A 114,808-nucleotide genomic window follows, 5' to 3' on the forward strand; every position below is an offset into this window, starting at 1 on the left:
TCTTCAGGCCGGCATTCATGCCGCCGAGAATATCTGATTCTGGCGTATCGCCGACCATCAGCACGCGGCTGCGATCCGGGTTGCCCAGCAAGGCCAGCGTGTGATCAAAAATCGCCACGTCAGGTTTCGGTACGCCAACTTCTTCAGAAATCACCAGCGCATCAAACACATCGAGGAATCCGGTACGCTCAAGTCGCGCCTGCTGTAACGCAGTAAAACCGTTAGTGATGATGGCGATTTTCACTTTGCCTTTCAGCGTTGATAACAGGTGGGCTGCGCCTTCCAGCGGCAGGCAGATATCGGCCATTGCGCTGAGGAAATCGCTGTTGAGTACTTCGGGTGCGACGCTCAGCTTTTCGCCCCACAAGGTGAAGCGGCGCGTTTGCAGCTGCAGTGCGGAAATGCTGCCGTTCTGGTAATCGACCCACAGCGGCTTGTTGATCGCCTGATAATCGGTGTAATCCTGCGTAGAAAATTGCACGTCATAGCGGGCAAACATGCGCTGCAAACCGGCATAAGCATCGAAATGGAAAAGCGTTTCGTCTGCATCAAACAGGATGCAGTCCCAATCGTTTAGCATGGTGCTCCTTAAAGCGTTAGCGCCATAATGATGGCATCTTCTCGTCCGCTGGCAGTGGGATAATAGTTGGGGCGTACGCTCACCTGATGGAAATCCAGCTGCTCATACAACGCAATCGCCGGCGTATTTGAGGCGCGCACTTCCAGCCATAGCGTCATGACGTCGCGCTGCTCGAGCTCAGCAATCAGATGCTGCAACAGCTGGCGCGCCAGGCCGCGGCGCTGGAAGTCGGGATCCACCGCAATATTGAACAGCGACGCTTCATCCAGCACCACTTGGGTGATGGCGAATCCGGCCAGCTTACCTTCAACTTCAATGCGGATATTAACGAAACGTTCGCCTTGATTGCTGCTAAACGTCTGCTCGCTCCACGGAAAAGCATGTGCGCGGCGCTCGATCGCCAGCAGCTGCGGCTGGTCTTCAGGGGTGACTAAAGAGATGGCTGTCATGGTTACACATCTGTTGCCACAGGGCGCGTTTTGCTGCGCCGCTGCTGATCAGTTCATTGAAAACGGCGGTGTTGAAGGTAATGCCGTTAAAGGGATGTTCGCTCTCAACGCCCAGCAGCCAACCGGCGCAATCGACCTGCTCCGGCAGCATTTGCAGCTGGTCTGGCGTTAACGCCATGACCTGCGCGGGTTGAATGTTCAGCGCGCGCAGCACGTCGCGAATCAGCGGTTCTTGTAGCGTGGGTGCCTGTTCGGCCACCAAAACCAAACGCGTGTCGGGCAAAAGCGTGACGGCAATTTCCCCTTGCAGCACGCGCGGACGCCGCAGCTGATACTGCGTAATCCCCATTTGCTGTAGAAGCCAGTCGCGCCTTGTGCTCATGCTATTACCCGTTATGCTGCCAGAATGCGACGCTATGCTAGCAAACCCATCGAACATGCGCCAACAAAGCACTATAATCGCGGCTCTGATTTAACAGGAGCGTTCCATGTCTGCTTTTACCCCGGCCAGCGAAGTGATTCTGCGCCACAGTGATGAATTTACTGCCCGCAACGTTTTATTTGCTGGCGACCTGCAGGATGACCTGCCCGCCCAGCTAGAAACCGCGTCGAGCCGCGTGCATACCCAGCAATATCATCACTGGCAGAACCTTAGCCATCGCCTTGGTGAACGTGCGGTTTACAGCATGGTTGCAACCGCGGCCGATGTTGAAGGCTGCGATACGCTGGTTTATTACTGGTCGAAGAACAAACCCGAAGCGCAGTACCAGCTGCAAAACCTGCTCTCTCTGCTGCCGGTAGGCTGCGATATCTTCGTGGTGGGTGAAAACCGCAGCGGCGTGCGCAGCGCCGAAGGCATGCTGGAAGCGTGGGCGACGCTGGAGAAAGTTGATAGCGCGCGTCGTTGTGGCCTGTATCACGGTCGTCTCGATAAGCAGCCAACCTTTGATGCCAGCAGCTACGGCCATACTTATCAGCTCGAGGATCTCACCATCCATACCTTGCCGGGCGTGTTCAGCCGTGATGGTCTGGATATCGGCAGCGATCTGCTGCTCTCCACGCTGACGCCGCATTTCCGTGGCAAAGTGCTGGATATCGGTTGTGGCAGCGGCGTGCTGGCAACTGTGATGGCGAAAGTGTCGCCGCGCGTGCGTCTGTGGCTGTGTGATGTGCATGCTGCTGCGATTGAAGCGAGTAAAGCTACGCTGGCCGCCAATGAACTGGAAGGTGAAGTGTTTGCCAGTAACGTTTTCTCTGACGTTACCGGCCGTTTCGATATGATCATCTCCAACCCGCCGTTCCACGATGGCCTGCAAACCAGCCTTGAAGCGGCTAACACGCTGATTCGCGGTGCGCTTAAGCATCTGAACAGCGGCGGCGAACTGCGTATCGTGGCTAACGCCTTCCTGCCGTATCCACAGATTCTGGATGAAACCTTTGGCAATCACGAAGTGCTGGCGCAAACCGGACGCTTCAAAGTCTATCGCGCCGTATATGGTCGCGGTGCCAAAACGCGTTAACAGCAGCGCGGCGGCAGAAACGTTGCTTTTTACAGCGATCGTTTTGCCGTCGCGAAATATGTGTTGACGCAATGAGTAAAATCTCTAAAATGCGCCTCCGTGGTTAGCAATACTTTAGGGTGTTGTTAGTTTGCGATGGTGGCGGAATTGGTAGACGCGCTAGCTTCAGGTGTTAGTGTCCTTACGGACGTGAGGGTTCAAGTCCCTCCCTTCGCACCAAACTAAAATCACACAGTTTATATCTGCGCACTGAGCGATGGTGGCGGAATTGGTAGACGCGCTAGCTTCAGGTGTTAGTGTTCTTACGGACGTGAGGGTTCAAGTCCCTCCCTTCGCACCAATGCGACGATATAAACAGACAACTAAGATGCGATGGTGGCGGAATTGGTAGACGCGCTAGCTTCAGGTGTTAGTGTTCTTACGGACGTGAGGGTTCAAGTCCCTCCCTTCGCACCAACAGTTGTCACTCCTTTCGAGCAGTAAATCCCCCGAAAGATTTTTCAACGAACTTCACGCTATCAGCGTGATGTTGTCGTTTCTGCGATTTGATCAGATAACGTGGAAATTGACCGACACCGCCGCTAAGCCGCCCGCCAATGCCAGACAAGATGGCAGCAACAGATAGTGACGCAGGCGATGGTGAAACAGCATCACCACGGTCAGCAGCAGTGCCACAATCATCACCACTCGCCATTGACTGAAACTCGGTTCCCATAACGCAAAAATCGGCATCGCCGCGCAGGGTAATAACACGCCCCAACCGCTATCCAGACGTTTACCCATTACCCAGCTCACGCCCCATAGTCCGCAGGCGGCTATTATCGCCATGATCATCGCGCAACCCTCAAATGATAAATATTCGCATTATCATATGACAATATTTCTCATCTTGCAGCGAATTTTTGTCGCAAGCCATGCCGGATGACAGAATTACTGGAAAATGCTAAATTGCCGCCGATAACAATATCGCTAACACAACAATAACGTGCTCTCTATCCGGGTAGGTAAACTATTACTTGCGGGTAGCGCTTTGATATATCAGGGCTGTCACGAGAATAATAATGAAATTACAATCTTATGATGAGTTGAAACAGAGTAAATATCGGCTGTCGCTGATGCTATTTCTGTTTCTTAATGTCGCCGTTTCGCTTTTTTGCCTGCTGCCGATTTTAGGCAGCGATAGCCCAATACGCTCGCTGCCGGTGGACGTTGTAGCGGGCTTCAGCTCCACGCTGCTGGTTATTTGCTTAATGGCGTCAAAACAAAAATTACCGCTATTAAATCCTGTGGCTTTTATTTTGGGTGCGCTGTGGGCGTGGCATATTAACCACAGATATCATCTGGTTTACTATTTTGATGGCAGCTTTTTAATTATCAGCCTGTTAAGCGTGTTCTTTATCAGTGCCATTGCGCTGAGTGATTATTTGATTGCATTCTGTTTACACATCACACCGCCGGTATTAACCGTGCTGTTATTGGATGATGGTCAGCATTTAATGATGATCTTATTCACCATTACGCTGCCATTAATCGGCTTTTCACTGCACCATTTAATGCGTCGTCGCTTTGATACCTTCACCCGTCGGCTGGTTAGCCAGCTGTATGAGGAAAAAGAGAGCTTCAGCGATTTGAGCATGCTCGATCCGCTTACCGGCTTGTACAACCGCCGTGGATTGAAGAATCGCCTTGATACCATTCTGGAAAACCACGCCGGCAGCCACTTTGTGCTGCTGCTGGATATCGACCACTTCAAAGCCTACAACGACAATTACGGCCATGCGATGGGCGATCAGGCGCTGGCGCGCGTGTCCGTGGCGATCCGCGACGCGGTGCGTTCGCGCGATGTGGTCACACGCTACGGTGGCGAAGAGTTTCTGGTGCTGATGACCAATGTAAACGCCTCAATCGCAATGAAACTGGCTGAACGCATTCGTCAGTACGTGGTGGATTTGGAAATTCCGCACCGCTTCAATGATAAAGTCTCGACGCACGTCACCATCAGCGCTGGCATCGCGCCCATCTTTGCTGACGATTTTGACCTGGCAGTCGCCAATGCTGACCGCGCGCTGTATGTGGCGAAAAATCAGGGACGTAACACTATTCTGGCGTGGGAGGATTTGCCGAAATTGACGCAGGCGAGTAATGAACTGATATAAAGCCTTGTCATTACCCAACGCACACCTCGTCGCGGCGCAATTTTTTGCGCGATAAAACGCGCCGCGACGAAATGTGCGTTAACAGTTGCATGTGCAGAAATGTTGTTCAAAATGCTGGGAACGATTATCATTTGTCTCTCGATTCCCGTTATCACTCAGGACCGGCATGGCCATCATCACGCGTCAGGATCATCGCTTCAGCGAGCATCCACTGATCTTTATGCAGAGCGATCGCAGTTTAGCGAGCGCACTGGAAGATCTGATGCGCGATCAACGCAGCTACATGCTGGATAACCTCAAGCTTGGCCAGCCGGCACCCGCCGGGACGTTAACTCTGGCTGAATGGTCCAATCCGCTTCACTATCGCCGCCTGACGCAGCGCTACAGCGATTATCTCTATCGCGATCATCCTGATGTGCAGCAGGAAGCTAAGCCGCTGCAGTCGCTATGGGCGCAGTGGTATTTTGGCCTGCTGCTGCCACCGCTGATGATGGCGTTATTGCAGGAACCGCGTGCGCTGAACTGCTCGCCGCATCTGATTCACGTTGAGTTCCACGAAAACGGCCATCCGTGCGCTTTCTGGCTGGATGTGCAGGAAGATGAGGATGCGCGCTACCTCAATGCCCAGCAGCGTATCGATCGCCTGATTCAGCAATGCCTGATTCCGGCGGTTAACGGCATGACGCAGCACGGTGATATCAATGCGAAGCTTATCTGGAACAACATGGGCTTTTCGTTTTACTGGTTCCTTGGTGAATTGAAAAATCAGTTGCCAGAAGAGAAGATTTTGCAGCTGGAACAGGCGCTATTTTTCAGCAAATCCCTGCTCGATGGCAGCGATAATCCGCTGTATCGCACCATGATCCCGCGTAATGGCGAAATGGAACGACGCAGCTGCTGCCAGCGCTATCGTATCCCCGATGTAGAACGTTGCGGTAACTGCACGTTAAAAGCGGTGTAGCACCCGCGCATTCTGTTACAGATTCTCCTTTTCTCCCGTTTACACTTTTCCAGGCTTGTGGCATTTTTTCGGCTCTGTTTTTACCGGAGATAACAATGAGCCTGGAGTCGGTACGGCACTTCTTTGCCGAACATGCACCGGATATCGACATCATCGAGATGCCGGAAAGCACCGCCACCGTTGAGCTGGCCGCACGCGTTCATGGCGTTCAGCCTGGGCAAATCGCCAAAACCCTGTCGCTGAAAGTGAAAGATGCCATCGTGCTGATCGTTACGCGCGGCGATGCGCGTCTCGACAACCGCAAGCTGAAAGCTGCGCTCGGCGCCAAGGCGCGCATGTTAAGCGTGGATGAGGTGGTGAACTGGACCGGGCATCCGGTCGGCGGCGTTTGCCCGTTCGGGCTGGAAAATCCGCTTAGCGTCTATTGCGATGTGTCGCTGCGCAGCTTTGACGAAGTGCTGCCCGCAGCCGGATCGATTCATAGTGCGGTGCGCATTTCGCCGCAGCGCATGGCGGAACTCACCGCGGCGAAATGGGTTGACGTCTGCGAGGCGCTTTAAGACGACTCGCGCGCGGCGGCACCGGAGATTTCGATGCCGCGCGTCTCGCGACCAAAGGCCACTAACACGCAAATCAGCACCGCCACCGTTCCGGCGACAATCGCCATACCCAAACCATAATTGCCGCCGTGCGCCTCGGCGATACGCGACTGCAGCGTCGCATTCACGGAGGCGATCAGATTCCCCAGCTGATAGACAAAGCCCGGCAGCACCGCGCGCGCATTGGCGGGCACCAGTTCGGTGAGATAGGTCGGCACCACGCCCCACGCGCCCTGCACCATAAACTGCATCAGAAACGCGCCGATACCGATCATCCATGAACCACTGGAGAAGGCCCACAGCGGCAACACCGGCAGCGCGAGGAATGACGCCAGAATAATCGCGCGCTTACGGCCAATGCGCTCGGACAATGCACCAAAGGTAATGCCGCCCAGCATCGCCGCGATGTTGTAGCTGATGGCAATGATGCTGACGGTGTGCGGATCAAACTGATGCTGCACTTTCAGGAAGGTGGGATAGAGATCCTGCGTACCGTGGCTGAAGAAGTTAAAGCAGGCCATCAGCAGCACCATATAGATACAGATTTTCCAGTGCTGGCGGATAATCGGCAGCAGCGCATTGCTCTCTTTTCGCTCGCGCGCCGCCAGCCACACCGGCGATTCCGGCACATTGAAGTAGATAAACGGCAGCAGCAGAATCGGCAACGCGCCAATCAGGAACATGCCGCGCCAGCCGACCGTTTCGAAGAACAAACCAAAAATCACCGACGCCAGCAGATAGCCGCACGGATAACCAGCCTGGAAGATGCCGGACATCAAGCCGCGCGAGCGATCCGGAATGGTTTCCAGCGCCAGCGACGACGCCACGCCCCAAATCCCCCCCATCGCCACGCCGTAAATCACGCGGAAACCGAGGAACGCCGTGAAGGTGGGCGACCACGCCGACAGAAGCTCAAACGCCGAGAACATCACGATATTGAGCATCAAAATCGGTCGGCGGCCGTACTTCTCCGCCAGCCGACCAAACAATAGCGCGCCGATCGGACGCACGGCGAGCGTGAGCATGATGGCAAGAGAAACATCGGAGACGCTGGTATGGAAATATTGGGCAAGATCGCTGAGGACAAACACTAAGATGAAGAAGTCGAACGCATCCAGCGTCCAGCTCGCGAAACTGGCAAAAGCCACGTTGCGCTGGGTCGCAGTCCAGTTGAACATGTTGGTATCCTGTCTGATGAGCTTCCGGTTCGTTGGCCGGATTTATAGTAGAAGTTACCGCGCAAATAATTTCACGGGTTACTAATTTGTTAACTATTTGTATATAGCATGTCAGAAAGGCGGGCTGTGGTAGGAATTGTCAGCGAGTGATGCGCGGTGTAAAAAAACGTGTCATTGATGGAGGTAATATCCTGTAGCGGCGCGTTTTATCGCGCCGTTACGGCAGGTGCAGTCAACGGTTTTATAACTGATTAAATGCCTTTTCGATCATCTCAAGCAGCAGCGCATTATTAACGGTTTGAATCACATGCACCAAGGCGCCGGTCTGCGGTGGCACGCCAATATCCAGCCGCAGCGGCGTGCGATAACGCCAGCTTTTGCCGCGCGTGGCGCCAGGCCGCAGCTCAATATCCACATGATAATCCACGCCGTCGGCGACACGCTGATTCAGCAGCCACGCCACCACCAGCGCGTCGTGTATCCAGCAACCTGGCAGATGACGGGTGCGGATCGAATAATCGATCCACGGCCGCAACGTCTCGCGCACAAACTGCGGCAACGGATGATCGTTAGCGGTCAGCCGCGTGAGATCCTGCTGCGTCATCAGGGTTTGCGTGGTGGCGTCCATCGGTACCAGCGTGATGGCAGCACCGCTGTGCAGCACCTGATGCGCGGCTTCCGGATCGAGGCCAAAATTGGTGTCTTTGATGTAATCATCCAGCGCGAACACGCCGCCCATAATCACAATCTCTGCCACCGATTCAGCCATCTCTGGATAACGCTGCAGTGCCAGCGCCACGTTAGTCAACGGGCCAATGGCTACCAGCGTAAACTCGCCGGGATTGTCACAAATCAGTTGGCCCATTACGCCAGCCGCATCATGTCCATCCGCCGGAATACGCTGCGGTTGACGAACGCCGCGCCACAGTTCACCGAGCTTTTCATCAGCAACGTTATCAAGACGCGCACGCCACGGCGCAGGATCTTCACGCAGCGCCTGCAGCGCGCCCTGCACCACCGGAATGTTGCGTCCCAGCCGCTGCAGCAGATCTTTCGCGACCTGCGCCCCCACCGCGCTCGGCGTGTTGCCGGTCACAGTGGTAATCAGTTCCAGCGACAGTGACTTTGAGGCCAATGCTAACGCCAGCGCGAGGCCATCGTCGGTGTTGGCACCCGCTATACCGTTTCCCGGATCACAATCAATAATCAATCTTTTCATAGTGTTATAATTTTATTCTTGTTGAGTAAGCTGGCAGCCACAGGACTCACCGATTTCTAAATGGTGAGGAAATTCCGCCAGCTTCGCGTCGCCATCCCAATTTTTGAGCATAGCAATCGCACTGCGCGCCATATCGCGCAGCGGCTGACGTACGGTGGTGAGCGTCGGCACATGAAACGCCGACTGATCGGTACCGTTAAAACACACCAGCGCGACATCCTGCGGCACGCGCAGTCCATGCTCCGACAGCGCACGAATGCAGCCAATCGCCTGGCCTTCATTACTGGTAAACAGCGCGCGCGGCACACGACCGCTGGCCACCATGCGCTGCGCGGCGTCGTAACCGCCCTGCCGCGTGTAGCTGGCAGGGAAAATCATTGCCTCATCTGCCAGCAACCCTTTCTGCGCCAGCGCATCGCGCCAGCCGTGAATACGGTCCTGCGCGTTAAGCATGTCCAGTGGACCGCTGATCATGCCCACCTGCTGATAACCGTGGCTGAGCAGATGCGCGGTCACCTGGCACGCCGCTTCGCGCTCATTGACGCGCAGCATGCCAACGCCTGGACGCGGCTCAATGCGATCCAGCATCACCAGCGGCGTACCGCTGGCCTGAATCACATCGATGTAGGGATGGCGATCGACGCTGTTGTAAAACAGGCCATCAACCTGACGATTTAACAGGCCCTGAATAATCTCCAGCTCGCGTTTGCGATCGTCGCCGGCATCCCCCAACAGCATGACGTGGCCGTGATTCATCGACTCCTGCAACAGCATGTGCGCCATCGAGGCAACAAAGGGATTGCCGATGTTTGGCACCACTAAACCAAAGGTTTTAGTGCTGCCCGAAGCCAGCGCGCGCGCCACCGCGTTGGGGCGATAGCCGGTCTGTTTGATCGCCTCCAGCACGCGCTGACGCGTGGCTTCTGCCACCGGACGCGGGCCGTTATTGATCACGTAACTGACCACCGCCACCGAGGTGCCGGCGATTTTTGCCACGTCCGTGCGCGTTACGTTTCCGGTTTGAGATTTCGCCATTCCTTTGCCCCTGCGTAAATGCCATTGGCCGGAATATCCGGCCAATGGGGGTTGTGATTTACGCGATCCTGCTGGTCAGATGGCATCTTCCGGCAGATTGAGATCGCGTCCGCGCGTTTCCGGCGCCACGAAAGTGGTGAGAAAACCGATGCTGGCCATCGCCGTGAAGTAAACCGCGATCGGCCACCAGTGTCCGGTAAACGACAGCAGCGCCGCCGCCACTAATGGTGCGGTGCCTCCTGAAAGGATAGACCCCAGCTCTTTCGCTACCGCCATCTTGGTATAACGACGTTTCACACCAAACATCTCGACGCCCCACGCTGCCTGCACGCCGAAAATACCCAGCGATGCCAGCGCCATGCCGACCACAATCACCGCGATGACAATCGTCGGGTCGCGGCTGTCCATCAGGCTAAAGGCGGGCCAGGCGTAGAACATCAGCAATAAGCAGAAGCAACGATAGGTTATACGGCGACCGAAGCGATCCGACAGCCAACCGGCAAACGGAATAATCACGAAGCCAAGTAACGAGGCGATGAACACCGCGGTGGTGGGCACCGACTTATCGATCATTAGCACTTTGGCGACGTAACCGACGATAAAGCCCTGCGCCAGATAAGAAGGGCCGTTTTCGCCGATGCGTAAACCCACCATGGTCCAGAAGGCGCGGGTGCGACGCCAGAAACTGCGCGTATCCACTTCTGCTTTCGCCTGCGCCAGCGTGGCGTTTCGTTCGGCCTGCAATTCCGCCTGCTGGCGTTCAAACACTGGCGTTTCTCGCAGATGACGACGGATCCACAACGCCACCACCGCAATCAGTACGCTGCTGAGGAACGGAATACGCCAGCCCCACGCCAGCAAGCTCTCTTTGTCCATCTGGATCACCGCCAGCCAAACCAGCGAGGCGATCAGCGTGCCGCTGTTTGAGCCCAGCGCAATCACCGACGAGACCAAACCGCGACGCTCAACCGGCGCGTATTCGCCCAGCATCACTGTGCCGCCGGACAACTCTGCGCCCGCCCCCAAACCCTGGGTAAAGCGCAGCAGCACCAGACACGCCGGTGCCCAAACGCCAATGCTGGCATAGGAGGGAATCAAACCGATTAATGTTGTGGAGGCGCCCATCAGAATGATGGTCGAGATCATCACCGTTTTGCGGCCTTTACGATCGCCGATCCAGCCGAACAGCAAGGCACCAATCGGGCGGGCAATAAAGCCAACCGACCAGGTGGCAAAACTCGAGAGCAAGGCGATAGTCGGCGTGGCTTCGGGGAAGAAGACATCACCAAAGATAATGCCGGCAGCGAGGCCATACAGCGCAAAATCCGCATATTCCATCGCGGTGCCGAGCCAGCACGAGAAGGTGGCGCGCCAGAAATCTTTGCGGCCGGATGATGTTTCAAGCCGCGCGTCGGCAGCTGAGGAGGATGTCAGTGAGCTTTGTTGCGAAACCGTCATAACCCAATCCCTGAATGAGGTAAAAACAGCAAACGCCCTTCCGTGGGTCAGTTCCCTTGCAACAAGCGGAACTCCCCGGTGGCAACGTTCAGTAGGCAAACCTGGATGAAAAATCAGTAATGAATTCCCTGGTGTTGGAATCCGCTTCTTCGCCTGTTCCCGCCGATGTAATTTTCATCGATCGCATTAGTAAGGCAAATGTAACTGGGTCATCTCAAGGCCAACTTCGTCTCTGGCACCGTGAGTTATCACTATGGGCATAGTCTATCTACGCGCGTAGATAAATCAAGCAAAAATAGTGATATTTATTAGATAAACTTCACTATAACTCATGAGCACAAGATAAAAGAGGCGTTAATTCATGACATTACATCTAATGCGCGTAAGCAAGAAATGTCTGATTACAACGTAATTAACGATTATTGCTTACCATTTAACGGCGCAGACTGAATCTTCATCGCGCTGGTTTTCGCACAGTTCAGTTAAGGTTTAATGACACACCCGCAATATTCTTAAATGCCGTCACCGGTGCGCGACTGACTCAGCATCTGCATTACACTGGAGAAAGATCACTCAGGAGCGCTATGACCATTATTCTTATGCGACACGGTAAACCCGATCATCCGGTCACTGGGCGCTTCACGGCTCGGGCGCTGGCCGACTGGTGTGAAGGTTACGATCAGGCTGATATTTGCGACTCCCCGCCGCCGCGCAGTCAGACCATTGCGCGCCTGGCGAGTGTGATCGCCACCAGCCCGCTGCCGCGCGCCCGTTCGTCATTAACGCGTCTCGGTTTACAGCCGCACGCGGTGGATGAGGTTTTTAGCGAAGTGGCGATACCGACATTGCCGTTTGAGCGTTTACATCTGCCGCTCAACGTCTGGCTGGCGCTATTGCGCTTGTTGTGGCTGTGCGGCTATGCCGGCCATGTCGAATCGGTGCAGCATGCTCGAGAACGTGCCCGTCTGGCGGCGGATAAACTGGTGGTGCTGTCGCAGCAAGGCACGGTGTTATTGGTTGGGCACGGCATCATGAATAAGCTGATTGCACGCGAGTTACGCAAGCGCGGCTGGCAGGCCGAAAAACATGCCAGCAGCCGCCACTGGAGCAGTGCGATTTATCATCGCCCGTTTATTTAAGGTTTGAGGTGAAAGTAACTCAGCACTTCACAACCGGTACCGGCCTGCGGCGTGGCAATCACTTTCATCTGCTGCAGATCAATCAGGCTGAGCGAACCGTCGCCCTCATTAGCAATCAGCAAGCTGTGATTATCCTCACTGAAGCAGCCATCCATCGGCTTGTTGCCGACATGAATATCGCCGAGCGGATTGAGCAGCTCGTCAAACAGCGTCACCACCGGCTCCTGATCGCCAATCGCCACCAGCCGCTCGCCGTTGGCACTGAAGCGCACCACCTGACACGGTTGCTGGTGGCCCGGCAACGTCAGGCGCTGGCGGATACGATGGCTTTGCCGATCCACCACATACAGCAGCGGCGCATCGGCGGCGCTCGCCACCAGATAAGGATGTTTCGGCGAGGCGGCGATGCCGGAAATCGGGCCGGGCATCAGAATATTGTCAATAATCCGCCCTTCCGCCTCACACAGATCCACCACGGTAATGCTGGCGTCCTCTTCATTCTCGGTAAACAACTTGCGACCGCTGGGCGACAAAGTGAGTCGGTGCGCATTGTGCGAAGGCAGCTGAATGGTTTTCTCCACGCGATCGCTAACGGGATCAATCACCGCCACCACCGCGCTGTTTTCACAGCAGAGATAAACTTTACCGTCTCGTCCCAGCTGGCCGCTGTGCGGTGCTTTTAACGGCGACAGATCGATAAAACCACTGATCTGCCGCAGGCGCAGATCGATGATCGCCACTTTGTGGCCGGGATGCGGATTGTCGCCGTGAATGCCGTCGCCGTAGATCGGCACGTAAGCTTTCTCCAGCTGCGGCAGCATCAGAAGCTCGTGTGGACGCGGCGGAAAGGCATTTAACTCTTGTTCAACGGCAAAGGTTTCGGGATTGAGAAACAGCACGCGATTGCCCTGCTTATCGACCGCCAGTAATCCACGGTTGTGTCGCTGCATAGTGTCTCCTTTTGTTCGTCACCTCCTTTAAGCGTAGCCAACCCGCAATCAGGAGGGGATTTTCGCGGCAGGCCAGCGAAAAATGCAGCGAGGTTAACACGTGATCTCACACGCAATTTTTAATCCGCCCCGCGACTTACGCCACGCTATTGTTATTTTATTAGGAATAGTCTCAATGAGATAAAATAGAATAATCAACAATCCACGCGGTTATTTATCGTTAATTTAAAGCTTAACGGATCCTTGATTTTCCGGTTTATCTGAAAGGATCAAAAAGTGATAGCCGCGCCGCACAGAATGTTTTATTAAGCATAGGAGAGTACTTTTTTACACACAGCCTAAAGGACAATCAAGAGCGCTAAGCGCCGCGATCAGGGACGCCTTGCCAGCATAATCACAATAATCAGGTGCATCATGAATAAAAAACGCCTTCAGCCAGCGTTAACCCTCTGGCATAACTGGAAAAGACTCGCTTTTACCAGCCAGACTTTCCTGCAGAAAAAACAGCATAATGCGCTCTGTGCGCCGGAATACGATCCCAGCCAGGAGGACAATATCGTGTTACTTTCTGGCGAAAAAGATCTGCCAGAGATTCCAAAGAAAGTCTGGATGTATTGGGATAATGAATATTTACCGAAATCAATGGCGTTAAATATTAAAAAGATTCGTCAGGATAATCCCGATCATGAAATTCATTTATTAAATCGTTTAACGATAAAAGAAGTTTTACCGGATTTTATCTTTACCTCGACCCAATTAACCGCCCAACAACGCAGCGAAGTGATTCGTCTGGAATTACTGTTGCGTTATGGCGGCATTGCCATTGATTGCAGCACTTTATTATTTGAAGATCTCTCCTGGGTACATCGCGCGCATCAGGAACGTCGCATGGATGTGATTGGTTATTATCACGAAAACGCCACCGTCAACTATCTCGCGCCGGTGATTGAGAGCTGGTTCCTGGCGGCAACCGCCAATAATCCCTTTATCCGCGAGTGGCAAAAACATTACGCGCCGATCAAACATCTCGGCGAACAGAATTACTTCAGTGAATTGACCAAGCGCGATGATTATTCCCTGCTGACGCAGAAAATTGCGCAGCCGCAGCAGCAATTAGGTTCTCTGGCGCAGCAGATCGCCATGCGTGAACATCGCCGGGTGAATCTCTATCTGCGTAAATGCGAGGCGAACGCTTATTACTATCAGCGTTTAAGCGGCTGGAAAAGCGAGGCGTTTGCCCACGCGGTGCTGTTTCACCAGCGTCCACTCACGCCGCCACCGGTGATTAAACTCAGCGGCAATGAGCAGTTGCATCTCGACTTCAACCTGCGGCTCGGCAACTACAACCGCGGCAGTTTGTTGGGTCAGATGATGCAAACGCCTGCGCCGATCGCGCTGGCATCACCCATCAACAAAGCGCGCGCGTAACCAGTGAATTAAGGTGGTCACCGCCCGTGGTACCTGTGCGGCATACGGGCGCACCACCCACAACCGGTCGGCGAACGCATCCACCGCTTGCCACTGCGGCAGCACCTGCTGCAGCGTGCCGCTGGCGAGTGCCGCGCTGGCACTGAAATCCGGCAGCATCGCAATGCCCAAACCCTGCAATGCGGCATCGCGGATCGACTCGCTGTTGTTGGTGGCAAAGTTGCCCTGAATCTTCACCTGCACGGTTTCACTGCCGCCGTCCGCTAATTGAAAGCGCCACTGCGGCGATTCGAGTCCGCGCGGATAATAAAGACAATTGTGCTGCTGCAACGCCTGCGGTGAATCCGGCAGGCCGTTTTGCGCCAGATATGCCGGCGACGCCACCAGCAGCGCGCGGGTTTCACACAGCGGCAGCGCAACATGGGTTTCAGGCAGGCTATCACTGTGGCGAATCGCCAGATCAAAGCCTTCACTGCCGAGCGACACCAGACGATCGGTGACATCCAGCTGCAAGCGCACCTGCGGATAGTCGCGCAGGAAATCGCCAATGATCGGCACCAGTTGCTGACGCGCAAACGCCACCGGCGCTGTGACGCGCACCATGCCACGCACTGGACCGGCTTCATCGCGCACGCTGAAAAAGCTCTGCGCGATACGCGCGAAGGGATCGCGCAGCTCATCCACCAGCTTTTCACCGGCGGAAGTCAGCCGCACGCTGCGAGTGGTGCGCTGCACCAACGCCACGCCCGCCATCTTTTCCAGCTCTTTAATCTTCTGACTCATCGCCGCTTTGCTGACGTCTAATCGTTCCGCCGCGCGCGTAAAACTGCCGAGCTCAGCCAGCACGGTTAACCAGTGCAAATGGACCCAAAGGCTATCGGTTTTAATTTCTTTCATATCGATTGTTCAAAATAATAAATAATCAATTCAACCAGCGCGCTTTTTCTTTCCGGCAGCAAGCGGCAGCATAGCGCCACATCCTACTCTTTTCATGTGAGCAAAAACGAGGTTTTATTTATGCCGTTACTGACATTCGACGTTATTCAGGGCCGTTCAGAATCAGAAATCCGCACATTGCTGGATGCCGCACACCGTGCGGTCTTAACCGCCTTCAAAGTCCCGGCGCGCGATCGTTATCAGATTGTTCACGAAAACAAAGGTTATCAGATGGTCTTTCAGGATACCGGCTTGGGCTTTGCGCGAACCGACAATCTGGTCATGGTGCGCGTATATACCAGCCCGAGAAGTGAAGAACAGAAGTGCCTGTTTATGGCAGAGTTAGCACGCGAGCTGCTGGAAAATTGTGGCGTACAGGGCACGGATTTGATGATTAGTTTTATCACCAACAGTAAAGGCGACTGGAGCTTTGCCGACGGCGAAGCGCAATACCTCACTGGAAAACTCTGATTCCCTTCTCTGCCCTCACTGGCAGCAGCCCGTCCGTTGCTGCCAGGCTAAACCACAGTCAGCCTGAACCCGCCTTAAACGAATCGGAATGCATCGCACAAATCTGGTTGGATGTGTTGCAGCCATGTGACACCCAATATAGATTGTCGCAAAATCCCCGCAGAGGGTCGTTGGCGCAAGGATTGCGTATTCATTCAAAATGAGGATCTGACGTTGTCCGAATTGGTTTCGGTTGTACTCTTTTTGGCTGCGATTGCAGTCTACTCCTTCAAAGCCGGGCGAAATAAATTCTGGTTTAGTCTGATCCTGCTGCTGCTCACGCTGTTTATCGTGCTTAACGTCACGCTGGTCGCCAGCAACTATTTTACCGGCGATGGCATTAATGACGCGGTGCTGTATACCCTGACCAACAGCCTGACCGGCGCGGGCGTGAGCAAATATGTCGTGCCCGCCATCGGACTGATCATCGCGTTGTTCTCGCTATTTTGCCTGCTTTCATGGTTACTGCGCCGCCGTAAGCGGCCGCATCACCTCGGCTGGAGTTTGCTGGCGATTGCCTGTGCTGCGGGTTCGGTACAAACCACGCCTGCGTTCCGCCAGGTGAAAGAGCTGATCGCCTCACATTCGCGCCTCGCCGATTCGGACTTCGAAACCTATTACAAAACGCCTAATAAGGTGATCGCCGAGCCAAAGCTCAACCTGGTCTACATTTATGGCGAAAGTCTTGAACGCACCTACTTCGATCAGCAGGCATTTCCCGGTCTGGCCCCGGAACTCAGCCGCGAAAAAGATAACAGCATCGATTTCAGCCAAACCGAACAATTGCCTGGCACTGATTACACCATCGCGGGCATGGTGGCTTCACAGTGCGGCATCCCGCTGTTTGCGCCTTTTGATGGCAACGCCTCGGCCTCGCTCTCCAGCTTCTATCCGCAGAATATTTGTCTGGGCGACATCCTGAAAAACTCTGGCTATGAGAACTGGTTTATTCAGGGCGCCGATTTACGCTTCGCCGGTAAAGACACTTTTCTGCTGTCACATGGCTTTGATGCGGCCAATATGTATGGCTCGCAGGAGCTGAAAAGTCGCGTCGCCGATCCCGGCTATCGTAATAACTGGGGCTACTACGATGACACGGTGATGGACGAGGTGTTTGAGAAATACGAAGAGCTGTCGCGCGCGCAAAAACGCTTCGCATTGTTCACCCTTACCGTCGACACCCATCACCCGGATGGTTTTATCTCGCGCAGCTGCCAGCGCAAAAGCTACAGCTATGATGGCAAACCAAACCAATCCTTTAGCGCGGTCGCCTGCTCGCAGGAGCATGTGGCGCGTCTGATTGAACGCATCAAAGCGTCGCCGTGGTTTAAAAACACCATCATCGTGGTGACCTCCGATCATCTGGCGATGAATAACACCGCGCATCAATATCTGATCAAGCAGCCGCGCCGTGACCTGTTTATGGTGATTCGTGGCGATCAGCCTCAGGCGGAAGTGCTCGACGCCAAACGCAGTACGCTGGATAACGGCGCCACGGTGCTGGATATTCTCGGCGGGGATAACGCGATTGGACTTGGTCGCAGCGGCCTCTCTTCCACCTCGCTGTCAACCGAGTTTGAAGACATGGCGAGGCGCGTCACGGCGTGGAAAGCGGATATTATTCAACTGTGGAATTTCCCCAGTAAGATGGACAGCTTTACCGTCGATCAACAAAAAAACACCTTCACCTTCTCCGGCGCAACCTTCAAATTGCCGATTCTGTTCCGCGTCTCCGATAAGCATGTTGAACCGCTGCCCGAAGGCGAATACGCGGAGCCACTGCGTTATCAGCTGGCTAAATTTGCTGCCGACGACAAATTCGTTTGGGTCGATCGCTGCTTTAAAATGGCGCGTCTGTGGCAGCCAGATTTAGCCCTGTCGAACGATTTGTGTGTTTCGATGGGACAGATGGGCGCCAAACCGAGCGTTACCCGCATTGATAAACCGCAGTGGAAAGCGAAAGTCAGCTTCCCCAAAGCCGAAGTCAGTGCGGCAACCTTCCAGCTCAACGAGCAGCAGATTCGGATTGAAGACAACGCGATTCGCTACAACGCGGACCGCTTCCTGTTATCAGTGCCTGGCGCGCCAACCAGCGTGAAGAGTTTTAAAGGGATCTCTCGCCCGGAAGAGTGGGGACGCTGGTCAAATGCCAATCTGGCCCCGGAAGTGAATATTGAGTACACCGATCCGCTGCCAGAACGCTTTGATGTGGTGATCACCGCGCGGGCGTTCGGTCCGAATGCGCACCGTCCGATTCCGGTGCGCGTTGGCGATGAAGAGCAGCAACTGAATTTAGGTGAGGATTTCTCCACCACCACGCTGCATTTCACCAATCCAACCGGCAGCCGCAATTTGATCATTGCGCCGCCGGAGCCGCAGGAGTCAAATGTCGGCAATATTATCGGCCAGGATCCCCGCAAACTGGGGATCGGCATGGTGGATATAAAAATAATTCCGCAAAACTAACGTAGGGTGCGCAGCGCCTCCAGCTTTTCGCGTTGCGTCCCCTCCGCCGTAAAGTTCTCTGCCGCCAGCCAGCGTTCGAAGCCCTGTTTCACCTGCGGCCAATCGCTATCAATAATCGAGAACCAGCAGGTATCCCGGCTGCGGCCTTTATAGACAATCGCCTGACGGAAAGTCCCTTCGAACTGAAACCCTAAACGCTGTGCCGCGTTTCGTGATGGCTGGTTGCAGCTGTCGCACTTCCACTCATAGCGCCGGTAGCCCAGTTGCTCAAAGGCGTAGCGCATCAGCAGATAGTGCGCTTCAGTGGCCATGCGCGTTTGTTTGAGCAACGGCGAGAAGGCGACGTGGCCGATCTCCACCGATCCGTTTGTCGCATCGATGCGCATTAACGCCAGGCTACCGACCGCGCGGTTGCTAACGGGATCGATCACCGCGAAATGCATCGGATCGCGCCCGTTTTCCAGCTGACGCGCGTAGGTAATATAGGCCGCTTCATCGGCAAAAGGTTCGGCGAACATATAGGTCCAGTCACGGCCATCTTCAGCCAGCGCATAGGCAGCATAGAGTTCGCGGCCATGACGCTCAGCACTCAGCGGTTCAAGGCGACAATAGTCACCGGTGAAGGTTTCATAGCTCGGCCAGGCGCGGGGTTGCCAATCTGGCAGCGGAAATCCTACCGGTTGTCCGTAATCATTCGTGTGTTGCGACATAGCTTAATTCCTTTATCAGTCAGGGCCAGAAACGCAGAGTGCCACTTTGCTGGTGTGTTAAAAAGCGCCACAATGGTTGAAATTGATGGATCCACGGAACCGCGTAAATGAGTGATATTGCACTGCATCGATTATTATTGGCCCCGCTAGAGACCAACGGCGAGCTGACGCTGCAACAGCAGCTGTTCCAGCGTATCAAGCAGGCGATTCTGACCGGCAAACTCGCTGCCGGTACGCGTTTGCCCGCAACACGCCAGCTGGCGCTGGATCTCGCGGTTTCACGCAATACGGTGATCGCCGTCTGGGCGCAACTGCAGGCTGAAGGATTTTTGCTGAGCGATCGCCAGGGCAGTCGCATCAGCAATATGGCGCAGCTACCGCAGGAAACTCAGCCGCCCGCCAGCAGCGAAATTGCCTTGTCACCGCGCATCGCTCAGTTGCGATCCAGCCATCGCACATTGAGTCAGGAGATGGCGCTGCGGCCCGGCGTTCCTTCGTTAGCACATTTCCCGCTGGTTCAGTGGCGACGGGCGCTGAACCGCGTGATGCTGCATCAGCCGCAGCAACTGCTGGGCTATGGCGATCCGCTCGGCGAACGCACGCTACGCGCCGCGCTGGCGCAGCATCTGGCATTAGCGCGCGGCGTGCGCTGTACGCCCGAACAAATCGTGATTACCGAAGGCGCACAGCAGGCATTAACGCTGTGCGTGGCGCTGCTCAGCAGCCCTGGCGACATCGGTTGGGTGGAGGAGCCGGGATATCGCGGGGCGAAAGCGGCGATGCGGCTGGGAGATATGCGTATTGAACCGATAGCGGTCGATGCACAAGGTCTGGCGCCGCAGCCGCAGGACTGGCGGCAGCGTCCGCCGCGCCTGATTTACACCACGCCAACGCACCAATATCCCACCGGCGCAATCATGAGCGCACCGCGTCGTCTGGCGCTGCTGGCGGCCGCGCGGCAACAGCAAACGTGGATTATCGAAGATGATTACGACAGCGATTTTCGTTACAGCGGCGAGCCAATCGCCGCCATGCAAGGCATGACGCAGCCAACGCCGGTGATCTACGTCGGCTCGTTCAGCAAAACGCTGTTTCCGGCGCTACGGCTCGGGTTTATGGTATTGCCGCCGCAGCTGGTCGCGCCGCTGCGCCCTGCGCTGCATGAACTGCTGCGCGGCGGGAATCGTCCTGAGCAGCAGGCGCTGGCGCTGTTTTTACGCAGCGGTGATTTTAGCCGTCATCTGAGCAAAATGCGCCGTCTGTACCGCCAACGGCAGGCGACGTTGCGACAGGCATTGCAGCAAACGTTTGGCGCACAGGTTCCGTTGCTGGGCGGCGAATGCGGCATGCATCTGGTGTTATCACTGGCAGCGGATCAAAACGATATGGCATTGGTGGATCGGCTGATCCAGAGTGGCTACGCGCCGGGCGCGCTGTCGGGATTTTATCTCGGTGAGCAGAAGCAACAAGGGCTGGTGCTGGGTTACGGTAACACCAGCACCAGCCAGATTACGGCGGGCGTCGCGCAGTTAGCGCGTCTGCTGCGCAGGAATTAACCGCGGAAGAAGATTTCGCCTGATTTGCCCATCACGATCTTACCGGTGTCATCGGTGATCAGGATGTAGTTGGCATTGATGTACGCCCAGTGCGTGCCTGGCTGCGGCGCTGGCAGATGGCGTGGCTTCCACTCAACAATGGTGTACTGTTTTTTACGGTACTCATCTGGCACCACATCGCCCACTTTGTACTCTTTGTAGTCGATGATGATGGTGTTCAGATCATAGTTGTTTGGCGCAGCCGCATTGCCGCTTTGCGGTGGACGAATCGGCGCGACATCGCCGCTGGATTCAGCCGGTTCATTGCTGACAGGCGCATCGGCGGCCGGCGCCTGAGCGGGTGCATCAGCGGCGGGTGCCTGGGTTTGCGCGTCGGGTGCGGTTTGCTGCACCTGTGGCGGCATGGGTACGGCGTCTGTTTGCTCGCCTTCCGCCAGCGCGGCCGGAGCAAGGCTTAAAGCGCCCAGAAAAATTCCTGCAGAAAGAAGATTGACGTGTGTCCTGCGCATGGGTGATTTCCACTCTGGTTAATTATTAACTGTCCATTTAACTGACACGTTAAGCACGCAGAAGGTTCCCCCGGCGCGCTTAGCGCGTCAAATTTCGCTGCTCAGCATACCTCAGCTCAGGCGCTTTTTGGCGCAGTAAAATTGCAAGCAACCATGTTAGTTTTTGTCGTGCGCTTTATTTGCCAGATCCCTCAATAACGCGATGCCCAGATAGTTACTCCAGTTAAACGCGTTCTGCAGCACCACAATCGCATTGCCGTTCTGTTTATCAAAGCCAATAAAGCTGGAGTAACCGCCGATATAGCCAACCTGATAGGTAATCTGCTGATCGCCGTAGGTATCCGTAACCCAGGCGATATTTTGTGACTGATTGCCGTGCTGTTCGTAGCCGTGATTGACCTGCGCAAACGCCGCATTGAGCGAAGCACCCGCGCCGTCATGCAGGTGCGCATCAAGATAGTGAATCAAATCGCGCGCGTTGCTGTAGAGGCTGGCGGCCGCCACCATATTGTTGTTAAACGCCCAGTCCGGCGTGATTTGCCCGCGAGGAATTAGCTTAGGCTGATCGCCGGCATGGCCGAGCGCACGCCACGGATAGCCGCGCAGGCTCTGCGGCTTGAAGCTGCTGCTGGTCATGCCCAGCGGCAGGAACAGATTACGCTGCGCCAGCGTTTCGATGTCCTGATGGAAGCGATATTTAAGGATGTAGCCCAGCAGCGCATAGCCGAGATTGGAATAGCGCGCGCCAGGATGCGCGGGCGCGTCAAAGTCGACCAGATAATCCAGCACGGCATCGCTGTCGAGGTTGCCATAAAAGTTCTCGCCGCTACGCAGATAGCCCATAAATTTCATGAACATCGGCAAATCCATATCCTGACGCGGCAAGCCCGAGGTGTGCGTCACCAGCTGCAACAGCGTGATGCGTTTGGCATCGGCGCTCAGCGGCACGTTGGGCGGCAAAAGCGTCGCTAAGGTGTCGTTCCAGTGCAGTTCACCGCGATCCACCAGCTCAATAATCACCTCCGCGGTGATGCCTTTACTCAGCGAGCCGAGCGCAAATAAAGTGTCTGGCGTAATGGGATAACGGTGCAGCGCATCGGTGACACCAAAACTGTAAAATTCAGGCTGGCTGCGTTGATGGATAATGGCGATGCTGATGCCAGAAACCTGCTTTTGCTGCATGTAATGGCGCACGATGTCATCGACGTTTTCATTAAAAGTCGCGTGTGAAAGATAGACTTTATCGCTGACGGGCGCGGAGGTTTGCGACAAGGTGCCGCAGGCGCTGAGCAATACGCTCATGCCCAGCACAATGATGCATATTGTTAAACGATGGCACAGCACCCGTTTATTCCTGGCGAAGGTAATCATGGCAATGGATTGAGCGAATTTTTATGTTTTATAAAGGGTGCGACGGGTGTTGGTGGCGAAATATAGCACAGAAGAAAGTCAGCGCCACCTGCCAAAAACAGGTGGCGGCAGGGATTATTGATTAACGGGAATAACCGATCCTTTATAGTGCTGGTTAATAAATTCAGCAGTTTGCTTTGACTCCAGATCTTTTGCTAGTTCCAGAATACGCGGATCGTGCGCCAGTTTCGGCGTAGTGACCAGCACGTTGGCATACGGATTATCTTTCGCCTGTTCCAGCGCCAGCGCATCCTTCGACGGCACTAAACCGGCCTGCAACGCGTAGTTACCATTGATGATCGCCAATTGCGCATCATCCAGCGCGCGCGGCAGCTGCGGCGCTTCCACTTCGATAATCTTCAGATGGTGCGGGTTGTCAGTAATGTCTGCGGAAGTCACCAGCGTGTTGGCGCTGCTGCTTTTCAGTTTGATCAAACCATTGGCCTGCAACAGATAAAGTGCGCGGCTCAGATTGGTGACATTATTCGGTACCGCCACCTGCGCGCCATCAGGCAGATCGTTCAGTGATTTCACTTTGTGCGAGTAGATGCCAAGTGGCTCAATATGCACGGTGGCGACCACAGAAAATTTCTCGCCCAGCGCTTTTTCCTGCTCGCGCAGATAAGGCACATGCTGGAAGTAGTTGGCATCCACGTCACCGCGCGCCAGCAGTTCGTTGGCGTTGAGGTTGCCGTTGAGTTCAATCACTTTGAGATCGAGTTTCTTGTCGCTCTGTTTGATGTGGTTGAGGATTTCGCTGTGCGGTACGGCATCGGCCGCCACGCGCAGCGCGGCCGCCGAAGCGTAAGTGCTGAACACCGAAACCATCGCCAACGCGGCTATCACCTTTTTATTCATCTGCTTCCCTTAGTTTCTTATGATTTAACGCTAATGAGAGTGTCAGCGTAATAACGCTGCGCCACGTCGCGATGCGATCGCAAACGTCCTTTGAGATAGTTCCAGCCCACTTCACGCAGCAGCGGATTGCTGGGATCGCTGGTCGGTCCGCGCGCTTCTGCCGCCAGCTGCGGCGGTAATTGATACAGCGGCACTTCGGCGTCGAGCTGCGCGCCGAGGAAGAAAGCGATGGAGATGCGCTGCTGTTTTGCCGGCGGCGACACTACACGATGCACGGTGGCGCGCAGATAACCGTTGGTGGCGATCTCCAGCAGTTCGCCGATGTTCACCACAAAAGCACCCGGTTTCGGCAGCGCATCAATCCACTGATCTGGCGCGACTTCAACCTGCAATCCGGGTTGATCGTCCTGCAACAGAAAGGTCAGAAAGCCGGAATCCTTATGCGCGCCGACACCTTGCTGGCTGGCAGCGGCATCCTGACCCGGATAGCGAATCAGCTTCACATGTTCGTTGGGGTGCGTGCCGTACAGCGCATCGAAAGCGTCCGGCGGCAGCGACAGGGATTTGGCGAAGGCGCGCAGTAAACGCAGCGCCACGTCAGTCATCGCCTGCTGCCACGCGTGGATCACCGGACGCAGCTGCGGTAGCGCCTGCGGCCACAAATTGGGTCCTTGCAGCTGCTTCCACGCCGGATCGTCTGGTTGCAACGTCAGGGCGGCCCGTTCTGCACCGATATCAAACTGCTCACGCTGATCGCGCTGCTCACGGGTGTATTCCACGCCCGCGCGGTTGTAGCCACGAAAATGCGGTGAATGGATCATCGAAACGCGCTGCTTCTCTTCATCTGGCAAGGCAAAGAACGCGCGCGTGATGCTTTGCACGTTCTTTAACAGCTGCGGATTGATGCCATGATTCACCAGATAGAAGAAGCCGACGTCACGCGCGGTTTCGCGCAGCTCGGCGAGGTATTGCGCCTGTTCCGCATCCGGCAGTTCCAGCAGGGCTAAATCCAGTACCGGCAATGTGCTGGCCATACTTTTGCATCCTTCATGCAGAAAATTCTGCCTTTACGCTGCCATCTGCTGACAAATGCAGCCAATACTGTTGCGCGATAAGTTATGGCGAATCATTTTTAGGAAAGGTTCAGCAATCGATATGCAAAAAGCGATAAATCGAGCCCGCTTCCCGCTATAATCGCCGCCAATTAACTTTGGGCATGGCCCATCAATGAACCGCAGGAGACGCCGTATGAACCAGGGTCCGTTAACCGAAAAAGAGCTCAACTGGCTTGAAGATATGCTGGAGAAATACGGCAACGAACACTCGGTGGTGGATACCGCTGAGCTGGACGGCATGCTGACGGCGTTGCTCTCAGGCCCGAACGACATCGAACCGAGCGAATGGCTGGTGGCGATGTGGGGCGGCAAAAAGCACATTCCAAAGTGGTCGAATGAGCGTGAGATGGATCGCTTCATGACGCTGACCTTCCAGCATCTGAACGACATCGCCGAGCGCCTGGCCGAATTCCCGGAGCAGTTCGATCCGCTGTTTGGCACCCAAGAGATGGAAGGCCAGGAATTCACCGTGGTGGAAGATTGGTGCTATGGCTATTTGCGCGGCGTGGCGCTGGATGCGGATTGGTCGCTGCTGCCAGAATCACTGCAGCCGATGATGGAGACGATTGCCTTGCACGGCAGCGAAGATCATCTGGCGAAGCGCGAAGCCTTCACGCCGGAAGAGTTTGAAGCCAGCATCGAGGCGATTCGCCCCGCGGCGCTGGAGCTGCATGAATACTGGCAGGAACAGCGCATGGCGCAGCCCGATCCTGAACCTCAACTGCCACACTTTGCCGGCGAGAAAACCGGCCGTAACGATCCTTGCCCGTGCGGCAGCGGTAAAAAATATAAGCAGTGCTGCGGTAAATAATATGTGCACCTTCCGTAGCGGCGCAATTTATTGCGCGTCCCTGGCCTTTTAATCGCGCCGCTACCGATATGTGCGTTTTTTTTCAGGGAGCCGGTTTCACCTCGGTCACCCAGGTTGGCAACTGCCATGCGCCGCCCGCACGAATCGCGCGGCACATGCCGGTGGTGGCATCGCTGCTCTGCTCAAACGCTTTGCCATCCCACACCCACGCCGCTGTACTCCAGCAATCGCCGATGCCGCGCCCTTTCTGCGCTTCTGAGATCACACCTTCACTGTAATCAGAGCCGGAATCCGTCACCAGCTGCGGCGTGCCCTGCAATGCTTTATCGATCAGCCAATAGCCATAACCTTCGTTATACGCTCCGCGCCAGCACAGCGCGGCGATCAGCACATGCGCATCATCAACCGGCGTTAAGGTCAGCGGCTCCGCGCCCTCTTCCGGCTGATCGTCGGACGGAGCCAGATTGTCGCAGCTGTCGTCGTCGGTGAGTGAGGCAATCAGCTTTGGCTTCAACAGCGCCAGCTCATCGGCCGTCAACGGACGCGCATCGGCCTTAGCCACTTTTACCTGCTGAATCACCGGCATCGCCATCGCTGCCGGTACGCTGCTTTCCGGCTTGTTGCCTTTGCGCACCAACGCGCCCGGCGTACTAAGACGACCTTGCGCATCATCCATCTTCAGCAGCACAGCAAATGCGCCATTGCTGGAGAGATCGAAAGGCTCTTCACCACCGCGAAACTCCACTTTGCCGCTGCCTTTAATGCCGTTAATTAGCGCCTGGGTTTGTTCATCCGTCAGCGTCCATTCTTCGTTATCGGCTTTCGCCACGTCGCCCAGCGCACGGTCATCAATCCACAACGCTAAGTTGTTCACCACTTTAGAATCGTCATCGCCGGTATCGGCCAGCACCACACGGCCGTGCGTCACCGCATTGGGACCGCCCGCGCGCACCAGCAACACCGAGCCGCCCGCGCCCTCTTCGGCGCTGTAACCAGCGGCACGACAGGTCAGCGTGTTATCGCAGGCCAGTTCCCAATCTTTGTGGCTAAACGAGACGCCGTCTTGATCTGCCAACAGCGGCGCACTCAGGCTGGCAAGTAGCGACATCGCCAGCAGCAATCGGGTAATCATGCCATCTCTCCATAATGGTAAAGGTGGCTAGTGTGATGATTTTTGTGACGTGGGAGAAGTGAATTTTTTGCGGCGATGCTGATTTAAAGCGCCGCCACAATCTGCTGCCGCAGCCACTGCTGGGCCGGATCGCGGTGCAGACGTTCATGCCACAACAGCAAAATATCAAAGCCTGGCACCTCCAGCGGCAGATCGACAACCGCGAGGTGCGAATCGTGACGCACCAACCGCTCGGGCAGTACCGCCACTAAATCACTGCTCGCCAGCGTTTCCTGCATAAACAAGAAGTGCGGCACCGACAGCACCACGCGGCGTGAACGCCCGAGCTTCGCCAGCGCATTATCGGTGGCGGCGCTAAAGCCACCGCCATCGGGCGATACCATGACAAATTCCAGCTGACAGAATTGATCCAGCGTCGGTGGACGTTGCAATTGCGGGTGATCGCGCCGTCCCGCCAGCACATAGCGCTCGCTGAACAGTTTGCGTTGATGCAGCGTCGGCGGCGCGTTATCGCCCGTATGAAACACCACATCCAGCTCACCTTTTTCCAACTGCTGTGCTACCAGCGGCGGATTCAGCGCCAATATCGCCATACGACTTTGCGGCGCAGCTGCGCGGATCAGGTTGAGCGCGGGCAGCACCAACGCCGACGAGGTGTAATCGGTGGCGGCGATGCGCCAGGTGATATCGGCATTGGCCGGATTAAAGGTATCGGGCGGCGCTACCGCACGCTCAACCGCTTCCAGCGCCAGACGCAGCGGCTCACGCAAAGCTTCTGCGCGCGCCGTTGGCAGCATGCCACGCGGCCCCGGTAACAATAGCGGATCGTCAAAATGCCTACGCAATCGCGCCAACTGAGCGCTGACGGAAGGCTGCGAGAGATGCAAACGCTGCGCCGCGCGCGTGACGTTGAGTTCGCTTAACAGCACGTTGAGCGTCTGCAGCAGATTCAAATCCAGCGAGTCGATATTCACTATGGCTATACCTGAGATATCAGCAATTGATTTCCACTATAGCCAGCGCCGACTTAATCTGCAGTGGTTTTCATCTCACAGGATTAAGCCCATGAATGTACTGATTGTGTATGCCCATCCGGAACCGCGTTCGCTGAGCGGTTCACTTAAAGACTTTGCCGTGCAGCATCTGCAGCATGCCGGACATCAGGTGCAGGTCTCTGATCTCTATGCGATGCAGTGGAAAGCGCCACTCGACGCTGCCGACACGCGCGCCCCATTAGTGGGCGACCACTTCGATGCGACGCTGGATTCTCGCTTCGCCTACGATCATCAGCTGCAGGCCGCCGATATCGCCGCGGAGCAGGAAAAGTTGCGCTGGGCCGATACGGTGATTTTTCAATTTCCGCTGTGGTGGTTTTCGATGCCCGCCATCATGAAAGGCTGGTTTGACCGCGTTTACGCCAACGGTTTTGCTTACGGCGTGGGCGAGCACAACGAACAGCATTGGGGCGATCGTTACGGCGAAGGCAATCTTAGCGGCAAACGTGCAATGCTGGTGGTGACGACCGGCGGATGGGAATCGCATTACAGCCCGCGCGGCATTAACGGCCCGATCAACGATCTGCTGTTTCCGATTCAGCACGGCATGCTGTTTTATCCCGGCTTTAGCGTGCTGCCGCCGCTGGTTTTCTATCGTGTACAAAAGTCAGCAGCAGAACGATTTGCTGGCTGGTGCGATGCGCTGGCTACAAGGCTGGATACGTTGGCGGAAACCGCGCCCATTGCCTACCGTCAGCAGAACAGCGGCGACTATGAGATTCCTGCGCTGACCTTAAAGGCGGAGTTTGTCCTGGAAGAGAGTGGCTTTGGCGTGCATGTGAAGCGGTGAAAGGTGGCAGACTCGGCGCTGAGCCTGCTGTTACTCGTACAGCCAGCGCCCCGCTTTTGCTGATTCAATCAACATTCCCAGCGTGAAATCGGGTACTACCGGCACTTCACGCTTATTAAATGGATTGAGAATCTGCGCCAGCGAGGGCTCATCGGGATAGTAGGTTTCGATAACAAATCCGCCGCGATCGACGCTGAACTCGCCGAAGAACTCATCCATCAGCGCAGCGGCTTCTTCACGCTCGAAGTTAAGATCGCTATCGATATCAATCTGCGGCGTCAGCGTTTTTTGCTTAAACAGGTAAACGCCGTCGTAACGTCGCACCAGCTCGTAGATACGCTGCTCAATTTCAACTGTCATCGCTTCTGCACCTCCACTGATTTCACCGGAGCGCCATTCTGCCATGCAATCCCGACAGTTGAATGAAAAAAATCTCTGCGGGAGAATTTTGAGACAAAGAGCCAGTTTTCCAGCCGGGATGCCTGGTTTATTGCGTTAATGCATCCTGCGCTTCTTTCAACTCTTCACGTGCTTCATCCAGTTTGCGCTGCTGCTTCTCAATTTTATCGCTGCGGCCTTTGGCCTGCGCTTCATGGAGATCCTGCTCGCGCTCCTGCACTTTCAGCTGCTTCTCGGCCACTTTCTCCTGGCGCGCTTTGAGCAAGCCGCTGTCGGTGCAGTTTGCATTGGTTTCGCGTAACGCCTTTTCGAGACCGGCGATGCGCGCAGCATTGCCATGCTCACGCGCCATCGCCAGCTCTTGCTGGATATCCTGCTTTTTAGCGGCGCAGCCGGTGGCTGGGTTGGCAGCCTGAACAGACGTCACGGTCAAAGCAGAGAAAAGAATCGAAAGGGAAATCAGGGTGTTTTTCATGGTGAGCTCTTGGTTTACGTTGATGGGCGCTATTATACGAAGAGTTCTTAAGAGGATCTTAAAGGTGCAAGCAACTTACTAAGCCGTTTCCATTAAGCTGCCGTTTGACGGTGAAAAAAGGCTTGGCGCTATTAATTTGATACACATAACGCCAAACTCACCTCGGACATGATGTGGCTCCGCCTCACAATTGGCGTTGAATCAAACTCGTGTGAATCGTTTTAATTTCACCTTTTAAGTTATCTCCGCGATACACCATCGACGTATCGTACCGTTGATACTTATCTTCTCGTGTGGCGCTAAACCAATTAAACGAACCAACACACAGTAAACGCTCGTCCCCAATTACGATTTTACTGTGAACGCGATTGACCAGCTTAGTAGTAACACCAAACTCATTCAGTTTTTCCAGTGCGCTGTGAAGCCGCCGCTGTTTTTCTTGACGCTTTTCATAATCACTATGTTCGGTATTGTAATGCTTGTCCGTCACCACAGTAATATCAACACCGCGAGCACATGCCTGAATCATTGAGTTTAAAAAGCCAGTTTGCTCAAGCATTTGCCAGGTCAACCAAGGAGAGACAATGGTAATGCTCTTCTCGATTGTACCCAATGTCTGATTCAGAAATGCATCATGCTGATCTACCCCATGTAGCGTAGAAACGGGCATCTGGGCTGCGTTCAAGTCTTTACGTACCTGAAATTCAAACGCTAATGCGTTGCTGTCTTGTGCAAACAAGTATTTTGCCAATAATCCTCTTGGCGAAGAGGCAGGTTGGATCTCAAATAAATCCATGTCCCCAAAGACCAGGAAACTATCTTTAGCGCGGGAGACCGCAACGTTCAACATGCTGCTGTCGCTGTCGATAAATCCACCATCCTCATGTTTGGAATAAACTGGGGAGAAGATCACGATTGCTCTTTCTGCACCTTGCAGGGAGTGAACAGTGCCGACGGTCAGTGAATCATCATCTCCACCACAGTTAATACCCAGCTTACTCAATGAGGCTCTAATAGCGTTCACCTGCGCCGAAAATGGCGTTACGATTCCCACCGTTTGATGCAGTGGTTTGTCATAATGATGCTCTATTTCTTCTTTATGGGTCGCCAGCCAAGCCGCTATTGTCTCGGCTTCACAAGTGTTGTATCGGCTGCCACCGTTTGCCCGTTTACCCAACCCATTAATATGCAGATAACCCATCGCTGGAAAAAGTGTCTCTTTTTCACCGCCCCGTTTTGGCTGTAACTTGCCGTGGTAGCAGAGCGCGTTACAGTAACCGATGATGTTATCGAAACAGCGGCGATGCTCATACAGATACATGCCGCGGGCCAGATCCGGGTCATACTGGTAGCGCGAGCTAAATTGGGCGATTTTCATCACGCTGCCCGATGCCGAGCTTTTCCCTGAATCACATATAAGCGCATAAGACTCCGCTAGCGCTTCCTGAGTACCGACAGGGAGGAGGTTCTCCTCAACCATATTGCCGATATCAATGCCCGGCAAACTGTTCCAGATGGGTGCGATCTGTTCCGTATCGCCAATTACTAACGCTTTTTTTGCTAATGTGAAGGAGGCTGCGGCTACCTCCGGCAATACCTGCCCCGCTTCATCAACAATTAATAAATCGGCAAAATTATAAAAATATCCGGATTCAAATTTCTTAGCGCCGCCAACATGTTCGCTGATGACCATATGACGAGGCAGCATGTAACAGGTCATCACCACACAAGGGGTGAGCTTCATTCTTCGATGCCAGCGAGCCAGGGTAGCTTTCGCCCCCTTACGACCTTTTTCCTTTCGAAGATCGCCAATGGCGGCCATGTCCATCAGCCATCGCCCCTCCCAGTAGTGAGATGCAGTAAGAAATGCCGGGAATCGGATAGCCGTATCGGCGAGCGCATCAGCCACAGCAAGGGTTATCTCATCTTTGCCCGCATGTCCCAGGGAAACCGAGAAACCATGCCAAACTCGCAGAGCTTCGCTTTCACGTCTGGAAACGTCCTGAGCAAAATCAATCTGCTGCTGGTACTTGGCCTGCTCTTTTTGGGCGCGAGCAATAAGCCCGTCGATATAAGCATCAACATCTTCCGGCGCTGAGCCCTTAAACTCGGCCATTCTTGTACCAAACGTAGTGTCGAGTAAGAGGTTAATCTGATAGTGGCGCTTTGTACGAACCGCGGGAATCCAGGAGAAGATCGCATAGAGCATCGACTCACTGGCACGATACTGTTGCCACTGCTTTTTACCCTGAGTTAACAACGCAATGTCTTTTGTGCTATCGAGCAGTAGCTTACTTTTATCGTGAATATAAAGGTCGAGGTCTTCGCTAAGGTGGATGCGCTCCTCGCGAATGCGGATCAAATTCCCCCAAGCCTGCTCAATATGTTTAAGCTGAGCTAACTGCGTGGTTAATCGCTCATGTAGTAGATTCACAACTTGTTCTGGAGAACGGCATTCCGCAGATGGGAAGGCTACTTTTGCCCTCTCCAGATAAAGTACCAGCGCATCTTCAACGTATTCGGTAGATTCCACACGGTTGAAAAAGTCTTCAGTCTGGTACTGTTTAGCGGCCTCAGCTTCACGCATTTGAGAAGGGAAATAAGCACCATAACTTTTTAGTTCCGGTAGCCAGCGCCCAGCCATAGCCCCTGTTCCAGTGGAAAAGTCTTTACCGAAGGCCTCAATGATATTGGTAACGGCTTGGTTGTTGGTTGAGGTGGCAATCACTACCGGTGGTTCAGATTTGTTAAATGCCGCTTTAACCCATTCAGTAGCAATGATAGAGAGAACAAGTGTAGTTTTTCCAGTTCCCGGCGGACCATTGACGGCAAGGATATCGCCCGACTGCTGCGTGAGATAATGGTTAAGAGCGTCGCGCTGCGCCACAGCAAGCGGGAATTCATCTCCTGAATGGCCTAATCGCTCGCTGAATTTCGCATTAGATGCAAGCAACGGTTCCAGGATCGGCCTGGCAGCCGAAGCAAAGCGTGTTAATAGCGGAACCTCTTTCTTGCACACCCGAAGATGATCATACAGAGGGAGGATATGGCGGCTGGCACCGCCGGGCTGGTTGGCTTTTATAACGTAACCATATTCGGCGAGTTCATATTGCTCGTGGGTGGCGACCCATTGTCCGATTACGTATTCCAGCAAATTGCTTATTTCAGTCTGAAATTTTTGCCACTGCAGCTGATGCTTCTCATACCGCTGGGCTCGCTGCTCGTCATTTTCCTCTTCGTATTGCTGTTCGTAATCCACTTCAAAGGTGGTCGAGTTATGCGTGGTTTTATATCTATCATATTGCGCCATCTCGCCAATTGAGAAGGTGCCTTTTGGGAGAGGCTCTAATAGATCACGGGGGATAGTGGCCGATGAAGTAGGGAACAAAAAACCTTCGCGATTAAGTAGCGCAGATGATACCAGCGGTGTGACTATTCCAGGAGCGCCTGCCGTTCGCTCTTTGCCGTGCTGTAGCAAACGTAACCAGGCTTTAGGTCGTAGCACTACCTCAACGGTTTTTACCGTGTCACCTTCACCCTCAAAAAACGCATTAACAGTCTCTTCATCCAGCCGTCCCGTGCTGATGTCCACCCAACGAGTAAATTTATCCGCATCCTTACGCTCAAATGCCCCTTTCCCTGATTCGGCATCGGCTAAAGAATTACGCCAGTATGATGTGAATCCCAGAGTATTCCTGTCCATTATCCATCCCTTGACATAATAAAATTATTGATTTAATTGATATTAACGCAACCCATGGTTGAACATTGTCCACGATGAGAACGCGATCGCAATAATTTGTTTATGTTGCTAAGGGAGTGAGATTAGGTAAAAAGCCAGATTTCAGACACAAAAAAAGCCGCTCGTAAGCGACTTAATTTTGCATCAATCGATGGTGCCGAAGGCCGGACTCGAACCGGCACGTATCTCTACGGTTGATTTTGAATCAACTGCGTCTACCGATTTCGCCACTTCGGCACTGAAGAGGATGCGGAAAACGTTGGGGATTATACCGTTACGAACAGCGTGCGCAACCGGAATCGTTAGGGATGTGCGCTAAGCGTTGAAAAAAACAGCATTTCGCGGATAACTGCTTGTTATACCGTCGATCCCGCCAACCGACGTTCAAAAATTAAAACCCAGAACGGTCCCAATTTTCCCCAATCAGCCCGGTTAACTGGAACTTTCCGAATTCAAACCTCTCTTAACCAAAACTGACGCAGTCAGAACATAAAAGACAACGAGGTTGAGATGAAAGTACAACGCATGATTTGGGGATGGGGCATCGCGGCAGCCATGGTTGCGGGGAGCGCATCGGCAGCAAGCTGGCAGGATCAGCTGAGCAGCGCGGCATCGCAGCTGTCACAGCAAAACAACAGCACCAGCAACACCAGCACCACGCAGAATGGCGGCATGTCGCTCTCATCGCTTACCGGCCTGCTCAACGGCGGCGATAAAGCGGTGAGTTCCAACAGCATGACCAACGCCGCAGGCGTGATGTCCTACTGCGTGCAGCACAACGTGGTGGATAACAACGTGAAGTCGGTAAAAGATCAGGTGCTGAGCAAACTCGGCCTGAACAGCACCACCGCGCAAGAGCAGAAAACCGATTACCAGCAGGGTTTGCAAGGCTTGCTTAACACTGGCAACGGTCAGCAACTGAATTTGCAAAGTCTGAGCAACTCGCCGATGGGTGAGAAGCTGAAAACCAAAGCCTGCGATGTGGTTCTGAAGCAGGGCAAAAAATATATCGGCATGTAAGGACGCGCCGATATCAAGGCGCGAGCTGTCCCTCGCGCCTTTTCTTTAGCCCAGCAACGCTCGCGTCTCCAGCACCGTTCTCTGCAACAACTCCCGCGCCTGATCCAGCGACCGAATGTTGGTATAGCCAATCACCAGGCCATAGCGTTTCTGTGTCTGCATATACCAGCCGGAAAGCGGCAATACCCGCAGCTGATGCCGCTGCCAAATCTCCGCCAGCGCCGTGTCCTGCGTGCCGCGCGGCAGGAAGGCGACAATGTGCATGCCGCCATCCGTCAGTTCGAAATCAAACACATTCGGGAAACATGCCTGCAAGGCATCCAGCATCATGCGGCGTCGCTGCTGATAAAGCGTGCGCATCTTTTTGATGTGGCGATAGAAATGCCCTTCGCTGAGGAACTGCGCCAGAATCTTTTGCGGCAGCAGCGACATACCGGTTTCAAGGATTTCCCCCAACTCGCTGAAGCGCGCGATGGTCTCTTTCGGCATCACCAGATAACCCACGCGCATCGCCGGCATCATGGTTTTGCTGAAGGTGCCGGTGTAAATCACCCGATCGTGCACATCCAGGCTTTTCAGCGCCGGAATCACTTTGCGCGTGTAGTGAAACTCGCCGTCGTAATCATCTTCAATAATCCAGCTGTCATTGTGCTGTGCCCACTCCAGCAGTTGATGTTTGCGCGGCAGCGATAAGGTTACCGCCAGCGGGCTGTGATGCGTAGGCGTGACGATGGCGAAACGCGCATCGGCGTGATAGCGCAGCAGATAATCTACATCCATGCCTTGCCGATCGACCGGCACGTAATGCAGATTTGGCGCGATGCGCTTCAGCAGTTTTTGCCCGAAGAAATAGCCGGGATCTTCAAACAACACCTTGTCGCTTGGCTGCGCCAGCACCGCCAGAATCAGTCGCAGGTTGGCGCGATAGCCGCTGGTGATAAAAATCTGTTCCGGCTGGCAGTTAAGTCCACGCGAAATATTCAGGTAGCTGGCGATGGCTTCCCGCAGCGGCTGATAACCCATGACCGGCGGCAAAATCATCTCATCGGCGCGCAGGCTGCGCGCCGCTTTGCCGGAAATCAGCAGCCATTTTTTGTGCGGAAACGCATCCAGCGCCGGGATGCCAAGCCGCAGCTCGCCTTTGCTCTCGCGCCTGATTAACGCGCTCACTGGCGGCGCAGGCACTGCCGTTTTCCCGGTTGTTTCCGGCAGAATCAGTTCGGGACTAACGCGCGTGCCCTTCGCGCCCTGACTGACAAAATAGCCTTCGCCGATCAGGATTTCATAAGCGGCTTCCACCGTTTTTCGCGCCACTTGCAACTCACTCGCCAGCGTACGGATCGCCGGTACGCGCTCGCCCGGTTTCAGCTGCCCTGCAAGAATCTGCTGGCGATATTGCGCATAAATCTCTTTATAACCCACGCCATGCCCTACCTGTTTTCACGTTTTTTGACCCTTTTCACTCAGACATGGAAGTTTAAGATGCCCGCATCACCTTCGCATTGAAAAACGACTGACCTGAGGATAAAAACATGACTGCACGCGTTAACCACTTCAAAACCGTACCGACACTGGTCAAAGCCATGTCCGATCTCTCCATGAACGTCAGTAATGTTTCATTAGAAACCTCACTGAAGCATCTGGTCGATCTGCGCGCCTCGCAGCTCAATCAATGCGCGTTCTGCGTCGACATGCATGTGAAAGAGGCCAAACTGCACGGCGAGCGCGAGCTGCGTCTGCACCATGTGGCGATCTGGCGCGAATCCCCGCTGTTCACCGCCAAAGAGAAAGCGGCGCTGGCGCTGACCGAAGCGCTGACGCGTCTGGGCGATCACGGCATCGACGAAGCGCTGTACAGCGAGGTGCGCGCGCACTTCTCCGAAGTGGAGACCAGCGAGCTGACGTTCTGTATCGCGGTGATCAATACCTGGAATCGCCTGATGGTGCTGTCGCAGATGACACCGGGCGCACTGGACAGCGCTTATGGGTTGGATCGTGCTGATTTACGTTAATTTTTACCGCCAGTCGCTCATGCTGCTGGCGGCACCATGTTCATCTGCGCTGCCTGAGGCTATAGTGAGATTTTGCACCACACAGGACAGCGCACATGAAAGGCATCAACATTGCGATTTACTTCGATCCCGACCAGATTCACATCTGCGTTCACCAGCAGGATGACAGCTATCTCAGCCAACACTTTATTTACGACGACAGCGTAATTGAAGAGATCTATCAGTGGCTGGAGCAGTTCACGCCTAATCGCACCCACATTTGCCTGATTGAGCACGATACCGCCGATATCCTTGCCGATGAATTGGTGGATAACGGTTATCACGTCCATCAGGTGACGCAGCACGATCTCTTGACCTGGTTCGCCAACGAACCGCCTGCCGAACCCGATGGTTCACCGGTGCGCGCGCTGCTGCGTTATCTGGAGAACGAGCAGCCATCCGAATACCAGTCACGCACGCCGCAGATTGAAGCGTTGATGGATCTGCTGGATGAGCTGGACGATCTCGAAGGTGTGGATGAAGTTGAAGATGAAGACAATCTGCCGGATGACGTGCTGCGCCTGATGAAGCAGAAGAAGATCAGTGCGCAAGACGCCGCCCAACGCCTGCTGCCGGATGTGAATGAGCGCATTCGCGAGCATTTAATCAATTATCCCGAACTGATGACGCCTGAGCTGCTGCAGGATTTCTTCCCTGAGCTGATCGAGGCGCTGGATACGCCGAAGCACTAATCAATGAACGCACACACCGTAGCGGCGCGATTTATCGCGCGGTTTTGACCGACTCTCCATCCTCTTAACGCGCAATAAATTGCGCCGTTACGAGCCGTGCGATTATCGAATAATTTTTCAAATGGGACATTTCATGCTGGAGTTGTTTAAAGCCATCGGGCTGGGATTGGTGGTGATTTTGCCGCTCGCCAATCCGCTGACCACGGTGGCGCTGTTTCTCGGCCTGGCCGGAGAGATGAATTTCCAGGAACGTAATCGCCAGGCGATGCAGGCCTCGATCTACGTGTTCCTGATCATGATGGTGGCGTGGTATGCCGGCAGCGCGGTGTTGCACACCTTTGGCATCTCCATTCCCGGCCTGCGCATGGCGGGCGGATTGATTGTGGCGTTTATCGGTTTTCGCATGCTATTTCCGGCGAAACCGGTCGGGCATTCGGTCGAAGCCGAGCACAAGCAGGATGAACTGGACGCGACCGACAGCAACCGTGAAACCGTCAACATCGCATTTGTGCCGCTGGCGATGCCGAGCACTGCGGGACCGGGCACCATTGCGATGATCATCAGTTCCGCGTCGACGGTTAAATCGGGCGTAGATTTCCCGGCATGGGTGGTTGCCGTCGCCCCGGTGCTGACGTTTTTGGCCGTGTCGGTGATTTTGTGGATTTCGCTGCGCAGTTCGGGCGCCATCATGAAGCTGGTTGGTAAAGGTGGCATCGAAGCGATTTCACGTCTGATGGGCTTTTTGCTGGTGTGTATGGGCGTGCAGTTCGTGATTAATGGCGTGTTAGAAGTGATTCACAATTATCATTGAGACCACGTTGAAGACGCGCAATGAATTGCGCCGCTACGGTATTTGCGCCTATCCGTAGCGGCGCGATTTATCACGCAGTTTTAAGCGATTTACTCACCTTTCAACGTTTTACGCACTTCTGCTACCTGATCTTTCGTCACCGCTGGTGCACTGTTGCTCCAGCCCTGACGAATGAAGGTCGCCAGTTTAGCCACTTGATCATCATCCAGACGCTTAGCAAAACCTGGCATCGCCAGCGTTGATGGCGCCTTCTCGGTCGATGGCTGCTGCGCACCGGCCAGAATGGTGTGGATCAAACCACTTGGATCTTTGGCATTGACGATCGTCGCCTGATCCAGCTCCGGGAAGATCCCCGGCGCACCTTTACCGGTGACAAAGTGGCAGGCGCCGCAGTTGTCGATATACAGACGCTCACCTTCCGTCAAACCTTTCGCGGCGGTCAGTTTCGCTTCGGTTGCCTGCTGCTTCTGCACGTTGTACGCCTGCAGCGGCGGATTACCACCAAGGAACTTCAGGTAAGCCGCGATCGCTTTCAGGTCAGCATCTGTCATGTGCGAGCTGGAGTGCTCAATCACCGACTTCATCTCACCGCCCACCGCTGCCTTGTCGTTACGACCGGTTTGCAGGTAATCGACAATCTCCTGCTCGCTCCAGCGCGGCAGACCGCGCAGTGACGGCACATCCCAGCTGTTCAGGCTGCCACCAGCAAGGAACTGATCGTCGCCGCTATCCAGCGCTTTCTCATTCATGCCGAGGCCGCGTGGCGTATGGCAGCTGCCGCAGTGCCCCAGGCTTTCCACGATGTAAGCACCGCGATTAACCTCTTCTGACGCGCCGCCAATCGGCTGGAATGGCTTGTCAGAGGTAAATGCCCAGTTCCAGAAGCGCATGCCCCAACGCTGGCTGAACGGGAAGCTCAGATCGGTTTCCGGCGGCTGCTCGCTGCTCGGCTTCACGCCTTTCATGAAGTAAACGTAAAGCGCGTGCATATCGGCATCGGAGATTTTGGCGTAATCCGGATACGGCATCGCTGGATAGAGACGCGACCCGTTCGGCAACACGCCTTTGCGCACTGCGTCGGAGAACTGCTGCTCGCTGTAGTTGCCGATGCCGTGCTCTTTGTCCGGCGTGATGTTGGTGGAGTAAATGGTGCCGAGATTCGACTCAATCGCCAAACCACCAGCGTAATCCCCTTTGCCGGAAACGGTATGGCACGCCATACAGTCGCCGAGACGCGACAGGTATTCACCCTGCTTGATCAATTGAGCTTCATCTTCCGCGTGTGCCTGCACTGCAAAGCTGCCCAGCAGCACGGCGTTGGCGATTAACAATGATTTTAATTTCATGCGCTTATGCCTGTACCAGTGGACCGGGGTTTTTTAGATAATGTTCTTTAATGGCTTGTGCCGCCATCAAGGTGATCGCGCCGATGGTATCGGTCGGGTTCGCCTGGAAGTTTTGCGGGAAGGCGTTGCCGCCCGGCACAAACACGTTATGAACATCCCAGCTCTGCAGGTACTTGTTCAGTGCAGAAGTTTTCGGGTTATCGCCCATCACCGCGCCGCCCACATTGTGGGTCGAAACGTATTTGGTGAGGTCAAAGTCCGCGCCCATTGGCAGGAAGCTCATGCTCATGCTGTCTGGATTAAGTTCTTTGGCGATGTTGCCGACGATGCCTTTCAGATGCTGTTGCAGCTTCAGTTCGTTCTCTTTCCAGTTGAACGTCATACGCAGCAACGGCTGACCGCGATGGTCGGTGTAGTGCGGATCCAGATCCAGATAGATATCGCGGTACGACTGGCAGGTGGTGGTGATGCTGATCTTCATGGAGTGGTTGTACCACTCCTCCAGACCTTCTTTGTAACCCATGCCCCACGATGGCGTGCCTTTCGGCAGCGCAGCAGCCATTGGCGTGCCGGTGGCTTGCGAGCTGTGGATCTTGGCGCCGCCAAGGAAACCGAGGCCCGGACCATCGAAGTTGCCTGGCGAGATGTCGTTGAACATCTGGCCGGTGGCGCCGGCGGTGGCGTAAGAGTTGAAGTTTTTGTCTTTGAAGAACAGGGTTGCGCCGCCGTTTGACAGGAACGCGTAGTTACGCCCCACCACACCTTCTTCGGTGATTGGGTTATACGGCTTGCCGATACCGGAGAGCAGCATCAGGCGTACGTTATAAAGCTGGAAGCTGGAGAGCACCACGATCTTCGCCGGCTGGAACACTTCGTTGCCGTCCACATCGTAGTAAATCACGCCCTTGGCGGTTTTCTGGTCGTCATGCAGTACCACTTTCACCACTTCCGCATGCACTTCGTAAGAGAAGTTCGGCATACGTTTCAATGCATCCATCACCGCCGTTTGTGGTGAGGCTTTTGAATAGTTGAGGCACGGATATTTCGAGCAGTAGCCGCAGTAGTTACACGGTGCGATCTGGTTGCCGTACGGGTTTTTCCACGCGCGTGATACGCACGCAGATGGGTTCGGGAACGGATGGTAGCCGAGTTTGGTGGCCGCCTCTTTGAACATCACGTTGTTCAGCGTGTCTTCCAGCGCAGGCAACGGATAAGGTTCAGAACGCGGACCTTCAAACGGATCGCCGCCCGGCAGAATCTGGCCGCGCAGGTTGCCGGTGGTGCCGGATTGACCGCAGATCAGCTCAAACTTGTAGTAATACGGCTCGATCTCTTCCCAGGTGAACGGGAAGTCCATCACGCGCATATCTTCCTGCAGGATGCCCGGCTTGTAGGCCTCATCGACGTAGGTTTTCAACTTAAGATCGGTTGGGGTTGGACGAATCAGCACCGCCGTCCAGTGCATGCCCGCGCCGCCCACGCCGGTTCCCGGCGCAAACGCGCCCCATTTACGGGTCGGCAACGCCGTCTGGCTGCTGTTGTAACGCACGGTGACCGCCACTTCTTTTGGCGTAGCGAACACTTTGTTACGCACGTTGTAGGCGTATTCATCAGCCGGTTTCGGATAAGCGAAATCCGGGTAATCACGCTCGCCGCCACGCTCTAATGCGCGCACGTCGAGTCCCGCCATCGCCAGTTCAATACTCATCAACGAGCCGGCCCAGCCGAGGCCGCAAACGACGACGTCGACTTCTTTCTTTGTAATCTGTGCCATGTTAATCCTGTCTCACATACCAAAAACGGGGGTGTGCTTACGCGCTTTCACCCAGGAGGCTGACCGGTCCCAGCGGGTACGGCACGTTGTGCTGCTTCACCCATTCGGTAAAGCTGGCGCGCGCGCCCGGGAAGCCGATGGCGATCCAGGCTTTCATGCCTTTGTTGCCGCCGTACATCGGGTCAGCGAGGTAGCCATGTTTGGTATCTGAGAGCAGCTGGCCGAAGAACTGCGAGGCCTTCAGGTTCTCTTCGCCCAGGGCGGCGAAGTCAATGCCGTCGTTTTTGTTCACTTTGGTGAGCACCGCATCTTTCTCTTCCAGTGACAGCTCATGGAACGGTTTCTGGAAATTGCTTTGCGTCCACTGATTCACCAGCTTGATACCGGTTTGGTACATCTGCTGTGGCGTGAACGGGATTTGATAACCCATGGTGGCAGGCGCATGCACGTTGAACGGACCCTGCATGTAGATCTCTGCCCCGAACTCCGGGCTGTGCAGCTGCTGATCGATAAAGATCGGCACGTTAGTTTCCAGTGCACCTGGCGCTTTACCTTTGCCGCCGGCTGGAATCAGGCGATCGGTTGCGGCCAGAATAAATTGCCACTCATCGGCACTGAAAAAGATCGGTTTATAGTCGGCGAGCTCGGGTGCTGCCATTTCCGCAGCTTGCGCCGCAGTTAATCCCTTAAATACCAGGTCACTTAATGGCAAAGCCAAAAGCGACCCAAGTAAAAACTTACGTCTGGTGGTCGGTTTATTTAGAAGCATGGCGCGACGACTCTCACTTGCTAAGAAAGATAATTATTTTTGTTGATAGCTTTATAAATCGGTAAATAACCTGGCAATCTTAGGGATATAGGTATTTCAGAATGTAAAAATTCAATTATGGATGTGTTTTGATGAAATTCAGTCATCATGTTGAATTTAGGTTAAGGCTTGGTAAAAGACTTTCGAGGCGAAAAAATAGGGTTTAACCGTACATTTGATGGGAAAGTGGCACGAATCAGTGGGCATTTGACCAGGGATTATCGCGTAAAGAAATAATCGCAGAAATGAATCAATGAAAAAAAATCATACTTCCATACCAGAGAATTATTCTCATTTATAACATCTTATTTACTTTATTGACCAGCAGATGAACGATCTATTTAGCGGAAATGACAAGTCGCGCACAAAATAAACGCAATAATTCCCCAAGGTAATCAATTGTTATATTCCGGCACAGCTCAGAACAAACCGGCATTTTGCCAAAGCGACGGCAGAGATAGAGTGAATTTATCTATCACTCAGGACAATAATAATGCGCTCACTGATTTTGCTCGTCGCTTTATGGGGCAGCAGTTTTGCACTGCATGCCGCCACACCGAAAGATACCCTTGTCGTCGCCGTCCCGCTCGACGGCATTATTAGCTTCGATCCCGCTGAAAGCTTCGAAACCGTCAGTAACAGCGTGCAGCGCAACATCTACCAAACATTAGTGGAGGCAGATCGTAATGATCCGCAGAAGCTGGCACCGCTGCTGGCCACCCACTGGCAACAAGGCAGCACGCCGCACAGCTTAGTGTTCAACATCAAACCCAACGCACACTTCTCCAGCGGCAATCCGGTGACGGCGCAGGATGTGATCTTCTCACTGACGCGCGCGGTGCAGCTGAACAAAGCGCCCTCTTTCATCCTCGCCGAATTTGGCTGGACCAATGAAAACATCGCCAGCCAGTTCAAAGTGCTGAATGACCATCAGCTGGAGATTCAGTGGCCAGCGCAGATTGGTCAGAACCTGGCGCTGCGCCTGCTGACCGCGCCGGTGGCCTCGGTGGTGGATAGCAAAACCGTGCAGCAACACGTCGCTAATAACGATCTCGGCAACGGCTGGCTGCATACCCATTCCGCCGGCAGCGGCGCATTTATCCTTCAGCAATATGTGCCGCAGCAGGCGCTGGTGCTGAGCGCCAACCAACAAGCGAATCCGCAGCCGAAGCTGAAACGCATTCTGCTTAAAGGCGTGGCGGATGCCAGTGCGCGTCGTCTGCTGATTCAGCAAGGCGATGTTGATGTGGCGTATCAGCTTGGCCCGGATCAGATTGATGCGCTGAAGAGCGACAAGAATCTGCGCATTGAAGCCTTCCCTTCCAGCCTGGTTTACTACCTCGGTTTCAATACCAAAGACAAAGCGCAACCGGCGTTAGGCAATCCGGCGCTGTGGCAAGCCGCGCGCTGGCTGGTAGACTACAACACCCTCTCGAAGGATTTGCTGAAAGGTCAGTACCGCATTCATCAGAGCTTCCTGCCGCAGGGTTTTGACGGCGCGCTGGACGATCGGCCGTTCCACTACGATGTGGCGAAAGCCAAAGAGATTTTAGCCAAAGGCGGCATCAAGCCGGGGACGAAGTTTGCGCTGACGGTGATCAATCAGCCGCCCTATATTGACGTGGCGCAGGCGCTGCAGGCCAGCTTCGCCCAAGCGGATGTGCAGATTGAGTTGCAGCCGGTGGCGGAATCGGAGTTGTGGAGCAAAATGCGCGGTCGCGATTTCCAGTCGATCTTCATTTACTGGGGCGCAGACTATGTCGATCCAAACACCAACGCCAGCGCCTTTGCCTATAACGTGCCGGGCGGTTCCAAAACCCTGGCGTGGCGCGTCGGCTGGGATATTCCGGATCTGAGTGCGAAAACCCGCGCAGCGGCCGGTGAAAGCGATGCGGTTAAGCGCCGTGCGCTCTATACCGATTTGCAGAAAACCGTGCAGCAGAACTCACCGTTTGTGGTGACGCTACAGGGCGCGCAGCAGGTTGCGGTGCGGAATAACGTGAATCATGTGCAGCAAGGGATTGGTGTGAGTTTGCTGTTTTTTGATACGGTGCAGAAATAGTTTTGGATTGTGCTCGCTTTCCCCCTCCTCGGTCCTCCCACCAAAATTGTGCTCGCTTTCCCCCTCCTCGGTCCTCCCCCATAAATGGGGGAGGAAGATGCTGCCATATGTTCGTTCAGAAGCTGCATGTGGCAGCTTCTCCTTCCCCCGTTTACGGGGGAAGGCCGGGATGGGGGGCAGCGCGCACCTAACCTCCTTCCCCCGTTTACGGGGGAAGGCCGGGATGGGGGACAGCAGGCACATAATTACGCCTTTTTCGGCACAATCCTCCTCCCTCCTCGCGCGCCGCTTGCTATCCTTCTGGCATAACCTATTGCCTGAGAGCGAAAAAATCATGACCACTCCGTTACTGATTGCCCAAACGCCTGACGTTCAACTGCATCTTCTCTCCAACATGGCGAACCGCCACGGTTTGATCACCGGCGCTACCGGCACCGGCAAAACCGTTACGCTGCAAAAGCTGGCGGAATCCTTCTCCGATATTGGCGTGCCGGTGTTTATGGCCGATGTGAAAGGCGATCTCACCGGCATTTCCGCCGCAGGCGAAGGATCCGAGAAGCTGCTGGCGCGTCTGGCGAAGATTGGCGTCAGCGACTGGCAGGCGCAGAAAAATCCGGTGATGGTGTGGGATATTTTTGGTCAGCAAGGCCATCCGGTGCGCGCCACGGTATCCGATCTCGGCCCGCTGCTGCTGGCGCGGCTGCTCAACCTTAACGACGTGCAATCGGGCGTGCTGCAAATCATCTTCCGCATCGCCGACGATCAGGGCTTGTTGCTACTGGATTTCAAAGATCTGCGCGCCATGACGCAATACATCGGCGACAACGCCAAAGCCTTCCAGACGCAATACGGCAACATCAACAGCGCGTCCGTTGGGGCGATTCAGCGCGGATTACTGGCGCTGGAGCAGCAAGGTGCCGAGCACTTCTTTGGCGAGCCGATGCTGGATATCCGCGACTGGATGCGCTGCGATAGCAACGGCAAAGGCTTTATCAACATCCTCTCGGCAGAAAAGCTTTATCAAATGCCAAAACTCTACGCCACCAGCCTGCTGTGGCTGATGGCCGAGCTGTATGAGCACTTGCCCGAAGCCGGCGATCTCGATAAGCCGAAAATGGTGTTTTTCTTCGACGAAGCGCATCTGCTGTTTACCGACGCGCCGCCGGTGCTGCTGGAGAAAGTTGAGCAGGTGATTCGCCTGATCCGTTCGAAAGGCGTTGGCGTCTATTTCGTTACGCAGAATCCCGCTGATATTCCCGACAACGTGCTGGGCCAGCTCGGCAACCGCGTACAGCATGCGCTGCGCGCCTTTACCCCGAAAGATCAGAAAGCGGTAAAAAGTGCCGCCGAAACCATGCGCGCCAATCCGGCGTTTGATACCGTCGAGGCGATTCAGGCGCTCGGTACCGGCGAAGCGCTGATCTCCTTTCTCGATGAAAAAGGCAGCCCATCGATGGTGCAGCGAGCGATGGTGATTGCGCCCGGCTCGCGCATGGGACCGGTTACGCAGGATGAACGCAATGGCCTGATCAACAATTCGCCGCTGTACGGTAAATACGATAGCGAAGTCGATCGCGAGTCGGCGTTCGAAATGCTGCAAAAAGGCGTGCAGGCCACCACGCAGCAAGCCAATGCGCCGGAAGCCAAAGGCAACAAGGTCGCCGTTGATGACGGTATTCTCGGCGGTCTGAAGGACATTCTGTTCGGCACCACTGGCCCACGCGGCGGCAAGCGCGACGGCGTGGTGCAGAGCGTGGCGAAGAGTGCCGCGCGCCAGGTCACCAATCAGATCATTCGAGGTGTATTAGGAAGCCTTCTTGGCGGCCGCCGTCGCTAATACCCGGCATACTTCAAGCCGCAGGTGCGTTAGCTGTATGTCTTCCTGCAACTCGAATTGTTTAGGGTATTTAAGGAACTATGGATAAATTCCAACAACTTAAGCGCAGCAAACGTCTGGCGCTGTCACTGCTGCTGATTGCGGCAGCCACCTTTATTGTGACGCTGTTTCTGCCAGCCAACTTTTGGGTGCTTGGGCTGAAGGCAATCGCAGAAGCGGCGATGGTCGGCGCATTAGCCGACTGGTTCGCCGTGGTGGCGCTGTTCCGGCGCGTGCCGGTGCCGTTTATCTCACGTCATACAGCAATTATTCCGCGCAATAAAGATCGCATTGGCGAGAATCTGGGTCGCTTTGTGCAGGAGAAATTCCTCGATACCGATTCGCTGCTGGCGCTGATTCGCCGCCACGATCCGTCGCAGATGCTGGCGCAGTGGCTGAACACGCCGGGCAACGCCGATCGCATTGGTCGTCATCTGTTACAGGTGATGCGCGGTTTTCTCGATCTCACCGATGATCAACGCATTCAGCGCTTTCTGCGCCGTGCGGTGCATCGCGCGCTGGATAAGGTCGATCTCACCCAATCCAGCGCGCTGCTGCTGGATAGCCTGACGAAAAATAATCGCCATCAGGAGCTGCTGGATGCGGCGGTACAACAGCTGCTGCGCTTGCTGCACAAGCCCGGAACGCGCGAGTTTATCGCCGCGCAGATTGTGCGCTGGCTCAAGCGCGAACATCCCATCAAAGCCAAAATGCTGCCCACCGAATGGCTGGGCGAACACAGCGCTGATTTGGTGGCGAATGCGGTGGATTCGATACTCGATCAGGTCGCGCTCGATCAGGGGCATGAGTTGCGTCTGGGCTTTGACCGCGCGGTGAAGCGGCTGATTGAGCGGCTGAAAAGCGATCCTGAAATGGCGGAACGTGCTGAAAACATCAAGAGCTGGCTGAAGGAAGATGAGTCGTTCAATCGCTACATTGGCGAGCTATGGCAGGATTTACGGGGCTGGCTGAAAGACGATCTAAATAGTGAGGATTCACGAGTGCAGGAGCGCGTCAGACTGGCCGCGCTGTGGCTGGGCGAGACGCTGGCGGCTGACGAAGCGCTGCGCGCCTCGATGAATCAGCATCTGGAAGATGCCGCACGCAGCGTAGCGCCTGAGTTTGCTGCCTTCCTGACGCGCCATATTAGCGATACGGTGAAAAGCTGGGATGCGCGCGATATGTCGCAGCAAATTGAGCTGAATATCGGCCGCGACCTGCAGTTTATCCGCATTAACGGCACGCTGGTTGGCGGAACGATTGGGCTGATTTTGTATGTGTTGTCGCAGGTGCCGGGTTGGATCGAGCGTATTCAGTAAAAAGGTCGCCATAAATGGCGACCTTACAAGGCTTAGCGGCGTTTCATCAGCAGGAACAAGCTGATGGCGAAGAATGCACCGCTCGGCAGAATCGCACCCAGAATCGGCGGCAAACCGTATACCAGGCTTAGCGGGCCAAAAATCTGGTCCAAAACGTAGAACAGGAAGCCAAAGCTAATCCCCGTCACCACGCGCACGCCCATCGATACGCTTCGCAGCGGACCAAAGATAAACGACAGCGCCATCAGCATCATCACCGCCACAGAGAGCGGCTGGAAGATTTTGCTCCACATATTCAGCTGGTAGCGCCCGGCAACCTGGCCGCTCTGCTTGAGGTATTTGCTGTAGTTATACAGGCCGGTGATCGAGAGCGCGTCCGGGTCCAGCGCCACTACGCCGAGCTTGTCAGGCGTCAGGTTGGTTTTCCATTCGCCGCTCAGGCTTTGCGAGCCGGTAATTTGTTTGGCATCTTGCAGATCCGATTCATCGACCTGCGACAGCGCCCAGACCTTTTTATCCGCATTCCAGGCGGCACTCGCCGCATAGCGTACGCTGAGTAAACGGCGCTGATCGCTGAACTTGTAGATGCTGACGCCATCAATCTCGTTATCACCTTTGATGCGCTCGATGTAGATGAAGTCGTTGCCGTCCTTCGCCCACAGGCCGTTTTGCGTTGAAACCAGCGAGCCGCCGTACAGCTGCTGCGCACGATAGTTACGCGCCATCTGTTCACCCTGCGGTGCAACGAATTCGCCCACCGCCATGGTCAACAGCACCAGCGGAATCGCCGTTTTCATCACCGCCAGCGCCACCTGCATGCGGGTAAAGCCCGATGCCTGCATCACCACCAGTTCGCTACGCTGCGCCAGCGTGCCCAAACCGAGCAATGCGCCCAGCAGCGCCGCCATCGGGAAGAAGATTTCGATATCTTTCGGTACGCTGAGCAGCGTGTAGTAACCGGCGTCGAGTGCGGTATAAGCGCCCTGCCCGGTTTTACGCAGCTGATCGACGAATTTGATAATGCCCGACAGCGACACCAGCATGAACAGCGTCAGCATGATGGTGTTAAAGATAGTTTTGCCGATATAGCGGTCAAGAACCTTAAACATCAGACCGATCCTCCACGGCTAAAGCGCGCGCGGATGCGACGCATCGGCACGGTATCCCACATGTTCAGCAGCACCGCTAGCGCCAGATAGGAGAAGTTCACCACCCACATCCAGATGGCCGGATCGAAGCGGCCTTTCGCGGCGTTGGAACGCAGAGAACTTTGCAGTAAGAAGAAGATCAGATACAGCAGCATGGCAGGCAGCATCGACAGCACGCGGCCCTGACGCGGGTTCACCACGCTAAGCGGCACCACCATCAACGCCATAACCAGGACGGCAAAGATCAGCGTCAAGCGCCAGTGCAACTCCGCCTGGAACTGCGGGGTTTTAGTCTTGAGCAGCGTGCTAATATCCGCCTGATCGGCATCGTTCGGATCGAGCGTGGCTTCTTTGTAGCCTATCACCGCCTGATAGTTGACGAAGTCCGTGATGCGGAAGTCACGCAGCAAGGCGGTGCCTTCAAAACGCGTGCCTTTATCCAGCGTCACCACTTGCGAGCCATCTTTGTGTTGCTCCATGTGGCCGCTATCAGCCAGCACCACCGAGGGACGCGCGTTGCCTTTCGGACGCAGCTGCGCCAGGAACACGTTGCCGAAGGTATTGCCCTTCACATCTTCAACAAACAGCACCGCATTGCCGTCGCTAGAGGTCTGGAACTGCCCAGCCGCCAGCGCCGCCGCGCCTGGGTTAGATTTGGCGTTTTGCGTCACTTCCTGCTGATAACGTGATGACCATGGCCCTAACCAAATGACGTTGACTGCCGCCACAAGCGAGGTGAACAGCATCAGGATCATCGCGGCTTTAATCAGCACACTTTTGCCCAGGCCGCAGGCATGCATCACCGTGATTTCACTTTCGGTGTACAGCCGCCCAAGGGTCATTAAAATCGCCAGAAACAGGCTTAGGGGCAGGATAAGTTGTGCCATTTCAGGCACGCCGAGTCCTAACAATGTCAGAACTAAGTTTGTTGGGATTTCGCCATCCACCGCAGCTCCCAAAATCCGCACTAACTTCTGACAAAAGAAGATCAGCAGCAGGATGAAGAGGATAGCCAGCTGGCTTTTGAGCGTTTCCCGAACCAGATATCTAATGATGATCACGCTTAGTACGCCTGTGATAACTTGTCTTTTTGCAGGAAAATCGCTAGTTTCAACGCTTATCAGCCATTTTTCTTCATCAATGGCCGTCATCGTAGCTAAAATAGTATGACGAACGCGTTAGTGTGGTGAAAAAACAACATACTTGTCACCACCACTCATTATGACTACCGGCGTTGAATTGTCATGGCGTCGCAACGAATTAATGAGTTACGAGCGCGCTACATTCTAACGACAGCCAAGGCCGTTGTCTTTAAGATTCAGGAGAGTGCATGGAGTTCAGTGTAAAAAGCGGTAGCCCGGAAAAACAGCGTAGCGCCTGCATTGTTGTTGGCGTTTTCGAACCGCGCCGTTTGTCACCCATTGCTGAGCAGCTGGATAAAATCAGCGATGGCTACATCAGCGCCCTGCTGCGCCGCGGTGAACTGGAAGGAAAAGTGGGCCAAACGCTGCTGCTGCACCATGTGCCGAATATCCTCTCCGAACGCATCCTGCTGATCGGTTGCGGTAAAGAGCGCGAGCTTGATGAGCGCCAGTATAAGCAGGTCATTCAGAAGACAATCAATACTTTGAACGACACCGGCTCAATGGAAGCGGTGTGCTTCCTGACTGAACTGCACGTCAAAGGTCGCAATACTTACTGGAAAGTGCGTCAGGCGGTCGAAACCTCTAAAGAAGCGCTCTACAACTTTGATCAGCTGAAAAGCAACAAAGTCGAGCCGCGCCGTCCGCTGCGTAAACTGGTGTTCAACGTGCCGACCCGCCGTGAACTTACCAGCGGCGAGCGTGCCATTCAGCACGGTTTGGCCGTGGCTGCCGGTGTGAAAGCCGCCAAAGATCTCAGCAATATGCCGCCAAATATTTGTAACGCCGCGTATCTGGCGTCGCAGGCGCGTCAGCTGGCGGATGCGTACAGCAAAAATGTCACCACCCGCGTCATCGGCGAACAGCAGATGAAAGAGTTGGGGATGAACGCCTATCTGGCGGTCGGCGCAGGTTCGCACAATGAATCGCTGATGTCGGTGATTGAGTACAAAGGCAATCACGATCCGGAAGCGCGCCCCATCGTGCTAGTGGGTAAAGGCTTAACCTTTGATTCCGGCGGTATCTCGATCAAACCGGCCGATTCCATGGATGAGATGAAGTACGACATGTGCGGTGCGGCGTCCGTTTACGGCGTGATGCGCATGGTGGCGGAACTGAATTTACCGCTGAACGTGGTGGGCGTGCTGGTGGGCTGTGAAAACATGCCTGATGGCAAATCGATGCGTCCGGGCGACGTGCTGACCACTATGTCAGGTCAAACCGTTGAAGTGCTGAATACCGATGCCGAAGGCCGTCTGGTGCTGTGCGATGCGCTGACCTACGTTGAACGCTTCGAGCCAGAAGTGGTGATTGACGTGGCCACGCTGACCGGTGCCTGCGTGATTGCGCTGGGTCATCATGTCAGCGGTTTGATGTCGAACCACAATCCGCTGGCGCACGAGCTGATCAGCGCATCTGAGCAGTCCGGCGACCGCGCCTGGCGTCTGCCGATGGCGGATGAGTATCAGGAGCAGCTGGAATCCAACTTTGCTGATATGGCGAACATTGGCGGCCGTCCTGGCGGTGCGATTACCGCCGCCTGCTTCCTCGCGCGCTTTGCGCGTAAGTTTAACTGGGCGCACCTGGATATCGCCGGTACCGCATGGCGTTCCGGTAAAGCCAAAGGCGCAACCGGCCGTCCGGTACCGCTGCTGTCGCAGTTCCTGCTGAATCGCGCAGGGTTGAACGGCGACGATTGATTTGGTGATGGCTGTCCCCCATCCCGGCCTTCCCCCACAAGTGGGGGAAGGAGACGCTGCTACATGCGAATTCACAACTAACATAGGGCAGCATCTTCCTCCCCCACTTGTGGGGGAGGAACGAGGTGGGGGACAGCAAGCACCCAGCTCCCCCTCTCATCCAAAGGATCCCATGAAAAACGCCACTTTCTATGTGATGGAGTCTGAGAGCGCCGACGACGGCCTAACCGCCATCGAAGCGTTGGTGTGCTCTCTTGCCGAAACACGCTGGCGTGACGGCAAACGCATCCTGATTGCCTGCGAAAACGAAGAACAAGCCAATCGGCTGGATGAAGCGCTCTGGCAACTTCCGGCTAACGCCTTTGTGCCGCACAACCTGGCTGGAGAAGGCCCGCGCTACGGCGCTCCGGTTGAGCTGGCCTGGCCACAGCGTCGCGGCAGTTCACCGCGCGACCTGCTGATCAGCCTTCTGCCACAGTTCGCAGATTTTGCTACTGGTTTCCATGAAGTGATAGACTTCGTTCCTTATGAAGAATCTCTAAAACAACTGGCGCGCGATCGCTACAAAGCCTATCGCAGCGTTGGTTTCCAATTGAATACGGCGACGCCACCCTCGCCGCAAACGACAGTGTAGAAATGGAAAAGACATATAACCCGCAAGATATCGAGCAGCCGCTCTACGAGCACTGGGAACAGCAGGGCTACTTTAAACCGAATGGCGATACCAGCCAGGAAAGCTTTTGCATCATGATCCCGCCGCCGAACGTCACCGGCAGCTTGCATATGGGTCACGCTTTCCAGCAGACCATCATGGATACCATGATTCGCTACCAGCGCATGCAGGGTAAAAATACCTTGTGGCAGGCCGGTACCGATCACGCCGGTATCGCTACGCAGATGGTGGTAGAACGCAAAATCGCCGCTGAAGAGGGCAAGACGCGCCAGGATTATGGCCGCGATGCATTCATCGACAAAATCTGGCAGTGGAAAGCGGAATCCGGCGGCACCATTACTCGCCAGATGCGTCGTCTCGGCAACTCGGTTGACTGGGAGCGCGAGCGCTTCACCATGGACGAAGGTCTGTCCAACGCCGTGCGCGAAGTGTTTGTCCGCCTGTACAAAGAGAACCTGATTTACCGTGGCAAACGCCTGGTAAACTGGGATCCAAAACTGCGTACCGCAATCTCCGATCTGGAAGTGGAAAACCGCGAGAGCAAAGGCTCGATGTGGCACATCCGCTATCCGCTGGCTGACGGCGTGAAAACCGCTGAAGGCAAAGATTATCTGGTGGTGGCAACCACGCGTCCGGAAACCCTGCTGGGCGATACCGGCGTCGCGGTTAACCCGGAAGATCCGCGTTATAAAGATCTGATCGGCAAAGAGCTGATCCTGCCGCTGGTGAACCGTCGTATTCCGATCGTTGGCGATGAACACGCTGATATGGAAAAAGGCACCGGCTGCGTGAAGATCACGCCTGCGCATGACTTCAACGACTACGAAGTGGGTCGTCGTCATAAGCTGCCGATGATCAACATTCTGACCTTTGATGGCGACATCCGCGAGCGCGCGGAAGTGTTCGACACCAATGGCGAAGTCAGCGACGCGTGCGCAGACGACATCCCGGCACAGTTCCAGAAAATGGAGCGTTTCGCCGCGCGTAAAGCGATGGTTGCCGCCATTGATGAGATTGGCCTGCTGGAAGAGATCAAACCGCACGACCTCACCGTGCCTTACGGCGATCGCGGCGGCGTGGTGATCGAGCCAATGCTGACCGACCAATGGTATGTGCGCACCGCACCGCTGGCGAAAGTCGCGGTTGAAGCGGTAGAAAATGGCGATATCCAGTTCGTGCCTAAGCAGTACGAAAACATGTACTTCTCATGGATGCGTGACATTCAGGATTGGTGTATTTCACGTCAGCTGTGGTGGGGACACCGCATCCCAGCATGGTACGACAACGACGGCAACGTCTATGTTGGCCGCACCGAAGACGAAGTGCGTCAGGAAAACAATCTGGCCGCCGATGTGGCGCTGCGCCAGGACGACGACGTGCTGGATACCTGGTTCTCGTCCGGTCTGTGGACCTTCTCGACGCTGGGCTGGCCGGAGAATACCGAAGCGCTGCGTACCTTCCATCCAACCAGCGTGCTGGTGAGCGGCTTCGACATCATCTTCTTCTGGATTGCGCGCATGATCATGCTGACCATGCACTTTATCAAAGATGAAAACGGCAAGCCGCAGGTGCCGTTCAAAACCGTTTATATGACCGGTTTGATCCGCGATGAAGAAGGCCAGAAGATGTCCAAGTCGAAAGGTAACGTCATCGATCCGCTGGATATGATTGACGGCATTTCGCTGGAAGATCTGCTGGAGAAACGTACCGGCAACATGATGCAGCCGCAGCTGGCTGAGAAGATCCGCAAACGTACCGAAAAGCAGTTCCCGGACGGCATCGTGCCTTCAGGTACCGATGCGCTGCGCTTCACCCTTGCCGCGCTGGCTTCTACCGGTCGTGACATCAACTGGGATATGAAGCGCCTCGAAGGCTACCGCAACTTCTGCAACAAGTTGTGGAACGCTAGCCGCTTCGTGCTGATGAATACCGAAGAGCAGGATTGCGGACAAAATGGCGGCGAAATGAAGCTGTCGCTGGCGGATCGCTGGATTCTGAGCGAGTTCAACCGCAGCGTGAAAGCCTATCGTGAAGCGCTGGATAACTATCGCTTTGATATCGCGGCCAACATTCTGTACGACTTCACCTGGAACCAGTTCTGTGACTGGTATCTGGAGTTGACCAAGCCGGTGATGACCAGCGGTAGCGAAGCGGAACTGCGCGGTACGCGTAATACGCTGGTCACCGTGCTGGAAGCGCTGCTGCGTCTGGCGCATCCGATCATTCCTTACATCACCGAAACCATCTGGCAGCGTGTGAAAGGCCTGAAAAACATCGATCACGATACCATCATGCTGCAGCCGTTCCCGCAGTATGACGCGGCGAAAGAGGATGCCGAAGCGCAAGCCGATATCGAGTGGATGAAGCAGGCGATCGTCGCGGTACGTAATATCCGTGCTGAGATGAACATCGCACCAAGCAAGCCGCTCGACGTGCTGCTGCGTGACTGCTCTGCCGCCGCGCAGCGTCGCGTCGAAGAGAACCGCACCTTCCTGTCGCGTCTGGCGCGTCTGGAAAGCCTGACCATTCTGCCTGCAGGCGAGAAAGGCCCGGTTTCGGTCACCAAGATTGTTGAAGGCGCTGAGTTGCTGATTCCGATGGCGGATCTGGTCAACAAAGAAGCCGAGCTGGAGCGTCTGGCGAAAGAGCTGGTGAAACTTGATGTCGAAATTGAGAAGATCCAGACCAAGCTGGCGAACGAAGGCTTTGTCTCACGTGCGCCGGAAGCGGTTGTCGCCAAAGAGCGTGAGCGCGTGGCTGAGCTTGAGCAATCAAAAGCAAAACTGTTTGAACAGCAGGGCGTGATTGCGGCATTGTAAGCGCTTCAGTCCAACTGCTTAATCGAAGCCGGGCACTGCCCGGCTTTTTTATACCGGAAGATAATGATGACCAGCGACGCTCCCATCAATTTAAAGGTGCGCCCCATTTCAGCCGCCGATAACCCGCTGATTGCGCAGGTGATCCGTGATGTGTCAGCCGAATTTGGCCTGACGGCGGATAAAGGCTACACCGTGTCCGATCCCCATCTCGATCGCCTGTTCGAACTCTACAGCGAAGCCAACAGCGCTTACTGGATTGTGGAACATGATGGTGTGGTGGTGGGCGGCGGCGGCGTTGCACCGCTGGCCTGTAGCGCGCCGGATATCTGTGAGCTGCAGAAAATGTATTTCCTGCCGCAGGTGCGCGGCTTAGGTCTGGCGCGCGATCTGGCGCTGCGTGCCATGGAATTCGCCCGTCAGCAGGGCTTTCAGCGCTGCTATCTGGAAACCACCGGCAGTTTGACGCGTGCGATTAAGTTGTATGAGTCGTTGGGGTTTGAGCTGATTGAGAGCGCGATGGGTTGTACCGGGCATGTGGATTGTGAAGTGCGGATGCTGAAGGTGTTGTGATTTGCTCGCTGTGTGTGCTCGCTGTCCCCCTCCTCGGTCCTCCCCCATAAATGGGGGAGGAAGATGCTGCCACATGTCAGCGTTGAAGCTGCATGTGGCAGCATCTCCTTCCCCCGCTAGCGGGGAAAGGCCGGGATGGGGGACAGCGCGCACAAACCTAAACCGCCGGCACTCCACTATGAAACCGCAGTTCGCCATCCGGCTCGCTGATTAAGCGCGCTTCTGCCTCGCCAAACACCTGCACGCGCGGCGCAATCTCCTTCGGCGAAATCTGCTGCGCCAGCTTCAGGTAATCCTGATAGTGACGCGCTTCCGAGCGCAGCAGCGAAATATAGAACTTCTCCAATTGCTCATCCAGATACGGCGCCAGGCTGGCGAAACGTTCGCAGGATCGCGCTTCGATGTACGCCCCGCAAATTAGCTTATCCACCAGCGCTTCCGGCTCGTATGTGCGAATCTCGCGAATCAAACCTTTGGCATAGCGGCTGGCAGTGATTTTGCGATACGGCAAACCGCGCGACTGCATGATTTCCCACACCTGATAGAAGTGGTGCAGCTCCTCTTTCACCAGCAGCACCATCATCTCCACCAAATCATCGGCCCACGGCAGCTCGTTGCGCACGATAATGCTTTTGGTCAGATTCTTGTGGGCATTGATAAAGTTACCGTCCTGCTCGTCGCGGTAGATAAAATCTTCATACGGCTTGAGCCACGCCAGAATGGCATCACCACTTGGCTTATCCGCCACGTATTTACGGATGATGAACACCGCGGTTTGCGCGGCTTTCAATTCACAAACCATGTGATCGGTGAGCAGCAACGTCAGATTTTCCGGCTTGCGCGCTTCATCAATCCACGCTTGTGGCGTGCGGCAATGCAGGAATTGATAGATCGGTTCTAATAGCGGAGCGTAATTCATGGGCAGTCTTTTGTCTTACGGGGAAACGTGTTCAGGGCGACGAGTGCCGCCCAGTCATGCTTAGTGACGCACACCGTTGTCTTCTTCGTCGTCGATGAACTCGCCATCGTCGTCTTCATCTTCGGCATCAGGATCTTCAAAGTAGGTGCCCCACCCGTCGTAATCGACGTTGTAGCTGCCCGCCAGATTCACCAGCTGCTCAACCTGCGCATCAATCAGCTCTGGCTTCAACGCGCCTTCGCTCAGGATATCCACACACATTACGGTGGTGCCGTCTTCCAGCTCCAGCTCTTCTGGCTCGCTCACTTCGTAGCCCAGCTTGAAGGCATCAACCGCCACCTTCTCCAGCGAGTCGAAGTTGTTGCAGGAGAGATGATGCTCAATAGTGTAAAGCGCATCTGGATCGCTGCCGTCTTCCAGCAACTCTTCAATGATCAGTCGCGTCTCTTCGCGCTGTTCTTCCAGCAATGCTTCATATGCCATGGGTGTGTCCTCAAATATTCGGCTGAATTCAATTATTTTCCCACACTGCCTCGCGCGCCACTACACAAAACAACAAGTTTCTTAACGCCGGGGTTGAAAATGCATATTCATACGGTTAAATTGAATTTTAATTCATTTAATGTAGTCATCCGGAGCGCTGTATGAGTCAGCTACATCAAAGACATTTCCTGAGATTGCTGGATTTCACCCCAGCCGAAATCGATTCTCTGCTGAGTCTGGCAGGTGAATTAAAACACGCAAAGAAAAATGCCAGCGAAACGCAGTACCTGAAAGGCAAAAACATCGCGCTCATCTTCGAAAAAGACTCGACTCGTACCCGATGCTCTTTCGAAGTTGCCGCTTACGATCAGGGCGCTAACGTCACCTATCTCGGTCCAAGCGGCAGCCAAATTGGCCATAAAGAGTCGATGAAAGACACCGCGCGCGTGCTGGGACGCATGTATGACGGTATTCAATATCGCGGCTACGGCCAGGAACTGGTGGAAACCTTAGCGGAATTCGCTGGCGTGCCGGTGTGGAACGGCCTGACCACCGAATTCCACCCCACGCAGCTGCTGGCCGATCTGCTGACAATGCAGGAGCATCTGCCGGGTAAATCGCTGAATGAAATGACGCTGGTTTACGTCGGCGATGCACGCAACAACATGGGCAACAGCATGCTGGAAGCCGCTGCGCTGGTCGGCATGGATCTGCGTCTGGTGGCGCCAAAAGGCTGCTGGCCGGAAGCGGAACTGGTGGAGCAATGCCGCGTGGCCGCACAGCAAACCGGTGGCAAAATCACCCTGACCGAAGATATCGCCGAAGGCGTGCAAGGTGCCGACTTCATCTACACGGATGTGTGGGTGTCGATGGGCGAAGCCAAATCAGTGTGGGAAGATCGCATCGCCCTGCTGCGTCCTTATCAGGTTAATAGCGCGATGCTGGCGCTGACCGGCAATCCGCAGGTGAAGTTCCTGCACTGCTTACCGGCCTTCCATGACGACAAAACCACGCTGGGCCGTCAAATGGCCGAGCAGCACGGTTTGCACGATGGCATGGAAGTGAGTAATGAGGTGTTTGAATCTGCGCACAGCATCGTGTTCGATCAGGCTGAAAACCGCATGCACACCATTAAAGCGGTGATGGTCGCGACGCTCGGCAAGCTATGATTGGTGGCGCCGCAAACGTTTACCTCGCGCGCGATATTTGCTTGATGCAAATCAGTGAATGCGTATAATGCGGCCCAATTTGCCGGAGGAAACATGCAACAGCGCAGCGCACAATTTGACGCTCAACGACGCCTGACAGCGGGCGGCGCATCTGTTTCTTTCCGTCATCAATCGATCGTAAAAAAAGCCCCTTAAGCAGGGGCTTTTTTTTTGTCCGCAATCCGGCAGCGCAGAGGAGAACGCTATGGCCAACCCGCTATATCGCAAGCACATTATTTCCATCAACGATCTCAACCGCGACGAGCTGGAGCTGGTGCTGCATACCGCTGCCCAGTTGAAAGCCAATCCCCAGCCGGAGCTGCTGAAACACAATGTGATCGCCAGCTGCTTCTTTGAGGCTTCAACGCGTACGCGTTTGTCGTTTGAAACCGCGATGCATCGTCTCGGCGCGTCAGTGGTAGGCTTCGCCGACGGTAGCAACACCTCGCTCGGCAAGAAAGGCGAAACCCTCGCCGATACCATTTCGGTGATTGGGACTTACGTTGATGCCATCGTGATGCGTCATCCGCAGGAAGGCGCCGCGCGTCTGGCGACGGAATTCTCCGGCGGCATTCCAATCCTCAACGCCGGTGATGGCGCTAACCAGCATCCAACGCAAACGCTGCTCGATCTCTTCACCATCCGCGAAACGCAAAATCGCCTGGATAACCTGAATGTGGCAATGGTCGGCGACCTGAAATATGGCCGCACCGTGCATTCACTGACGCAGGCGCTGGCGAAGTTTGATGGCAACCGCTTCTTCTTTATCGCGCCGGATGCGCTGGCGATGCCGGCGTACATCACCGATATGCTGGATGAGCAGAACATTGCCTGGTCACGCCACGACACCATCGAAGAAGTGATGCCAGAACTCGATATTCTGTATATGACGCGCGTGCAGAAAGAGCGCCTCGATCCGTCGGAATACGCCAACGTTAAAGCACAGTTCATTCTGCGTGCCGCTGATTTAGCCGGTGCGCGCGACAACATGAAAGTGCTGCATCCGCTGCCGCGTATCGACGAGATCACCACCGACGTGGATAGCACGCCGCACGCCTGGTATTTTCAGCAGGCTGGAAATGGCATCTTCGCTCGCCAGGCGCTGCTGGCGCTGGTACTGAATCGCGAACTGGCACTGTAAGGAGAAAGCGATGACTCACGATAATAAATTGCAGGTTGAAGCCATCAAACGCGGCACGGTGATTGACCATATCCCGGCGCAGGTCGGCTTTAAGTTACTGTCGCTGTTTCGTCTGACCGAAACCGATCAGCGCATCACCATCGGCCTCAACTTGCCGTCGGGCGAGATGGGCCGTAAAGATCTGATCAAGATCGAAAATACCTTCCTGACCGACGATCAGATCAATCAGTTGGCGGTGTATGCGCCGCTCGCCACGGTAAACCGCATTGACGAATACGAAGTGGTGGCGAAGATCGCCCCCACCTTGCCGGATCGTATTGACCGCGTGCTGACCTGCCCGAACAGCAACTGCATCAGCCGTAACGAGCCGGTATTCACCAGTTTTGCGGTGAAAAAGCGCGAAGATGATGTGCATCTGAAGTGCAAATATTGCGAGAAAGAGTTCGCGCGCCACGTGGTGCTCGGTCACTGGTAATCGCCCGCGTCGTCCCTATAATGGGACGATTCATTTCGCGGCGGACATCGGTCGGCCGCGCACTTTCAAGGAGAAACAATGTCTCGCGAAATCAGTACTTCAAACGCACCCGCAGCGATTGGCCCTTACGTGCAGGGCGTGGATCTCGGCAGCATGATCATCACTTCAGGCCAGATCCCGGTTGATCCGGCCACCGGCGCCGTTGCCGACGATGTTTCCGCGCAGGCACGTCAATCACTGGAAAATGTGAAGGCGATTGTCGAAGCCGCCGGCCTGAAAGTGGGCGATATCGTGAAAACCACCGTGTTTGTGAAGGATTTGAATGACTTCGCCACCGTGAACGCGACCTATGAAGCGTTCTTCACCGAGCACAACGCCAGCTTCCCGGCGCGTTCGTGCGTGGAAGTGGCGCGCCTGCCGAAAGATGTGAAGATTGAGATCGAGGCGATTGCGGTACGTCGTTGATTTGGTTAGTGCTGGCTGTCCCCCTCCTCGGTCCTCCCCCATAAATGGGGGAGGAAGATGCTGCCACATGTCAGTATTGAAGCTGCATGTGGCAGCATCTCCTTCCCCCGCTTGCGGGGGAAGGCCGGGATGGGGGACAGCCAGCACAATATTTATTTAAACGATCGCAGCAACTTCTCCAGCGGCCGCACCAGCGCCAGCACTGTTTCATCCTGCACCTGCGCTGCCGCATCCAGTTGTGAATGCATCTGCGCCACCTCACCTGCGCCATACGCCTGATTACGTTCCAGCGCATTGACCAAATCCAGTCCCATCCGGCTCAACTCTGCTACTTGCTGTACTTGCTGCTGCAGCGGCTTGAGCTGATAGCTGCCCAAAATCAGCGGCATCACCGCATCGCTGTTGTTCTGCCAGCGCTGCAATTGCTGACGGATGGCGTGCGCCGCCGCATGATCGGCGCGATTGGCGATCAAGCGATCCACCTGCTTATCCAGCACACGCACCGCGTTGCTCTCGGCAGGCAACACATCCGCCAAACGATTGAGCGGTTCAAAGTAGTCGTAATGTCCCGCCTGAAATTTCAGATGCTGGCGCGTGTAGTACTGCGCTGGCTCCAGCACTTCGGCCAATATGCGCAGCGGCGTGATGTCGCTGCTGTTCGCCAGTCGCATCATCTGCACTTCAGCCTGCTGATGCTGCTGCAAGCCGACTGAAACAGTGCCCCAGCGATCCACCGCGCTCAGGCGCTGATACATGTTATCGCTGTCGGTGACATCCTGCGCCGACCATAACCGCTCCGCCACCACAAAGGCGCGCGGCCACAGGCGTGTATCGATTACCCGGCTGTTAACATTCTCCGCCCACAGCGCCGCTTCGCCGCCAATCAGGTTGTTCTGCATCTGTTGCGGCGTCGGCAGCGATGGCGCAATGCCGGTTGGCACCTGCGGCAACTTGCTGCCTTCTGCGGGATAGCGCACGTTGCCCACCAGCATATAACCGGTCAGCTTGTCTTGCGTTAGCGTCACCATCGGCTGGAATGGCCCCATCCACGTATCGACGCTGAACGTCAGCTGTGTGGGCGACAGCCAGCGGATATCACTGACCATGCGACGCGCTTTGCCGCTGAAATCGATAAAGCCGCGCCAGCCGTTTTTCCCTTCTATCAGGGTAAAGCTGCCTTTCAGCGCGCTGCCTTTCAAACGCGGCATGGTGAATTGCCAGCTCTGCGCCTGCTCACCTGCCTGCACCTGATCCGCGCCGTTAAGCCCCTGCGGCCAGGGTTCATTGCGATAGTGGTAAGCGGCGGTTTGCGGCTGATCGAGATAGAAACCGGTGGAGAGAATGCCGCGAAAGTCGTTTTTCGCCACCGTGCCCAACGCATCCTGTCCTTGCCACGATTGAATCAGAATGCTTTTAGGCAGATCAGGATGGTAAACCTCATCCCAGCCGATCATGCGGCGCTGATGCGCTTCGAGGATTTTCTCAACGCGCTGATTAAACCAGGCTTGCAGCGCATGCGTATCCTTTAAACCGTGGTCGCGCATAAACTGCTGAATGCGTGTGGAATCATTCCACTGGGTTGGATCAACCTCATCACCGCCAATGTGGATGTAGGGATCGGGGAAGATCGCCGTCACTTCGCCCATTAAGGTGTCGATAAAGCGAAATACCGCTTCGTTGCTGGGATCGAGCAGCGGCTTAAACACGCCCCAGCCGCGCTCCATCTGATACGGTCCCGGCGCGCTCATTAACTCCGGCATCGCTACTGCTATCGCCGACGCATGACCGGGCAGATCGATTTCCGGTACCACGCGTACGCCGCGCTGCGTGGCGTAGCGCACCACATCGCGCATCTGCTGCTGCGTGTAGTACAAGCCGTCGCTGGCTTTCTCCTGCAGCTGCGGATAGTGGCTGGAGGCAAATCGCCAACCTTGATCGTCAGTTAAGTGCCAGTGAAACACGTTCATACGCGCGGCGGCGATGCCGTCGATTTGTCGTTTCACGGTTTCAATTGGCAGGAAGTGGCGCGCCGAATCGATCAGCACGCCGCGCCACGGAAAGCGCGGTTTGTCGTCAATGGTGACGTAGGGAATTTCGGTGCCGTTTTCGGTGTTTTCAATCAGCTGCAGCACAGTTTCCATGCCGCGCATCGCGCCAAAGCGCGTGTTGGCTTTCAGCAAGACGCCATCGCTGTTAACCAGCAGATGATAACTTTCGTCGCTGTCTGGTTGGGGAAGCGGATCAACCGCCTGCGCGATTTGTACCTGAATGCTGGGATGATCGCTGGATGCGCTGGTAGGCAGCAGCGGCCAGCCGGTTTGCCGCGCAATGCGCGCGCGCCAGCGCGATTCAGCACCTTCCAGATGATCGCCCGAGATATGCAACGTGAGCTGCGGTGTTAACACATACGCCCCGCCGCCGGCTGGCTGCACAACGCTTTGTGGCCACGGCATCAGCGGTAAGTCTCCAGCCGGCGCGGCGAAGGCGGAAAAAGTCATGGATAAACAACAGGCAAGCAGAGTTCTTTGCAATGGCATCTGGGCATCCTTGTAAATGAAACAACGGACCAAAATGGGCAAAAGGCCCATTAAACCTGTTTCGCATTGCAAAGCAAGTGGCAGCAAACTGAAATCAAGGCGGGTTAATACTTTTGTATTTTAGCCAGATTAACCATTGCGCGGCTTTCATTCCTGGTTGTGGCTTCTTTGTTGTAGGTCAAACCGCCGGCGATTAATCTCAGCGCAAACACCACATATAGCGATTAAACTCCTTAAAATTATCTACATATAGTTTCATGGAGAAGAAATGGCGACGGTGGTGATTAAGCGTGACGGCTGCAGAGTGCCGTTTGATGCGCAGCGGATCGAGGCGGCAGTCAACGCGGCTGCAGCTGCGGCACAAATCGATGATACGGCGTGGTGCGCGCAAGTGGCGGCGCAGGTCAGCCAGCAGCTGGCTGAACAGGCTGAAGTGGATATCCGCGACATTCAGTGTGCGGTGGAAGAGACGCTAATGAGCGGACGCTGGCCGCAGCTGGCGCGTGCCTACATCGAATATCGCCATGACCGCGATTTAGCACGCGAGCAGCGCGGTAAACTGCATCACGCTATTCGCGGTTTAGTGGAGCAAACCAACGCCGCACTGCTCAATGAAAACGCGAATAAAGACAGCAAAGTGATTCCCACCCAGCGCGATCTGCTGGCTGGCATCGTCGCCAAACATTACGCTCAGCAGCAACTCTTGCCACGCGATGTGGTGCTGGCGCATGAACGTGGTGACATCCACTATCACGATCTCGACTATTCTCCGTTCTTCCCGATGTTTAACTGCATGCTAATCGATCTGCACGGCATGCTGACCCACGGTTTTAAGATGGGCAACGCCGAGATCGAGCCGCCCAAATCAATCGCCACCGCCACGGCGGTGACCGCACAGATCATCGCGCAGGTCGCCAGCCACATTTACGGCGGCACCACCATCAATCGCATTGATGAAGTGCTGGCACCTTTCGTTACGCTCAGTCTGGAAAAACACCGCGCGGTGGCGCTGGAATGGCAGATTCCGGATGCCGAAGCCTATGCGCGCGTTCGCACCGAGAAAGAGTGCTACGACGCGTTTCAGTCGCTGGAATATGAAGTGAATACGCTGCACACCGCCAACGGCCAGACGCCGTTTGTCACCTTTGGCTTTGGCCTCGGCACCGACTGGGCCGCGCGCCTGATCCAGCAATCCATTCTGCGCAACCGCATTGCCGGATTGGGCAAAAATCACAAAACCGCGGTATTCCCGAAACTGGTGTTTGCTATCCGCGAAGGCGTGAATCATCGGCCTGCCGATGTTAATTACGATATCAAGCAGCTGGCGTTAGAGTGCGCCAGCAAGCGCATGTATCCGGATATCCTCAACTACGAAAAAGTGGTGGAAGTGACCGGCTCGTTTAAAACGCCGATGGGCTGCCGTAGCTTCCTTGGCGTCTACGAGGAGAACGGCGAGCAGATTCACGAAGGCCGCAACAATATTGGCGTCATTAGCCTCAATCTGCCACGTATCGCGCTGCAGGCCAAAGGCGATGAAGCGCAGTTCTGGCGCTTGCTCGATGAACGTCTGGCGCTGGCGAAACGTGCCTTAATGACGCGTATCGCCCGATTGGAAAAAACCAAAGCGCGCGTAGCGCCGATTCTCTATATGGAAGGTGCCTGCGGCGTGCGCCTGAAAGCGGATGACGAAGTGGGCGCCATTTTCCGCAACGGCCGCGCCTCAATTTCCCTTGGCTACATCGGCTTGCATGAGACGCTGAATGCGCTGAGCGGCAACCAAGTGCATCCGTATGACGCCGATTACCTGCGGGAAAAAGGCGTGGCGATTGTCACGCACCTGCGCCGCGCGGTGGATGCGTGGAAAGCGGAAACCGGCTACGGCTTTAGCTTGTACAGCACGCCGAGTGAGAATCTGTGCGACCGCTTCTGTCGCCTCGATGCCGCCGAATTTGGCGTGGTGGCCGGCGTTACCGACAAAGGGTATTACACCAACAGCTTCCATCTCGACGTGGAGAAGAAGGTCAATCCGTACGACAAGATCGACTTTGAAGCGCCCTATCCCGCCATCGCTAACGGCGGATTCATCTGTTACGGCGAATATCCCAATATCCAGCACAACCTCAAAGCGCTCGAAGATGTCTGGGATTACAGCTATCACCGCGTGCCCTATTACGGCACCAATACGCCGATTGATGAGTGCTACGAATGCGGCTTTAGCGGCGAGTTTAGCTGCACCAGCAAAGGGTTTACCTGCCCATGCTGTGGTAATCACGATCCGGCGCGCGTGTCGGTGACGCGCCGCGTGTGCGGCTATCTCGGCAGCCCGGATGCGCGTCCGTTTAACGCCGGTAAGCAGCAAGAAGTACAGCGGCGCGTTAAACATCTGGAGACAGGAAAACTGGGATGATGCGCATCCACGGCTATTATCCGGTTGATATCGTTAACGGGCCCGGCACGCGCTGCACGCTGTTTGTCGCGGGCTGCGAACATCAGTGTCGCGGCTGCTACAACCAAAGCACGTGGCGGCTGGATTCCGGCGTGCCGTTTACGCTGGAGATGGAAGAGCAGCTGATCGCCGATCTTAACGATCGGCGCATTGCGCGCCAGGGCTTGTCGCTGAGCGGCGGCGATCCGCTGCATCCGCACAACGTGCCGCATATACGTCGTCTGGTGAAACGCGTGCGGCGTGAGTGTCCGGATAAGGATATCTGGCTGTGGACCGGATATGAAATGGCGGAACTCAGCGCGGCGCAGCGCGAAGTGGTGGAGGAAATTGATGTGCTGATTGATGGACGCTTTATCGAAGCGGAGAAAGATGCGCGGCTGCTGTGGCGTGGCAGCCGCAATCAGAAGATTTGGTGGTTACGCCAGCCACAAGGCGAGCACGCCGAGCAGCATGCCGCTGCCTGCCACGCCGATCAGCGCGATCCACAGCGCCCGTGCGGGAAAGGCGCGATGCAGCATCAATAACGACGGCACACTCACGGCGGGCAGCGTGACTAATAACGCCAGCGCGGGCGCAATGCCCATGCCCGCCAGCATCATGGTCTGCACAATCGGGATTTCCGCGGCGGTAGGAATCACAAACAGGCAGCCGGCGATTGCCATCAACATCACCCAAAACAGCGTATTACCCACCGCGCCATCCGCGTGCGGGAACAGCCACACGCGCGCGGCGCCGAGCAACAATACCGCGATGATATACAGCGGAATGGTGTTGCAGAACAGTCGCCACATCACCCGCAGCCAGCGTGACAGAAACGGCTGTTCATCGCGGGCCGGGATAATGGGCGCGGTAACGGCTTGATCCGGCACGCTGCGCTGCACCAGCCACGCGATGCCCAACACCATCATCAAACCTGCCACCAGCCGAATCGCCGCAAAATGCCAGCCGAGCACAAAGCCCATAAAAATCAGCGTGGCAGGATTGAGCAGCGGATTCGCCAGCCAGAACGCCATCGCCGCACCGCTGGAAACCTGTGACTGACGTAAGCCAGCGGTCACTGGTGCCGCACAGCAGCTGCACATCATGCCCGGCAAACCTAATCCAGTGCCCATCAGCGTCGAGCCAAAGCGTGAGCTGCCCATCAGACGCAGCAGCCAGGCGCGCGGAATCAGCACCTGCACCAACGATCCGAGGATCACCCCGAGCACGGCCGCTTTCCACACGGCGAGGAAATAGACCATGGCGTAATCGAGCGCCGCGCGCCACGGTGAGTCCGCCGCATTGGCCAGAATCGATTTACCGATCGAATGCGTTTCGGCAGCAGTAAAGGCTTTGCCGTAATAAGGCTGCCATTTGACATACCACAGGCCGATTACTACCACGGCGAGGAACAGCAGCGGTTTCCACCAGGCGAAGCGTGTCGCCGGGGCATGAGAAGGGAGTTGGGTCATCACGGAATTCCGTATTCAACTGAATAACGATGCCGCGTTAGGATACGCGGCGGAAAGGCCTTAGTGTCATTCAGGTCATTTCATTGCGCCATGTGGAAATCGCCTAAACTTGATCCGGCGCGGAAATTTACCTCCCGGAAGAATTGCCGGCTGGCTTGCTTTTTGCGACATGGCTACCAGGCTTGTTGGGTTAGAAGTGCAACGAACATAAGGTTCGTGATCAACAAGGAGGAAAAAAGATGAGCAAGAAAATAGCGGTACTGATTACCGATGAATTTGAAGACTCAGAGTTTACCTCACCGGCGGAGGCTTACACTCAGGCGGGCCATGAAGTGGTTACCATCGAGTTTAAGGCCGGCAACATCGTTAAAGGGAAACAGGGTAAAGCTGAGGTCAACATCGACAAGGCTATTGATGATGTGAATGCAGCCGAGTTCGATGCGCTGCTGCTGCCCGGCGGACACTCGCCCGATGCCCTGCGCGGTGACGATCGTTTCGTCAACTTCACCAGGGAGTTTGTCGCCAGCGGCAAGCCGGTGTTTGCCATTTGCCATGGCCCGCAGCTGCTGATCAGCGCGAACGGCGTGCGCGGCCGCAAAATGACCAGCGTAAAAGCCATCGCCATCGATCTGCGTAATGCCGGTGCGGATTTTTACGATAAAGAAGTGGTGGTGGATGATGACAAGTTAGTTACCAGCCGCACGCCTGAAGACCTGCCCGCGTTTAATCGCGAGTCGCTGCGGATTTTGAACGCGGCCTGATAGTTTTTCCTGCATTGGGGTCGCCGTGAATGGCGGCCCTAAGGCCGGGTCCAGATAATCTTTTTGCCAAAGCCCAGCGCATTGTCGGTCATCTTCACTTCGTCGAGCACGATTTCCCACAATGGTGCGGTGACCTTCTTTGCCACTGGAAAACGCTTCTGATAGGCGTGACGCGCAATAACTTCCCTGTTTCCGCTTAGCAGCTGAATCACGCCGCGATACTGCACGCCTTTAATCAGCAGCACACTTTTGGGCTGGCCATTCACCGTGCCCGCCACGCGCGGATTTGACTGGATTAATGCGCCATGGCGCGTGTCTGGTTCAGTCATCAGCCAGAACGCCATGTTCGCGGCATCAAATACATAAAAGCAGTTGGCACACCACAGATCGTCGCCATGGCTGGCAGATAACGACAGCACGTGCTGTTTTTTTAAGTAGCGAATCAGATGAGCATGGTCGGACAAAATTGGACTCCGTGCGGCGAATAGCGATGCGGCCTGAAGCGCGCTACACTGCCTGCCAGCTAATTTTCGGGATAAGTATGATGGAACAAGGCTGGCAGCTTTATCTGCTACAAACCGCCGCAGGGATGCTGTATACCGGCATCACCACCGATGTTAATCGTCGGCTGCAACAGCATCAGCAGGGACGCGGCGCGCGTTCGCTGCGTGGCAAGGGCCCGCTGACGCTGGTGTTTCACTGCGATGCGGGCGATCGGGCGGCGGCGTCACGCCTGGAATATCAGGTGAAGCAGCTGAGCCGCGCGCAAAAGCTGCTGCTGGTTGCACAGCAGCCGCCCTGCTTAGTGGCCTGGTTTAGTCGAAACGGTTAAACGGCAGCGCGAATTCGATCAGCCCTTCTGCACCGACAAACGCATCGTCGGCCAGTTTGTAAACCTGAAAGGCCGCTTCACTGCCTAACCAGCGACAGTGCAAACCATGACGTGCCGCCGGTTCAAAGCCGAGTGGATTGTAGAACTCAGGATCGCCCAGCACCACCACGGCGCTGTAGCTGAACTCATTCAGTGAATCCAACCCTTCATACACCAGCCGTTTAGCAAGGCCCTGTTTGCGCACCGATTCATCCACGGCGAGCGGCGCCAAAGCGACCCAGTTGCGGTCTTCTCCCTGCAGGGTCACCGGACTGAAAGCGGCATAACCCAGCACCTGACCTTCATCATCTGTGGCAACTACACCGAGAGTCAGCAAGCCATCTTCGCGCAGTTGCTGTATCAGTTCCGCTTCGGCAGCGGTAGCAAAACTGCGCTTTAACAGGCTATCGATGCCTGCTGCATCAACGCCAATTTCAGTACGAATCAACATGAGATCCCCGCGCGCGCCTCAGCGGCCTTCGCGTCCTGTTTCATTCCTGTCTCAATAAAAGCAGCGAGCTGCTGCAATCCCGTGCGTAATGGCGTGGGCATGGCATCCAGTTCAATGGCATCCATCAGGTTTTTCACCTCAAGTCCCAGCTCAGTGTCACCTTCAATCACCAGACGGCGTTGAAAGAACAACATATCGGGATCCGCTTTGCGTGCTGCCACCAGCAACAGATCGTTGGCTTCACCGCGAAACCAGACATCAGCCTCGGTGTCGCGCGAAACGGTCAGGCGCCCTGCTTGCAGGGTGGTGATCCAGCGCAGATTCACATCGGCAACCTCAATCCCCAGATAACGCCCTTCCAGAAAGTCTAACTCACCTTCAGACAAAGCATGACGAAATTGCCAGTTTAGGAGTTGTTGCAGAATAGCTTTTTTTAGCGGGAAAGGGGTAATGGAAACAGGTAAAGCAAGGAATTCTGGCCCTTTTTCAACAATCAGACCGCGTAAGCGCGCAAACATCATCGTCATTCCCTTCAGAAAATTTCATCTATTTTGCCACATCTGACCGGCTTCGCCTCCACTGAGATCAAGGAAATCGCCGCCTGGCTGGACGAAAAACCTTCACTCCCGATCATCAATGCCGCTTTCACTGCCTTAAATCAACATTGCTGTCGGGTCAGTTATTTACACTCTTCGGCTTCAGAATCCGGGGAGGAAAATGTATGGAACTGCTGTGTCCGGCGGGGAATTTGCCTGCGCTGAAATCGGCGGTGGAGCATGGTGCTGACGCGGTGTATGTCGGCCTGAAAGACGATACCAATGCCCGCCACTTTGCTGGCCTCAATTTTACCGATAAGAAACTGGCTGAAGCCGCACGCTATCTGCATCAGCATCGCCGCAAATTGCATGTGGCAATCAACACCTTCGCCCATCCTGATGGCATCAATCGCTGGCAAAGCGCGATTGATGTTGCCGCTCAGAACGGCGCGGATGCGTTGATTCTGGCGGATATTGCCACGCTGGAGTACGCGGCAAAACATTATCCGCAGGTTGAGCGTCACCTTTCGGTACAGGCCTCCGCCACCAATCTGCAGGCCATCCATTTTTACCATCGTCATTTTCAACTCAACCGCGTGGTGCTGCCGCGCGTGCTGTCTATGCATCAGGTCAAACAGCTGGCGCGTGAAACGCCGGTACCGCTGGAAGTGTTCGCTTTCGGTAGCCTGTGCATTATGGCTGAAGGCCGCTGCTACCTCTCTTCCTGGCTGACCGGCGAGTCGCCTAACAGCGCGGGAGCCTGCTCGCCGGCGAAATTTGTGCGTTGGCAGCAGACGCCAAAAGGCATGGAATCGCGCCTGAATGAGGTGCTGATTGACCGTTATGCGCCCGACGAGAGCGCTGGCTATCCCACCTTGTGCAAAGGCCGTTACGAAGTGGATAACCAGCTCTATCACGTACTGGAAGAACCTACCAGCCTGAACACCTTGTCGCTGCTGCCTGAACTGCTGCGCGCCAACATTGCCTCGGTGAAAATTGAAGGACGCCAGCGCAGCCCGGCCTATGTGGCGCAGGTAGCGAAAGTTTGGCGTCAGGCCATTGATCGCTGCATGGCATCGCCGGAACAGTATGCCGTGCAGGAACCCTGGATGCAGGCGTTGGGCGAGTTATCAGAAGGCAGCCAAACCACGCTCGGTGCTTATCACCGTGACTGGCAATAAGGAGATCACATGAAATACGCCATCGGGCCGGTGCTGTGGTACTGGCCAACTGCAACGCTGGAAACCTTTTATCAACGCGCCGCCGAGAGCAGCGCCGAGATCATTTATCTCGGCGAAGCCGTCTGCAGTAAAAGACGCGCCACCTCGTTCCATCAATGGATGGACATCGCGCGCATGCTGGCGCTGCAGGGCAAGCAAGTGGTGCTGAGTACGTTGGCACTGCTGCAGTCGCCATCGGAAGTCAAAGAGCTGCGCCGCTATGTCGAGAACGGTGAGTTCCTGCTGGAAGCCAATGATATCGGCACCGTGAATATGGCGGCGGAGCGCAAATTGCCGTTTGTCGCCGGCCCAACGCTGAATGTGTATAACGCGCAGACGCTGCAACTGTTGCTGAAAGAAGGCATGACGCGCTGGTGCATTCCGGTGGAGATGTCCCGCGACTGGCTGATTCAATTGCTGCAACAGTGCGATGCGGCGGGTGTACGCGAACAATTTGAGGTGGAAGTGCTCGGCTATGGTCATCTGCCGCTGGCGCTGTCAGCACGCTGCTTTACCGCACGCGCCGAGAATCGTGGCAAAGATGATTGCCAAACCTGCTGCATCAATTACCCAACCGGCCGTCGCGTGCTCTCGCAGGAAGGCCAGCAGGTGTTTGTGCTCAACGGCATTCAGACCATGAGCGGCTATTGCTACAATCTCAGCAATGACCTGAGCGGCATGCATAACTGGATCGACATTGTGCGTTTGTCGCCCCAGGGCGAAAGTACGCTCGCCGAAGTGGATCGCTTCCGCGCCAACGAAGCCGGTCAGGCACCGCTAATGATGGCGCGCGGCAGTGATTGTAATGGTTATTGGCGTCGCCTGGCGGGAATGGCACTGGAAGGCGGCAGGTAAAGGCACATTCCGGCTATATTCCTGCTGTTATTAGCAGTTTTAATATAGGTAACGATGAGTAATACTCACAAGCGCAGGTCCGACTAAACACCTGCGCCATCCCTATTTGGAGTGCCCATGTCTGAGAAAAAAACTGTTCGCCTGTCCGTGTTGGATCTGGCCCCTATTCCACAAGGTTCCACTGCACGCGACGCGTTCCATAATTCGCTGGCACTGGCCCGTCAGTCCGAAGCATTGGGCTTTCACCGCTACTGGCTGGCGGAACACCATAATATGACGGGGATTGCCAGCGCCGCGACGTCAGTGCTGATTGGCTATTTAGCGGCTAATACCGAAACGCTGCGCCTCGGTTCAGGCGGCATTATGCTGCCCAATCACGCGCCGCTGGTGATCGCCGAACAGTTTGGTACCCTCGAGTCACTCTATCCTGGGCGCATCGATTTGGGACTGGGCCGCGCGCCGGGTTCCGACCAACGCACCATGCTGGCGTTGCGTCGTCATCTTTCCAGCGGCCAGGCAGATAGTTTTCCGGAAGATGTCTCTGAACTGATCCGCTGGTTTGACGCCGAAGAGGGAGAACATCCGCCAGTACAACCAGTTCCAGGTTTAGGATTGAAAATTCCGGTGTGGCTGCTCGGTTCCAGCCTGTACAGCGCGCAACTGGCCGCTCAGCTGGGTTTGCCGTTTGCATTTGCCTCGCATTTCGCGCCGGATCTGCTGTTCCAGGCGCTGCATCTTTATCGTGAGAAATTCAAACCTTCCGCGCGTCTGGCGAAGCCGTATGCGATGGTGTGCGTCAACGTTGTCGCAGCCGATAGCGAACGTGACGCCCGCTTCCTGTTCACCTCGATGCAGCAGCAGTTTATTAATCTGCGTCGCGGCAAACCGGGTCCGCTACCTGCGCCGGTGGAGAACATGGATAATCTGTGGTCGCCGTCCGAGCAATATGGCGTGCAGCAGGCACTCAGCATGTCGATTGTCGGCGATAGCGATAAAGTCCGCAGCGGCCTCGCCGCGCTGATGCGTGAAACCCAGGCGGATGAAATTATGGTTAACGGCCAGATTTACGATTCGCAGGCGCGTCTGCGCTCCTTCGCGCTGGCAATGGAAGCAGCGCGCACGCTGTAAACCTTATTGCGGTGGGTTTAACCACTCTGGGCCCACCGCAAGGGTTCGCACGTCTCGCGCCGGTGACTGACCGTGAAAACGGCTGTATTCACGACTGAACTGCGAAGCACTTTGATAACCCACCCGATAACCCGCCGTGCCGGCATCCAGCTTCTCAATCAACATCAAACGCCGCGCCTCGTTGAGCCGCAGCTGCTTTTGATACTGCATCGGCGTCATCGCCGTTACCGCTTTAAAGTGATGATGCAGCGACGAAATACTCATCCCTACGCTGCTCGCCAGAAAATCCATTTTCAACGGCTGATGAAAGTTTTCGCGTAGCCAACGCGCGGCGCGCGCCACTTTGTTGCCTGGCCGTTCAGTCAACGCCATGTTGAGAATGCGCGGCCCTTCGGGTCCAGTCAGCAAACGATAGAAAATCTCCTGCTCAATCAACGGTGCCAGCGCAGCAATGTCCTGCGGGTGATCCAGCAACTCGACCAAACGCATCACCGCATCCACCAACGGGGGCGCGACTTTATGCACGGCGATACCGCGCTCGCTCACCGCCGTGCTGCCGAGTTGATGGTGCGGAAAGTGTTCCAGATAACGCATCAGACGCGTTTCGTTAATGGTGATGCCCACACCAAGATTCGGTTTCTCTGGCGTTGCCATGACCACGCAGGATTGCACCGGCATATCAAGCGTCACCAACAGTAAATCGCCCGGCCCGTAATGCATCACTTCATCACCCATGCGCAGCGCTTTTTGCCCCTGCGCGATCAGGGCAAAGCTCGCCCAGGTCGCCACGTGCGCCAAACTGGTGGGCTGAGAACTGCGGCCGAAAGAGAGAAAGTCAATTGGGCAATAGTGACGACCATCCTGCGGTGCGTGGCGAGCAATAATTGCCACCAACTGCTGCCATTGTTCCTGATGAATCATGCGCTCGGTGCTCCGCGGTAAGAAATCACTGAGTGGATATTCTCGCTTGTGGTTGGCGCTGCGACTAGTCCTTGAACAGCAGATTTGCAGGATCGTGCAAGAAGCTTGCAGGATTGCGCTACCACCCGATTGTATGGACAGCGCATGCTTTATTTTCCCCGAAATCTCAGGTGGAGAGACACGATGAAAACACTTGAAGGCAAAATTGCGCTGGTGACGGGCGCTTCGAAAGGCATTGGTGCCGCCATCGCCATGACTTTCGCGGCGGCCGGTGCTCGGGTGGTGGTGAATTATCTTCAGGACGAAGTGGGTGCGGCGGATGTGGTGACCGACATTCAGGCGCTGGGTAGCGACGCCATCGCCGTACAGGCTGATATTTCACGCGAGGCCGATGTGCAGCGCTTGTTCGCTAGCAGCATTGAGCAGTTTGGCGCACCCGATATTGTGGTGAATAACGCCGGCATTTTTCACCACGGTGACTTTGCCGGGCTTAGCCTCAGCGAGATGCAGCAGCAGCTGAATGTGAATCTGCTGGGCACCTTGCTGGTGTGTCAGCAGGCGGCAAAACATTTCCCCGCACGCGGCGGTTCCATCATCAACCTTAGCGCTTTAAATAGCCAACGCAGCACGCCCGGCTCGGTGCTTTGGGCAGCAACCAAAGGCGCGATCGATACCTTAACGCAGGGCCTCGCACGCGAGCTTGGGCCACGTAATATTCGCGTCAATGCGTTAGCACCCGGCATTATTTTGACCGAAGGTTTGCTGGCGGCGAAGAAGATGCACCCGGAGTTGAAAGCACAGCTGATAGCGGCAACGCCGCTCGGACGCTTTGGCTTGCCGGAAGATGTGGCGCAGGTGGCGCTGTTTCTGGCGTCAGAAGAGTCAGCTTACGTTAGCGGTGAACGCGTGCTGATTGCTGGTGGCGTGTAAAATTTACCTTCCACGCGCATAAAAAAAGGGACGCGTTAGCGTCCCTTTTTACTTTTCGCGTTTATCGCTTATGCGTCACGACGACGTGGTGCAGCAGCGCCTTCTGGACGCGGGCCACGACCACCTTCACGGCTGAAGCGTCCGCCTTCACGGCCACCTTCACGACGTTCGGAGAAGCGACGTGGAGCGCCTTCGCCACGTGGAGCACCATCACCGCGCGGTGCGCCATTGCCACGACGTTCGCCGCCAGCAGATGGACGACGTTCGCTACGCTCGTGCACTGGCGCATCACCCATCAGCTGCATATTCATCGGTTTGTTCAGAATACGCGTACGAGTAAAGTGCTGCAGCACTTCGCCCGGCATGCCTTTCGGCAGCTCGATGGTTGAGTGAGTACCAAACAGCTTGATGTTACCGATGTAACGGCTGCTGATGTCGCCTTCGTTAGCGATCGCGCCAACGATGTGACGAACTTCAACACCATCATCACGGCCCACTTCAATGCGATACAGCTGCATTTCGCCAACGTCACGACGTTCACGACGTGGACGATCGCCATCGCGGCTGTCACGGCTTTCGCGTGGACCACGAGAATCACGTGAATCACGACGCTCACCACGGTCAGGACGATCGCTGAACTCGCGACGTGCTGGACGCGGTGCTTCTGGTGGCAGAATCAGTGGACGTTCGCCCTGAGCCATTTTCAGCAGTGCTGCGGCCAGCGTTTCGATATCCAGATCTTCGCCCGGCTGCATTTTGCTCAGCAGTGCGCGGTACTGATCCAGATCGCTGCTTTCCAGCTGCTGCTGTACTTTCGCCGCGAACTTAGCCAGACGACGCTCACCCAGCAGTTCTGCGTTTGGCAGCTCAACTTCTGGAATGGTCAGCTTCATGGTGCGTTCGATGTTGCGCAGCAGACGACGCTCGCGGTTCTCAACGAACAGCAACGCACGACCTGCACGACCAGCACGGCCGGTACGACCGATACGGTGAACGTAAGACTCTGCATCCATTGGGATATCAAAGTTTACAACCAGGCTGATACGCTCAACGTCCAGGCCACGTGCTGCAACGTCGGTCGCGATCAGGATGTCGAGACGACCATCTTTCAAACGCTCCAGCGTCTGCTCACGCAGTGCCTGGTTCATGTCGCCGTTCAGTGCTGCGCTGTTATAACCGCTGCGCTCCAGCGCTTCGGCCACTTCCAGCGTGGCATTTTTGGTACGCACGAAGATGATGGCTGCATCGAAATCTTCCGCTTCCAGGAAACGAACCAGCGCATCAGTTTTACGGCCGTATGCGGTCCAGTAAGACTGAGAAATGTCCGGGCGCGTAGTCAGGCTTGACTGGATGCGCACTTCCTGTGGATCTTTCATGAAACGCTTGGTAATACGACGAATCGCTTCTGGCATGGTGGCTGAGAACAGCGCGGTCTGATGACCGTCTGGAATCTGCGCCATAATGGTTTCAACGTCTTCGATGAAGCCCATACGCAGCATTTCATCCGCTTCGTCCAGCACCAGACCGCGCAGGTTAGACAGATCTAACGTGCCACGCTTCAGGTGATCCAGCAGACGACCAGGGGTACCCACAACAACTTGTGGTCCCTGACGCAGGGCGCGCAGCTGTACGTCATAACGTTGGCCGCCGTACAGAGCTACCACGTTAATGCCACGCATGTGTTTAGAGAATTCTGTGACGGCTTCAGCAACCTGTACCGCCAATTCGCGGGTAGGTGCCAGCACCAAAATTTGCGGTGCTTTAACAGTAGCATCAATGTTGTTTAGCAGCGGCAGTGAGAATGCCGCAGTTTTACCACTACCGGTCTGCGCCATACCCAACACGTCACGGCCAGCCAGCAGATGAGGAATACACTCAGCCTGGATTGGAGAAGGCTTTACGTAGCCCATACCGTTCAGTGATTCGAGGATGTCGGCGTTCAGGCCAAGGTCAGCAAAAGTGGTTTGAATATCAGTCATGTAGTACACGTGCCTCTTAGATTGCGGCGGCCAGTCTACATAACTCGTCGTGAAAACTTTCAGTCATTTTCATCAAAAAGTGTGAACCGGCTCAAATTAGAAGTTTTGACGAACAGAAAAGCCCTCATCTCTGAAGATGATGACTTTACAGGTATTCAGGCAATAAAAGTTCGTCAGCTATTGCTGGTCAGATTCTGATAAATCGTCTTGTGTCTGGCCGAGTTGCGCCAGTTCCAACAATGCGTATCGGTGCTCAACAAAGTTATTTACGTTGTTGGCCACCGCCAGTTTGAACAACGCTTTCGCGTCGTCCTTCTCCCCCAGACTTAGGTAATACTTACCTAAATAGAAGTTGGTTTCACTGAGATGTTCAGCGAGCGAGGTGTTATCCGTTGCGTCCGCCTTGAGACGTTCCATCAGCGTTTTTTCACTGATGTCGCCAAGGTAGAACTCGACAATATTCCATCCCCATTGATCGCGAACCGCTTTGTCATGACGCTGTCTCAGCGTAACTTTTGCCTTGTCGGCATCCATATCGCTTTCAACGAGATAGAGCCAAAGGCTGCGGAATGGATCGTTAGGATCGTCTTGATAAAACGCCAGCAGATCATCTTGCGCTAACTTGTATCGACCGCCGTAATAGAGGGCGATACCACGGTTTAAATGCGCATAGTTGTAAGTTGGATCAAGCTCAAGTACAGAATCAAACGCTTCATAGGCAGCATCAAAGTTGCCTGCCTGCGTTAAGTATATACCGAGATAGTTAAATACCTCAGGCATATCTGGTCTTATAGACAGCGCTTGCGAAAAATCGTTCCGCGCTAATGCCCTCAGACCCAAACTATCATACAACACTCCGCGCTCATATAATAGCTGTGCGCGTTCATCATCGGTCAGGGCACGACTGGCAAGAATTTGTTCCATTCGCGCCAGGATCACCTCTTGCTGCAGTGTGGGCTGCAAAGGTACTGCCAGAACTTCGTTCTTACGCCAATTGGAGTTGCTGCATCCTGCCAGCGTGATAGCTGTCGCAACAAAACACCAGCGCAAAAAAGGCTTCATTTCCCACTCCCGAATACAAACATTGGGACAACCATCCTGTCATCCTCCTGCTGTGCACAAGGATTCCCGCCCTCGCGATGATCTAAACACCTCTCCCCGCAAAGCAGGGAGAGGTAAATCGGTAAACGCTTACTCGGCGTCAGATGCATCAGATGCAGCGGTAGCAACTTCTTCCGCTGGTTTCTGCTCTGTCGCTTCTTTGATGCTCAGGCGTACACGGCCCTGACGGTCCACTTCCATGACTTTTACTGGAACTTCCTGGCCCATCTGCAGGTAATCGGTCACTTTCTCTACGCGCTTATCGGCGATCTGAGAGATGTGCACCAAACCTTCTTTACCGCCGCCGATTGCCACGAAGGCACCGAAATCAACGATACGTGTCACTTTACCAGAGTAAACGCGGCCAACTTCGATCTCAGCAGTGATCTCTTCGATACGACGAATGGCTTCTTTGGCTTTCAGGCCATCAGTAGCAGCAATCTTCACGGTACCGTCATCTTCGATTTCGATGGTGGTGCCGGTTTCTTCGGTCAGCGCACGGATCACTGAGCCGCCTTTACCGATGACATCTTTGATCTTGTCTGAACTGATTTTGATGGTGTAAATGCGCGGCGCGAACTCAGAAATTTCCTGACGCGGCGTGCTGATTGCCTGTTCCATCACGCTCAGAATGTGCAGACGCGCACCCTTCGCTTGGTTCAGAGCAACCTGCATGATTTCGCGGGTGATGCCTTCGATTTTGATATCCATCTGCAGCGCAGTGATACCATCGCGGCTACCCGCTACTTTAAAGTCCATATCGCCGAGGTGATCTTCGTCACCCAGGATGTCAGACAGAACCACAAAGTTGTCGGCTTCTTTAACCAGACCCATCGCAATACCGGCTACGGCAGCTTTGATCGGTACGCCAGCGTCCATCAGTGCCAGAGATGCACCGCACACGGAAGCCATCGAAGAAGAACCGTTAGATTCTGTGATCTCTGAAACCACACGCACGGTGTAGGGGAAATCAGCTTGCTTAGGCATTACTGCCAGCACGCCGCGCTTCGCCAGACGACCGTGACCAATTTCACGACGCTTCGGTGAGCCAACCATACCGGTTTCGCCCACGCAGTATGGAGGGAAGTTGTAGTGGAACAGGAAGCTATCGGTACGCTCGCCCATTAACTCATCCAGATTCTGCGCATCACGTGCGGTACCCAGCGTTGCGGTAACCAACGCCTGCGTTTCACCACGTGTAAACAGTGAAGATCCGTGCGTGCGTGGCAGTACGCCAGTGCGCACATCCAGGCCACGAATCATATCTTTCTCACGGCCATCGATACGCGGTTCGCCACGGATGATGCGGCTTCGAACAACACTCTTCTCGAGATCGTGCACGATGTCAGCGATATCGCCAGCATCAAGCGTTTCATCTTCAGCCTGCAGTGCAGCAATGGTCGCGTCTTTCACTGCGCCAACCTGAGTGTAACGCTCTTGCTTATCAGTGATGCGGTAAGCGTCGCTGATGCCCGCTTCTGCCAGTGCAGTAACGCGTGCGATCAGTGCATCGTTAGTTGGCAGTGGCTGCCAATCCCAACGTGGTTTACCCGCTTCGGCAACCAGCGCATTGATGTTTTCGATAACGATCTGCTGTTGGTCGTGGCCGTATACCACAGCGCCCAGCATCTGTTCTTCGGTCAAGATGTCAGCTTCTGATTCCACCATCAGCACCGCGTTCTGGGTACCGGCAACAACCAGGTTCAGACGTGATTCGTTGATTTCATCAGCAGTTGGGTTCAGTACGTACTGATCGTTGATATAGCCCACGCGCGCTGCGCCGATTGGGCCATTGAACGGCAGACCTGACAGAGCCAGCGCAGCAGATGCGCCGATCATCGCAACGATGTCTGGGTTAACCTGAGGGTTAACGGAAACAACGGTCGCAATAACCTGGACTTCGTTAATGAAGCCTTCCGGGAACAGCGGACGAACTGGACGGTCAATCAGGCGTGAGATCAGGGTTTCGCCTTCGCTTGGACGGCCTTCACGACGGAAGAAGCTACCCGGGATACGACCAGCAGCGTAAGTACGCTCCTGATAGTTAACCGTCAGCGGGAAGAAATCCTGACCTGGTTTAGTTTTTTTCTGGCCAACAACGGTAACGAATACAGCAGTGTCATCCATGCTCACCATTACTGCAGCGGTAGCCTGGCGCGCCATCATGCCGGTTTCCAGCGTGACGGTATGCTGACCATATTGGAATTTGCGTACGATCGGGTTCAGCAAAATTTAAGTCCTTAAATTCAGAGGCGCAGCCCATTCTGGCGCGCCGGGGATTACCGATCTTCAGTTGCATCCTCGCGACTAATGACAACCTTAACCGCCCATGCGGTAAAGCCTCTCATTAGCCGCGCGAACCTCTGCAAGCAAAGATCACTCTCTGCAACAATACATGAGTTTGGTCCGGATTGCTGCGGATTGCTCGAAAAAAGGGGCCATAAAGGCCCCCTTTTCGCGAAACTCGCACAAATCTGATCATCAGATGCGTTTTTTTGCATGGTGCATGCGCTACATCCTTGATCAGATTCTTCAGACTTAGCGACGCAGACCCAGGCTTTCGATCAGACCGGTGTAGCGAGCAACGTCTTTACGCTTCAGGTAGTCCAGCAGCTTACGACGCTGAGATACCATGCGCAGCAGACCGCGACGGCTGTGGTGATCTTTCTTGTGCTCAGAGAAGTGACCCTGCAGGTGGTTAATCTGAGCAGTCAGCAGAGCAACCTGAACTTCAGTTGAACCGCTGTCGTTGGTACCACGACCGTATTTAGCAACGATCTCTGCTTTAGCTTCTACGCTTAGAGACATAATAAACTCCGTTAGGTAATGAATGTATGGGTGCCGATCTCTAATTCAGCAGCCCGCTTTTAAAGCCGCGCCATTCTACTCTTCGCCTGATAGCAACGCAAATGCGCCGTTAGGTCAAATCCGAGAGGCTTGATTACGCAGGAAATTCTACCACCAGACGACGCGGCGCCACGCGTCCATCGTCGGCGATTTCGGCCATACCAATGAATTTTTGCTCATCACCTTCCGTCACGCGCACCAATCCCTGTTCCGGCGCATCCGCCACCTGAACCGGCATACCTTGTTTGAAATAAGCCGCCACCGTAGGCAGCAAATTCACCATCGGGAACTCTTCTGCCGGACTATCCATCGGCAGCAATAACGCATCGAGCGCACTGTAATCCGGCGTTTCCGCCATGTTGACGGTGGCCGCCACTTCCTGCAGCTGCTCCAGCGTCACCATTCTTTCGATCGGATAACGCGCCACCTGCAGACGACGCAGCATGATAACGTGCGCACCGCAGCCAAGCCGTTCACCGAGATCGTCGATGATAGTGCGGATGTAAGTGCCTTTAGAGACGTGAATCTCCAGCTCCAGTTCATCACCTTCCCAGCGAATAAACTGCAGCTCAAACACTTTGATCGGGCGCGCTTCACGCGGCACAGTTATGCCTTCACGTGCGTACTCGTATAGCTTGCGTCCCTGATACTTCAGCGCGGAGAACATGGTCGGCACCTGCATGGTGTCGCCACGAAAATAGTCCAGCGCTGCATTCAGTGCCGCCTGATCAAAAGTAATTGCACGCGTCTCAACAATATTACCGTCGGCATCAGACGTATCGGTGCGTTCACCCAGGCGAGCAATGACGCGATAACGCTTGTCCGAATCGAGCAGATACTGCGAAAACTTGGTGGCTTCGCCGAGGCAAATCGGCAGCATGCCGGTCGCCAGGGGATCGAGGGCGCCGGTGTGGCCCGCTTTGTTCGCGTTGAACAGACGTTTTACTTTCTGCAGCACATCATTGGAAGATGCGCCTTGGTGCTTATCCAGCAGAAACACACCGTGGACGTCGCGACCGCGACGACGAGGACGACTCATTAGTCCTCCTTGTCATCTTCCGCCGGGCTATCGCCACGACGCTCAACATCGCTCTTAATAACGTTGCTGACCAGGTTCGACATGCGCATACCTTCGATCAGCGAGTTGTCGTAGAAGAAGGTTAGCTCCGGCACGATGCGCAGGCGCATCGCTTTACCTACCAGCGTGCGGATATAGCCAGAGGCTTCTTTCAGCGCCTTCAGGCCGTTTTGCACTGCTTCTTCATCTTTATCATTCAAAAAGGTCACAAACACCTTGGCATAGGCAAGATCGCGCGACACTTCGACGCCCGAAACCGTCACCATCATACCGAGACGTGGATCTTTAATTTCGCGCTGCAGGATAATTGCGATCTCTTTCTGCAACTCCTGAGAAACGCGCTGTTGGCGGCCAAATTCTTTTGCCATTATTCTTTCTCCCAAATAATTCGGGAGGCCAGAGGCCTCCCAAATTGCAACACATCAAATGATGATCAATCGATGGTGCGTTTAATTTCAATCACTTCGAACACTTCGATCATATCGCCAACGCGAACGTCGTTATAGTTCTTCACGCCAATACCACATTCCATGCCGTTACGAACTTCGTTAACGTCATCTTTGAAGCGACGCAGTGATTCCAGTTCGCCTTCATAGATAACCACGTTGTCACGCAGTACACGGATTGGGTTGTGACGTTTGATGATACCTTCAGTGACCATACAGCCCGCGATGGCACCAAACTTCGGTGATTTGAACACGTCACGTACCGCAGCCAGACCGATAATCTGCTGTTTGAACTCTGGAGCCAGCATACCGCTCATCGCAGCTTTCACTTCGTCGATCAGATTATAGATGACGGAGTAATAACGCAGGTCAACGTTTTCAGCGTCAATCACGCGGCGAGCAGATGCATCAGCACGCACGTTGAAGCCGAGAATGATGGCGTTGGATGCTGCAGCCAGCGTGGCGTCGGTTTCGGTGATACCACCCACGCCTGAACCGATAATGCGTACTTTCACTTCGTCGGTAGAGAGTTTGAGCAGCGAATCAGAGATGGCTTCAACAGAACCCTGTACGTCAGATTTCAGCACGATGTTCAGCTCAGACACTTCGCCTTCAGTCATGTTGGCGAACATGTTCTCCAACTTAGACTTCTGCTGACGCGCCAGCTTAACTTCGCGGAATTTGCCCTGACGATACAGTGCAACTTCACGCGCTTTCTTCTCATCACGTACTACAGTCGCTTCATCACCCGCAGCCGGCACACCGGACAGACCGAGGATTTCGACTGGAATGGATGGACCCGCTTCCAGTACTTCACGACCCAGTTCGTCACGCATCGCACGTACACGGCCATATTCGAAGCCGCACAGTACGATATCGCCTTTATTCAGCGTTCCTTCACGTACCAGCACGGTAGCAACCGGGCCACGACCTTTGTCGAGGAACGATTCAATCACTACGCCGCTGGCCATACCTTCACGGATAGCAGACAGTTCCAGAACTTCAGCTTGCAGCAGAATCGCATTCAGCAGGTCGTCGATACCGGTACCGGCTTTCGCAGAGACGTTAACGAACATGTTCTCACCGCCCCACTCTTCCGGAAGAATTCCGTATTGGGTCAGTTCGTTCTTAACGCGGTCTGGATCAGCATCTGGCTTATCAATTTTGTTAACCGCAACAACCACTGGCACACCGGCTGCTTTCGCATGCTGGATAGCTTCAACGGTCTGAGGCATCACGCCATCGTCAGCAGCCACAACCAGGATAACGATATCCGTGGCCTGCGCACCACGAGCACGCATTGCGGTAAACGCGGCGTGTCCAGGGGTATCGAGGAAGGTGATCATACCGTTGTCAGTTTCAACGTGGTAAGCACCAATATGCTGGGTAATACCGCCCGCTTCGCCTGATGCCACTTTCGTTGAACGAATGTAGTCAAGCAGCGAGGTTTTACCGTGGTCAACATGACCCATGATGGTGACGACTGGCGCACGGCTTTCCTGCGCAGCATCGGTGTCACGATCGTCCATTACCGCTTCTTCCAGCTCATTCTCACGGCGCAGGATCACTTTGTGACCCATCTCTTCCGCAACCATCTGAGCGGTTTCTTGATCGATAACCTGGTTGATGGTCGCCATGGCGCCCATCTTCATCATCGCTTTAACGACCAGAGAACCTTTGATCGCCATTTTGTTAGCCAGTTCAGCAACGGTGATGGTTTCACCGATTACAACATCGCGGTTAACCGCCTGAGCTGGCTTGTTAAAGCCCTGCTGCAGGGTGCTTGGCTTACGATGCTTACCGCCTTTGCCGCCACGCACCTGAGCACGCGCTTCTTCGCGATCGGTTTTAGCTTCAGAGTGCTTGTTGCCTTTCTTAACCGGACGAGCCGCTTTGGTGGTGCGGGCACGTGCACGGCCAGCTTCTACCTGGCGATCGTTCTCGTCTTCTGCCTGGCGGGCGTGAGTAGAGGTAGTGACGTGATAATCGCCTTTATCCTCTTCTTCAGGTTTTGCCCATTCAGCGCCTTTCTCTTCAGCCAGGCGGCGGGCTTCTTCAGCCACGCGGCGCGCATCTTCTTCCAGCTTACGGCGTGCTTCTTCTTCTGCTTTACGTTTCAGTTCGGCAGCTTCTGCTTCACGACGGGCTTTATCAGATTGCGCAGCCTTGGCTACTACATCGGTAGGTTGATTAGTCAATTTCTCTTTTTCCGCTGCTTCACGTTTAGCCTTGTCAGCGGCTTCGCGCTTGGCTTTGTCTTCGGCTTCACGTTGCGCTTTCTGTTCAGCTTCGCGACGGGCTTGTTCTTCCGCCTCGCGACGCGCCTGCTCTTCCGCTTCACGCTGCGCCTCGGCTTCCGCTTCTGCCTGAGCTTGCTCAGACTCTGCATCGCCTTTCACGTATGTGCGCTTTTTGCGGACTTCGATTTGTACCGACTTACTTTTACCCCCGGTGACGGGAATATTCAAGGTGCTGCGCGTCTTGCGCTGCAAAGTCAGCTTGCTTGAACCGGTCTGACCGTGCTCACGATTCAGGTGAGACAGTAAGGTTTCTTTCTCTTGCTGGGATACCGCATCGTTTTCAGACTTACGAATCCCTGCATCAGCAAATTGCTGTACCAGGCGATCGACCGGGGTCTGAATTTCGGCGGCCAGCGATTTTACGGTTACATCTGTCATGCTGTTCCTTCCTGTTATTACGCGTCATCGCCGAACCAGCAGATATTACGTGCAGCCATAATCAGCGCACCGGCTTTCTCGTCATCCAGCCCTTCAATATCTGTCAGATCGTCAACACCTTGCTCAGCGAGATCTTCCAGCGTGCAAACGCCTTTCGACGCCAGGCGATACGCCAGCGCACGATCCAAGCCCTCAAGATTCAGAAGATCCTCAGCGGGCTCCTGATTACCAAGGCTCTCTTCTTTCGCTAATGCCAGGGTGGTTAACGCATTTTTTGCTCGTTCACGCAGGGCTTCAATGGTCTCTTCATCGAGGCCGTCGATTTCCAGCAGCTCGTTGATTGGCACATAAGCCAATTCTTCCAGCGAAGAGAAGCCCTCTTCCACCAGAATGGTGGCGAACTCTTCGTCGATGTCGAGATGTTTGGTGAACATATCGATCGCTGCATGGGCTTCAGCTTGGTGCTTAGCCTGCAGATCATCGACGGTCATCACGTTTAGTTCCCAACCGCTCAGTTGGGAAGCCAGACGCACGTTTTGGCCGTTACGGCCGATCGCCTGAGCCAGATTGCCGGCTTCAACAGCGATATCCATGGTGTGATTATCTTCATCCACCACAATTGACGCCACATCGGCTGGCGCCATAGCGTTGATAACGAACTGCGCCGGGTTGTCGTCCCACAGCACAATGTCGATACGCTCGCCACCCAGCTCGCTCGAAACCGCCTGGACACGCGCACCGCGCATACCGACGCAAGCGCCCACTGGATCAATACGTTTATCGTTGGTCTTCACCGCGATTTTGGCGCGTGAACCCGGATCGCGCGCTGCCGCTTTGATCTCGATAACTTCTTCGCCAATTTCTGGCACCTCAATGCGGAACAACTCGATCAGCATTTCTGGTTTAGAACGGGTGACGAACAGCTGCGCGCCACGCGCTTCAGGGCGAACGGCATACAGCACACCGCGGATACGGTCACCTGGACGGAAGTTTTCACGCGGCAGCATGTCTTCACGCAAAATCACCGCTTCAGCATTGCTGCCGAGGTCCAGTGAAATGTTGTCACGGTTCACTTTCTTCACCACGCCGGTGATGATTTCGCCTTCGTGCTGACGGAACTGATCAACCACCATTGCGCGCTCAGCTTCACGTACTTTTTGTACGATAACCTGCTTAGCAGTTTGGGTGGTGATACGGTCGAAGGTGACAGATTCAATCTGATCTTCGACAAATTCGCCCAGATTGAACGCTTCGTCTTCATAACGGGCTGCATCCAGCGTGATCTCGCGAGTCGGCTGCGTGACTTCTTCTACAATCTGCCAGCGACGAAAGGTGTCGAAATCGCCGCTGCGGCGATCGATGCTGACACGCACTTCGATCTCTTGCTCATACTTCTTTTTGGTCGCAGTGGCCAAAGCGCTCTCCAGCGCTTCGAAGATTTTCTCACGCGGCAGGGCTTTTTCGTTAGAAACGGCTTCTACTACAGCTAAGATCTCTTTGTTCATCCTGGTTAGCCTCAATCCGGACTTTTAAAAGTGGGGGACCAGGTTCGCTTTCTGAATGTTGCTCAGCGCGAACACTTCATCGTTACCCTCAACGGTCACCGTGATCATCTCGCCTTCAACAGACTTGATGATACCCTGCCATTTACGGCGGTTTTGTACGGCCATGCGTAGTACCAGGCTCACCTCGTCACCGACAAAACGTGCATAGTGTTCAGCAGTGAAAAGAGGACGTTCGAGACCCGGCGAGGAAACTTCAAGGTTGTAAGCCACGGTAATTGGATCTTCCACATCCATTACTGCGCTAACCTGGTGGCTAACATCGGCGCAATCATCAACATTGATACCCTCTTCACTATCAATATAGATGCGCAGGGTTGATGTGCGACCACGAATAAACTCAATACCGACTAATTCGTAGCCAAGCGCTTCTACTGGAGCAGAGATCAACTCTGTCAATTTTTGCTCTAATGTGGACAAGCCCACCCCCAAGACATAAAAAAAGGGCCTATAGCCCAGTGTTTCGATTTCCTGATAACAAAAAACCCCGAATATTCGGGGCTTTTTGTGACTGGACCCTGTACGCCGCATAGCGGCTTCGGAGCACAATCCAAAAGAATTTTTTTCAAAAATCACTGAGATTGCGTCCGTCGATGCATACAGTATATTTGAAAAAGAACTCTAAGGGAAAGTGGTTGCGGGGGCCGGATTTGAACCGACGACCTTCGGGTTATGAGCCCGACGAGCTACCAGGCTGCTCCACCCCGCGTCCGAAAACGTGGCGAATAATACGCCGACCTTGCAAAAAATGCAAGTTAAACTGAGATTTGGTACCGAGGACGGGACTTGAACCCGTAAGCCCTTTCGAGCACTACCACCTCAAGGTAGCGTGTCTACCAATTTCACCACCTCGGTACATCACTAGACTGCGACGTTGTTTTATCGCACTACAGCGTTGACGATCTTAATGCGGGATATCATTGCCCGGTGTTGCCGGTTTAGCTGGCTGAGTCTGCTGTTCAGACTGCGCCGGCGCAGTGAGGTTATCCCACTCGCTACCTTTGGCTGTTTTATTACTGTTCAGGTTACCCAGAACCAGGCTGATGATGAAGAACAGCGTAGCCAGTACCGCGGTCATACGAGTCATAAAGTTGCCAGACCCATTTGAACCAAACAGCGTACCAGAAGCGCCTGCACCGAATGAGGCTCCCATATCAGCGCCTTTGCCTTGCTGCAGCATGATCAAACCCACGAGGCCAATCGCTACAATAAGGAAAACAACTAACAGAGCTTCGTACATAATCAACCTGTTTCCTTGCGCGTATCTGCACAGTTAAAGCTTCAACCAATATCGATGGGGAGTCTCGTCATCACCCATCAGAAGCGGGTGTGAATACTAACCAAAGGCACATACCTCTGCAAGTGCAATTTTCACCATCGCTTTCGATTGCGGAAAAAAGCACCATCCCGGTGATTTTGCAGGCGGAAAGTTTAAAAACTCCCCGCCTGAAAACTTACACCGCTTTTACTGCATCCGCGATTTTATGCGCCAGCGCACTGACCTGCGCCTCATCTTCACCTTCCACCATCACACGAATCAGGGGTTCAGTGCCGGATTTGCGCAGCAACACACGACCGCGTCCCGCCAGCGTTTTTTCAGCTTCCGCAGTGACAGCTTTCACGCTTTCGCTTTCCAGCGGATCGTGCTCGCCAGCGAAGCGCACATTGACCAAAATCTGTGGCAGCATTTTCATGCCGCTGCACAGGTCATGTAGCGTCATATGGTTACGTACGATTGCAGTAAGCACTTGCAAACTTGCCACGATGCCGTCGCCGGTAGTGGTTTTGTCCAGCAGAATGACGTGACCGGAGTTTTCCGCTCCTAGACGCCAGCCCTTCTCCTGCATTTTTTCCAGCACATAGCGGTCGCCCACTTTCGCACGGGTAAACGGAATACCCAGCTGTTTCAGCGCCAGTTCCAGACCCATGTTGCTCATTAACGTGCCCACCACGCCACCGCGCAGCTGGCCCTGACGCAGCCCTTCACGCGCAATGATGTAGAGAATTTGATCGCCATCGACTTTGTGACCTAAATGGTCAACCATCATGATGCGGTCGCCATCACCGTCGTACGCCAGTCCGAGATCGGCCTTCTCTTCCAATACGCGATGCTGCAGCAAACGCAAATCGGTCGCACCGCAATCTTTGTTGATGTTCATGCCATCCGGCTGCACGCCGATAGCAATCACATTCGCACCCAGCTCGCGCAGCACGTTAGGCGCAATGTGATACGTCGCGCCATTCGCGCAATCAACCACAATCTTCAGCCCATTCAGGCTCAGCTCGCTTGGGAAAGTCCCTTTGCAGAACTCGATGTAACGACCAGCAGCATCGACAATGCGACTGGCGCGGCCCAGTTCAGCCGACTCCACGCAGGTGATCGGCTTTTCCATCTCCAGTTCGATGGCTTCTTCAACTTCGTCCGGCAGCTTGGTACCTTCAGCCGAGAAGAATTTAATGCCATTGTCGTCAAAGGGATTGTGAGAAGCTGAAATCACAATGCCCGCTTCCGCGCGGAAAGTACGGGTCAGATATGCAATTGCAGGGGTCGGCATCGGGCCGGTGAAAGCCGCCGACAATCCCGCCGCCGCCAGACCCGCTTCCAGTGCCGATTCCAGCATATAGCCTGAAATACGCGTATCTTTACCAATCAATACTTTGCGTGACCCCTGGCGCGCCAGCACCTTACCGGCCGCCCAGCCCAATTTGAGGACAAAATCAGGGGTAATCGGTGCTTCACCGACTTTGCCGCGAATCCCATCTGTACCGAAATATTTACGATTACTCATGCTTTATCCTTTTGCTCTCCGTGTCGCTTCGACGACGCGCATCGCTTCGACAGTCTCTTTCACATCATGTACGCGAATAATTTGCGCCCCTTGCATGGCGGCAATCACCGCACAGCTGAGGCTTCCGGTCAGACGCTGGGCCGGACCGACATTTAGCAACTGCCCAACCATCGACTTGCGTGACATTCCTACCAACAGCGGTAAGCCGTAGTGGTGGAAATGGCTGAGGTTGGCCAGCAGTTCATAGTTGTGGCTGAGATTCTTACCGAAACCGAAGCCAGGATCGAGCATCAGATTATCTTTTTTGATGCCGGCGGCTTCACATCGCGCAATCTGTGCAGCGAAGTAAGCGTCCACTTCGCTCACGATGTGGCTATATTCCGGTGCCTGCTGCATGGTGCGCGGTTCTCCTTGCATATGCATCAGACACACCGGCAAGCCTGTTTCTGCCGCCGCCGCCAGCGCGCCCGGTTCGGACAAAGAACGAATGTCATTGATAATGTGAGCACCCACTCGCGCCGCTTCACGGATCACTTCTGGCTTGGAAGTATCGACCGAAATCCACACCTCAAAACGCTGCGCGATGGCTTCCACCACCGGAATAACGCGTGCCAGCTCCTCTTCCACGCTAACTTCATCAGCGCCCGGACGCGTTGATTCACCGCCCACATCAATAATGGTGGCACCGGCATTCACCATTTCATTGGTGTGCGTCAGCGCATCGACCAGCGTGTTGTGACTTCCACCATCAGAGAAAGAGTCCGGCGTGACATTCAAAATACCCATCACATGGGGAAAAGAGAGATCGAGATGGGAATCACGGGCGAACAACTTCATGGCGAGAATCTCCTTGAGGAATCACTGAATCGCGGAATGTAAAAAACCCCGGACTGGCCGGGGTTTGCATTGTAACAAGTATTGCGGGAGGGACAACTGGCGGTGAGCAACGCATCCCGCCAGAATGCCATCACATGATCTTGTCTGAACCCGGCGTTTTCGGGTCATCAACAGGACGTGGAGCCTGCGTAGAGTCGCCGTTACCCACAGCAACTTTCGCCTCTTCCCAACCTGCTGGTGGACGCACTTCGCGACGTGCCATCAGATCGCTGATCTGCGGTGCATCGATGGTCTCATACTTCATCAGCGCGTCTTTCATCGCGTGAAGGATGTCCATGTTTTCATTCAGAATACGGCGTGCACGCTGGTAGTTGGTATCGATAAGGTGTTTAACTTCCTGATCGATAATGCGCGCCGTTTCATCTGACATGTGTTTTGCTTTCGCCACTGAGCGACCGAGGAACACTTCGCCCTCTTCTTCAGCGTAAAGCAATGGACCCAGCTTCTCAGAGAAGCCCCACTGCGTAACCATGTTGCGTGCTACGCTGGTCGCCATTTTGATGTCAGATGAAGCACCGGTAGAAACATAGTCCGGACCATAAATGATCTCTTCCGCCAGACGTCCGCCGTAAGCCACAGAAATACGGCTTTCCAGCTTCTGACGGTTGGCGCTGATCTCATCGCCTACTGGCAAGAAGAAAGCCACACCCAGAGCACGACCACGCGGAATGATGGTGACCTTGTGCACCGGATCGTAACCCGGAACCAGCGTACCCACGATCGCGTGACCCGCTTCATGATAAGCCGTCGATTCTTTCTGCTCTTCGGTCATCACCATGGAGCGACGTTCCGCACCCATCATGATTTTGTCTTTGGCTTTTTCAAACTCAACCATCGAAACAACACGCTTGTTGCCGCGAGCAGCAAACAGCGCAGCTTCGTTGACCAGGTTAGCCAAATCCGCACCGGAGAAACCAGGCGTACCACGTGCGATAACTGATGGATCCATATCGGTTGCCAGCGGCACACGACGCATATGGACTTTCAGAATCTGCTCACGACCACGCACGTCTGGCAGACCCACCACAACCTGACGGTCGAAGCGGCCTGGACGCAGCAGCGCCGGGTCAAGTACGTCTGGACGGTTAGTTGCCGCGATAACGATGATGCCTTCATTGCCTTCAAAGCCATCCATCTCAACCAGCATCTGGTTCAGCGTTTGTTCACGTTCATCATGACCACCGCCTAAACCGGCGCCACGCTGACGGCCAACCGCATCGATTTCATCGATAAAGATGATGCACGGTGCCGCTTTCTTCGCTTGTTCGAACATGTCACGCACACGAGATGCACCGACACCGACAAACATTTCCACGAAGTCAGAACCGGAAATGGTAAAGAACGGGACTTTGGCTTCACCAGCAATCGCTTTCGCCAGTAACGTTTTACCGGTACCCGGAGGGCCGACCATCAGAACGCCTTTCGGAATTTTACCGCCCAGCTTCTGGAAACGGCTCGGCTCACGCAGATACTCAACCAGCTCACCCACTTCTTCTTTGGCCTCATCACAACCGGCCACGTCAGCAAAAGTGGTTTTGATCTGATCTTCGGTCAGCATGCGGGCTTTGCTCTTGCCGAAGGACATCGCGCCCTTGCCGCCGCCGCCCTGCATCTGCCGCATAAAGAAGATCCACACGCCAATCAGCAGCAGCATTGGGAACCATGAGATGAAGATGGAAGCCAGCAGGCTTGGTTCTTCAGGCGGTTCGCCAACGACTTTGACGTTTTTGGTCAACAGGTTATCGAGTAACTTAGGATCGTTGACGGGGATATAGGTAGTGTATTTATTGCTGTCTTTTTTGACAACGTTAATCTCACGCCCGTTAATTCGTGCCTCGCGGACCTGATCTTGGTTCACTTCCGATAGGAAAGTTGAATAATCAACCCTACGGCCATTCGACTCGCTGGGCCCAAAGCTCTGGAATACAGACATCAGCACGACCGCGATGACTAACCAGAGAATCAGGTTTTTCGCCATGTCACTCAAGGGATTAACCTCATATTACAACGATGTTAACAGACAGCGTAGGGTACTATAGATCCTTCATACCTGGAATCGCAGTGCGGATGATTTTGCTTGTTTACCCTGAAACTCAGAATTACACATCAGAGTAAACGCATTGGTCGTCTTGCTTTGATTCCGGCAATTCGGGCTAAAGTTTGCGCCCCGTCGCCACAATGTACACTTCGCGCGAACGTAATCGCGAAGCGTCCGGCTTACGAATTTTTACTTTCGTAAACAGGGAGCGAATTTCCCGCAGGTATTCATCGAAGCCATCTCCCTGAAACACTTTCACGACAAAACTGCCGCCTGGGGCCAGGATATCCCGACACATTTCCAGCGCCAATTCTACCAAATACATCGAACGTGGAATATCAACCGCAGGTGTACCGCTCATGTTGGGTGCCATATCAGACATCACCACCTGCACCTTTTGGTCGCCAACGCGCTCCAGTAAGGCGTTAAGTACCGCCTCATCACGAAAGTCGCCCTGCAAAAAATCAACGCCGACAATCGGATCCATTGGTAACAGATCGCAAGCGATGATACGACCACTTGATCCGATAAGCTGAACCACATATTGCGACCAGCCGCCGGGTGCCGCACCGAGATCAACAACCGTCATCCCGGGTTTGAAAATCTTGTCACCCTGCTGAATTTCTTCAAGTTTAAACCAGGCACGCGAACGTAACCCTTTTTTCTGTGCCTGCAGCACATATTTATCGCTAAAGTGTTCCTGTAGCCAGCGACTGGAACTGGCCGAACGCTTTTTACCCGTCATAATTTTTCCAATTAAATCGTCATCGTAGCGATAAATCAGCACGCAATGGTCGCGTTGATTTGGCGATATACCCGAGATGGCGGTAGAATGAACCGTTTTCAATCCCTGAGTAAGCAAATAATACGATGAATCTGAGTACCAAACAAAAACAGCACCTGAAAGGCCTTGCCCATCCGCTTAAGCCGGTTGTCATGCTGGGCGGAAATGGCCTTACCGAAGGCGTGCTTGCCGAAATCGAACTGGCGCTCGAACATCACGAATTGATCAAGGTAAAAATTGCCTCGGAAGATCGTGAAACTAAGCAGCTGATCGTGGACGCTATCGTGCGTGAAACTAAAGCAGGCAACGTACAGGTAATCGGCAACACGCTGGTGCTGTATCGCCCTGCCAAAGAGCGTAAAATTACTCTTCCGCGTTAATCATGCCTTTAAAGGCGGCGACGGGCAAAGAAAGTGCCACGCTCCTGCATGTGATAAAAGGCCGCAATGCGGCCTTTTTCCTTTCTTTACAAAATGCAGCGACATATTGCAAAGCGTAGCAATATCTTAAAGGTATTCCACCTTCAGGACTTCATATTCCACATCCCCGCCTGGGGTTTTCACAATCGCGACATCGTCGGCTGATTTTCCAACCAATCCACGCGCCATCGGCGAATTCACTGAAATCAGGTTCTGCTTGAAGTCAGCTTCATCGTCACCCACGATGCGGTAGGTGAATTCTTCATCCGTATCCACATTAAGAATGGTAACGGTAGCGCCAAAAATCACGCGACCGCTTTTCGGCATGGCAGTCACATCAATGACTTGCGCATTGGAAAGCTTGGCTTCAATCTCCTGAATACGCCCCTCGCAGAAACCCTGTTCTTCGCGAGCCGCATGATATTCGGCATTCTCTTTCAAATCGCCGTGCTCACGGGCTGTGGCGATGGAGGCGATGATGCGCGGACGCTTCACAGTTTTCAGTTCGTTCAGCTCTTCGCGCAGCTTCTCAGCGCCTTTCAACGTCATCGGAATCTGATTCATTTTGGCTCCTCGTCATCTATCCTGGTTAACGGCGTCATCCTGACCGGTGACAGCAGAAAACAGCTTCTGCAGCGCGTTACCTCTTTTCACAAGCAAAAGAAGCCTGACCCGGAAAGCTTTCCGGGTCAGGTTCGGTTTTGCATTTTGATACGTATTTTACCCCAGAGTTCCCTGTGGGTCATCGTTTACTTTGCACCGTCCGGGGACGTAGTATTGACGCCCTCACCCGTCAGTTACCGCGAGATTATGCGATTTTCACGACTTGTTACCGGATTAACCTGTGCGTTTATGCTGCAGGCACAAGCAGCTCCCGTTGAAGAATACATGCAGTATTTGCCAGACGGCGCAAACCTGGCGCTGATGGTACAAAAAGTGGGCGCATCCACCCCGATAATCGATTATCACGGCAAACAGATGGCGTTACCGGCCAGCACCATGAAAGTGGTGACAGCGCTGGCGGCTTTATTAGAGCTCGGGCCCGATTTTCGTTTCCAGACCACCATGGAAACCAAAGGAGCGGTCAATGATGGCACCCTGAATGGCGATTTAGTGGCACGATTTGGCGGCGATCCTACGCTGAGCCGCCAGGATCTGCGCAACATGGTCACGGCGCTGAAAAAGCAGGGCATCACCCATATTAAGGGCAATCTGGTGATCGACACCTCGGTGTTCGCCAGCCACGATATGGCGCCAGGCTGGCCGTGGAACGATTTGACGCAGTGCTTCAGTGCGCCACCGGCAGCGGCCATCGTCGATAAAAACTGTTTCTCAGTATCGCTGTATAGCGCCAATACGCCGGGCGAAAACGCCTTTGTGCGTATCGCCTCCTATTATCCGGCCCACATGTTCAGTCAGGTGCGCACCATTGGCCGCAACAGCGGTGACGGACAATATTGCGAGCTGGATGTGGTGCCAGGCGAGCTCAATCGTTACACCTTAACCGGCTGCATGCGTCAACGTTCAGAGCCGCTACCGCTGGCCTTTGCCGTGCAGGATGGTGCTGCGTGGGCCGGTGAGATACTTAAAGCCGAGCTGCGCGCCGCCGATATTGATTACAGCGGTCATCTGGTTCGCCAGGCGCAAGTGACGTCGCCGGGTACCGTGTTGGCTTCAACGCAATCAGCGCCGCTGCACACGCTGCTGCACACTATGCTGAAGAAGTCGGACAACATGATTGCCGACACCGTGTTCCGCACCATCGGCCATCATTACTTCAATGTGCCGGGCACCTTCCGCGCGGGTTCAGATGCGGTACGTCGCATTCTGCGCGAAAAAGCCGGGGTCGATCTGGGCAACAGCATTCAGGTTGATGGTTCCGGGCTGTCGCGTCATGACCTGATCGCGCCAGAGACCATGATGCAAGTGCTGCAATACATTGCGAAAAATGATTCGACGCTGAATTACATTTCGATGCTGCCGCTGGCCGGTTACGACGGCACGCTGCAATATCGCGGCGGTCTGCATGAAGCAGGGCTGGATGGCAAAGTCTCGGCGAAAACCGGTTCGCTGCAGGGCGTCTATAATCTGGCAGGATTCATCACCACCTCCAGCGGCGCGCGCGTCGCCTTTGTCCAGTTCCTGTCCGGTTACGCGGTACCGCCGGAAAATCAGAAAACGCGCCGCATTCCGCTGGTACGTTTTGAGAGCCGCCTCTATACGGATATCAACAAGAACAACTGATGAAACTGCTAATCGTTGAAGATGATGCGCTGTTGCAATCGGGCCTTGCGCAGGCGTTAAGCTCGCAAGGCTACGCCATCGACTGCGCCAGTACCGCCGCAGAGAGCAACGCGCTGCTGCGTAGCGGTCAGTACAGCCTGATCGTGCTCGATCTCGGCTTGCCGGATCGCGATGGCGCATCACTGCTGCGACAATGGCGACGTGACGGCATTGCGGTGCCGGTACTGATCCTCACGGCGCGCGATGCGCTGGAGGATCGCGTTGATGGTCTGGATGCCGGCGCTGACGATTATCTGGTGAAGCCGTTTGCGTTGGTTGAACTGCAGGCACGCGTGCGGGCGCTGATCCGCCGTTATCAGGGCCACAGCGACAACCTGCTGCAACAGGGCGATCTGACGCTCAATCTCAGTTCACAACAGGTTTTGCTGGAAGATCAGCCGCTGGAGATCACGCCCAAAGAGTTCGCACTGCTCACCCGCTTACTGATGCGCGTGGGGCAAAACGTACACCGCGAAACGCTGCAACAGGATCTCTACAGCTGGAATGACGATCCCGGCTCGAACACTCTCGAAGTTCACATCCACAATTTGCGTCGCAAGCTCGGAAAAGATCGCATCAAAACCGTGCGCGGCGTCGGTTACCGTCTGGAAATCCGCGAATGAACAGCATGCGTCAGCGGTTATTGATTATGCTGGCGCTGATTCTCCTCACCTGTCAGGTGATGAGCGCCATCTGGCTGTGGCATGAAAGCCGCGAGCAGATCAGTTTTTTAGTCAACGAAACGCTCTCTGCACAGGCGCGTAACGATCGGGTAGAAAACGAGATCCGTGAAGCCATTGCCTCGTTGCTGCTGCCTTCCTTAGTCATGGTCGCCCTTACCTTACTGCTGTCGTTTTGGGCGATTAACTGGATTATTCGTCCGCTGAAATCGCTGCAGGACAGCCTTGCGCATCGTTCAGCGGATAATCTGACACCGTTGCCGATCTACTCCGAAATGGATGAAATCGTGGCGGTAACGACCTCGATCAACCAACTGTTTTCACGCCTCGATCACACGTTGCAGCAGGAGCGCCTGTTCACCGCCGATGCGGCGCACGAGCTGCGCACGCCGCTGGCCGGATTGCGCCTGCATCTCGAGCTGCTCCACCAGCAGAACGTGCCGCAGAGCGAGATGCTAATTGAACGTATCGATCAGTTGATGCATACCGTGGAACAGCTGTTGATGTTATCGCGCGCCGGGCAAGCGCTGGCGGGCGGTCACTATCAGCAGTTGCAGTGGCAACAGGACATCATGCAGCCGCTGGAGCCAGAAATGACCGAGCTGTATCAACAGCGTCAGCAAATCCTGCACTGGCCGCAGAACGACGATGTGCCGCAGCAAGGTGAAGCAGTGCTGCTGCGCCTGATGCTGCGCAATCTGCTGGAAAACGCCTCGCGCTACAGCCCGGAAGGCAGCGAAGTCATGGTGAAGATGCAGCAGGACCAGCAGCAGGTGATTATCGAAGTGTGGGATCAAGGCCCGGGTATTGAAGCCGCCGCTGCGGAAGAGCTAACACAGGCGTTTCGTCGTCGCGATCAGCGTTATGGCGGCAGCGGTTTGGGTTTGAATATCGTGCTGCGCATCGTGCAGATGCATCGCGGCAGGCTGGAGCTGGTGAACCGTGAAGATAGCAGCGGGCTGATTGCCCGCTGCTATTTACCGCATCAACTGATTGGTTAAACGCCGTTAGAAGTGGGTATTCAGGCTCATAAAGTAAGTACGACCAGATTCGTTGTAGGTATTCGCACCCGCTCCATACAGATAAGAGTTGGTGTTGGCGTTACCGGTGGTTTGCGCATTACCTTCGCGATAATGACGTTTATCGAACAGGTTATCGATGCCCACCGTGACGCTGGCGTACTTGTTGATATCGTAGGTACCGCTCATACCGATAATTGAGTAAGGACTTACTTTATCCGTTGCGCTGCCGGTCGAAAGATTCCCTTTGTAATCATACTTCTTCGGCGTCTGCGTGCCGTACCAGGTCAGCGTAGTTTGCAGCGACAGATCCTGCGTCGCCTGCCAGCTCAGCGTCGAATTCAGCGTGTATTCCGGAATCACCGATAAACGATCGCCGGTCTCTTTGTTCTTACTCTGCAGCATATAGGTGAAGTTGTTATTCCACATCACGCTGTCGGAGAACGGCACGTTGACGGTGCCTTCCAGCCCTTCCACCACCGCTTTCGGTACGTTTTCCCACTTATAAATATCTGTGGTGCCATTGGATGCTTTGCTCACTGGCGAGTAACCGGCTTCGATCTTGTTGCGATAATCGTTGCGGAACCAGGTTAAACCGGCCTGATAACCTTCGTGTTTCCACTCCAGACCAATCTCTTTATTGATGCTGTTTTCCGCTTTCAGGTCGCTGTTACCCTGCAGATAACAGGCGCCGGTGCTGGCCGCACAACCCTGACCGTTGCTGTACAACAAGTAGTTCGGGTTGGTCTGATACAGGCTCGGCGCTTTATAGGCGCGACCAATCCCCATCTTCAGCGTGAAGTCATCGCCCAAACCTTGTGACAGGTTGAGCGACGGGCTCCAGTTATTGCCAACAATCGAGTGATGATCGAAACGCAGACTTGGCGTCAGCATGGTGCTGTCGGTCAGCTCCATGTTGTCTTCCGCAAACAGTGAGAAAATCTCTGCCTGGGAATACGGGCTGCGACCGCTGTTATCGATGCCCGGCACCGCACCGTAGCTCGCCGCCTGCGTGTTGGAAGAGCCATCCTTCATGCGCTGCTGGTTCCATTCGGTACCCAGCGTCGCCGTTTGGTTAAACAGCAGCTCAAACGGAATGCTGACTTCGCTATGCAGCAGCACGTCATCCAGCTGAATGGTGTTGAAACCGCTGTTAGAGAAGATGCCTTCGGTGCCGCCGGCCAAACCTTCATTGATGCGCGAGTTGCGGGTTTTCTCGTAGCGCGCGTAGGTATTGGTGCTGACGCCGTTATCCCATGCGCCGGTCCATTTCAATGAGACGTTCTGGCGATACAGGCGGTTGGTTTCATCACCGTACAGACTTTTCACCAGCGCGCTGGTGTTGGTGTTCTGCGTATCACCCGCATACAGGTTGCCCTGACGGCTGTAACCGGCCTGCAGCTCTAGCGTCTGCATCGGTGCAAACGCCCAGCTCAGCAAAGCATTAATATCTTTATTAACCGAACCTTCACGACCGGCCGGATAGCTGCCCGCATAGCTGCCAGTGCGCGCCGCCGCATGCCCTTCGTTGATGTCATAGGCATCGGCCTGGGTTTTGGCTAAACCACCGTACAAACGCAAGTTGAAATCATCGCCCAGCGGCCCTTCGAGACTGAAGTTAGTGCGCTTAGTGGCGCCTTCCGCTTTATGTTCCGGCACGTTGTAATAGGTGTTCCAGGAACCGTGCCACTGCTGATCGGTCTGTTTTTTGGTGATGATATTCACCACACCGCCCGCCGCGCCGTTACCGTAACGCACCGCCGCAGGTCCGCGAATCACGTCGATGTGATCGATCATCTCCGGCGGCACCCAGTTGGTGTCGCCACGCGTATCACGCTCGCCACGCCAGCCAAGGCGCACCGAGTTGCGGCTGGTGATCGGCATGCCGTCCACCATGATCAAGGTGTTTTCCGGGCCCATACCACGAATATCGATCTGGCGATTGTTACCGCGCTGGCCGCTGGTGGAGTTGCCTGTCAGGTTAACGCCTGGCATGGTACGGATAATTTCAGACACATCACGCGCAGGCGGATGTTTTTTGATTTCGTCGGCAGTAATGGTTGAGACGCCCGGCGCTTGCAGGTTCTGCTGCTGCGCGGTGACCATCAAGGTGCCGCCGTCCATTGATTGTGCGTCAGTCGTGCTGGCTGAGGTTTTGCTGGAGGAAGTCTCTGCTGCCCAGGCGCCGCTGGAAAGCAGTGAGGCGCTGAGCCCCATTTCAATCAGAATGGCTAACGATAACCGTGAGTAATTTTTCATTTTATACGTTCCTGGATGGCCAGCAAAAAGCCGTTGGATGCTTAACTGGCGAGCCGGTGAGAAGATCCCTGTCCATATCGCGCCCAGTTCCAGACCCTTCAAACCATCCGTAGCGCAACCTTACCGAACGGTAAGCCTCTGGCGGAACAGGCGTGCTCATTTTTGAGCGCAGTCACCCTATTGCAAATGCAAATTATTATCAATAGTATTATTCATCAAGCTTGTAAATCTCCGCGTAAACACCGACTGGCAGCCCTATGACCTGGCGAAATGATGTAACCGGCAGTGCAGCCTGGTGGCAGGCGCAACAATCCCAAGGCATTCCCCGCATTGAGTTAGCAGACGATGGCCAATGTCAGGTCACCTTCTTCTGGCGTGATCCGCAAGGCGATGAGACGCAATCATCGACCCAGCGCGTATGGATTAACATTACCGGCGTGACCGATCACCACCAGCGCCGCCCGCCGCAGTCGTTAATGCGTGTGGCGGGCACCAACGTCTGGTATTGGCAGACCTCGCTGCCCGCCAACTGGCGCGGCAGTTACTGTTTGATGCCCGATGAACAGGCCACGGACTTCACTGGCGTTGCCGACATGTCCACGCTGCGCAACTGGTGGCGCGACAAATTCCCGACGGCGCAGGCCGATCCTTTGAACAGCTTACGTGGCTGGTCCGGTGGCCGCGGCATGGGCGTTTCGCCGCTGCATCTGCCCCACGCGCCCGATCAACAGCTGTGGCAAGCGGTGGATAACGGCACAGCGCCAACCCTTGAACTGCAACAGCAGCAATGGGATAGCGCGCTATTAGGCAACAGCCGCAAGGTGTGGATTTACACCACCGGCGCAGCCAATCCCGCACAGCGTCCGCTGGCCATCATGCTTGACGGGCAATTCTGGGCGCACAGCATGCCGATTGCCGGACCGCTGCAGCAGCTCACTGATGCCGGTTCTTTGCCGCCAGCGGTGTATCTGTTTATCGACATCATTGACCGCGAACACCGCAGCCGCGAGCTGCCGTGTAACGCGCAGTTTTGGCAAGCCATTCAGCAAGAACTGTTACCGCAAGTTGCACAATCAACGCCTTATCGCCAGCAGGCGGACAGTACCATCGTCGCCGGACAAAGCTTTGGCGGCCTGGCGTCGGTGTTTGCCGCGCTGCACTGGCCGGAAACCTTTGGCAACGCGCTCAGCTTATCGGGCTCCTTCTGGTGGCCGGAACGCGGCAATCCGCACGGCTGGCTGCTGCAGGCGCTGGATAACGGTCTTGCACCGCGTCAACCGCTGCGTTTCTGGCTCGAAGCGGGCAAACGCGAAGGCTTGATTCTGCAAGCTAATCAACAACTTCAACAGCAGCTTAGCGCTGCCGGCTATCAGGTGAATTACCTGCCGGTGGAAGGCGGCCATGACGCGCTCTGTTGGCGCGGCGGCCTGCTGAATGGCCTGCAAGCGCTGTGGAGCAAACCGGAGCATCCATGTCCGAATCCCTGATGAATAAGCCTATGACCGACCAACAAACCTTGCCGTTAGTCGCGGCACAGCCCGGCATCTGGATTGCCGATCAGCTGTCACCTCATCACAACGCTTACGCGGTGGCGCACTTTGTCGAACTGCGCGGTGAGATTGATAGCGCCCTGTTGGCGCAGGCGATCGTTGCGGGCATGCAGGAAGCCGACACGCTGAATATGGCCTTTGGTGAGGTGGAAGGCGAAGCCTTGCAGTGGCCGCAGCCACACGCCTTTAGCCTGCCGCAGATTGTCGATTTGCGCGCGGAGGCCGATGCGCCCGCCAAAGCGCGCGCGCTGATGCGTGACGACATGAATGGCGATCTGCGCGTATTGAGCGGCGCAAAGCTGTGGCATCACCGCCTGTTCCGTCTCGACGATCAGCATTGGTTTTGGTATCAGCGCTACCATCATTTGGTGGTGGATGGCTTCAGCTTTACCGCACTGACGCGCCGCATCGCCAATCTCTACAGCGCGGCCGTACGCCAGCAAGCTGCTGAACCGACGCCGTTTATTCCGTTTAGCGAAGTGGTGGACGAGTATCAGCGCTACCGCGAATCCTCCTCTTTTGCGCGTGACAGCCAGTTCTGGCGCGAAAAAGGGGCGGCGCTGCCCTCACCGGCTTCGCTCTCGCCGCTGCCGCTCGCCGGTCAACACGCCAGCACCGATCTGCTGCGCCATAGCGTTACGCTGGATCGCAGCACCTTCCAGACGCTGGTGCAGCAGCATCCGCACGCCAGCGCGGCCGATCTCGCCTTTGCGCTGGTGGCGCTGTGGCTGGCGCGTCTCAGCGGGCAAAACGACTTTGCCGCTGGCTTCATCTTTATGCGCCGCATCGGCTCGGCCGCCTTGTGCGCCACCGGTCCGGTGATCAACGTATTGCCGATGGCAATCCATTACGATCCCGTGCAGCCGATCGGCGCGCTCGCCGCGCAGCTCGCGGGTGAAGTGAAAAAGATGCGTCGTCATCAGCGCTATGACGCCGAACAGGTGCAGCGCGATCTCGGCCGCCTCGGCGATGGCGATCCGCTGTACGGTCCGGTGATCAACCTGAAGATGTTTGACTACCAGCTCGATTTCGCTGGCGTGGAAGGCATCACCCATCAACTGGCGTCCGGGCCGGTGCGCGATCTGGAGATCGCCATTTACATCAGCGAGCACGGTGAACTGACGCTGGAGCTGCTGGCCAATGCCGAACGCTATAGCGAACAAACCTTGCAGCGTCATGCCAGCCGCTTTGCCCTGCTGCTCGATCAGCTGGCGCAACAGCCGCAGCGGCCGTGCGGCGAACTCGATCTGCTCACTGCCGAAGAGCATGCGCAGATTGCCGCAATCAACCAAACCGCCTATCCGCTGCCAGCAGAAACGCTGGCATCACTGTTAGCGCAGCAGGCGGCACGCACCCCCGATGCACCGGCGCTGGCCGATGCGCAGCATCAGCTTAGCTATCGCGCGATGCAACAGCAGGTGTTTGCGCTGGCCGCCGATCTCAGCGCCGCCGGCGTGCAGCGTGGCGATATTGTCGCCGTGGCGCTGCCGCGTTCAGTGCAGCTCTCCCTGGCGCTGCAGGCGATTGTTTCGCTCGGCGCTGCCTATTTGCCGCTTGATACGGGTTATCCGGATGACCGCTTACAGCTGATGCTGGAAGACGCCGCGCCAAAAACGCTGATCACCTGCGCAGCGCTCAGCGCACGTTTCAGCGCCATCGCGTCGGTCAATCAACTGCATTTTGATGTGCTGTATCACAATGCCCATGCACCGCAGCCGGCCAGCGCGCCGACGCCGCAGGATGGCGCCTACATCATTTACACCTCAGGTTCGACCGGTCGCCCTAAAGGCGTGCTGGTGGGGCATGAAGCCATCGTCAATCGCCTGTTGTGGATGCAGGATCGCTATCCGCTGCAAGCCGACGACGTGGTGCTGCAAAAAACCCCGAGCAGCTTCGACGTTTCGGTGTGGGAATTCTTCTGGCCGCTGCTGGTCGGTGCGCAGTTGGTGATGGCACCGCCAGAAGCCCATCGCGACCCGGAAGCGCTGCAGCAGCTGTTTGCCCGCTACCAAGTCACCACCACGCATTTCGTCCCCTCAATGCTGGCGGCCTTTGTCGCGGCGCTGGACGATCAACCGGCAATTGCCTGCTGCGCCAGCCTGCGTAACGTGTTCTGCAGCGGTGAAGCACTGCCGACGGATTTATCGCGCGAGTGGGAAAAACTGACGCGCGTGCCGCTGCACAATCTGTATGGCCCAACCGAAGCGGCGGTGGATGTCAGCTGGTATCCGGCGTTTGGTGCTGCCCTGGCCGCCGTCGAAGGTGCCAGCGTGCCGATTGGTTTCCCGGTGTGGAACACCGGCCTGCGCATCCTTGATGCCCGCATGCAGCCGGTGCCGCCGGGCGTGGCGGGCGATCTCTACTTAACCGGCGTGCAGCTGGCGCATGGCTATCTTGGCCGTCCCGATCTCACCGCCAGCCGCTTTATCGCCGATCCTTTCATGCCCGGCGAGCGCATGTATCTCACCGGCGACGTGGCGCGCTGGCTGGATAACGGTGCGGTGGAATATCTCGGTCGCAGCGACGATCAGCTGAAGATCCGCGGTCAGCGTATCGAACTGAATGAGATCGATCATGTGCTCAGCGCGCAGCCCGGCATTGAGCAGGCGGTCACACACGCGGTGGTGCTTGGCGGCACGGCAGCGCAAGGTGATGCGCGTCAGCTGGTTGGCTACGTGATTGCCGGGCAGCCGGTTGATAGCGACGCGCTGCGTCAGGCGCTGGCGCAACGCTTGCCCGCGCATATGGTGCCGGTAGCCATTGTGCAGCTCGATGCCTTCCCGCTCAGCAGCAATGGCAAGCTGGATCGCAAAGCGCTGCCGTTGCCCGCATCCGCCGGCGCCAGTGCGGGACGTGCACCGCACGCTGGGCTGGAAACCACCTTAGCTAATGCTTTCTGTCAGCTGCTGGCGCGCGAGGAAATCAGCGCGCAGGATGACTTTTTCGCCCTCGGCGGCCATTCGCTGCTGGCGATGCGCTTAGCGGCGCAGCTGCGCCGTGAGCTGCAACAGCCGGTGTCGGTGGGACAAATCATGGTGGCCTCCACGGTGGAGAAGCTGGCAACGCTGCTCAGTGATACGCAGTCACATCAGCAAGCCGGTTTCGAAGTGGTGCTGCCGCTGCGTCAGGGCAACGGACCAACGCTGTTCTGCTTCCATCCGGCGTCAGGGTTTGCCTGGCAATTCAGCATCCTGCAGCGTTATCTCGATGCGCGCTGGTCGCTGGTCGGCATTCAGTCGCCGGATATCAGTAGCCCGCTGAACCAAAGCGCGCATCTGGATGACGTGTGCGACGCCCATCTGCAAACCCTGCGCGACGTGCAGCCGCACGGACCTTACTATTTCCTCGGCTATTCGCTTGGCGGAACCCTGGCGCAGGGCATCGCGGCACGGCTGGAAGCGGCCGGTGAAGAGGTGGCGTTCCTCGGCCTGCTGGATACCTGGCCACCAGAAACGCAAAACTGGGATGAGAAACGCGGCGAGAACGTGCTGGATCCGGCGGTGCTGGAAGAGGTGAACCGCGAACGCGAGCAGTTTATCGCCGCGCAGCGCCATCAGGCCGGTGAAGAGATGCGTGCGATGTTCGACACCATCGAGGCCAACTACGCCAGTTCGGTGCGCCTGCTGGCGACCGCACGCAGCGCGCGTTTCAACGGTCGCGCCACGCTGTTCCTCGCCGAACAGACGCAGCAGCCAGGACAAGATGCGCGCCGCGCCTGGGCGCCGTATATCGGTGAACTGGAAGTGTGGCCGATGGATTGCGCCCACGTGGAGATCATTTCACCGCAGATGTTTGAGCAGATTGGGCCGTTGTTGCAGCGGTTGTTGCAATAGCGATTTTTCCCTCACCCTAACCCTCTCCAGCAAGCGGGAGAGGGAACAATCAGGAGCCGCTGGCGGGAGAGGGAATGTTTAGGTGTGGTAACGGGTGTAACATACAAGCTGGGGCGGCCCCTTCTCCCGCAAGCGGGAGAAGGCTGGGATGAGGGCCCACGCGCACCGTGTTTAATTATTCCCCGCGCCCCAGCGGCACAATCATCGGCGTATGCGCCACCGGATCGTCCACAATCACGCAGCGCAAGCCATACACCTGCTCGATCAACGCGGGCGTCACAATCTCCGACGGCTTCCCTTCGGCAACAATCCTGCCGTCACGCATCGCAATCAAATGCGTGGCATAGCGACAAGCGTGATTAAGATCGTGCAGCACCACCACCAGCGTTCGCCCATGCTGTTGATTCAGCTCCTGCATCAATTCCAGCAGCTCAATTTGATGGGTGATATCCAGCCAGGTGGTCGGTTCATCCAGCAGCAGCAGCGGCGTTTCCTGCGCCAGCACCATGGCAATCCACACGCGCTGACGCTGACCGCCCGATAACGTATCCACCGACTGCTGGGCCAAATCGGCCACGCCGGTGGCGCGCATCGCGTTCTGCACCGCCACTTCATCTTCCGCACGCCAGCGTCCAAACAGCGCCTGATGCGGATAACGTCCGCGCGCCACCAGCTCGGTGACGCTGATGCCCGCCGGCGCGTTGGAACTTTGCGGCAGCAAACCCAAACGCCGCGCCACTTCTTTGGTGGGATAGCTGGCAATGGCCGCGCCATCCAGCAACACCTCACCTTTTAACGGCTTATGCAAGCGACTCAACGTGCGCAGCAGCGTCGATTTTCCGCAGGCGTTAGGGCCGATAATCACCGTCAGCTCACCTTGCGGAATCGTCACTGACAGATTCTCTGCCACCACCTTTTTGTCATAGCCCAGCGTCAGGCTATCGCCGCGCAGACGTGAAGGGATATCGGTCATTGGCGTCGCGCCTCCCGCACCAGTAAAGCAATCAGATAAAGTCCACCGAGAATGACGGTTATCACGCCAACCGGTAATTGATAAGGCAGGAACAGATGCTGTGCGGCGAAGTCTGCGGCAATCAATAACAGCGCGCCGCACAGCGCCGCCAGCGGCAAGGCACCTTTAACGCCGCCGCCAAGACGACGGGCAATCTGCGGCGCCAGCAGCGCGACAAACGAAATCGGCCCGACCAGCGCGGTTGACGCCGCCGTGAGCACCACGCCAATCAGCATCAGCCACATGCGGCTGCGCTCCACCGGCACGCCAAGCGCGCAGGCGGTATCGTCGCCCATCTCTAGCAAACGCATCCGCCGCGCCAGCAGCGCCATCAACAGTAACGCCAGCAGCAGCACCGCAATCACCGGCGGCGTTTTCGCCCAGGTAATGCCGTTGAGCGATCCGGCGCTCCACAAACCCGCACTCAGCGCCGACTCCAGCGAGGCGCTGATAATCAGCCAGGAATTCAACGCCATCAGCAGCGCGCGCACGCTGATGCCGACGATAATCAGCCGGAAGGTCTCTACGCCGTTGCGCCAGGCAAACAGATAGACCATCGCCGCCGTGGCGATGCCGCCAATCAACGCTGCGCCGGTCATCGCCGTGACGCTTTGATTAAATAGCACCAGCGCCACCAGCACGCCGCTGTAAGCGCCGGTGTTGAAACCGAGAATGTCCGGGCTGCCAAGCGGATTACGCAGCAGCGACTGGAAAATCGCGCCGCTGATGCCTAACGCCGCACCAATCAGCAGCGCCATTAGCACGCGCGGCAAGCGCCATTCCAGCACGATCAGTTTGACGTTGCTGGCGCCCTGCCCGAGCAGAATTTGCCAGATTTGATCACTGCTGATCTGCAATGCACCGCGCGTCATCGCCAGATAAGCCAGCAGAGCGCAGGCGCACAGCAGCCAAAGCGTATGTAACCCGACACGACGCGTCATAGTGCACCCCGGCCCAATTTACGGCGCACCAGCACAATCAGCATCGGCGCACCGAGCATCGCCGTGACGATGGAAACCCGCAGCTCACCCGCCACCAGCAGGCGGCCAAGGATATCGGCGGCGAGCAGCAAAATCGGCGTGATTAGCGCGGTCGCAGGCAGCATCCAGCGGTGATCGTTGCCCACCAGCCAGCGGGCAAAGTGCGGCGTCATCAAACCGACAAAGGCAATCGGGCCCACCGCTGCCGTGGCTGCGCCGCACAGCAGCGCAATCGCCAGCAGGCCCAGCAGTTGGGTGCGCGCCACCCGCGTACCGAGCGCGGTCGCCATGTCGCCACCCATACTCAAACTGTTCAGCGCCTGCGATAGCGCAATGGCGACCACACTGCCGATCAGCACTGCTGGGAACAGCGTGCGCAGCGTAGTGAAATTGCGAATATCCAGCGAGCCGCTGTGCCAGAAGCGCAGATGATCGTAAATATCGGGATTGAGCAGCGACAGGCCAGAGGTTAATCCTTCCAGCACCGCGCCCAGCGCCACGCCGGCCAGCGTCAGACGCACCGGATTGACGCGCCCGCCGCCAATCGCGCCGGTCATCGCCACCAGCACGGACGCCAGCAGCGCGCCGCCAAAGGCGAAGCCGAGCCAATCCACCGGCGAGTCAGCACCGAACAGCGCAATGCCAATCACTACCGCGAAACCTGCTCCGGCGTTGACGCCAAGAATGCCGGGATCGGCCAGCGGATTGCGCGTTAGGCTCTGCATCAACGCACCGGCGAGGCCGAGCGCCACGCCCGCCAGCAAACCGGCCAGCGTACGCGGCAGGCGCGCGTCACGCACGATGACGCACTCCGCGCTGTGACAGGAGGTGGTAAGCGAATGATAAACATCGGGGAGCGGTATCGATTTTGCCCCCAGCATTAAGCTGAGCGCGATGAGGAGCAAGAGCAGAATCCCTGAGCCTGCTAATGCACGAATCTGGCGCATAGCGTTCTAAACCTTCACTGTTCAACGTCGTCGCATGCGCGATGTAACTTGATAATGGTTATCGTTATTACTCGCGTTTAGCTATGTTACCATGACTCGCCTCGCGGACGATGAGGAAAATTGGTGCAATAAGGCGAACACATGAACAAATCTTCCCACTTTATCGATCTCTCGCTGCTGAAAACCCATCCGGCTTTTCGCGCGGTGTTTATCGCGCGTTTTATCTCGATTGTCGCGCTCGGCATGCTCGCCGTGGCGGTGCCGGTGCAGATTCAGCACATGACCCATTCACCGCTGCTGGTGGGCTTGGCGGTGACGCTGGCCGCTGCCGGCATGTTTATCGGCCTGCTCACCGGCGGCGTTTTGGCGGATCGCCATGAACGCAAAAAGCTGATTTTGTTTGCCCGATCCACCTGCGGCTTAGGTTTTATCGCGCTGGCCATTAACGCCGCGCTGCCAGAACCCTCTCTGATCGCGGTTTATCTGCTGGGTTTCTGGGATGGTTTTTTCGGCGCGATTGGCGTCACCGCGCTGCTGGCGGCGACGCCCGCGCTGGTCGGTAGGGAAAACATTATGCAGGCGGGCGCTATCACCATGTTGACGGTGCGCTTCGGCTCCATTTTATCGCCCGCGATTGCCGGTCTGGTGATTGCTCACGGCGGCGTGACGTGGAACTACGCACTCGCTGCCTTTGGCACCTTACTTACCGTGTTAACGCTGCTGAAATTGCCCACTTTGCCGCCGCCGCCACAACCGCGTGAACATCCGTTGAAATCCCTCGCCGCTGGCGTGCAGTTTCTTTTCGCCAGTCCGATTGTCGGCATGGTGGCGCTGATTGGCGCATTAGTCACGCTGGCCAGCGCGGTGCGCGTGCTCTATCCGTCGCTCGCGCCGCATTGGTCTGTAAGCGCTGACCAGCTTGGCCTGATGTATGCCGCCGTGCCGCTCGGCGCAGCTATCGGCGCGTTCACCAGCGGTAAACTAAAACACGCCGCGCGTCCCGGACAGCTGGTGCTCGGCAGTGCGATTGCAGCATTTGTCGCGCTGGGTTTGTTTAGCCTGATGCCGAACCTGCCGCTGGCGTTAGCCTGTTTAGTCGCTTTCGGTTACTTCAGCGCCATCAACAGCCTGGTGCAGTACGCGATGATTCAGGCATTAACGCCAGATCATCTGTTAGGCCGCATCAACGGCTTGTGGACCGCGCAGAACGTGACCGGCGATGCGATTGGTGCGGCGGTGATTGGTGCGATGGGTTCATGGTTGCTGCCACCGCAGGCCGCCGCGGTATTTGGCTTTACGGCGGCGCTGCTCGGCATCGTGATGTGGTGGGTGATGGGCCGTTTACGTCGTTACCATCCGCCAGCACCGGAGCTGACGGAACAGGCATCATGATTTAACGAACAGCTTCTCCAGGCGCGCCAGCAGATTGCTGGCGCTGTAGTAATCAAGACGGAAGGAATCGACGCCCAGCTCGTAAACCTGCTTGCCCTGCACCGCCGCGTTTTGTGCAAGGAACGGATTGTTCAACACCGATTGCGTGGTTTTATCGTCAGCGGCGAACAGCAGGAAGGTTTTACCGGTCAGGCCGCTGGCAACGTTTTCGCCTGACAGCTGAATGATGTCTTTGCGCTGTCCCATGCTGTGTCCCTGCTCAACCGTCGCCGGTGGCGTTGCCAGGGTGAAGCCAAGTTGTTCCAGCAGCTTGCCCTGCGCCGAAGCCGCGGTCCACACATTGACTGCGCGTCCGCCGCCGTTCCATACCATGGCGGAGACCGGCTGCGGTGGCAGCGTGATGGCTTTTTTCAGCGCCGCTTCACGATCGTCGAAAGCTTTAATGCGCTGCGCCGCCTGCGCTTCATGCCCGGTCGCCTGGCCTAACTGCGTGACGACCTCCTGCCAGCTTTTGTCGTCGTAATTGACCACCAGCGTCGGTGCAATAGCCGAAAACTGTTCGGCGAGCTTGATGGCAGAATCGTTGCCGGTGGCGCTGACGATAATCAGATCCGGCGCTTGCGCGGCAACCGCTTCGGCATTCGGCTCACCGATGTACAGGCGTTGAAGATGTTGCTTTTTGGCAACATCGCTCCACTGGCGGAAGAAACCCTGATCGTCGGCCAGGCGACTGTTCGGCGCAGTCGCGCCGGAAGCAATCACCGGCGCATCAATGGCCAGCAGCGATCCGGTCAGCGTGACGCTGGTCGAGACAATGCGCTGCGGCGCGTGATTGAGCGTGATCGATCCGTTGGCACCCTGAACGGTGCGCGGCCAACCCTGTTCGGCATGAGCGACGCTGGTGAAAATCTGGAAAACACCTATAAGGGCTGCAATGCCCCAAAAACCGCATTTATTCATAAGTTTTGGTCCACTTTTTAGCATGTTGCCCTGCTGAGCGTCAGCGCCTGATTACGGCTAAACGCAGCTGAAATCCCGCGAATGGATTGACACTTTTGCCCAATCGACGTAGGTTACAGGCCCATAATAAAAATGATAATCATTCTTAATAATCTTATCATTTATAGGTGAAAATTATGGTGGAATCTTCCACGTTTGAAAATGCCTGGCTGAAGGATTATTCCGCGCTAAGCCGTGGTTTCCTCTTTACCTCGCCGTGGCGTAGTTTGGCAACGCAGGGATGCTATACCACCGTTACCGCGCCGGTAGATGACGCCGCGTCGCTGGACGGTGATTTCCAACAACAGTTACGTCAGCATTTTGCCGCGGCGAAAAAACAGGGCATCGACAATCCGATTCTGGTCGGGGCGATCCCGTTTGACGTCAGCCAGCCCGCCGCGCTGTTTATTCCTGAATCCTATCAGACGTTTAATCGCGCTGACCTGCAAAACGCGTTGCCGGAAAACGTCAGCGATCTGCCGCAGGTGCGACGTCGCACCGCAGTGCCGGATCACGATGTGTTTACCACGATGGTGGCAGATGCGGTGGCGGCCACGCAGCGCGGCGATCTGGATAAAGTGGTGCTTTCGCGTCTGATGGATATCGTTACCGAACAGCCGGTTGATACCGCAGCGCTGATGCAGCGCGTGATTGCGCAGAACCCCAACAGCTACCATTTCCATCTGCCGCTGCCGCAAGGCGGTGCGCTGATTGGTGCCAGTCCGGAGCTGATGCTGCGCAAACAGGGGCGCGATTTTAGCTCTTGTCCGCTGGCGGGCTCAGCGCGGCGCAATCACGACGATGCCCAGCAGGATCGTGCCGCTGGCGATACGCTGATGGATTCCGGCAAAGATCGTCATGAGCACAAACTGGTGACCGACGCGATGCGCGACACCTTGCAGCCGCGCAGCCGTTTGCTGTCGGTGCCGACCATTCCGTCGCTGATTACCACCGCCACGCTGTGGCATCTCGCCACGCAAATCGACGGCGAAGTGCAGGATGAGCGCGAAAATGCGCTGTCGCTGGCCTGCCTGCTGCACCCGACGCCTGCGTTGAGCGGTTTCCCCCATCAGCGCGCGCAGCAGCTTATTCAGCAGCTGGAACCTTTTGATCGCCAACTGTTTGGCGGCATCGTCGGCTGGTGCGATAGCCAGGGCAATGGCGAATGGGTGGTCACCATCCGCTGCGGCACCGTGCATGGCACGCGGGTGCGCCTGTTTGCCGGCGCGGGCATCGTGGCCGACTCCCAACCTGAATCAGAATGGCGTGAAACCGGCGTGAAGCTGGACACCATGTTGCGCGCCTTTGGACTGCAATAAAGGAAAGAACATGAGCATTCCCTATACTCGCTGGCCGGACGACCTGGCTGCGCGCTATCGCGAAAAAGGTTACTGGCTGGATGTGCCGATCACCGACATTCTGGCGCGTCATCAACATAATGATGCCATCGCGGTGATTGATGGCGATCGTCAGATCAGCTATCGCGAAATGGACGTGCTGAGCAGCAACCTGGCCGCCGCGCTGCAGCGTCGTGGCCTGCAAAATGGCGATACTGCGCTGGTGCAGCTTGGCAACGTGGCCGATTTTTATGTCACGGCATTTGCGCTGTTTAAGCTCGGCGTAGCGTCAGTATTTGCGCTGTTCAGCCATCAGCGCACCGAACTAAGCGCCTATGCGGCGCAGATCGAACCTAAACTGCTGATTGCCGATCGCACTCACACGCTGTTTGCTGATGATAGCTTTATCAACGCGCTGTGCGCCGCGCAGCCTTCGCTGCAGCAGGTGATTCTGCGTAATGACAACCAGCCGGAAAATACGCTGGAAGCGCTGATGGCGGAAGCCGCGGGTGATTACGTTGCCACACCAACCGCCGCTGATGAAGTGGCTTTTTTCCAGCTCTCCGGCGGCAGCACCGGCACGCCGAAGCTGATTCCGCGCACCCACAACGACTATTACTACAGCATTCGCGCCAGTGATGAGATTTGTCAGGTGACCGCCGATACGCGTTATCTCATCGCCCTGCCCGCGCCGCATAACTTTGCCATGAGCTCCCCGGGTTCGCTCGGTGTGTTTTATGCCGGTGGTCAGGTAATTCTGGCTGCCGATCCCAGCGCCACGCTCTGCTTCCCGCTGATTGAGAAGCATCAGGTCACCGATACCGGTTTGGTGCCGCCGGCGGTGAGTTTGTGGCTACAGGCGATTCAGGAATGGGGCAGTAATAAACAGCTGGCTTCGCTGCAGCGCATTCAGGTGGGTGGCGCCAAGCTGGGCGAAACCCTCGCGGCACGTATTCAGCGTGAAATTGGCTGTCAGCTGCAGCAGGTTTTCGGCATGGCCGAAGGTCTGGTGAACTACACGCGCTTTGGCGACGATGAGAACATCATTCTCACCACGCAAGGCCGCCCGATCTCTGAAGATGACGAAGTGTGGGTCGCTGACGAGCACGGCAACGCGCTGCCCACCGGCACCATCGGTCGCCTGATGACGCGCGGCCCCTACACCTTCCGTGGCTACTACAAGAGCCCGGAACATAACGCCGCCAGCTTCGACGCCAACGGGTTTTACTGTTCGGGCGATCTGATTGAGATCGACGCGCAGGGCTACATCACCGTGCAAGGGCGCGAAAAGGATCAGATCAATCGCGGTGGCGAGAAGATCGCCGCGGAAGAGATCGAAAACTTGCTGCAACGCCATCCGGATGTGATCCACGCCGCGCTGGTGTCGATGAACGACGAATTGATGGGTGAAAAGAGCTGCGCCTTTATCGTTGCCAGCCAACCGATCAAAGCGGTGGCGTTGCGTCGTCACCTTCGAGAACTGGGCGTGGCCGAGTTCAAATTACCTGACCGTATTACCTGCGTCGATGCCCTACCGCTGACGCCTGTCGGCAAGGTGGATAAAAAACGTTTACGCCAACAGCTTGCCGACCAACAAGCGCAAGCCTGACCTGTTCCGGAGATTGTAATGGCTATTCCAAAACTGAACGCTTACGCGCTGCCCGCAGCGACTGAACTGCCTACCAACAAAGTGAAGTGGGCGCTTGAGCCTCAGCGTGCCGCGCTGCTGATTCACGATATGCAGGCTTACTTCCTTAATTTCTGGGGCGAAAACAGCCCGCTGGTTAATCAGGTGGTGGAAAACATCGCTCGTCTGCGTGCTTACTGCAAAGCGCAGGGCATACCGGTGTACTATACCGCTCAGCCGAACGAACAGAGCGATGCCGATCGCGCACTCCTCAACGACATGTGGGGACCGGGCCTGAACAAACATCCGGATCAGCAGAAGATCGTGGATGCGCTGGCACCGGATCAGGACGATCAGGTACTGACCAAATGGCGATACAGCGCCTTCGTGCGCTCACCGCTGGAATCGATCCTGCAGGAGATGGGCCGCGATCAGTTGATCATCACCGGCGTGTACGCGCACATCGGTTGCCTGACCACCGCGACTGACGCCTTTATGCGTAATATCCAGCCGTTTATGGTGGCGGATGCGCTGGCCGACTTCACGCGCGAAGAGCACATGATGGCGCTGACTTACACCGCAGGTCGCAGCGGTAAAGTAGTGATGACCGCCGACCTGATGCCGCTGCCGTTGAGCAAAGACGATCTGCGTGCGCTGATTCTGCCGCTGCTGGAAGATGACGATGTGCCTGCAGATGACGAGAACCTGATCGATTACGGTCTGGATTCAGTACGCGTGATGGCGCTGGCGGCGCGCTGGCGTCAGGTGCACAGCGACATCGATTTCGTCAGTCTGGCAAAAAATCCGACCATCGATGGCTGGTGGGCGCTGTTATCAAGGGTGCCAGCTAAATGAGTGCAACTTTCGATTTCAGTGGAAAAATCGTCTGGGTAACCGGCGCAGGCAAAGGGATTGGTTACCACACCGCGCTGAGCTTCCATCAGGCGGGCGCGCAGGTTATCGGCTTCGATCTGCGTTTCGAACAGGCCGACTATCCTTTCACCACGCAGGTGCTGGATGTGGCGAACGCCGCCGAGGTGAAAGCGGTTTGTCAGCGTTTGCTGGCAGATCAGCCGCGTCTCGATGTGCTGGTGAACGGTGCCGGCATCCTGCGTATTGGCAGCACCGATGAACTGTCGTTCGACGATTGGCAGGCGTGTCTGGCGGTGAATGCCGGCGGCGCGTTCAACCTGTTCCAGCAAACCTTGCCAGTGTTTCGCCAGCAGCGTGCGGGTGCGATTGTGACTATCGCCTCTAATGCGGCACATGCGCCGCGCCTTGGTATGTCCGCTTATGGCGCTTCCAAAGCGGCGTTGCGCAGCTTGTGTCTGACCGTGGGTTTAGAGATGGCGCCTTACGGCGTGCGCTGCAATATCGTTTCTCCGGGTTCCACCGATACCGATATGCAACGCAGCCTGTGGCATACGCCAGAAGCCGAGCAGGAGATGATCAATGGTTTCCCGGATCAGTACAAGCTGGGGATCCCGCTGCGTAAGATCGCTAAACCGCAGGAGATCGTTGCTAACGTGATGTTCCTCGCGTCGGATCTTGCCAGCCACGTGGTGCTGCAGGATATTGTGGTCGACGGTGGCGCAACGCTGGGATCCTAAGTTATGGCAATCTGGAAACGTTCGGTCGATGTTGAAACGTTGAATAAGATGGGTGAAAACTCGCTGGTGGCACACGTTGGCATTGTGTTTACCACCATCGGTGAAGATTATCTCGAAGCCACCATGCCGGTGGATGCCCGCACGCATCAGCCGTTTGGCCTGCTGCACGGCGGCGCTTCTGTAGTGCTGGCGGAGTCGATGGGATCGATTGCCGGTTATCTCAGCATCGAAGAAGGTAAAAGCGTGGTGGGGATTGAGGTGAGCGCCAGCCACCATCGTGCAGTAAGCAGCGGTGAAGTGCGCGGTATTTGCCGCCCGTTACACCTTGGTGCGCGTAATCAAAGCTGGCAGATTGAGATTCGTAACGCCCGCGACCAACTGTGCTGCACCTCGAGATTGACGGTGGCGGTGCTGGGTTAAGACATAAAAAAAGCGGCCTTCGGGCCGCTTTTTTGTACGATTAACGCTGGTAAATGATTTCGACGCCTTCGTCGTCCTCTTCGTCCCAGTCGTCATCCCAATCGTCGTCTTCTTCCACTTCCTGCGCCGTTTCCATGGCTTCACGGTGATAATCATCCCACATGAAGGCCACTTTCTCTGGCTCTTTAGCTTCTTCTTCGGCTTCTTTTGGATTTTCGATGATAAAGCTCATCACATCCCAGCAAAGATCTTTCACGCCATCATGGCTAGCCGCAGAGATTAGGTAATATTTTTCTTCCCAGCCTAATGCTTCCACTACCGCTTTGGCACGGCTTTCCGCTTCTTCGCGGCTCAGCAGGTCACATTTGTTGAATACTAACCAGCGCGGCTTCTGGAACAGTTTATCGCTGTATTTCTCCAGTTCGCCGAGAATGATGCGGGCATTTTCTACCGGATCAGATTCATCGATAGGGGCAAGATCGATCAG

Annotated in this window: 102 protein-coding genes and 6 tRNA genes (2 of these 108 running past the window's edge); 49 read left to right on the forward strand and 59 right to left on the reverse strand. The window is 55.5% G+C overall.

Going from position 1 to position 114,808, the window contains the following annotated elements; genetic code table 11:
* The 3 genes in view from yjjG to KVT28_RS15365 are tightly spaced (at most 8 nt apart) and all read right to left on the reverse strand, a layout consistent with a single transcriptional unit that may run on beyond the window.
* Positions 1–580, reverse strand: partial view of a pyrimidine 5'-nucleotidase gene (yjjG, locus tag KVT28_RS15355; RefSeq protein WP_217549158.1) — the 5' portion only. Its footprint begins 104 nt before the window's first position; the window shows 580 of its 684 coding nt (coding positions 1–580); it begins with the start codon at positions 578–580; its stop codon lies beyond the left edge, outside the window.
* 8 nt (positions 581–588) lie between these two features.
* Positions 589–1,029, reverse strand: a complete 441-nt coding sequence (rimI, locus tag KVT28_RS15360; protein ID WP_110867480.1) for a ribosomal protein S18-alanine N-acetyltransferase — start codon at positions 1,027–1,029, stop codon at positions 589–591.
* Positions 1,001–1,411, reverse strand: a complete 411-nt coding sequence (locus KVT28_RS15365) for a DNA polymerase III subunit psi (protein WP_101762186.1) — start codon at positions 1,409–1,411, stop codon at positions 1,001–1,003. Before KVT28_RS15365 ends, rimI begins: the two co-directional genes overlap by 29 nt.
* A 106-nt stretch (positions 1,412–1,517) precedes the next feature.
* On the opposite strand from KVT28_RS15365, the gene rsmC reads away from it, so the two are divergent.
* The 4 genes from rsmC to KVT28_RS15385 all read left to right on the forward strand — a co-directional run bounded on the left by rsmC (position 1,518) and on the right by KVT28_RS15385 (position 3,005).
* On the forward strand, positions 1,518–2,549 hold the full coding sequence (gene rsmC, locus KVT28_RS15370) for a 16S rRNA (guanine(1207)-N(2))-methyltransferase RsmC (RefSeq protein WP_101762187.1): 1,032 nt from the start codon (positions 1,518–1,520) through the stop codon (positions 2,547–2,549).
* Between the two features lie 132 nt (positions 2,550–2,681).
* Positions 2,682–2,768, forward strand: a tRNA-Leu gene (locus KVT28_RS15375).
* A 34-nt stretch (positions 2,769–2,802) separates the two neighbouring features.
* Positions 2,803–2,889, forward strand: a tRNA-Leu gene (locus KVT28_RS15380).
* 29 nt (positions 2,890–2,918) lie between these two features.
* Positions 2,919–3,005, forward strand: a tRNA-Leu gene (locus KVT28_RS15385).
* A 93-nt stretch (positions 3,006–3,098) separates the two neighbouring features.
* Here the strand turns inward: KVT28_RS15385 and KVT28_RS15390 are convergent.
* Positions 3,099–3,383 (reverse strand): DUF1435 domain-containing protein, encoded by a 285-nt coding sequence (locus KVT28_RS15390; protein ID WP_110867479.1) that lies wholly within the window; start codon positions 3,381–3,383, stop codon positions 3,099–3,101.
* A 227-nt stretch (positions 3,384–3,610) separates the two neighbouring features.
* On the opposite strand from KVT28_RS15390, the gene KVT28_RS15395 reads away from it, so the two are divergent.
* The 3 genes from KVT28_RS15395 to KVT28_RS15405 all read left to right on the forward strand — a co-directional run bounded on the left by KVT28_RS15395 (position 3,611) and on the right by KVT28_RS15405 (position 6,226).
* The gene (locus KVT28_RS15395) at positions 3,611–4,705 is read left to right on the forward strand and encodes a diguanylate cyclase (RefSeq protein ID WP_217549160.1); all 1,095 of its coding nucleotides are present in this window, start codon (positions 3,611–3,613) and stop codon (positions 4,703–4,705) included.
* Positions 4,706–4,871: 166 nt separating this feature from the next.
* Positions 4,872–5,666 carry a siderophore-iron reductase FhuF gene (gene fhuF, locus KVT28_RS15400; RefSeq protein WP_101762190.1) on the forward strand — a complete coding sequence of 265 codons (795 nt, stop codon included), beginning with the start codon at positions 4,872–4,874 and terminating at the stop codon, positions 5,664–5,666.
* Positions 5,667–5,761: 95 nt separating this feature from the next.
* Positions 5,762–6,226, forward strand: a complete 465-nt coding sequence (locus KVT28_RS15405; RefSeq protein ID WP_217549162.1) for a YbaK/EbsC family protein — start codon at positions 5,762–5,764, stop codon at positions 6,224–6,226.
* Here KVT28_RS15405 and KVT28_RS15410 read toward each other — a convergent pair.
* From KVT28_RS15410 to KVT28_RS15425, 4 genes are all read right to left on the reverse strand, one after another.
* On the reverse strand, positions 6,223–7,443 hold the full coding sequence (locus tag KVT28_RS15410; protein WP_217549164.1) for an MFS transporter: 1,221 nt from the start codon (positions 7,441–7,443) through the stop codon (positions 6,223–6,225). The two genes, KVT28_RS15405 and KVT28_RS15410, sit on opposite strands and share 4 nt — an antisense overlap.
* 241 nt (positions 7,444–7,684) lie before the next feature.
* On the reverse strand, positions 7,685–8,662 hold the full coding sequence (locus tag KVT28_RS15415) for a nucleoside hydrolase (protein ID WP_101762193.1): 978 nt from the start codon (positions 8,660–8,662) through the stop codon (positions 7,685–7,687).
* A 12-nt stretch (positions 8,663–8,674) separates the two neighbouring features.
* A complete protein-coding gene (locus KVT28_RS15420; RefSeq protein ID WP_217549166.1) occupies positions 8,675–9,697 on the reverse strand; it encodes a LacI family DNA-binding transcriptional regulator in 1,023 nt (340 codons plus the stop codon).
* A 75-nt stretch (positions 9,698–9,772) separates the two neighbouring features.
* The gene (locus tag KVT28_RS15425) at positions 9,773–11,155 is read right to left on the reverse strand and encodes an MFS transporter (protein ID WP_101762195.1); all 1,383 of its coding nucleotides are present in this window, start codon (positions 11,153–11,155) and stop codon (positions 9,773–9,775) included.
* A 584-nt stretch (positions 11,156–11,739) separates the two neighbouring features.
* Between KVT28_RS15425 and KVT28_RS15430 the strand changes: the two genes are divergently transcribed.
* A complete protein-coding gene (locus KVT28_RS15430; protein ID WP_217549168.1) occupies positions 11,740–12,294 on the forward strand; it encodes a histidine phosphatase family protein in 555 nt (184 codons plus the stop codon).
* On the opposite strand, the gene KVT28_RS15435 is transcribed toward KVT28_RS15430, so the two are convergent.
* Positions 12,291–13,244: a YncE family protein gene (locus tag KVT28_RS15435; protein ID WP_217549170.1), complete on the reverse strand. Its 954-nt coding sequence runs from the start codon at positions 13,242–13,244 to the stop codon at positions 12,291–12,293. The two genes, KVT28_RS15430 and KVT28_RS15435, sit on opposite strands and share 4 nt — an antisense overlap.
* Before the next feature lie 414 nt (positions 13,245–13,658).
* Between KVT28_RS15435 and KVT28_RS15440 the strand changes: the two genes are divergently transcribed.
* A complete protein-coding gene (locus tag KVT28_RS15440) occupies positions 13,659–14,672 on the forward strand; it encodes a glycosyltransferase family 32 protein (protein WP_101762198.1) in 1,014 nt (337 codons plus the stop codon).
* Here KVT28_RS15440 and KVT28_RS15445 read toward each other — a convergent pair.
* A complete protein-coding gene (locus tag KVT28_RS15445) occupies positions 14,646–15,569 on the reverse strand; it encodes a LysR family transcriptional regulator (RefSeq protein ID WP_176970781.1) in 924 nt (307 codons plus the stop codon). The genes KVT28_RS15440 and KVT28_RS15445 overlap by 27 nt on opposite strands.
* 120 nt (positions 15,570–15,689) lie before the next feature.
* On the opposite strand from KVT28_RS15445, the gene KVT28_RS15450 reads away from it, so the two are divergent.
* Both KVT28_RS15450 and opgB read left to right on the forward strand, forming a co-directional pair.
* Positions 15,690–16,079, forward strand: coding sequence for a tautomerase family protein (locus KVT28_RS15450; RefSeq protein ID WP_101762200.1), 390 nt, complete (start codon positions 15,690–15,692; stop codon positions 16,077–16,079).
* Between the two features lie 213 nt (positions 16,080–16,292).
* Entirely contained in the window at positions 16,293–18,584 is a 2,292-nt protein-coding gene (opgB, locus tag KVT28_RS15455; RefSeq protein ID WP_217549172.1) for a phosphatidylglycerol--membrane-oligosaccharide glycerophosphotransferase, read from the forward strand.
* On the opposite strand, the gene KVT28_RS15460 is transcribed toward opgB, so the two are convergent.
* Complete coding sequence (locus KVT28_RS15460) at positions 18,581–19,294, reverse strand: GNAT family N-acetyltransferase (protein WP_217549174.1); 714 nt, start codon at positions 19,292–19,294, stop codon at positions 18,581–18,583. The genes opgB and KVT28_RS15460 overlap by 4 nt on opposite strands.
* A 107-nt stretch (positions 19,295–19,401) precedes the next feature.
* Here KVT28_RS15460 and KVT28_RS15465 point away from each other — a divergent pair, with 107 nt between their 5' ends.
* Positions 19,402–20,850, forward strand: a complete 1,449-nt coding sequence (locus KVT28_RS15465) for a PLP-dependent aminotransferase family protein (RefSeq protein ID WP_217549176.1) — start codon at positions 19,402–19,404, stop codon at positions 20,848–20,850.
* Here the strand turns inward: KVT28_RS15465 and KVT28_RS15470 are convergent.
* The 4 genes from KVT28_RS15470 to KVT28_RS15485 all read right to left on the reverse strand — a co-directional run bounded on the left by KVT28_RS15470 (position 20,847) and on the right by KVT28_RS15485 (position 24,661).
* Positions 20,847–21,359 (reverse strand): RcnB family protein, encoded by a 513-nt coding sequence (locus KVT28_RS15470; RefSeq protein WP_101762204.1) that lies wholly within the window; start codon positions 21,357–21,359, stop codon positions 20,847–20,849. The two genes, KVT28_RS15465 and KVT28_RS15470, sit on opposite strands and share 4 nt — an antisense overlap.
* A 156-nt stretch (positions 21,360–21,515) precedes the next feature.
* Entirely contained in the window at positions 21,516–22,661 is a 1,146-nt protein-coding gene (locus tag KVT28_RS15475; protein WP_254633559.1) for a serine hydrolase, read from the reverse strand.
* A gap of 183 nt (positions 22,662–22,844) precedes the next feature.
* Positions 22,845–23,627, reverse strand: coding sequence for a MetQ/NlpA family ABC transporter substrate-binding protein (locus tag KVT28_RS15480; protein WP_217549180.1), 783 nt, complete (start codon positions 23,625–23,627; stop codon positions 22,845–22,847).
* A gap of 17 nt (positions 23,628–23,644) precedes the next feature.
* Entirely contained in the window at positions 23,645–24,661 is a 1,017-nt protein-coding gene (locus KVT28_RS15485; RefSeq protein WP_101762206.1) for an isopenicillin N synthase family oxygenase, read from the reverse strand.
* Between the two features lie 214 nt (positions 24,662–24,875).
* Between KVT28_RS15485 and KVT28_RS15490 the strand changes: the two genes are divergently transcribed.
* A complete protein-coding gene (locus KVT28_RS15490) occupies positions 24,876–25,553 on the forward strand; it encodes a YecA family protein (protein WP_217549182.1) in 678 nt (225 codons plus the stop codon).
* Positions 25,554–25,635: 82 nt separating this feature from the next.
* Here the strand turns inward: KVT28_RS15490 and KVT28_RS15495 are convergent, their stop codons facing one another.
* Both KVT28_RS15495 and KVT28_RS15500 read right to left on the reverse strand, forming a co-directional pair.
* Positions 25,636–26,685, reverse strand: a complete 1,050-nt coding sequence (locus KVT28_RS15495) for a DUF1176 domain-containing protein (RefSeq protein ID WP_217549184.1) — start codon at positions 26,683–26,685, stop codon at positions 25,636–25,638.
* Between the two features lie 83 nt (positions 26,686–26,768).
* Positions 26,769–27,662 (reverse strand): LysR family transcriptional regulator, encoded by an 894-nt coding sequence (locus KVT28_RS15500; RefSeq protein ID WP_101762209.1) that lies wholly within the window; start codon positions 27,660–27,662, stop codon positions 26,769–26,771.
* Positions 27,663–27,750: 88 nt separating this feature from the next.
* Here KVT28_RS15500 and KVT28_RS15505 point away from each other — a divergent pair, with 88 nt between their 5' ends.
* Positions 27,751–28,530, forward strand: a complete 780-nt coding sequence (locus KVT28_RS15505) for an NAD(P)H-dependent oxidoreductase (RefSeq protein ID WP_217549186.1) — start codon at positions 27,751–27,753, stop codon at positions 28,528–28,530.
* 30 nt (positions 28,531–28,560) lie between these two features.
* Here KVT28_RS15505 and KVT28_RS15510 read toward each other — a convergent pair whose 3' ends face one another.
* The 4 genes from KVT28_RS15510 to KVT28_RS15525 all read right to left on the reverse strand — a co-directional run bounded on the left by KVT28_RS15510 (position 28,561) and on the right by KVT28_RS15525 (position 33,383).
* Positions 28,561–28,890 carry a DUF1493 family protein gene (locus KVT28_RS15510; protein WP_008107769.1) on the reverse strand — a complete coding sequence of 110 codons (330 nt, stop codon included), beginning with the start codon at positions 28,888–28,890 and terminating at the stop codon, positions 28,561–28,563.
* Between the two features lie 127 nt (positions 28,891–29,017).
* Positions 29,018–29,404: a DUF1090 domain-containing protein gene (locus tag KVT28_RS15515; RefSeq protein ID WP_217549188.1), complete on the reverse strand. Its 387-nt coding sequence runs from the start codon at positions 29,402–29,404 to the stop codon at positions 29,018–29,020.
* Positions 29,405–29,588: 184 nt separating this feature from the next.
* On the reverse strand, positions 29,589–33,107 hold the full coding sequence (locus tag KVT28_RS15520) for an AAA domain-containing protein (RefSeq protein ID WP_217549190.1): 3,519 nt from the start codon (positions 33,105–33,107) through the stop codon (positions 29,589–29,591).
* Positions 33,108–33,298: 191 nt separating this feature from the next.
* Positions 33,299–33,383, reverse strand: a tRNA-Leu gene (locus KVT28_RS15525).
* A gap of 273 nt (positions 33,384–33,656) precedes the next feature.
* Here KVT28_RS15525 and KVT28_RS15530 point away from each other — a divergent pair.
* Positions 33,657–34,166: a DUF2501 domain-containing protein gene (locus KVT28_RS15530; RefSeq protein ID WP_101762213.1), complete on the forward strand. Its 510-nt coding sequence runs from the start codon at positions 33,657–33,659 to the stop codon at positions 34,164–34,166.
* Positions 34,167–34,211: 45 nt separating this feature from the next.
* Here the strand turns inward: KVT28_RS15530 and KVT28_RS15535 are convergent, their stop codons facing one another.
* Entirely contained in the window at positions 34,212–35,588 is a 1,377-nt protein-coding gene (locus KVT28_RS15535) for a PLP-dependent aminotransferase family protein (protein ID WP_217549192.1), read from the reverse strand.
* 110 nt (positions 35,589–35,698) lie between these two features.
* Here KVT28_RS15535 and KVT28_RS15540 point away from each other — a divergent pair, with 110 nt between their 5' ends.
* From KVT28_RS15540 to KVT28_RS15550, 3 genes are all read left to right on the forward strand, one after another.
* Complete coding sequence (locus KVT28_RS15540; RefSeq protein WP_137385086.1) at positions 35,699–36,178, forward strand: carboxymuconolactone decarboxylase family protein; 480 nt, start codon at positions 35,699–35,701, stop codon at positions 36,176–36,178.
* Positions 36,179–36,273: 95 nt separating this feature from the next.
* Entirely contained in the window at positions 36,274–36,909 is a 636-nt protein-coding gene (locus tag KVT28_RS15545; RefSeq protein ID WP_101762216.1) for a hypothetical protein, read from the forward strand.
* A 133-nt stretch (positions 36,910–37,042) separates the two neighbouring features.
* The gene (locus tag KVT28_RS15550; RefSeq protein ID WP_110868046.1) at positions 37,043–37,720 is read left to right on the forward strand and encodes a MarC family NAAT transporter; all 678 of its coding nucleotides are present in this window, start codon (positions 37,043–37,045) and stop codon (positions 37,718–37,720) included.
* An 89-nt stretch (positions 37,721–37,809) separates the two neighbouring features.
* Here KVT28_RS15550 and KVT28_RS15555 read toward each other — a convergent pair whose 3' ends face one another.
* The 3 genes from KVT28_RS15555 to KVT28_RS15565 are packed head-to-tail and all read right to left on the reverse strand — an operon-like array spanning position 37,810 to position 41,609.
* The gene (locus KVT28_RS15555) at positions 37,810–39,066 is read right to left on the reverse strand and encodes a cytochrome c (protein ID WP_217549194.1); all 1,257 of its coding nucleotides are present in this window, start codon (positions 39,064–39,066) and stop codon (positions 37,810–37,812) included.
* A gap of 4 nt (positions 39,067–39,070) precedes the next feature.
* A complete protein-coding gene (locus KVT28_RS15560) occupies positions 39,071–40,840 on the reverse strand; it encodes a GMC family oxidoreductase (RefSeq protein WP_217549196.1) in 1,770 nt (589 codons plus the stop codon).
* A gap of 37 nt (positions 40,841–40,877) precedes the next feature.
* A complete protein-coding gene (locus KVT28_RS15565) occupies positions 40,878–41,609 on the reverse strand; it encodes a gluconate 2-dehydrogenase subunit 3 family protein (RefSeq protein ID WP_110868049.1) in 732 nt (243 codons plus the stop codon).
* 532 nt (positions 41,610–42,141) lie between these two features.
* Here KVT28_RS15565 and KVT28_RS15570 point away from each other — a divergent pair.
* From KVT28_RS15570 to KVT28_RS15580, 3 genes are all read left to right on the forward strand, one after another.
* Positions 42,142–43,710, forward strand: a complete 1,569-nt coding sequence (locus KVT28_RS15570) for an ABC transporter substrate-binding protein (protein WP_217549198.1) — start codon at positions 42,142–42,144, stop codon at positions 43,708–43,710.
* 334 nt (positions 43,711–44,044) lie between these two features.
* Entirely contained in the window at positions 44,045–45,547 is a 1,503-nt protein-coding gene (locus KVT28_RS15575) for a helicase HerA-like C-terminal domain-containing protein (protein ID WP_217549200.1), read from the forward strand.
* An 80-nt stretch (positions 45,548–45,627) separates the two neighbouring features.
* A complete protein-coding gene (locus KVT28_RS15580; RefSeq protein WP_217549202.1) occupies positions 45,628–46,905 on the forward strand; it encodes a DUF445 domain-containing protein in 1,278 nt (425 codons plus the stop codon).
* A 32-nt stretch (positions 46,906–46,937) separates the two neighbouring features.
* Here KVT28_RS15580 and lptG read toward each other — a convergent pair whose 3' ends face one another.
* Positions 46,938–48,014, reverse strand: coding sequence for an LPS export ABC transporter permease LptG (lptG, locus tag KVT28_RS15585; protein WP_137385080.1), 1,077 nt, complete (start codon positions 48,012–48,014; stop codon positions 46,938–46,940).
* Positions 48,014–49,114: an LPS export ABC transporter permease LptF gene (gene lptF / locus KVT28_RS15590; RefSeq protein WP_110868051.1), complete on the reverse strand. Its 1,101-nt coding sequence runs from the start codon at positions 49,112–49,114 to the stop codon at positions 48,014–48,016. Before lptF ends, lptG begins: the two co-directional genes overlap by 1 nt.
* Positions 49,115–49,383: 269 nt before the next feature.
* On the opposite strand from lptF, the gene pepA reads away from it, so the two are divergent.
* The 4 genes from pepA to KVT28_RS15610 all read left to right on the forward strand — a co-directional run bounded on the left by pepA (position 49,384) and on the right by KVT28_RS15610 (position 54,957).
* Entirely contained in the window at positions 49,384–50,895 is a 1,512-nt protein-coding gene (gene pepA / locus KVT28_RS15595) for a leucyl aminopeptidase (protein ID WP_101762227.1), read from the forward strand.
* 172 nt (positions 50,896–51,067) lie between these two features.
* The gene (locus tag KVT28_RS15600) at positions 51,068–51,529 is read left to right on the forward strand and encodes a DNA polymerase III subunit chi (protein WP_061718226.1); all 462 of its coding nucleotides are present in this window, start codon (positions 51,068–51,070) and stop codon (positions 51,527–51,529) included.
* Positions 51,530–51,531: 2 nt separating this feature from the next.
* Positions 51,532–54,387, forward strand: a complete 2,856-nt coding sequence (locus KVT28_RS15605; protein WP_101762228.1) for a valine--tRNA ligase — start codon at positions 51,532–51,534, stop codon at positions 54,385–54,387.
* Between the two features lie 66 nt (positions 54,388–54,453).
* On the forward strand, positions 54,454–54,957 hold the full coding sequence (locus tag KVT28_RS15610; protein WP_110868053.1) for a GNAT family N-acetyltransferase: 504 nt from the start codon (positions 54,454–54,456) through the stop codon (positions 54,955–54,957).
* Between the two features lie 157 nt (positions 54,958–55,114).
* On the opposite strand, the gene KVT28_RS15615 is transcribed toward KVT28_RS15610, so the two are convergent.
* Both KVT28_RS15615 and rraB read right to left on the reverse strand, forming a co-directional pair.
* On the reverse strand, positions 55,115–55,876 hold the full coding sequence (locus KVT28_RS15615; protein WP_101762230.1) for a tRNA-(ms[2]io[6]A)-hydroxylase: 762 nt from the start codon (positions 55,874–55,876) through the stop codon (positions 55,115–55,117).
* Between the two features lie 60 nt (positions 55,877–55,936).
* Positions 55,937–56,359 carry a ribonuclease E inhibitor RraB gene (gene rraB / locus KVT28_RS15620; protein ID WP_008104254.1) on the reverse strand — a complete coding sequence of 141 codons (423 nt, stop codon included), beginning with the start codon at positions 56,357–56,359 and terminating at the stop codon, positions 55,937–55,939.
* 161 nt (positions 56,360–56,520) lie between these two features.
* Between rraB and argF the strand changes: the two genes are divergently transcribed.
* The 4 genes from argF to ridA all read left to right on the forward strand — a co-directional run bounded on the left by argF (position 56,521) and on the right by ridA (position 59,648).
* The gene (gene argF / locus KVT28_RS15625) at positions 56,521–57,528 is read left to right on the forward strand and encodes an ornithine carbamoyltransferase (RefSeq protein ID WP_217549204.1); all 1,008 of its coding nucleotides are present in this window, start codon (positions 56,521–56,523) and stop codon (positions 57,526–57,528) included.
* Positions 57,529–57,772: 244 nt separating this feature from the next.
* Positions 57,773–58,708 (forward strand): aspartate carbamoyltransferase, encoded by a 936-nt coding sequence (gene pyrB / locus KVT28_RS15630; RefSeq protein ID WP_137385077.1) that lies wholly within the window; start codon positions 57,773–57,775, stop codon positions 58,706–58,708.
* Positions 58,709–58,718: 10 nt separating this feature from the next.
* Complete coding sequence (gene pyrI, locus KVT28_RS15635; RefSeq protein ID WP_007886734.1) at positions 58,719–59,183, forward strand: aspartate carbamoyltransferase regulatory subunit; 465 nt, start codon at positions 58,719–58,721, stop codon at positions 59,181–59,183.
* A gap of 78 nt (positions 59,184–59,261) precedes the next feature.
* Entirely contained in the window at positions 59,262–59,648 is a 387-nt protein-coding gene (gene ridA / locus KVT28_RS15640) for a 2-iminobutanoate/2-iminopropanoate deaminase (protein WP_061718232.1), read from the forward strand.
* A gap of 152 nt (positions 59,649–59,800) precedes the next feature.
* Here the strand turns inward: ridA and KVT28_RS15645 are convergent, their stop codons facing one another.
* A complete protein-coding gene (locus KVT28_RS15645; RefSeq protein ID WP_217549206.1) occupies positions 59,801–62,185 on the reverse strand; it encodes a beta-N-acetylhexosaminidase in 2,385 nt (794 codons plus the stop codon).
* Positions 62,186–62,453: 268 nt separating this feature from the next.
* Between KVT28_RS15645 and nrdD the strand changes: the two genes are divergently transcribed.
* Positions 62,454–64,592 carry an anaerobic ribonucleoside-triphosphate reductase gene (gene nrdD, locus KVT28_RS15650; RefSeq protein ID WP_217549208.1) on the forward strand — a complete coding sequence of 713 codons (2,139 nt, stop codon included), beginning with the start codon at positions 62,454–62,456 and terminating at the stop codon, positions 64,590–64,592.
* Positions 64,589–65,155 carry an anaerobic ribonucleoside-triphosphate reductase-activating protein gene (gene nrdG, locus KVT28_RS15655; protein ID WP_101762236.1) on the forward strand — a complete coding sequence of 189 codons (567 nt, stop codon included), beginning with the start codon at positions 64,589–64,591 and terminating at the stop codon, positions 65,153–65,155. Before nrdD ends, nrdG begins: the two co-directional genes overlap by 4 nt.
* Here the strand turns inward: nrdG and KVT28_RS15660 are convergent.
* On the reverse strand, positions 65,048–66,082 hold the full coding sequence (locus KVT28_RS15660; protein WP_217549210.1) for a permease: 1,035 nt from the start codon (positions 66,080–66,082) through the stop codon (positions 65,048–65,050). The genes nrdG and KVT28_RS15660 overlap by 108 nt on opposite strands.
* A 239-nt stretch (positions 66,083–66,321) precedes the next feature.
* Here KVT28_RS15660 and KVT28_RS15665 point away from each other — a divergent pair, with 239 nt between their 5' ends.
* Positions 66,322–66,843 carry a type 1 glutamine amidotransferase domain-containing protein gene (locus tag KVT28_RS15665; protein ID WP_101762238.1) on the forward strand — a complete coding sequence of 174 codons (522 nt, stop codon included), beginning with the start codon at positions 66,322–66,324 and terminating at the stop codon, positions 66,841–66,843.
* A gap of 38 nt (positions 66,844–66,881) precedes the next feature.
* Here the strand turns inward: KVT28_RS15665 and KVT28_RS15670 are convergent, their stop codons facing one another.
* Positions 66,882–67,307 (reverse strand): YhbP family protein, encoded by a 426-nt coding sequence (locus tag KVT28_RS15670; protein WP_101762239.1) that lies wholly within the window; start codon positions 67,305–67,307, stop codon positions 66,882–66,884.
* Positions 67,308–67,387: 80 nt separating this feature from the next.
* Here KVT28_RS15670 and KVT28_RS15675 point away from each other — a divergent pair, with 80 nt between their 5' ends.
* Complete coding sequence (locus KVT28_RS15675; RefSeq protein ID WP_101762240.1) at positions 67,388–67,675, forward strand: GIY-YIG nuclease family protein; 288 nt, start codon at positions 67,388–67,390, stop codon at positions 67,673–67,675.
* Here KVT28_RS15675 and KVT28_RS15680 read toward each other — a convergent pair.
* Positions 67,659–68,165, reverse strand: a complete 507-nt coding sequence (locus tag KVT28_RS15680; RefSeq protein WP_101762241.1) for a GNAT family N-acetyltransferase — start codon at positions 68,163–68,165, stop codon at positions 67,659–67,661. The genes KVT28_RS15675 and KVT28_RS15680 overlap by 17 nt on opposite strands.
* On the reverse strand, positions 68,159–68,683 hold the full coding sequence (locus tag KVT28_RS15685; RefSeq protein ID WP_101762372.1) for an SCP2 domain-containing protein: 525 nt from the start codon (positions 68,681–68,683) through the stop codon (positions 68,159–68,161). The genes KVT28_RS15680 and KVT28_RS15685 overlap by 7 nt, the downstream gene beginning before the upstream one ends.
* Before the next feature lie 203 nt (positions 68,684–68,886).
* On the opposite strand from KVT28_RS15685, the gene KVT28_RS15690 reads away from it, so the two are divergent.
* From KVT28_RS15690 to KVT28_RS15700, 3 genes are all read left to right on the forward strand, one after another.
* On the forward strand, positions 68,887–69,882 hold the full coding sequence (locus KVT28_RS15690; RefSeq protein ID WP_217549212.1) for a peptidase U32 family protein: 996 nt from the start codon (positions 68,887–68,889) through the stop codon (positions 69,880–69,882).
* A 9-nt stretch (positions 69,883–69,891) separates the two neighbouring features.
* The gene (locus KVT28_RS15695; protein WP_217549214.1) at positions 69,892–70,776 is read left to right on the forward strand and encodes a U32 family peptidase; all 885 of its coding nucleotides are present in this window, start codon (positions 69,892–69,894) and stop codon (positions 70,774–70,776) included.
* Positions 70,777–70,893: 117 nt separating this feature from the next.
* Positions 70,894–71,904 (forward strand): luciferase-like monooxygenase, encoded by a 1,011-nt coding sequence (locus KVT28_RS15700; RefSeq protein ID WP_137385066.1) that lies wholly within the window; start codon positions 70,894–70,896, stop codon positions 71,902–71,904.
* Positions 71,905–71,907: 3 nt separating this feature from the next.
* On the opposite strand, the gene KVT28_RS15705 is transcribed toward KVT28_RS15700, so the two are convergent.
* Positions 71,908–72,825 carry an AraC family transcriptional regulator gene (locus KVT28_RS15705; RefSeq protein ID WP_110868063.1) on the reverse strand — a complete coding sequence of 306 codons (918 nt, stop codon included), beginning with the start codon at positions 72,823–72,825 and terminating at the stop codon, positions 71,908–71,910.
* Positions 72,826–73,008: 183 nt separating this feature from the next.
* Here KVT28_RS15705 and KVT28_RS15710 point away from each other — a divergent pair, with 183 nt between their 5' ends.
* Positions 73,009–73,755, forward strand: a complete 747-nt coding sequence (locus KVT28_RS15710; RefSeq protein WP_101762246.1) for an SDR family NAD(P)-dependent oxidoreductase — start codon at positions 73,009–73,011, stop codon at positions 73,753–73,755.
* A gap of 68 nt (positions 73,756–73,823) precedes the next feature.
* Here the strand turns inward: KVT28_RS15710 and KVT28_RS15715 are convergent, their stop codons facing one another.
* From KVT28_RS15715 to rlmE, 17 genes are all read right to left on the reverse strand, one after another.
* Positions 73,824–75,734: a DEAD/DEAH family ATP-dependent RNA helicase gene (locus KVT28_RS15715; protein ID WP_101762247.1), complete on the reverse strand. Its 1,911-nt coding sequence runs from the start codon at positions 75,732–75,734 to the stop codon at positions 73,824–73,826.
* A 16-nt stretch (positions 75,735–75,750) separates the two neighbouring features.
* Positions 75,751–75,807, reverse strand: a complete 57-nt coding sequence (gene yrbN, locus KVT28_RS28220) for a protein YrbN (RefSeq protein ID WP_098053093.1) — start codon at positions 75,805–75,807, stop codon at positions 75,751–75,753.
* A 104-nt stretch (positions 75,808–75,911) separates the two neighbouring features.
* Positions 75,912–76,796: a lipoprotein NlpI gene (gene nlpI / locus KVT28_RS15725; protein ID WP_008104288.1), complete on the reverse strand. Its 885-nt coding sequence runs from the start codon at positions 76,794–76,796 to the stop codon at positions 75,912–75,914.
* A gap of 129 nt (positions 76,797–76,925) precedes the next feature.
* Complete coding sequence (gene pnp, locus KVT28_RS15730) at positions 76,926–79,064, reverse strand: polyribonucleotide nucleotidyltransferase (protein WP_101762248.1); 2,139 nt, start codon at positions 79,062–79,064, stop codon at positions 76,926–76,928.
* Between the two features lie 309 nt (positions 79,065–79,373).
* A complete protein-coding gene (rpsO, locus tag KVT28_RS15735) occupies positions 79,374–79,643 on the reverse strand; it encodes a 30S ribosomal protein S15 (protein WP_036620269.1) in 270 nt (89 codons plus the stop codon).
* Positions 79,644–79,776: 133 nt separating this feature from the next.
* Positions 79,777–80,721, reverse strand: coding sequence for a tRNA pseudouridine(55) synthase TruB (gene truB, locus KVT28_RS15740; RefSeq protein WP_101762249.1), 945 nt, complete (start codon positions 80,719–80,721; stop codon positions 79,777–79,779).
* A complete protein-coding gene (rbfA, locus tag KVT28_RS15745; RefSeq protein WP_101762250.1) occupies positions 80,721–81,128 on the reverse strand; it encodes a 30S ribosome-binding factor RbfA in 408 nt (135 codons plus the stop codon). Before rbfA ends, truB begins: the two co-directional genes overlap by 1 nt.
* 65 nt (positions 81,129–81,193) lie before the next feature.
* Positions 81,194–83,884 carry a translation initiation factor IF-2 gene (gene infB / locus KVT28_RS15750; RefSeq protein ID WP_064737725.1) on the reverse strand — a complete coding sequence of 897 codons (2,691 nt, stop codon included), beginning with the start codon at positions 83,882–83,884 and terminating at the stop codon, positions 81,194–81,196.
* 17 nt (positions 83,885–83,901) lie between these two features.
* Positions 83,902–85,389: a transcription termination factor NusA gene (gene nusA, locus KVT28_RS15755; protein WP_101762251.1), complete on the reverse strand. Its 1,488-nt coding sequence runs from the start codon at positions 85,387–85,389 to the stop codon at positions 83,902–83,904.
* A gap of 24 nt (positions 85,390–85,413) precedes the next feature.
* Complete coding sequence (rimP, locus tag KVT28_RS15760; protein ID WP_137386838.1) at positions 85,414–85,866, reverse strand: ribosome maturation factor RimP; 453 nt, start codon at positions 85,864–85,866, stop codon at positions 85,414–85,416.
* 212 nt (positions 85,867–86,078) lie between these two features.
* Positions 86,079–86,155 (reverse strand) — tRNA-Met (locus KVT28_RS15765).
* Between the two features lie 59 nt (positions 86,156–86,214).
* Positions 86,215–86,301, reverse strand: a tRNA-Leu gene (locus KVT28_RS15770).
* A 49-nt stretch (positions 86,302–86,350) separates the two neighbouring features.
* Positions 86,351–86,686, reverse strand: a complete 336-nt coding sequence (gene secG / locus KVT28_RS15775) for a preprotein translocase subunit SecG (RefSeq protein ID WP_101762252.1) — start codon at positions 86,684–86,686, stop codon at positions 86,351–86,353.
* A gap of 214 nt (positions 86,687–86,900) precedes the next feature.
* On the reverse strand, positions 86,901–88,235 hold the full coding sequence (glmM, locus tag KVT28_RS15780) for a phosphoglucosamine mutase (protein ID WP_101762253.1): 1,335 nt from the start codon (positions 88,233–88,235) through the stop codon (positions 86,901–86,903).
* 3 nt (positions 88,236–88,238) lie between these two features.
* A complete protein-coding gene (folP, locus tag KVT28_RS15785; protein WP_101762254.1) occupies positions 88,239–89,072 on the reverse strand; it encodes a dihydropteroate synthase in 834 nt (277 codons plus the stop codon).
* Between the two features lie 130 nt (positions 89,073–89,202).
* Positions 89,203–91,110 carry an ATP-dependent zinc metalloprotease FtsH gene (gene ftsH, locus KVT28_RS15790; protein ID WP_036620266.1) on the reverse strand — a complete coding sequence of 636 codons (1,908 nt, stop codon included), beginning with the start codon at positions 91,108–91,110 and terminating at the stop codon, positions 89,203–89,205.
* A 175-nt stretch (positions 91,111–91,285) separates the two neighbouring features.
* Positions 91,286–91,915 carry a 23S rRNA (uridine(2552)-2'-O)-methyltransferase RlmE gene (gene rlmE, locus KVT28_RS15795; protein WP_007886684.1) on the reverse strand — a complete coding sequence of 210 codons (630 nt, stop codon included), beginning with the start codon at positions 91,913–91,915 and terminating at the stop codon, positions 91,286–91,288.
* A gap of 125 nt (positions 91,916–92,040) precedes the next feature.
* Between rlmE and yhbY the strand changes: the two genes are divergently transcribed.
* Positions 92,041–92,334 carry a ribosome assembly RNA-binding protein YhbY gene (gene yhbY / locus KVT28_RS15800; RefSeq protein WP_007886683.1) on the forward strand — a complete coding sequence of 98 codons (294 nt, stop codon included), beginning with the start codon at positions 92,041–92,043 and terminating at the stop codon, positions 92,332–92,334.
* 126 nt (positions 92,335–92,460) lie between these two features.
* Here the strand turns inward: yhbY and greA are convergent, their stop codons facing one another.
* Complete coding sequence (greA, locus tag KVT28_RS15805) at positions 92,461–92,937, reverse strand: transcription elongation factor GreA (RefSeq protein WP_217549216.1); 477 nt, start codon at positions 92,935–92,937, stop codon at positions 92,461–92,463.
* A 246-nt stretch (positions 92,938–93,183) separates the two neighbouring features.
* Between greA and dacB the strand changes: the two genes are divergently transcribed.
* Genes dacB through pmrB form a run of 3 tightly spaced genes read left to right on the forward strand, consistent with a single transcriptional unit; the run spans position 93,184 to position 96,337 of the window.
* Positions 93,184–94,617, forward strand: coding sequence for a serine-type D-Ala-D-Ala carboxypeptidase (gene dacB, locus KVT28_RS15810; protein WP_137386837.1), 1,434 nt, complete (start codon positions 93,184–93,186; stop codon positions 94,615–94,617).
* Positions 94,617–95,279 (forward strand): two-component system response regulator PmrA, encoded by a 663-nt coding sequence (gene pmrA, locus KVT28_RS15815; RefSeq protein ID WP_101762257.1) that lies wholly within the window; start codon positions 94,617–94,619, stop codon positions 95,277–95,279. The genes dacB and pmrA overlap by 1 nt, the downstream gene beginning before the upstream one ends.
* Complete coding sequence (pmrB, locus tag KVT28_RS15820) at positions 95,276–96,337, forward strand: two-component system sensor histidine kinase PmrB (RefSeq protein WP_217549218.1); 1,062 nt, start codon at positions 95,276–95,278, stop codon at positions 96,335–96,337. Before pmrA ends, pmrB begins: the two co-directional genes overlap by 4 nt.
* 6 nt (positions 96,338–96,343) lie before the next feature.
* Here pmrB and KVT28_RS15825 read toward each other — a convergent pair whose 3' ends face one another.
* Positions 96,344–98,614, reverse strand: a complete 2,271-nt coding sequence (locus KVT28_RS15825) for a TonB-dependent siderophore receptor (protein WP_217549219.1) — start codon at positions 98,612–98,614, stop codon at positions 96,344–96,346.
* Between the two features lie 257 nt (positions 98,615–98,871).
* Between KVT28_RS15825 and fes the strand changes: the two genes are divergently transcribed.
* Together fes and KVT28_RS15835 are read left to right on the forward strand one after the other, a co-directional pair.
* Entirely contained in the window at positions 98,872–100,101 is a 1,230-nt protein-coding gene (gene fes, locus KVT28_RS15830; protein ID WP_217549221.1) for an enterochelin esterase, read from the forward strand.
* Positions 100,086–103,997 carry an enterobactin synthase subunit F gene (locus tag KVT28_RS15835; RefSeq protein ID WP_217549223.1) on the forward strand — a complete coding sequence of 1,304 codons (3,912 nt, stop codon included), beginning with the start codon at positions 100,086–100,088 and terminating at the stop codon, positions 103,995–103,997. The genes fes and KVT28_RS15835 overlap by 16 nt, the downstream gene beginning before the upstream one ends.
* A gap of 175 nt (positions 103,998–104,172) precedes the next feature.
* Here the strand turns inward: KVT28_RS15835 and KVT28_RS15840 are convergent, their stop codons facing one another.
* From KVT28_RS15840 to fepD, 3 genes are read right to left on the reverse strand one after another with little or no spacing between them, the layout of a single operon-like run.
* A complete protein-coding gene (locus KVT28_RS15840; protein ID WP_217549225.1) occupies positions 104,173–104,970 on the reverse strand; it encodes an ATP-binding cassette domain-containing protein in 798 nt (265 codons plus the stop codon).
* Positions 104,967–105,950 (reverse strand): iron-enterobactin ABC transporter permease, encoded by a 984-nt coding sequence (gene fepG / locus KVT28_RS15845; RefSeq protein ID WP_217549227.1) that lies wholly within the window; start codon positions 105,948–105,950, stop codon positions 104,967–104,969. The genes KVT28_RS15840 and fepG overlap by 4 nt, the downstream gene beginning before the upstream one ends.
* Entirely contained in the window at positions 105,947–106,936 is a 990-nt protein-coding gene (fepD, locus tag KVT28_RS15850) for a Fe(3+)-siderophore ABC transporter permease (protein ID WP_192235870.1), read from the reverse strand. The genes fepG and fepD overlap by 4 nt, the downstream gene beginning before the upstream one ends.
* A 141-nt stretch (positions 106,937–107,077) precedes the next feature.
* Here fepD and entS point away from each other — a divergent pair, with 141 nt between their 5' ends.
* A complete protein-coding gene (gene entS / locus KVT28_RS15855) occupies positions 107,078–108,328 on the forward strand; it encodes an enterobactin transporter EntS (protein WP_192235872.1) in 1,251 nt (416 codons plus the stop codon).
* Here entS and fepB read toward each other — a convergent pair.
* Positions 108,323–109,288, reverse strand: a complete 966-nt coding sequence (gene fepB / locus KVT28_RS15860; RefSeq protein WP_210080947.1) for a Fe2+-enterobactin ABC transporter substrate-binding protein — start codon at positions 109,286–109,288, stop codon at positions 108,323–108,325. The two genes, entS and fepB, sit on opposite strands and share 6 nt — an antisense overlap.
* Before the next feature lie 176 nt (positions 109,289–109,464).
* Here fepB and KVT28_RS15865 point away from each other — a divergent pair, with 176 nt between their 5' ends.
* Genes KVT28_RS15865 through KVT28_RS15885 form a run of 5 tightly spaced genes read left to right on the forward strand, consistent with a single transcriptional unit; the run spans position 109,465 to position 114,321 of the window.
* On the forward strand, positions 109,465–110,646 hold the full coding sequence (locus tag KVT28_RS15865) for an isochorismate synthase (protein ID WP_137385051.1): 1,182 nt from the start codon (positions 109,465–109,467) through the stop codon (positions 110,644–110,646).
* A gap of 10 nt (positions 110,647–110,656) precedes the next feature.
* Complete coding sequence (locus tag KVT28_RS15870) at positions 110,657–112,273, forward strand: (2,3-dihydroxybenzoyl)adenylate synthase (RefSeq protein ID WP_217549229.1); 1,617 nt, start codon at positions 110,657–110,659, stop codon at positions 112,271–112,273.
* A gap of 18 nt (positions 112,274–112,291) precedes the next feature.
* Positions 112,292–113,146 (forward strand): isochorismatase, encoded by an 855-nt coding sequence (locus tag KVT28_RS15875; protein WP_217549231.1) that lies wholly within the window; start codon positions 112,292–112,294, stop codon positions 113,144–113,146.
* The gene (gene dhbA / locus KVT28_RS15880) at positions 113,143–113,901 is read left to right on the forward strand and encodes a 2,3-dihydro-2,3-dihydroxybenzoate dehydrogenase (protein ID WP_101762269.1); all 759 of its coding nucleotides are present in this window, start codon (positions 113,143–113,145) and stop codon (positions 113,899–113,901) included. Before KVT28_RS15875 ends, dhbA begins: the two co-directional genes overlap by 4 nt.
* 3 nt (positions 113,902–113,904) lie before the next feature.
* Positions 113,905–114,321, forward strand: a complete 417-nt coding sequence (locus KVT28_RS15885) for a hotdog fold thioesterase (RefSeq protein ID WP_101762270.1) — start codon at positions 113,905–113,907, stop codon at positions 114,319–114,321.
* Positions 114,322–114,361: 40 nt separating this feature from the next.
* On the opposite strand, the gene cgtA is transcribed toward KVT28_RS15885, so the two are convergent.
* Positions 114,362–114,808, reverse strand: the 3' end of a protein-coding gene (gene cgtA / locus KVT28_RS15890) for an Obg family GTPase CgtA (protein WP_008104343.1). The gene runs 729 nt beyond the window's last position; 447 of the gene's 1,176 nt are visible here — the last part of the coding sequence; the start codon falls outside the window, past its right edge — the gene reads right to left on this strand; its stop codon occupies positions 114,362–114,364.

It is taken from the genome of Pantoea sp. GbtcB22 (assembly GCF_019091025.1).
In the GTDB taxonomy this organism is placed as follows: domain Bacteria; phylum Pseudomonadota; class Gammaproteobacteria; order Enterobacterales; family Enterobacteriaceae; genus Pantoea; species Pantoea leporis.

What these genes read in the sequence shown, in the direction of transcription:
- rimI (WP_110867480.1), bottom strand. Translation starts at nt 1,029, where the DNA reads ATGACAGCCATCTCTTTAGTCACCCCTGAAGACCAGCCGCAGCTGCTG.
- KVT28_RS15365 (WP_101762186.1), bottom strand. Translation starts at nt 1,411, where the DNA reads ATGAGCACAAGGCGCGACTGGCTTCTACAGCAAATGGGGATTACGCAG.
- rsmC (WP_101762187.1), top strand. Translation starts at nt 1,518, where the DNA reads ATGTCTGCTTTTACCCCGGCCAGCGAAGTGATTCTGCGCCACAGTGAT.
- KVT28_RS15390 (WP_110867479.1), bottom strand. Translation starts at nt 3,383, where the DNA reads ATGATCATGGCGATAATAGCCGCCTGCGGACTATGGGGCGTGAGCTGG.
- KVT28_RS15395 (WP_217549160.1), top strand. Translation starts at nt 3,611, where the DNA reads ATGAAATTACAATCTTATGATGAGTTGAAACAGAGTAAATATCGGCTG.
- fhuF (WP_101762190.1), top strand. Translation starts at nt 4,872, where the DNA reads ATGGCCATCATCACGCGTCAGGATCATCGCTTCAGCGAGCATCCACTG.
- KVT28_RS15405 (WP_217549162.1), top strand. Translation starts at nt 5,762, where the DNA reads ATGAGCCTGGAGTCGGTACGGCACTTCTTTGCCGAACATGCACCGGAT.
- KVT28_RS15410 (WP_217549164.1), bottom strand. Translation starts at nt 7,443, where the DNA reads ATGTTCAACTGGACTGCGACCCAGCGCAACGTGGCTTTTGCCAGTTTC.
- KVT28_RS15415 (WP_101762193.1), bottom strand. Translation starts at nt 8,662, where the DNA reads ATGAAAAGATTGATTATTGATTGTGATCCGGGAAACGGTATAGCGGGT.
- KVT28_RS15420 (WP_217549166.1), bottom strand. Translation starts at nt 9,697, where the DNA reads ATGGCGAAATCTCAAACCGGAAACGTAACGCGCACGGACGTGGCAAAA.
- KVT28_RS15425 (WP_101762195.1), bottom strand. Translation starts at nt 11,155, where the DNA reads ATGACGGTTTCGCAACAAAGCTCACTGACATCCTCCTCAGCTGCCGAC.
- KVT28_RS15430 (WP_217549168.1), top strand. Translation starts at nt 11,740, where the DNA reads ATGACCATTATTCTTATGCGACACGGTAAACCCGATCATCCGGTCACT.
- KVT28_RS15435 (WP_217549170.1), bottom strand. Translation starts at nt 13,244, where the DNA reads ATGCAGCGACACAACCGTGGATTACTGGCGGTCGATAAGCAGGGCAAT.
- KVT28_RS15440 (WP_101762198.1), top strand. Translation starts at nt 13,659, where the DNA reads ATGAATAAAAAACGCCTTCAGCCAGCGTTAACCCTCTGGCATAACTGG.
- KVT28_RS15445 (WP_176970781.1), bottom strand. Translation starts at nt 15,569, where the DNA reads ATGAAAGAAATTAAAACCGATAGCCTTTGGGTCCATTTGCACTGGTTA.
- KVT28_RS15450 (WP_101762200.1), top strand. Translation starts at nt 15,690, where the DNA reads ATGCCGTTACTGACATTCGACGTTATTCAGGGCCGTTCAGAATCAGAA.
- KVT28_RS15460 (WP_217549174.1), bottom strand. Translation starts at nt 19,294, where the DNA reads ATGTCGCAACACACGAATGATTACGGACAACCGGTAGGATTTCCGCTG.
- KVT28_RS15465 (WP_217549176.1), top strand. Translation starts at nt 19,402, where the DNA reads ATGAGTGATATTGCACTGCATCGATTATTATTGGCCCCGCTAGAGACC.
- KVT28_RS15470 (WP_101762204.1), bottom strand. Translation starts at nt 21,359, where the DNA reads ATGCGCAGGACACACGTCAATCTTCTTTCTGCAGGAATTTTTCTGGGC.
- KVT28_RS15475 (WP_254633559.1), bottom strand. Translation starts at nt 22,661, where the DNA reads ATGAGCGTATTGCTCAGCGCCTGCGGCACCTTGTCGCAAACCTCCGCG.
- KVT28_RS15480 (WP_217549180.1), bottom strand. Translation starts at nt 23,627, where the DNA reads ATGAATAAAAAGGTGATAGCCGCGTTGGCGATGGTTTCGGTGTTCAGC.
- KVT28_RS15485 (WP_101762206.1), bottom strand. Translation starts at nt 24,661, where the DNA reads ATGGCCAGCACATTGCCGGTACTGGATTTAGCCCTGCTGGAACTGCCG.
- KVT28_RS15490 (WP_217549182.1), top strand. Translation starts at nt 24,876, where the DNA reads ATGAACCAGGGTCCGTTAACCGAAAAAGAGCTCAACTGGCTTGAAGAT.
- KVT28_RS15495 (WP_217549184.1), bottom strand. Translation starts at nt 26,685, where the DNA reads ATGATTACCCGATTGCTGCTGGCGATGTCGCTACTTGCCAGCCTGAGT.
- KVT28_RS15505 (WP_217549186.1), top strand. Translation starts at nt 27,751, where the DNA reads ATGAATGTACTGATTGTGTATGCCCATCCGGAACCGCGTTCGCTGAGC.
- KVT28_RS15510 (WP_008107769.1), bottom strand. Translation starts at nt 28,890, where the DNA reads ATGACAGTTGAAATTGAGCAGCGTATCTACGAGCTGGTGCGACGTTAC.
- KVT28_RS15515 (WP_217549188.1), bottom strand. Translation starts at nt 29,404, where the DNA reads ATGAAAAACACCCTGATTTCCCTTTCGATTCTTTTCTCTGCTTTGACC.
- KVT28_RS15520 (WP_217549190.1), bottom strand. Translation starts at nt 33,107, where the DNA reads ATGGACAGGAATACTCTGGGATTCACATCATACTGGCGTAATTCTTTA.
- KVT28_RS15530 (WP_101762213.1), top strand. Translation starts at nt 33,657, where the DNA reads ATGAAAGTACAACGCATGATTTGGGGATGGGGCATCGCGGCAGCCATG.
- KVT28_RS15540 (WP_137385086.1), top strand. Translation starts at nt 35,699, where the DNA reads ATGACTGCACGCGTTAACCACTTCAAAACCGTACCGACACTGGTCAAA.
- KVT28_RS15545 (WP_101762216.1), top strand. Translation starts at nt 36,274, where the DNA reads ATGAAAGGCATCAACATTGCGATTTACTTCGATCCCGACCAGATTCAC.
- KVT28_RS15550 (WP_110868046.1), top strand. Translation starts at nt 37,043, where the DNA reads ATGCTGGAGTTGTTTAAAGCCATCGGGCTGGGATTGGTGGTGATTTTG.
- KVT28_RS15555 (WP_217549194.1), bottom strand. Translation starts at nt 39,066, where the DNA reads ATGAAATTAAAATCATTGTTAATCGCCAACGCCGTGCTGCTGGGCAGC.
- KVT28_RS15560 (WP_217549196.1), bottom strand. Translation starts at nt 40,840, where the DNA reads ATGGCACAGATTACAAAGAAAGAAGTCGACGTCGTCGTTTGCGGCCTC.
- KVT28_RS15565 (WP_110868049.1), bottom strand. Translation starts at nt 41,609, where the DNA reads ATGCTTCTAAATAAACCGACCACCAGACGTAAGTTTTTACTTGGGTCG.
- KVT28_RS15570 (WP_217549198.1), top strand. Translation starts at nt 42,142, where the DNA reads ATGCGCTCACTGATTTTGCTCGTCGCTTTATGGGGCAGCAGTTTTGCA.
- KVT28_RS15575 (WP_217549200.1), top strand. Translation starts at nt 44,045, where the DNA reads ATGACCACTCCGTTACTGATTGCCCAAACGCCTGACGTTCAACTGCAT.
- KVT28_RS15580 (WP_217549202.1), top strand. Translation starts at nt 45,628, where the DNA reads ATGGATAAATTCCAACAACTTAAGCGCAGCAAACGTCTGGCGCTGTCA.
- lptG (WP_137385080.1), bottom strand. Translation starts at nt 48,014, where the DNA reads ATGTTTAAGGTTCTTGACCGCTATATCGGCAAAACTATCTTTAACACC.
- pepA (WP_101762227.1), top strand. Translation starts at nt 49,384, where the DNA reads ATGGAGTTCAGTGTAAAAAGCGGTAGCCCGGAAAAACAGCGTAGCGCC.
- KVT28_RS15600 (WP_061718226.1), top strand. Translation starts at nt 51,068, where the DNA reads ATGAAAAACGCCACTTTCTATGTGATGGAGTCTGAGAGCGCCGACGAC.
- KVT28_RS15605 (WP_101762228.1), top strand. Translation starts at nt 51,532, where the DNA reads ATGGAAAAGACATATAACCCGCAAGATATCGAGCAGCCGCTCTACGAG.
- KVT28_RS15610 (WP_110868053.1), top strand. Translation starts at nt 54,454, where the DNA reads ATGACCAGCGACGCTCCCATCAATTTAAAGGTGCGCCCCATTTCAGCC.
- KVT28_RS15615 (WP_101762230.1), bottom strand. Translation starts at nt 55,876, where the DNA reads ATGAATTACGCTCCGCTATTAGAACCGATCTATCAATTCCTGCATTGC.
- rraB (WP_008104254.1), bottom strand. Translation starts at nt 56,359, where the DNA reads ATGGCATATGAAGCATTGCTGGAAGAACAGCGCGAAGAGACGCGACTG.
- argF (WP_217549204.1), top strand. Translation starts at nt 56,521, where the DNA reads ATGAGTCAGCTACATCAAAGACATTTCCTGAGATTGCTGGATTTCACC.
- pyrB (WP_137385077.1), top strand. Translation starts at nt 57,773, where the DNA reads ATGGCCAACCCGCTATATCGCAAGCACATTATTTCCATCAACGATCTC.
- pyrI (WP_007886734.1), top strand. Translation starts at nt 58,719, where the DNA reads ATGACTCACGATAATAAATTGCAGGTTGAAGCCATCAAACGCGGCACG.
- ridA (WP_061718232.1), top strand. Translation starts at nt 59,262, where the DNA reads ATGTCTCGCGAAATCAGTACTTCAAACGCACCCGCAGCGATTGGCCCT.
- KVT28_RS15645 (WP_217549206.1), bottom strand. Translation starts at nt 62,185, where the DNA reads ATGCCATTGCAAAGAACTCTGCTTGCCTGTTGTTTATCCATGACTTTT.
- nrdD (WP_217549208.1), top strand. Translation starts at nt 62,454, where the DNA reads ATGGCGACGGTGGTGATTAAGCGTGACGGCTGCAGAGTGCCGTTTGAT.
- nrdG (WP_101762236.1), top strand. Translation starts at nt 64,589, where the DNA reads ATGATGCGCATCCACGGCTATTATCCGGTTGATATCGTTAACGGGCCC.
- KVT28_RS15660 (WP_217549210.1), bottom strand. Translation starts at nt 66,082, where the DNA reads ATGACCCAACTCCCTTCTCATGCCCCGGCGACACGCTTCGCCTGGTGG.
- KVT28_RS15665 (WP_101762238.1), top strand. Translation starts at nt 66,322, where the DNA reads ATGAGCAAGAAAATAGCGGTACTGATTACCGATGAATTTGAAGACTCA.
- KVT28_RS15675 (WP_101762240.1), top strand. Translation starts at nt 67,388, where the DNA reads ATGGAACAAGGCTGGCAGCTTTATCTGCTACAAACCGCCGCAGGGATG.
- KVT28_RS15680 (WP_101762241.1), bottom strand. Translation starts at nt 68,165, where the DNA reads ATGTTGATTCGTACTGAAATTGGCGTTGATGCAGCAGGCATCGATAGC.
- KVT28_RS15685 (WP_101762372.1), bottom strand. Translation starts at nt 68,683, where the DNA reads ATGTTTGCGCGCTTACGCGGTCTGATTGTTGAAAAAGGGCCAGAATTC.
- KVT28_RS15690 (WP_217549212.1), top strand. Translation starts at nt 68,887, where the DNA reads ATGGAACTGCTGTGTCCGGCGGGGAATTTGCCTGCGCTGAAATCGGCG.
- KVT28_RS15695 (WP_217549214.1), top strand. Translation starts at nt 69,892, where the DNA reads ATGAAATACGCCATCGGGCCGGTGCTGTGGTACTGGCCAACTGCAACG.
- KVT28_RS15700 (WP_137385066.1), top strand. Translation starts at nt 70,894, where the DNA reads ATGTCTGAGAAAAAAACTGTTCGCCTGTCCGTGTTGGATCTGGCCCCT.
- KVT28_RS15705 (WP_110868063.1), bottom strand. Translation starts at nt 72,825, where the DNA reads ATGATTCATCAGGAACAATGGCAGCAGTTGGTGGCAATTATTGCTCGC.
- KVT28_RS15710 (WP_101762246.1), top strand. Translation starts at nt 73,009, where the DNA reads ATGAAAACACTTGAAGGCAAAATTGCGCTGGTGACGGGCGCTTCGAAA.
- KVT28_RS15715 (WP_101762247.1), bottom strand. Translation starts at nt 75,734, where the DNA reads ATGACTGATATTCAAACCACTTTTGCTGACCTTGGCCTGAACGCCGAC.
- nlpI (WP_008104288.1), bottom strand. Translation starts at nt 76,796, where the DNA reads ATGAAGCCTTTTTTGCGCTGGTGTTTTGTTGCGACAGCTATCACGCTG.
- rpsO (WP_036620269.1), bottom strand. Translation starts at nt 79,643, where the DNA reads ATGTCTCTAAGCGTAGAAGCTAAAGCAGAGATCGTTGCTAAATACGGT.
- truB (WP_101762249.1), bottom strand. Translation starts at nt 80,721, where the DNA reads ATGAGTCGTCCTCGTCGTCGCGGTCGCGACGTCCACGGTGTGTTTCTG.
- rbfA (WP_101762250.1), bottom strand. Translation starts at nt 81,128, where the DNA reads ATGGCAAAAGAATTTGGCCGCCAACAGCGCGTTTCTCAGGAGTTGCAG.
- infB (WP_064737725.1), bottom strand. Translation starts at nt 83,884, where the DNA reads ATGACAGATGTAACCGTAAAATCGCTGGCCGCCGAAATTCAGACCCCG.
- nusA (WP_101762251.1), bottom strand. Translation starts at nt 85,389, where the DNA reads ATGAACAAAGAGATCTTAGCTGTAGTAGAAGCCGTTTCTAACGAAAAA.
- secG (WP_101762252.1), bottom strand. Translation starts at nt 86,686, where the DNA reads ATGTACGAAGCTCTGTTAGTTGTTTTCCTTATTGTAGCGATTGGCCTC.
- glmM (WP_101762253.1), bottom strand. Translation starts at nt 88,235, where the DNA reads ATGAGTAATCGTAAATATTTCGGTACAGATGGGATTCGCGGCAAAGTC.
- folP (WP_101762254.1), bottom strand. Translation starts at nt 89,072, where the DNA reads ATGAAGTTGTTCGCCCGTGATTCCCATCTCGATCTCTCTTTTCCCCAT.
- ftsH (WP_036620266.1), bottom strand. Translation starts at nt 91,110, where the DNA reads ATGGCGAAAAACCTGATTCTCTGGTTAGTCATCGCGGTCGTGCTGATG.
- rlmE (WP_007886684.1), bottom strand. Translation starts at nt 91,915, where the DNA reads ATGACGGGTAAAAAGCGTTCGGCCAGTTCCAGTCGCTGGCTACAGGAA.
- yhbY (WP_007886683.1), top strand. Translation starts at nt 92,041, where the DNA reads ATGAATCTGAGTACCAAACAAAAACAGCACCTGAAAGGCCTTGCCCAT.
- greA (WP_217549216.1), bottom strand. Translation starts at nt 92,937, where the DNA reads ATGAATCAGATTCCGATGACGTTGAAAGGCGCTGAGAAGCTGCGCGAA.
- dacB (WP_137386837.1), top strand. Translation starts at nt 93,184, where the DNA reads ATGCGATTTTCACGACTTGTTACCGGATTAACCTGTGCGTTTATGCTG.
- pmrA (WP_101762257.1), top strand. Translation starts at nt 94,617, where the DNA reads ATGAAACTGCTAATCGTTGAAGATGATGCGCTGTTGCAATCGGGCCTT.
- pmrB (WP_217549218.1), top strand. Translation starts at nt 95,276, where the DNA reads ATGAACAGCATGCGTCAGCGGTTATTGATTATGCTGGCGCTGATTCTC.
- KVT28_RS15825 (WP_217549219.1), bottom strand. Translation starts at nt 98,614, where the DNA reads ATGAAAAATTACTCACGGTTATCGTTAGCCATTCTGATTGAAATGGGG.
- fes (WP_217549221.1), top strand. Translation starts at nt 98,872, where the DNA reads ATGACCTGGCGAAATGATGTAACCGGCAGTGCAGCCTGGTGGCAGGCG.
- KVT28_RS15835 (WP_217549223.1), top strand. Translation starts at nt 100,086, where the DNA reads ATGTCCGAATCCCTGATGAATAAGCCTATGACCGACCAACAAACCTTG.
- KVT28_RS15840 (WP_217549225.1), bottom strand. Translation starts at nt 104,970, where the DNA reads ATGACCGATATCCCTTCACGTCTGCGCGGCGATAGCCTGACGCTGGGC.
- fepG (WP_217549227.1), bottom strand. Translation starts at nt 105,950, where the DNA reads ATGACGCGTCGTGTCGGGTTACATACGCTTTGGCTGCTGTGCGCCTGC.
- fepD (WP_192235870.1), bottom strand. Translation starts at nt 106,936, where the DNA reads ATGCGCCAGATTCGTGCATTAGCAGGCTCAGGGATTCTGCTCTTGCTC.
- entS (WP_192235872.1), top strand. Translation starts at nt 107,078, where the DNA reads ATGAACAAATCTTCCCACTTTATCGATCTCTCGCTGCTGAAAACCCAT.
- fepB (WP_210080947.1), bottom strand. Translation starts at nt 109,288, where the DNA reads ATGAATAAATGCGGTTTTTGGGGCATTGCAGCCCTTATAGGTGTTTTC.
- KVT28_RS15865 (WP_137385051.1), top strand. Translation starts at nt 109,465, where the DNA reads ATGGTGGAATCTTCCACGTTTGAAAATGCCTGGCTGAAGGATTATTCC.
- KVT28_RS15870 (WP_217549229.1), top strand. Translation starts at nt 110,657, where the DNA reads ATGAGCATTCCCTATACTCGCTGGCCGGACGACCTGGCTGCGCGCTAT.
- KVT28_RS15875 (WP_217549231.1), top strand. Translation starts at nt 112,292, where the DNA reads ATGGCTATTCCAAAACTGAACGCTTACGCGCTGCCCGCAGCGACTGAA.
- dhbA (WP_101762269.1), top strand. Translation starts at nt 113,143, where the DNA reads ATGAGTGCAACTTTCGATTTCAGTGGAAAAATCGTCTGGGTAACCGGC.
- KVT28_RS15885 (WP_101762270.1), top strand. Translation starts at nt 113,905, where the DNA reads ATGGCAATCTGGAAACGTTCGGTCGATGTTGAAACGTTGAATAAGATG.